Below are 115,343 nucleotides of genomic sequence, written 5' to 3' on the forward strand. Positions count from 1 at the left end.
AGGAACAGCTCTTTCAGACGAGGTAAGAGTTCGCTCATCACGCGTTCGTGTTGGGCGCGCGAGTAGCGCGGATGGATGGCGGAAAGTTTGACGGAAATGCCGTTGCCTTCGTACACACCTTGTCCGGCAGCATCTTTGCCGATGGCGTGAATGGCTTGAACGTAGTCGTTGTAATAACGGTCGGCATCTTCTTGGGTAAAAGCGGCTTCGCCCAACATATCAAAGGAGAAGCGGTAGCCCATTTTTTCGCGCTCTTTGCCGTTTTGCAGCGCTTCTTCAATGGTTTGTCCGGTAACAAACTGCTTGCCCAACAGGCGCATGGCGTAGTTCACGCCTTGGCGGATCAGGGGGGCGCCGCCTTTGCTGACGAGGCGGTTCAAAGCCGAACCCATCTGCTTGTCGCTCGGCGCGGTCAGTTTTCCGGTAATCAGCAAGCCCCACGCGGCGGCGTTGACGAACAGGGACGGGCTGTTGTTCAAATGGCTTTTCCAGTTGCCTTCGGAAATTTTGTCGGCAATCAGGCGGTCGCGCGTCGCATTATCAGGAATGCGCAGCAAAGCCTCCGCCAGACACATCAGCGCAATGCCTTCTTCGCTGGAGAGCGAGAACTCGTGCATCAGTGCATCCACGCCGCTGGCTTTGGTGCGGCTGGCGCGAACCTGCGTAACCAAGCGGCGTGCGAGTTCGGACGCTGCCCGACGCTCCTCATCGCTCATCTGTGCGCGTTGCAGCATATCCTGAACGGCTTCGATTTCGTCGCGGCGGTAAGCATCGGTAATCGCTTGGCGCAGTGGCGTTTGTGTCGGAAAAGCAAAGTCAAACATTTTAAGGTTCTCCAAAGTTTTTATGATGATTTTCAGACGACCTCATCCCTTTTCGAGGTCGTCTGAAAAGATTTAAAGCATATAGATAATATCTTAATAAATTTATAAGGGTCGGACAAGCAATTTATCTCAAAAACAGGATTTTTTGCTTTGATAAAAAGCAGATAAAGCCCAAAGAGTGCATTATCCGCATGAGCATCAATATAAAAATAAAACCTGCCTTCCCGTATAAAAATTCAGACGACCTACGGTCAACGGCAGGTCGTCTGAAAACACTTATTTCGCCTCGCGGTATTCCGCATCCGCTTTTTCAAAACGTTCTTGGATTTCACGAGACGGCTCTTTGTCGACAAGTGAAACGATAATAGCGACCACCAAGCAGGCAATGAAGCCGGGGACGATTTCGTACATGGTCAAAAGACCGGTTTCATGTGCCGCCAAAGCAGGTTTTTTGACCCACTCCGCCCACGCCACCACAGTCAGCGCGCCGGCAATCATGCCCGACAAAGCGCCGTATGCAGTGATGCGTTTCCACAATACCGACAGAATCACAATCGGGCCGAACGCCGCGCCGAAACCTGCCCACGCATAAGACACCAAGCCCAAAACTTTGCTTTCGGGGTCGGACGCAATCAGGATGGAGATCACAGCAATCGCCAACACCATCAGACGACCCACCCACACCAGCTCTTTTTGCGGCGCATTTTTACGCAAAAAGCCTTTGTAGAAGTCTTCGGTAATCGCGCTGGAGCAAACCAAAAGCTGGCAAGACAAAGTGGACATGACCGCCGCCAAAATCGCGCTCAAAATAATGCCTGCAATCCAAGGGTTGAACAATAAAGTAGAAAGCGCGATGAAGATACGTTCGTGGTTGCCGTGCATGGAAGCGGTTTGGTCGGGATTGGCACCAAAATACGCAATGCCGAAATAACCGACCGCCACTGCGCCTGCCAGACACAACACCATCCAAGTCATACCGATGCGGCGTGCGGACACCAGCGATTTCGCGCTTTCAGCCGCCATAAAGCGCGCCAAAATGTGCGGCTGACCGAAATAGCCCAAGCCCCATGCGGCGGTGGAAATAATGCCGATGACGGTCGTACCGGCAAACAGACTGCCGTATTCCTTGCCTGTACTTGCGGCAACATTTTGAATTGCGGCAGACATTTGATCTGCACCACCCAGACCCAGATACACCATTACCGGCGTCAAAATCAGCGCAAAAATCATCAAAGAAGCTTGCAGCGTATCCGTCCAGCTTACCGCCAAAAAGCCGCCCAAGAAGGTATAGGCAATGGTCGCACCCGCACCCAGCCACATCGCCTGATTGTAAGTCATGCCTTCAAACAGGCTTTGGAACAAAGTTGCACCCGCCACAATGCCCGAAGCACAATAAATCGTGAAGAAAAACAAGATAATCAGCGCGGAAACCACTTTCATCAAATGTCCGCCCGCGCCGAAGCGGTGGAAGAAATAATCAGGCAGCGTCAGCGCATTGTTGGCATATTCGGTATGTACGCGCAGACGGCCCGCCACCAAAAGCCAGTTGAAATACGCGCCGATCACCAAACCGATGGCAATCCAAGCCTCATTCAAACCGCTCAAATAAATCGCGCCGGGCAAACCCATCAAAAGCCAGCCCGACATATCGGACGCACCCGCCGACATCGCCGTAACAAACGGACCCAAGCTGCGCCCGCCCAAAATATAATCATCGAAATTGCGCGTGGAGAAATACGCGGCCAGACCAATCAAGAGAACGGCAATCAGATAGATTGCAAAAGTGATATACATGGGATTCATGTACTATTCCTCATCTAAAACTTCAAAATCACGGGCTGATGAAATTGCAGGCAATCCACGCCCAAACATTTTTCTAATTAAAATACAGCGGAAATTCTCGCGTTTTTACGGATACGCGGAACAAATCATTTTCAATTACAACAAGATAAGTAAAAAAATCCTATTGATTTGTAAATAATCCAATCCAGCATACCGTAAAAATTCCCACTTGCAAAGGCAGCGCAAACAGGTTCACCGCACAATGCGGACACGCCAATCAAAATACCATGTAAAACAAAATATTATGAAAATCTATTAAAAAATCTTGTTTTCAAACCTTGAAACTATCTTTCCTAATACCAAAACAATCCGCACAATTTTTCAGTAATTAAACAACACCCAAAACGGATCAACCCAAATTCCGCCTTAAAACTACCTTGCTTCATTTTCAGACGACATTTTCAAAAACCAGCCCGCCAACGGCCTGCCGTTTCCTATATAATTCCCGCATTACCGACTGTCGCGCAATATCAATATATCCTCATGAAACGGCTCAAACGCATCAAAACCATCCTCCGCACGCTTTACCTCTACCACCTCGCAGAGCTGTTTGCCGCGCTTGTCCGTCCGGGCTGGGCGCGGACGCTGTTGAAAATGCTGCCGCAGTCGTCTGAATTTGAAAACGAACCGCCTGCCGTGCGACTTCGTTTGGCATTGGAGAGCTTAGGACCGATTTTCATCAAGTTCGGACAGGTTCTGTCCACGCGCCCCGATTTGATTCCGCATGATTACGCGGTCGAACTGGCAAAGCTGCAAGACAAAGTCCCGCCGTTTGACGCACAACTTTCACGGGAGCAAATCGAAAAATCGCTGGGGCAATCCATCGAAACGCTGTATGCTGAATTTGAAACCGAACCCGTCGCCAGTGCGTCCATCGCGCAAGTACACAAAGCCCGCCTGCATTCGGGCGAACAAGTGGCGGTCAAAGTCTTGCGCCCCAACCTTTTGCCCGTCATCGAACAGGATTTGTCGCTGATGCGCTTCGGCGCGGCGTGGGTTGAGCGTCTGTTTGCCGACGGCAAGCGTTTGAAACCGCGAGAGGTGGTGGCGGAATTCGACAAATATCTGCATGACGAGTTGGACTTGATGCGCGAAGCCGCCAATGCCAGCCAACTTGGACGCAATTTCCAAAACAGCAATATGCTGATTGTGCCTAAAGTGTTTTACGACTACTGCACCAGCGACGTGCTGACCATCGAATGGATGGACGGCACGCCGGTATCCGAAATCGCCAAACTCAAAGCCGACAGCATCGATTTGCACAAACTCGCCGATTACGGCGTGGAAATCTTCTTCACGCAAGTCTTCCGCGACGGCTTTTTCCATGCCGATATGCACCCCGGCAACATTTTGGTCGCCGCCGACAATCGCTACATCGCCCTCGATTTCGGCATCGTCGGCACGCTGACCGACTACGACAAGCGCTATCTCGCCATCAACTTCCTCGCCTTTTTCAACCGCGACTACCACCGCGTCGCCACAGCCCACATCGAATCGGGCTGGGTGCCCGCCGACACGCGCGCGGAAGAATTGGAAGCTGCTGTCCGCGCCGTGTGCGAGCCGGTGTTCAACAAACCGATTTCGCAAATTTCCTTCGGTTTGGTACTGATGCGCCTGTTTGAAGTCAGCCGCCGCTTCAATGTCGAAATCCAACCGCAGCTTGTACTGCTGCAAAAAACGCTGCTCAACATCGAAGGCTTGGGACGGCAGCTTGATCCCGATTTGGACTTGTGGAAAACCGCCAAACCGTTTTTAGTGAAGTGGATGAACGAACAGGTCGGCCCGAAAGCCTTTTTGCGCAACCTCAAAAACGAAGCCCCCGACTGGGCACAAATCATCCCTTCCCTGCCGCGCAAAATCAGCGCGCTGGTTGACGAAAACCGCCAGCAGGAAATGCGCGATGCCTATATCCATTTGGTCAAAGTGCAGCAGCGGCAAAGCATGTGGCTGGGCGTGATTGCGGTTACTTTGCTTCTGATTTTGCTGTTTGATTAAAACGTACCTATTCAAAAGGTCGTCTGAAAACGAAATAGTAGTTTTAAAAAACTCGCTACCCGCATTTTCAGACGACCTTGGATTCGGATTTCAAGTGCAACACTAGTGTATCAGTGGTTTGAACAGATTCAAGAATAAAACACTTGGCGTTTCGTAGCCAAGTGTTTTTCTTGGCCGGTGGTTCAATTCATCTTGAACCCTGCGTATCTCCCGATTGCTGATGTTTCGGAAATCGGTTTGTTTGGGGAAATATTGGCGGATGAGTCCGTTGGTGTTCTCATTCAGCCCTTTCTCCCAAGAATGGTAGGGGCGGCAAAAATAGGTTTTCGCCTTCAATGCTTCGGCTATTTTGGTGTGTTGATAGAACTCTTTGCCGTTATCCATAGTGATGGTGTGCACTCTGGCTTTATGTGCCTTTAATGCCCTAACGGCTGCCAGAGCAGTGTCTTCGGCTTTGAGGCTATCCAATTTGCAGACGATGGTGTAGCGGGTAACGCGTTCGACCAAGGTCAGTAATGCGCTTTTCTGTCCTTTGCCGACGATGGTGTCGGCTTCCCAATCGCCGATGCGGGTTTTCTGGTCGACGATAGCGGGTCGGTTTTCTATGCCGACACGGTTGGGCACTTTGCCTCTGGTCCATGTGCTGCCGTAGCGTTTGCGGTAGGGTTTGCTGCATATTCTGAGGTGTTGCCACAACGTGCCGCCGTTGCTTTTGTCTTGGCGAAGGTAGCGGTAAATGGTGCTGTGGTGGAGCGTGATTTGGTGGTGTTTGCGCAGGTAGGCGCATACTTGTTCAGGACTGAGTTTGCGGCGGATAAGGGTGTCGATGTGTTGAATCCGCTGCGAATCGAGCTTATAGGGTTGTCGCTTACGCTGCTTGATAGACCGGCTCTGCTTCTGGGCCTTTTCGGCGCTGTATTGCTGCCCTTGGGTGCGGTGCCGTCTGATTTCGCGGCTGATGGTGCTTTTGTGTCGGTTAAGCTGTTTGGCGATTTCGGCGATGGTGCAGTGGCGGGACAGGTATTGGATGTGGTATCGTTCGTCTTGGGTCAGTTGCGTGTAGCTCATGGCAATCTTTCTTGCAGGAAAGGCCGTATGCTACCGCATACTGGCCTTTTCCTGTTAGGGAAAGTTGCACTTCAAATGCGAATCCGCCGACCTTTTATTATGGATTTGAATAAAACGCGCACCTCAACCTCAGCATGGGCTTCGCCCAAGAAACAGAATAGACCGATATATTTTTCGCAGGGAAAGCCCACGCTACTTTTATACTCATTACCGAGGTCGTCTGAAACACGGATTACAGCTAGGCAAGCCTGCTATACCCGTTTTCAGACGACCTTTTTCCTTATACAATAGCCGCTTGAATTTTATATATTCTGATATAAAGGATACGGATTATGTTCGGCAAACAACTCTTTGAAGAAGTCAGCGCAAAAATCAGCGAAACCATCGCCAACAGCCCCGCCAAAGACATGGAGAAAAACGTCAAAGCCATGCTCGGAAGCGCGTTCAACCGCATGGATTTGGTTACGCGCGAAGAATTCGACATCCAGCAGCAGGTTTTGATCAAAACCCGCACCAAATTGGTCGAGCTGGAAGAGCGTCTGGCAAAACTTGAAGCCGCGCAAGAGCCTGAGCAGACCGCATTGGAAGCCGCGCAAGCCGCAGCCCAAGAAGCCGTCGAAGAAATCAAACAGCAAACCGAAGCCGGCGAATAAGGTCGTCTGAAACATGTCGCTTGCCTTGGTTTACAGCCGCGCCTTGAGCGGCATGAATGCGCCGTTGGTCGAAGTGGAAGCCCACCTTGCCAACGGCCTGCCTCATTTCAACATCGTCGGACTGCCCGACACCGAAGTCAAAGAAAGCCGCGACCGCGTGCGCGCCGCCATCATCCAAAGCGGTTTCGACTTCCCAGCCAAAAAAATCACCGTCAACCTAGCCCCTGCCGACCTGCCTAAAGAATCGGGACGTTTCGACCTGCCGATTGCGTTGGGTATCCTCGCCGCATCCGGACAAATCGCACCCGAAAAGCTCGCGCAATACGAGTTTGCCGGCGAATTGGCGCTTTCCGGCATGTTGCGCCCCGTGCGCGGCGCGTTGGCGATGGCGTGGCAGGGTATGCAGGCAGGACGCTCTTTCGTCCTGCCGCAGGAAAACGCGGAACAAGCCGCCGTGATGCGCGGCATTACCGTTTACGGTGCGCGTTCGTTGGGTGAAGTCGCTGCCCATTTGAACGGCATCGAACCCTTGGCGCAAACCGCCTGCCAAGTTCCGCAGAGGTCGTCTGAAAACGACAAACTGCCCGACCTCATCGATGTCAAAGGTCAACACACCGCCCGCCTTGCTTTGGAAATCGCTGCCGCGGGCGGACACAGCCTCTTAATGATGGGGCCGCCGGGAACGGGCAAATCCATGCTTTCCCAACGGCTGCCCGGCATCCTGCCGCCTTTGACCGAAGACGAATTGGTCGAAGTATGGGCTTTGCGTTCGCTCCTGCCCAATCATCAGCAACAACTCGACAGCCACCGTCCTTTCCGCAGCCCGCACCATAGCGCCAGCTCGGCAGCCATGGTCGGCGGCGGTTCCGACCCGCGTCCGGGCGAGATTTCATTGGCGCATCACGGCGTTTTATTTTTGGACGAGCTGCCCGAGTTTGATCGCAAAGTTTTGGAAGTTTTGCGCGAACCGTTGGAAAACGGCGAAATCCACATTTCCCGCGCGGCGCGTCAAGCCGTCTATCCCGCCAAATTTCAGCTTGTCGCCGCCATGAACCCTTGTCCTTGCGGTTATCTCGGGCATCCCGTCAAACCCTGCCGCTGCACGCCCGAAAGTGTCGCACGTTACCGCAGCAAAATTTCCGGCCCGCTGCTCGACCGCATCGATTTGACCATCGAAGTTCCGAGCCTGTCCGCCGCCGAACTGATGCAGCAGGAAGCAGGAGAAAGCAGCGCCGTCGTGTTGGCGCGCGTGATCGCCGCCCGCGACAAACAATACGCGCGGCAAGGCAAAGTGAATGCCGCCTTGAGCGTCAGTGAACTCGACACGTCCGCACGCATCCAAAAAGAAGCGCAGGAAGCCTTGGGCAACCTGTTGGAAAAACTTTCACTCTCCGCCCGCAGTTTCCACCGCATCATGCGCGTGGCGCGTACGCTGGCAGATTTGGCGGGAGATGAAGAAGTCGGCAGAAGCCACGTTTTGAAAGCCGTCAGCTTCCGCCGCGCGTTGTAAGATTTTTCAGACGACCTTGAATACTGAAAACGGAAAATTTAAGGTAAAAAACTCAGACGTATTAGGTCCTGCTGGTGTTTGAAATGCGGAATATTCTGTTTTATCAGAAAAAATCTGTTTTTGATAAATTGTCAGCACGTCCTAACATCACGGCGGTTTTCGTAAAAAGCATGTAAACAAATGGCGCATTTTTGCCCAATATAAAGGATATTGATAAAATGACCCGTCCCTGCCGATGGCAGCAGCAGATTCATCTGCCGCCAAAAGGTCGTCTGAACGGCATCATCAATATAGGTATCTCATGAATAAGAACACTCAATACGGCAAAGGCCTTTTCGGCTTTTTCTTCGGCCTCCTCCTCGCTACCGGCGTGATCGGGGGTATCCTGTATTTTCTGAATCAAGACACGCCGAACGCCTTTAAAGGCGCGACCGAGCCGCAAAAACAGCAAACCGAGCCTGAAATCCTCAAGCCGCAGGAAAAATCCAAACCTGAGGCTAAGCCTGAAGCCAAGCCTGAAACGGAAGAACCGCCTGTCGTTGTTCCCGTAGAGAAAGAGCGTCCGACCGAAGAGACCAAGCCTGAGGTGAAACGCAGCGAGGCTGACGACGATGCCGCAGCCAAAGAAAAAGAACGCGCTGAGAAAGAAGCGCAAGAAAAGGCAGATAAAGCCAAAGCCGACAAAGAGCGCGCAGACAAAGAAAAAGCGGAAAAAGAACGTGCCGTCCGCGAAGCAGAAGATGAAGCCCGCGAGGCTGAAAAAGCCCTGCGCGAAGCTGAAAAAGAAGACCAAGATGCTGCCGAACGCGAGTTGAAACAAAAACTTGCCGAGAAAAAGGCAGAGCTTGCGAAAAAACGCGCCGAAAAAGCCAAAGCCGACAAAGAGGCCGCCGATAAAGCCCAAAAGGCAGCTGAGTTGACCGACAAACAAAAAGCGCGCGCCGAGCGCAAACTTGCCGAGAAAAAAGCGGCAGAGAAAAAAGCCGCCGAAGCCAAAAAAACCGAAACTGCTAAAAAAACCAACAAACCGACTCCCGAACAAATCTTGAATAGCGGCAGCATCGAAAAAGCCCGTCAGGAAGCGAATAAAGGTGCGGCGAAAGAAGCGAAGAAAGCCGACGCGGAAAAATCATCCGCCAAAGCCGACAATGCTAAAGCTGAGACCAAAGCAGCAGAAGGCGGTAAAAAAGTCATCCTGCAAATGGGTTCGTACGCCGACCGCAACAGCGCCGACGCGCAACGTGCCAAACTCGCCATGCTGGGCATTTCGTCCAAAGTGGTCGAGCGCACCAACGGCGACAAAACCGTTTACCGCGTACAAAGCAACAGCATGTCGTCTGAAGCCGCGAAAAACATTCAGAAAGACTTGCAAAAACACAATATCAACAGCCTGATGCGTTCGGCTCAATAAGGAGGCGGCAATGAAACGGACAATCAAACCGGCAGCCGTACTCCTCAGTCTCGTGCTTGCCTTTTCCGCAAGTGCGCAGGCTGCGGTCGAAGGCGTGGATTACACGGTTTTGAAAAAACCGATTCCGCAACAAGACGCATCCAAAATCGAAGTTTTGGAATTTTTCGGCTATTTCTGCGTACATTGCCAAAACTTTGATCCCGTCTTGCTGTCATACAGCAAAACTTTCCCGAAAGATGTTTACCTGCGTACCGAACACGTCGTCTGGATGCCTGAAATGTTGGGCTTGGCGCGGGTTGCTGCAGCGGTTAACGCTTCGGGTTTGAAGTATCAGGCAAACCCCGCTATTTTCAAAGCCGTACACGAACAGAAAATCAATTTGGCGGATACCGCCACTTTCAAAAGCTGGGCGGCGGCACAAAAAAGCTTTGACAGCAAAAAACTGATTGCCGCATACGACGCACCCGCGAGCCTCGCAGCCGCTAAAAAAATGCAAAGCCTGACCGAGACTTACCGTATCGAAGGTACGCCGGACGTCATCGTCGGCGGCAAATATCGGGTCATATTCAGCAGCGATTGGGAGAATGGGCAGAAAACCATAGGCGAGCTGATTAACAAAGTCCGCCAAGAGCGTTCCGGCGGCAAAGCAGCTTCTAAAGCCGCGCGCTGACGGAATTTATCCAGACAGTTTCGGAATGATCGCTAAAGATAAGACGGTTTCCGAACTGTCTGTTTGTTTTGGGCGGCGTATAGTGGATTAACTTTAAACCAGTACGGCGTTGCCTCGCCTTGCCGTACTGGTTTAAAGTTAATCCACTATAAAATCCATAAAAACGATACTGCTGAGGGATGGTGCAAACACCGCCATCCCGCAGCAGTTTTCTGATTCTGATACCGCTTTATCCTGAAATCCAGACAGGCAAACGTCGTCTGAAAACCAAAAAAGAAAGCAATATGGACATTTTAACTTTATTAAAAGCCCTGATTATGGGCATTGTGGAAGGTTTGACGGAATTTCTGCCGATTTCAAGTACCGGCCACTTGATTGTATTGGGCGACTTGCTCAATTTCCACAGCAACGGCAAAGTATTTGAAATCGCCATCCAACTGGGCGCGGTACTTGCCGTGATTTTTGAATACCGTCAGCGTTTCACTTCCGTTTTGTCCGGACTGGGTAAAGACCGTGCCGCCAACCGCTTCGTGTTGAACCTTGCCGTCGCGTTTGTACCTGCCGCAGTCGTAGGTTTGCTGTTCAGCAAACAAATTAAAGAATATTTATTTAACCCAATTACCGTCGCCACCATGTTGGTATTGGGCGGATTTTTTATTTTATGGGTCGAAAAACGCCAAAGCACAATCAAGCCGAAAGTCAAAAGCGTGGATGAAATGCGTCCGATTGATGCGCTTGTGGTCGGTTGCGCCCAAGTGTGCGCGCTGGTGCCGGGGACTTCGCGTTCGGGCAGTACGATTATTGGCGGTATGCTGTGGGGCATCGAGCGCAAAGCTGCGACCGAATTTTCTTTCTTCCTCGCCGTGCCGATGATGATTGCCGCTACCGGCTATGACGTATTGAAAAACTACAAACTTTTTACTTTGCAAGATGTCGGCCTGATTGCCGTCGGTTTCATCGCCGCCTTCTTGGCAGGCCTCTTGGCGATTAAATCGCTGCTGAAATTCGTGTCCAGCAAAAACTACGTTCCGTTTGCCTACTACCGTATCGTCTTCGGCGGATTGATTCTGCTGACTTGGGCGATGGGCTGGGTCAAATGGGCAGCATGATGTTGAAGCAGGGATAAGCTTTAGATAAAGCAAAGGTCGTCTGAAAACCTTGTATACAAGATTTTCAGACGACCTTTCCCAGTATGGCGGGCTAATCCGACAAACCGCCCGCCCCTAGCCCGCGTGCAACACAAATATCGTCGGGCGTTTTTTCAAATTCGGTAGCGTTTTCATTTTCCGCCAAGCAGCAACGGTTTGGCTGATGATTTCCTGTGTCGGCAAAGTCAGGTCGGTTGCGGTGCAGAGGCGGGTTTCAGGGTACAAGGTTTCCAGTGCGTCGGCGAGCAGCGCATCGTTGCGGTAAGGCGTTTCGATAAAAATCTGGGTTTCGTTTTGCTGACGGGAACGCTGCTCCAAGCTCTTCAAAGCGGCGATACGCTCACTTTTCTCCGACGGCAGATAGCCTTTAAACGCGAAATTCTGCCCGTTCGCCCCTGACGCCATCAACGCCAGCAACAGGCTGGACGGGCCGACCAGCGGACGGACTTCATAGTCGTGTCGGTGCGCCAACGCCACCAGATTCGCGCCGGGATCGGCAACCGCGGGACAGCCTGCTTCGCTGAGAATGCCCATGCTGCGCCCTTCCTGCAAAGGTTTCAAAAGCTCGGGCAGGGTTTTCAGGTCGGTGTGTTCGTTGAGGGTTTGCAGGTTTAGCTCGCGGATGGGAGTCGTGATGCCCAAATGTTTCAGATGTGCGCGGGCGGTTTTTTCGGCCTCAACTACGAAATCGGTCAAGCCGGTAATCTGCGTCTGTTCGTGCGGCAGCAGGCAGGGGGTATCGGGCGCACCCAAAGGGGTGGGAATCAGGTAAAGAATCGGGGACATGATGGGTTTCCTATACGGAAGGTCGTCTGAAACCGTCATACGGCTGTTTTCAGACGACCTAAATGATTTCTACGCCTTCGTTTTTTAAAAACTCGACCAGTTTGAAGATGGGCAAACCGATAAGCGCGTTCGGGTCGCTGCTGTCTATGCGCTCCAGCAACGCCGCGCCCAAGCCCTCGCTCTTCGCCGCACCCGCGCAGTAAACCGCGTCCGGCTCGCGCGCCAGATAACGCTCAATCTGCCCGTCTGTCAGCGCGCGCATCAAGACCGACGTGTTATCGACATGACGCTGAATACGGCCCGAAGCAGTATTCAAAAGCACGATTGCGCTGTAAAATTCAATCTTTCTGCCGCTCAAATCCCTGAGCATTTGTTGTGCATTTGCGACGTTCATCGGCTTGCCCAACTGGCGGTCATTGCACCACGCCACTTGGTCCGCACCGATCACCAACGCGGCAGGAAATCGAGCCGCCAGCGAACGCGCCTTCCCTTCCGCCAAACGCAAGGCAGTATCCGCCGCGTTTTCACCCGCAGCAGGCGTTTCGTCGAAATCAGGCGCGACAGTTTGGAAATCAATACCCAAACGCTCAAGCTGCGCGCGGCGGAACACCGAACCCGAACCCAATATCAAAGGCAGTTTTGCATTCATATTTTGCTTAAAAATATTGACGTTAGACTGTCGAAATTATATCATACCCCGTTTATGTCAGACCCTAATTTGATTGACCCAGAAGTTTTCGCCTCCGAAAAGCAGACCCTGCAAGGCAGCTTCCTGCTTGAGGAATTGGACGAACGAGTCCGTTCGCACGATTATCCGGCCGACAAACAGACCAAAGTGTCGTTTACGCTGAGCGGCGGACGCGACCGACTGCAGCGTTTGTTTCTCGATTTAAACGTCAAAGCCGATATGCCGCTGATTTGCCAACGATGTATCCGCCCCATACCGTTTACGCTCGACGAAACCAGCCGCATTGTTTTGTTCGCCAATGAAGAGGACTTGGATGAAGCAATGCTTGCCGACGAAGAGTTGGAAGGCATGCCGATTGAGAAAGAACTCGACGTACGCAGGTTGGTGGAAGACCAAATCCTAATGTCGCTCCCCTTCTCCCCGCGCCACGAAAACTGCGACAACGCCGCGCTGGAACAAGTCAATCAGGACAAACCCAACCCTTTTGCTGTTTTAGCAGGTTTGAAAAGCAGTTAACCAGGACACAGTTTTATTTATCTAGGAGCTTGAAATGGCCGTTCAACAAAACAAAAAATCCCCTTCTAAACGCGGTATGCACCGCTCTCACGACGCTTTGACCGCGCCTTCTCTGTCTGTTGACAGCGTAACCGGCGAAGTACACCGCCCGCACCACATTTCCCCCAACGGCATGTACCGCGGTCGTAAAGTAGTGAAAGCCAAAGGCGAATAATCTTATTCGACTGACTGAAAAAGCCAGAATATTGCCATGCAATGCTGGCTTTTTTACATTACATCCGAACTGCCCGACTGCATGCCTGAATCCATCTCAACACTCGGCACGAAATCCTCACAGTTCAAACTGATACACCCAATCCAATCGGGAATCGCCATGAAACAGAAAATCTGGTACACCTACGACGATATCCACCGCGTGATCAAAGCGTTGGCGGAAAAAATCCAAAACTCCGGCGTCAAATACGATGCCATGATCGCCATCGGCGGTGGCGGCTTCATCCCCGCCCGTATGCTGCGCTGCTTTCTGGAAATCCCGATTTACGCCGTAACAACCGCCTATTACGACAGCGACAATGAAGGACAGGTAACGGAAGAAGTCAAAAAAGTCCAATGGCTCGACCCCGTCCCTGACGTACTGAAAGGCAAGAACGTACTCGTCGTCGATGAAGTCGACGACAGCCGCATGACCATGGAATTCTGTCTGACCGAGTTGCAAAAAGAAGATTTCGGCACCATCGGCGTTGCCGTCCTGCACGAAAAAATCAAAGCCAAAGTCGGCAAAATCCCCGAAGGCATCCCCTACTTCAGCGGTCTGACCGTAGAAGACTGGTGGATCAACTACCCTTGGGACGCACTCGATATCGACGAACACAACCGCCTCGCTGCCGAAGGCAAAAAATAAACCCGTGATGGAGAAGCCCGCCTTCTCCCGGAACGGCAACGGCGAAATCCGTACCATACCGATAAAACGAGATTTCGCCTCTTTTCAGCGCATCTTCATAAAACGTATTAGAATGTGGAACGCAACACTTCAATCCGAAGCACCCGACCACACATACACCCTATTTTCAGACGACCTCCATACCGCATATCGTCCAAAGGTCGTCTGAAACCGATTGTGAAGCCGAATAAACTCACAGAGGCAGCCGATACTGCCCCTCTTCCGCTTCACGGCAAAAACCGGAGAACAACATGATTACATTGGCCGTAGATGCCATGGGCGGCGACTCAGGTCTCGCAGTTACCGTCCCCGGTGCCCTTGCCTTTTTGAAACAGCAGCAAGACGTACACCTCATTATGGTCGGCGACGAATCCGCCGTCCGCCAAGCCCTCTCCGCAGCCAACGCACCAATGGAGCGCATTACCGTGCTCCACGCCTCCGAAGTCGTCGGCATGGACGAAGCCCCTCAGCTTGCCCTGAAAAATAAAAAAGACTCCTCCATGCGCATTGCCATCAACCAAGTCAAAGAAGGCACCGCGCAAGCCGCCGTCTCTGCCGGCAACACCGGCGCGCTCATGGCGACCGCCCGCTTCGTCCTCAAAACCATTCCCGGCATCGACCGCCCCGCCATCGCCAAATTCCTGCCTTCCGACAGCGAACACCTGACCCTCGCCCTCGATTTGGGCGCAAACGTCGACTGCACGCCCGAACAGCTCGTACAGTTCGCCATCATCGGCAACGAACTCTTCCAAGCCCTCTACCCGCAAAAAGGCAGCCCGCGCGTCGGCCTGCTGAACGTCGGCACCGAAGACATCAAAGGCACGGACACCGTCAAACAAACCTTCAAACTGCTCAAAAGCAGCAAACTGAATTTCATCGGCAACATCGAAAGCAATGGCGTCCTATATGGCGAAGCCGACGTGATTGTCGCAGACGGCTTTGTCGGCAACATCATGCTCAAAACCATCGAAGGCGCGGTCAAATTCATGAGCGGAGCCATCCGTCAGGAATTCCAACGCAACCTGTTCAACAAAATGGCCGCCGTCGCCGCCCTCCCCGCCCTGAAAGGCTTGAAAAGCAAACTGGATCCCCGCAAATTCAACGGCGCCATCCTGCTCGGCCTGCGCGGCATCGTCATCAAAAGCCACGGCGGCACAGACGATGTCGGCTTCAGCTATGCCTTAGAAGAAGCCTACCACGAAGCAAAATCCGCCAGCCTGTCGAAAATCGAACAAGGTGTCGCCGAACAACTTACCGCATTGGAGACAATCAAGGAACAAAAAGAGGCTGCTTCTGATACGGCAGAATAACGCCATTGAACGACGAAATATAAAAACGTCGTCTGAAAAATTTTCAGACGACGTTTTTTTGAAAAATCATATGCCGGCATTGGGTTGATGATTTTTAGAACAAACTTGCCAAACTATATGCTGTCCGGCAAACCAAAACTTGTGGCACAAGCTTTATCGGCAAATTATGCCGAAAACTTTAAAAGCTTTTTCCATAACATTTGAAAGCAAAGTCCATGCTGCATCACCTTCGTCATTTCCACACAGACAAAAGTCTATATTTCAGTCTTTCAAGAATATTTAAATATTTCCAAGATTTCTAATCTTTAGGTTTCCACTTGCACGAAAATAGTAGAGCCAATCTCGAAAACGAAATAAGTTCGCTATATAAATCGGTTACCTAGCTCCCCCACCCCGCAACCGCGAACCTGAAACAATCAAAAAGGTCGTCTGAAAACGTTGGACAAAGCTGCTTTCCCGTTTTCAGACGACCTTTTTTTACGGCTATATATTATTCACCCAAGAGCGCAATATCCGCTACCGCGTTCATCTGCTCTGCCAAACGGTTCAGCAAATTCAGGCGGTTTTGTTTTACGGCGGGGTCTTCAGCCATCACCATCACGCTGTCGAAGAAGGCATCGACTTGCGGTTTAACGGAGGCCAGTTCGGACAAGGCGGTTTGGAAATTGCCTTCGGCAACAGCAGCGGCAATTTTTGGCTGCAAGCCTTGTGCGGCGGCATACAGGGCTTTTTCTTCATCTTGTTGCAGTAGGCTTTCATTGACTTCGCCCAGCGCGGCATCGGCTTTTTTCAGCAGGTTTTGCACGCGTTTGTTGGCGGCAGCGAGCGCGGCGGCTTCGGGCAGTTGTTTGAACGCGGCAACGGCTTGCAGTTTGGCGGTCAAATCGTCCAAACGGCGCGGCTGTTTGGAGAGTACAGCGGCGACGATGTCTTGCGGATAGTCGTTTTGCAGCAATACGGCAAGGCGCGCCTGCATGAAGTCGGCGGTTTCAGACGACGTTTTCTCGTTGAGCAAACCTTGGGGGAAGCTGTCGAAGGTCGTCTGAATTAGCTCGTTTACGTCCAAACCATACTGCATCAGCATCCGCAAAATACCCAAGGCGGCGCGGCGCAGGGCGTAGGGGTCTTTGTCGCCGGTCGGAATCAGACCGATGCCCCAAATGCCGACCAAGGTTTCCAGTTTGTCGGCAAGTGCAACGGCAGTAGCGACTTTGCCGTTCGGCAGATTGTCGCCGGCGAAACGCGGTTGGTAGTGTTGCTCGACGGCTTCGGCGATTTCTTCGGTTTCGCCGTCCAAACGGGCATAGTATTTGCCCATCGTGCCTTGCAGTTCGGGGAATTCGCCGACCATTTCGGTAACCAAGTCGGCTTTTGCCAAACGCGCGGCGCGTTCGGCTGCGGCAGCGTCCGCGCCTAAAGCTTTAGCGATGTGGGCGGCGATGCTTTGCAGGCGTTCGATACGCTCGGCTTGCGAGCCGATTTTGTTGTGGTACACCACATTTGCCAGCTTGGGCAGGCGGCTTTCCAAAGTCGCTTTTTGGTCTTGTTTGTAGAAGAACTCGGCATCGGACAGACGCGCACGCAAGACACGTTCGTTGCCTTGGATAATGTGCGACGGGTCTTCGGTTTGCAGGTTGGAGACCAACAGGAAGCGGTTCATCAGCTTGCTGTTTGGGTCGAGCAGCGGGAAGTATTTTTGGTTTTGCTGCATGGTCAGAATCAGGCATTCCTGCGGCACGGCGAGGAAATGTTCTTCAAAACCAGCTTCCAAAACAACGGGGTATTCGACCAGCGCGGTAACTTCGTCCAACAGGGCTTCATCGGCGGCAACGGTCGCTTTCAGACGACCTGCCTGCTCGTTCAAGGCTGTCTGAATCGCGGCTTTGCGCTCGGCAAACGAAGCGACGACTTTGCCTTGCTCGCGCATTTGTGCGGCGTAGCTGTCGGCGTTTTCAATGGTGATTTCACCGCTGGACAGAAAGCGGTGTCCCAAGGTTTGATTACCGCTTTGCAGGCCCAAGACGCTGACGTTTACGATGTCGCTGCCGTGCAGCACAATCAGCCCGTGAACGGGGCGCACGAAGGTAAACGTGCTGCTGCCCCAACGCATCACTTTCGGAATCGGCAGTTTCTTAACAGCTTGATTGATAATGTCTTCCAAGAGTTCGCCCAACGGTTTGCCGGTTTGGACGTATTCGTAGGCGTACACATCCTGTTTGCCGTCGTGGACGATGGTCAGGTCTTCGATTTTTGCCCCTGCACCGCGCGCAAAACCTTCCAAAGCCTTGGTCGGCGCACCGTCTTTCATGGCATTCGTTACGGCAGGGCCTTTTTTCACGATTTTCTGATCGGCTTGAACGGCTTTGACGTTTTTGATTTGAACGGCCAAACGGCGCGGCGAGGCGTAGGCGGTAAATTCGGCTTCGCCGTCAATCAGTTGCGCTTTTTCCAAGCCTTCGGCAACAGAAGTGGCGAAGTGGTTGCCTAAATTATTCAGGGCTTTTGGGGGGAGTTCTTCGGTAAGGAGTTCGATTAAAAGGGTTTGGGTTGTCATGGGAGACTTTCTGTTTGTCCGTAGGTTCTGCTTATAAATCCTGCATATGCCGTACGGCCTGTATTAATGGATACGCAATAAAGGTCGTCTGAAAACCTGTTTCAGACGACGTATCGTTATTTTTTAATCAACGGGAAGCCCAGTTTCTCGCGGCTTTCGACGTATTTCTGCGCCACGGTGCGGCTGAGGGCGCGGATGCGGCCGATGTAGGTGGCGCGTTCGGTCACTGAAATGGCGCCGCGTGCGTCTAATAGGTTGAAGGTGTGTCCGGCTTTGAGGACCAGCTCGTAGGCGGGCAGGGCGAGGCTGGCGTTTTCTTCGGCGAGCAGGCGTTTGGCTTGCGCTTCGTAGTCGTTGAACTGGCGCAGCAGCCAGTCGGCATCGCTGTATTCGAAGTTGTAGGTGGATTGTTCGACTTCGTTTTGGTGGTAAACGTCGCCGTAAGTTACTGTATTACCGTCGAGCGTTTTTGCCCAAACGAGGTCATAGACGTTTTCCACGCCTTGCAGGTACATCGCCAAGCGTTCGATGCCGTAGGTGATTTCGCCGAGTACAGGGGTGCAGTCGATGCCGCCGACTTGTTGGAAGTAGGTAAACTGGGTTACTTCCATGCCGTTTAACCAGACTTCCCAGCCCAAGCCCCATGCGCCGAGGGTGGGGTTTTCCCAGTCGTCTTCGACGAAGCGGATGTCGTGGACTTTGGGGTCTATGCCCAATTCGCGCAGGGAGTCGAGATAGAGGTCTTGGATATTGGCGGGGGCGGGTTTGAGGGCGACTTGGAATTGGTAATAGTGTTGCAGGCGGTTGGGGTTGTCGCCGTAGCGGCCGTCTTTGGGGCGGCGGCTGGGTTGGACGTAGGCGGCAAACCAAGGCTCGGGGCCGAGCGCGCGCAGGCAGGTGGCGGGGTGAGATGTGCCGGCGCCGACTTCCATGTCGAAAGGTTGGATGACGGTGCAGCCTTTGTCTGCCCAGAATGTTTGCAGTTTGAAGATGATTTGTTGGAAGGTGAGCATGGCTTATGTTTCGGATTGGGATAAAAGAGGGATTTTACTGTTTTGACGGTGTTTTGGGTAGGTGTACAGGCAGATGGAATGGCGGGGCGGCGGTGTGATTTGACTGTCAATAAATGCGGAAACATGCCACAATGCCGTTATCCTGTTGTCTGTTTTAATCTGTTTTGATTGAATTTGAGGAGTCGCCCATGACCCCGATTTTGGCTTTCGATATCGAAACCGTACCTGATGTGAACGGCATCCGCCTGTTGTACGACCTGCCTGCCTCTTTGCCGGACGACGAGGTGGTCTTGTTCGCCCAGCAGAAACGCCGCGCCCAAAACGGCTCTGATTTTATGCAACACCACTTACACCAAGTGGTCGCCATTTCCTGCTGTATGCGTTGGGGGCAGGACAAAATCCATGTCGGCACCATAGGCGAAATAAACGACAGCGAAGAGGAAATGATCGCCAAGTTTTTCGACCTTATCGAAAGCCATACGCCGCAATTGGTCAGTTGGAACGGCGGCGGCTTCGACCTGCCCGTCCTGCATTACCGCGCGCTGATACACGGCATTGCGGCGGCGCGTTATTGGGATATGGGCGAAGGCGATTTCGGCGACAGCCGCGATTTCAAGTGGAACAACTACATCAGCCGCTACCACAACCGCCATTGCGACCTGATGGACCTGCTCGCCCTGTACCAACCGCGTGCCAATGTGCCGCTGGACGATATGGCGAAACTTTGCGGTTTCCCCGGCAAACTGGGCATGGACGGCAGTAAAGTTTGGGAGGCGTTCCACGCAGGTCGTCTGAAAGACATCCGCGATTATTGCGAAACCGATGCGGCAAACACTTATTTAATGTTCCTACGCTTCCGCCTGATGAGCGGCGCTTTGGACGCGGATGAGTATGAAGTGGAAGTCAAACGGCTGAAGCATTACCTGACCGGACAGGCTCAGGACAAGCAGCATTGGAACGAGTTTGTCGCCGCGTGGCGTTAAACGTCAGGCTTGGAAAGGCTATCTTCCTGCCAACCATAAAGGTCGTCTGAAAAGCAGAATCCGGTATGAACTGGCCCCCAAATCTTGGACACTCATAAAAGCCTTTTCAGGCGCTCTGTGCAAGCTGGGTTCTGTATGCGACAGGACTCAGCTTTTTCAATTTCAGACTGCAACGCTCCCGGTTTTAGTAATCCATATAGTCATCTATCTGCTTCATCAATTCGTCCACCGTCAATTCTCCTGCGTTATAGAAACACTCCGTCTTCAACACCGCAAAGAAGCTTTCCATCGGCGCATTGTCCCAGCAGTTCGCCTTTCGCGACATGCTTTGAACCATGGAATGCTCCGCAAGCAATTCCCTATACCCCGCCGTACGGTACAGCACGCCCTGGTCGGAATGCAGCATCGTTCCTTCGCCGGTCAGCCGGGGTGCGGCTTTTTCGAGCATTTCCTTCACCATTTCGCTGTCGGCTCTGCGGCTCATGGCGTAGGCGACGATCTCGCGGTTGAACAAGTCCAAGATTGGCGAGAGGTACAGTTTGCCGTCGCTCCCTTTGAGTTCGGTCACGTCGGTCAGCCATTTTTCGTTGGGCTTTTGGGCTTTGAACCGGCGTTTGAGGAGGTGTTCCGATATTTCGCCCATGGCGGGATGGCGGTAGGCTTTTTTCGCCCGTATTTTGGCTTTCAGCCCCAACTGCCTCATCAACCGAGCTGCTTTTTTGCGGTTCCAATCCAATGCTGCGGCAATGCGCCTTTGCCCGTAGCGTCCTTTATGTCGTCGGTAGGTTTCGACAAGGAGGGCTTTGTCGGCTGCGTCGGGGTCGGGCCGGTCTTGGTGATGGTAGTAAAAGCTGCTTTTGGGCAGGTTTGCGATGTGCAGCAGGTATTTGAGCGGGTGTTGCGCCCTCAGTGTTTGGACGGTTTGGCTTTGTCCTTTTCGGTCCGCTTTTGGCTGAGGGCTTTCAACTCCTTTAGGTAGGCGACCTTTGCGCGCATATGGCACAACTCTTCGATAAGCTCTGCCTGAGACCTTTGCAAAATTCCCCAAAATCCCCTAAATTCCTACCAAGACATTTAGGGGATTTTCCATGAGCACCTTCTTTCAGCAAACCGCACAAGCCATGATTGCCAAACACATTGACCGCTTCCCACTATTGAAGTTGGATCAGGTGATTGATTGGCAACCGATCGAACAGTACCTGAACCGTCAAAGAACCCGTTATCTCCGAGACCACCGCGACCGTCCCGCCTATCCCCTGTTGTCCATGTTCAAAGCCGTCCTGCTCGGACAATGGCACAGCCTCTCCGATCCCGAACTCGAACACAGCCTCATCACCCGCATCGATTTCAACCTGTTTTGCCGTTTTGACGAACTGAGCATCCCCGATTACAGCACCTTATGCCGCTACCGAAACTGGCTGGCGCAAGACGACACCCTGTCCGAATTGCTGGAACTGATTAACCGCCAACTGACCGAAAAAGGCCTAAAAATAGAGAAAGCATCCGCCGCCGTCATTGACGCCACCATTATTCAGACCGCCGGCAGCAAACAGCGTCAGGCCATAGAAGTCGATGAGGAAGGACAAGTCAGTGGACAAACCACACCGAGTAAGGACAAAGATGCCCGCTGGACAAAGAAAAACGGCCTCTACAGACTCGGTTACAAACAACATACCCGTACCGATGAGGAAGGCTATATCGAGAAACTGTACATCACTCCCGCCAATACCCATGAGTGCAACCACCTGTTGCCTTTGCTGGAGGGCATTGCCGAAGGCACGACCGTCTATGCCGACAAAGGCTACGACAGTAAGGAAAACCGGCAACATCTGAAAGACCATCAGTTGCTGGACGGCATTATGCGCAAAGCCCACCGCAACCGTCCGCTGACGGAAGCGCAAACCAAACGCAACCGATATTTGTCGAAAACCCGTTATGTGGTCGAACAAAGCTTCGGTACGCTGCACCGTAAATTCCGCTACGCCCGGGCAGCCTATTTCGGACTGATTAAAGTGAGTGCGCAAAGCCATCTGAAGGCGATGTGTTTGAACCTGTTGAAAGCGGCCAACAGGCTAAGTGTGTCTGTTGCCGCCTAAAAGGCGGCCCGGATGCCTGATTATCAGGTATCCGGGGAGGATTAAGGGGGCATTTGGGTAAAATCAGGAGTAATTAGGAGCGGAAATAGACGAAAACCTGTGTTTGGGTTTCGGCTGTCGGGGGAAGGGCTTTTTTGCAAAGGTCTCTGCCTGTGTTTTTTCTTGGTCGGGTTTGTCGGCGATGAAGGGGTTTTTGCGGTGTGGGGGCATGGTTTTGGATTGGGGGTGTTCGAGTGCGCCGATGCCGCCTTCCTGATAGGCGCGTATCCATCGCCGCAGGTGGGTTCGGGAAATGCCGTAGTGGTCTGCGGTACGCTGTTGGCTGCGTATGTGCAGGTAGTGGAGTACGGCTTGGTATTTGAAGTGTAATGTATATTTGCTCATAAAAAAACTGCACCTTGTGAGTTGGAGGGGATGTATCCAACTTTTGGGGTGCAGTTCAGTATGGATTTCTGTTTTCAGACGACCCTAAACAAAATTAGAACCTACAATGGATTAACTTCAAACCAAAACAACGTTACCTCACCTTAACTCAAAGAAAACACGATTTACTAAGATTCAAAAGTTCAAGGTAAATCAACTGCAGACTCTATATAGCCGACCATTCCTCTAACCTATCCTGCTTTAAAGTGAAATCTCTATAAGACGTCGTCTGAAAACCAAATAGCTGCCCTCTCCACGTTCGTTTCTTACGCACAAAAAAATACCGGCAAAGCCGGTATTTTAAAATTTGGCGCGGCGGACGGGGCTCGAACCCGCGACCCCCGGCGTGACAGGCCGGTACTCTAACCAACTGAGCTACCACCGCGCATCATTGTTTTGCAACAATGAAAGGAAACTTGGTGGGTGATGACGGAGTCGAACCGCCGACATTCTGCTTGTAAGGCAGACGCTCTACCAACTGAGCTAATCACCCGAAAATAAAAAATACCGACAATGTCAGTATTTTGAAATTTGGCGCGGCGGACGGGGCTCGAACCCGCGACCCCCGGCGTGACAGGCCGGTACTCTAACCAACTGAGCTACCACCGCGCATCATTGTTTTGCAACAATAAAGGGAACTTGGTGGGTGATGACGGAGTCGAACCGCCGACATTCTGCTTGTAAGGCAGACGCTCTACCAACTGAGCTAATCACCCTTGTCGCTGCGTTTGCGAAGACACTATTAAATCAAAAAAGCATCCGCTGTGCAAGCTTTATTTTTTATCGCATTAAGTATTTCCTTGCAAACTCCAGTTTTCAAAAGAAATAATTTCCTCCTGTCTGCCTGCGACAACCAAAATATCATTCGGTTGCAGCTGGAAATCCAAGTCGGGGTTTTCTATCCTGCTTGTGTTTCGGCGGATAAATAGAAGTTTGATGCCTGCGTTATCCAAAGGTAAATCACGGATGGTCTTGCCTATGGCGTGGGCTTCTCCAGTCAGAGGAAAGGCGTGGCGGCATACCGATTTGCCTCCGTCGTCAAATCCATTTTCATCATCACTGCCGACAAACAAGCCTTCCAAAGAGGCGTAGCGGCTGTGTCGGATGTTGGCAATGGTCTGATAAACATGGTTGAAGGTCGCACCATTACCCAGCATGGCGTAGCTTGCCAGTACCAAGCTGGTTTCTTTGGTGTCGGATACAGCTTCTTCCGCGCCCATATCCGTGAAGGTTTTGACGTAATCGTCATTGGTAGCCCGAACATACACAGGCATGCTCGGATGCAAGGACATGATATTGTCGAGAACATGCTGGGTTTCGTGCATATTGTTCAGGGTAATGACCACCATTTTGGCGCGCTCCAAACCTGCCGCCTCCAAGACTTCGCGCCGTTTGGCATCGCCGAACGAGACCGGTTCGCCGGCATTGCGTGCCACCTGAACCCTGCCGATATCGAGGTCGAGGGCGAAGAAGGGGATGTTTTCCTGAGCCAAGACACGTCCGACGGTCTGACCGCCGCGTCCGAAACCGATAATCAGGACGTGGTCGGATTTGCTCATGGTTTCCACCAACATACTGTGCAAATCCAATGCCTTCATGTCCCAGCTTGATTTGACGAAACGGCTGACGATGGCATCGCTGCTGCCCAAGATAAATGGGGCAATAATCATAGACAACAGAATCGCTGCCGTAGCTGCCTGCTCCAGCTCGGGCGACACCATATTGATTTTGCTGGAGATGTTTAACATCACAAAACCAAATTCGCCGCCTTGTGCCAAATAGAGGGCTGTTTTTAAGCTATCCGCAATCGGATGCTTCATATGCAAAGCGATGAAAAAGACGACCAATGCTTTCAATACCAGCAAAATTGCCAGCAAAATCAGAATCTGCTGCCAGCCGCCGATTAAAGCTTGGATATCCAGTTTCATGCCGACCGTGATAAAGAAGAAACCGAGCAGAATATCGCGGAACGGACGGATGTCGTCTTCCACCTGAAAACGGTATTCCGTTTCCGAAAGCAGCATACCGGCGACGAATGCGCCCAATGCCATCGACAAGCCTTCCAGTTCGGTCAGATAAGCTACGCCCAAGGTTACCAGCAGGACGTTGATCATAAACAATTCAGACGACTTGCGTTTGGCGACCATTCTGAACCAGCGCGACATTACCTTGCTGCCGATAACGAACAACACGCCCAGCGTGACCAGCATTTTCAATCCGGCAAGACCCAGCGCGACCCACAGACTGCCTTCTTCGCCATTGCCCGACAACGCAGGAATCAGGATCATCAACGGTACAACGGCAATATCTTGCATCAACAAGACACCCATCGCCATTTGACCGTGCAGCTGTCCCAATTCGGTTTTTTCGGACAGGATGCGGCTGACAATTGCCGTGGACGACATGGTCATCGCCCCGGCTGCGGCAAACGCCCAATTAAAGTTGACACCCATCAGCATCAAAATGCCGATAATCGACAGCATGGTCACAACGACCTGCAAACCGCCCAGTCCGAACACCAAACGGCGCATGGCTTTGAGCTTGGGCAGGGAGAATTCGAGACCGATACTGAACATCAGGAATACGATACCGATTTCACCTAAATAATCAGTAGCATGACCTTGCGGAATCAGCTTCAACATACCCGGACCGGCAATAAAGCCGACCAAAAGATAACCGAGCATGGAAGGAATGTTGAATTTACGGCAATAAATTACCGTAATGACGGAAACGAGGAGGACGATAACGATGGGTGCGAGGGAAAAAGTTTCGTGCATAGAGCGGGCGGCCTTGATGTTTGTTGGAAAATGACTGTTTTATTTATGACAGGCCGTCCGAGCGGACGCGGAATAACATTCCGGCATTGTCGGGACGGAGTAGAGATATTGTATCAAAAAACCCTGTAAAATAATGTTCCTACGCAATAAATAATACCGAATAAATGAACATTTCGAATATTTCTGTTTCAGACGACTTGCCAAATAGACTTTTATTCTCTCAATAAAATAAAAACATTAATAGGACATCCTCCATGCCCCCTACCCCTTGTCCATGTTCTTCTTCCCTACCCTACGCTGAATGCTGCCACCCCTTCCATACTCATCAATCTCATCCGCAAACTGCCGAAAAATTGATGCGCTCAAGATACAGTGCCTGAGACCTTTGCAAAAAAGCACTTCCCCCAACAGCCAAAACCCAAACACAGGTTTTCGGCTGTTTTCTCCCCAAATCACTCCTGATTTTACCCAAATACCCCCTTAATCCTCCCCGGATACCTGATAATCAGGCATCCGGGCCGCCTTTTAGGCGGCAACAGACACACTTAGCCTGTTGGCCGCTTTCAACAGGTTCAAACACATCGCCTTCAGATGGCTTTGCGCATTCACTTTAATCAGTCCGAAATAGGCTGCCCGCGCATAGCGGAATTTACGGTGCAGCGTACCGAAGCTTTGTTCGACCACATAACGTGTAGAAACTAGTAGCGTTGTTTACAGTATTTCTAGGAGAATACTGAAACATGAACATACACAAAAATACACGTCTCACCCCGCACCACCGCCAAGCCATTTGGCTGGCCTACACGCAGGGGAAGGAAAGCATCACCTCCTTGGCACGCCGCTACCAAGTCAGCCGCGTCACCATTTACCGCGCCCTTAAAGCCGCAAGGGCCAAGCTGCTCAAACCGCAAACCAGTACCAACAACCGTTTCAAACAGGCAAAGTACGGAATGAAACGCCTGGCCAAGGTAGAACGCGGTATTCAGGAAAAACTCAAAAAGCAGGCCAAACGCTACAATAAATCCTACCCCGGAGAGCTGGTGCATCTCGACACCAAACGGCTGCCGCTGCTCAAAGGACGAAAAGCCGCCGATAAGCGGGATTACCTGTTTGTCGCCATCGACGATTTCTCAAGGGAGCCATACGCCGCCATTTTGCCGGACAAAACCGCAGACAGCACCGCCAAGTTTCTGACCGAACACCTGATTGATCCCTGCCCATACCTGATTGAGTGCGTTTACTCCGACAACGGTACGGAATACAAAGGCTCGGCCAACCATGCTTTCGGTGTGGCCTGTTACGAGAACGGGATTGGTCAAAAGTTTACCCGGGTTGCCCGTCCGCAGACCAACGGTAAGGCGGAGCGGGTTATCCGTACCCTGATGGAGATGTGGCATAAGAAACAGTCGTTTGACAGTCCGGAACATCGGCAAAAGGAGTTGTGCCGCTTTGTTAATTTTTATAACACTGTGAAGCCACACCGCAGTTTGAACGGCGATACGCCGTTTGAGGTCTTGCAGGCTTATTTTTCTCAACCTGTGGTGTAAACAACGCGACGTGTTCCTACACATAACGGGTCTTCGACAAATACCGGTTACGTTTGGTTTGCGCTTCCGTCAGCGGACGGTTGCGGTGGGCTTTGCGCATAATGCCGTCCAGCAACTGACGCTCTTTCAGATGTTGACGGTTTTCCGCACTGTCGTAGCCTTTGTCGGCATAGACGGTCGTATCTTCGGCAATGCCTTCCAACAAAGGGGACAGATGGTTGCACTCATGGGTATTGGCGGGGGTGATGTGCAGTTTCTCGATATAGCCTTCCTCATCGGTACGGGTATGTTGTTTGTAACCGAGTTTGTAGAGGCCGTTTTTCTTTGTCCAGCGGGCATCTTTATCCTTACTCGGTGTGGTTTGACCGCTGACTTGTCCTTCTTCATCGACTTCTATGGCCTGACGCTGTTTGCTGCCGGCGGTTTGAATAATGGTGGCGTCAACGACGGCGGCGGATGCCTTCTCTAATTTTAGGTTTTTTCGGTCAGTTGTCGGTTAATCAGTTCCGGCAATTCGGACAGGGTGTCGTCTTGCGCCGCCAGTTGCGGTAGCGGCATAAGGTGCTGTAATCGGGGATGCTCAGTTCGTCAAAACGGCAAAACAGGTTGAAATCGATGCGGGTGATGAGGCTGTGTTCGAGTTCGGGATCGGAGAGGCTGTGCCATTGTCCGAGCAGGACGGCTTTGAACATGGACAACAGGGGATAGGCGGGACGGCCGCGGTGGTCTCGGACGTAACGGGTTCTTTGACGATTCAGGTATTGCTCGATCGGCTGCCAACCAATCACCTGATCCAACTTCAATAATGGGAAGCGGTCGATGTGTTTGGCAATCATGGCTTGTGCGGTTTGCCGGAAGAAGGTGCTCATGAGAAATCCCCTAAATGTCTTGGTGGGAATTTAGGGGATTTTGGGGAATTTTGCAAAGGTCTCTGCCTATGTGTTACATAATACTGGTTATATCGTTGCCACCACAGTTCCCTCCCAGCAAAATCTGCTGAATCAAGAAGAAATGCAGAAATGGAGCCAAGGAACCTTTTGGCTGGGATTAGAAGTAATCCACCATACCCTCATTGGCAAACGCCACGCCCAAGTTGAATTTAATGCCCATTTTCAAGATGGAGCTGAAACGGCATGCCATCATGAACTATCTACATTCGTCAATATTGACGGATACTGGTACTTTATTGATCCAACCGTTGCACTCCCGACAATGAAGCAAGCCTGCATCTGCGGTTCAGGAAAAAAATTCAAGGCATGCTGCGGACAATTTTTCAAATAAGGCAGAATGAGACCTTTGCAAAAATAGTCTGCTAACGAAATTTGACGCATAAAAATGCGCCAAAAAATTTTCAATTGACTAAAACCTTCCTAATATTGAGCAAAAAGTAGGAAAAATCAGAAAGGTTTTGCATTTTGAAAATGAGATTGAGCATAAAATTTTAGTAACCTATGTTATTGCAAAGGTCTCAGAATACAAAATCACAAAGGTCGTCTGAAAATATATTTCAGACGACCTCTTCATCTTCATAAGGCAACATAAAAAACTTAGATAAAAAAAACCATTCATACCAAGGGAGAAGTATGAATGGCCAATACATTGCGGGAAAACGTCTTACTTGCTGCACCGCCCAAAAGGGATAAAAGAGCGGTGTGTGTCAGCACTTTGCATTATACAAACCTTAGTATTAAATGCTGTTAAGAAGTGAAATTTTTTGAATAAATTGCTCAGAATATAAGATAAGCGTTAGTTTATTTGGATAAACGGTACATTTTCTATTATTCATATTAGTTAATTTACAACACTTCATTAAATGTAGCTTCATGAAATTAAAATTCACAGCAGCATCCCAAACATTCCTATTACATACCTGTATCTTAAAAACAGGCATCTCCTACTTATTGAAATCCATTTTTTGGAGAGGGTTTCATTATTCTTTTAATAGTTTCAATACTTAGATGTCACGAGCTTCACACAAAAAAGCCCTGCATTGCAGGGCTTTTTGAGATTCCAAAAACGAATTAACGTTTGGAGAATTGTTTTGCGCGGCGTGCTTTGCGCAGACCTGGTTTTTTACGTTCAACTTCACGAGCATCGCGAGTAACGAAACCGGCTTGAGACAAGGCAGGTTTCAGCGCAGCGTCGAAGTCGATCAGGGCGCGGGTAATGCCGTGACGGATCGCGCCGGATTGACCGGTTTCACCTCCGCCGATAACGTTCACTTTGATGTCGAACGCTTCAGCGTTTTCAGTCAGAACCAAAGGTTGGCGAACAACCATGCGGCTGGTTTCGCGGGCGAAGAATTCGTCAACGGGACGACCGTTTACGATGATTTGGCCGGTACCTTTAGTCAGGAATACACGAGCCACTGAACTTTTGCGGCGGCCTGTGCCGTAGTAGTATTTACCGTTCATGTCGTGTCCTTATTTCAATTCCAAAACTTTGGGTTGTTGTGCGGCATGGGCGTGTTCTGCACCAGCGTACACTTTCAGTTTTTTGATCATGGCGTAACCCAATGGGCCTTTAGGCAACATGCCTTTTACGGCTTGTTCCAAAGCGCGGCCCGGGAATTGCTCTTGCATTTCGCGGAAAGTACGCTCGTAGATACCGCCGGGGAAACCGGAGTGACGGAAGTATTTTTTGTCTTCGAATTTGGCACCGGTTACACGCAGTTTGTCCGCGTTGATGACGATGATGTAGTCGCCGGTGTCAACGTGGGGAGTGTATTCAGGTTTGTGCTTGCCACGCAGACGGTGTGCGACTTCGGCTGCAACGCGACCCAGAACTTTGTCTTGGGCGTCGATAACGAACCATTCGCGCTTCACCTCGTGGGGTTTCGCTGAAAAGGTTTTCATAGTGGAAATCCAGATAGATATAGAAAGTTGTGAATTTTAAAGATGGGATTGGCTTTTGTCAATCGGATTGGGGTCGTCTGAAAGTGTTTTTTCTATGATGGCGGTTTTATGCGTAGGGAGATGTTGTTTTTAAGCTGGAAAACATTACTGATGATTCAAAATATCGGGATGTGTTTTTTTAACTTTACGCTTGGTTTTCAGACGACCTCGAAGCCGATGATAAATGAAAGCCATGCCGCAATCGGGCATGGCTTGATATGGGGAATCCCCGCGAGAGCCGTTTTGGCTGAATCCGCTTGAACCTTGTTGACAAGGCGGTCACCTCGGGCAGTTTCGGGTGCATCTAAGGATAGACGCTCGCGCCCACTGCAACTCCCGGCAACCTTAAGCGAACTTATTGGTTCAAAGGAATATATGCCTTCGCGGACACCGCAGGGAAAAAGAAAAATCAGTTTTGTTCCAACCGCGCCAAAGCTTTTTGGCAAGCGTTGTTCATGTCGGTCATTTTACGCTCAAATTCACCTATTGCCAAATCGTCTTTGAGTGTGATTTTAAGGAGGTCGTGGACGACGTTGAGCGCGGTCATAATGGCGATTTTATCGCTGCCGACAATGCGTCCGCTCTCTTTGATGGCGGCACTTTTTTTGTTGAGCATATCAACGGCTTGGAGCAGGGTATCTTTTTCTTCGCTCGGGGTGTTGATGGTGAAATTGACATTCATGATGTCGAGGCTGACTTGTTCGATACTCATGGCGTGTCCTTATGATTGCGTTTCTTGCGGCAGGCGGGAAATGAGCTGGCGGATTTTTTCTGCAGTCTGTTCCAATGCGCTGCGGTATTGTTCTTTTTCGGCATTAAGATTGTCGATTTTGCCTTGAAGGTCTTCTTTGAGTTTGCCGACTTGCACGAGCAACGCTTCGCTCAATTCGTCAACGGCGGCTTCGTGTTCGCGCTTTTGTTGTTCATGCTCGAGCTTGAGGCGGTCGATTTCTTCATTAAGGCGGCGGTTTTCACCAACAAGGGTTTCAAATTTTTGGGCCAGCTGGTAAACGCTGACTTCCAAGGTGTCGAGTGATTGATTCATGTATAGGCTTCCGTATTGCCGCATGGTGGCAGGCGGTCAGGATATTAGGATGATGATGCAGGGATGTCAATCGCTGCCGAATCTTGAGGTCGTCTGAAACTTTTTGGTTTGATGTTTTCAGACGACCTTTACCGTTCGGTCTTACTCAAAGCGCGCGCTGCGCTCCATGAGTCTTTCTGCAACTTGTTGCGGGGTCATTTCCTTGCGGATGAGTTGCAACAGGGTTTGGGTAATGGGCATGTCGATTTGGTATTTCACAGCGGTGTTAAACACTTCTTCGATGGTGCTGACACCTTCGGAAACATGGCCGATTTCCACCAACACTTGATGCAGTTCTTTTCCTTCTGCCAAACCCAAACCGACACGGCGGTTTCGCGAAAGCGCGCCGGTACAGGTCAGGATAAGGTCGCCGATGCCGGCAAGCCCCATCATGGTCTTAGGCTGCGCGCCCATAGCCATGGCAAGACGGGTAATCTCGGCGAGACCGCGCGTCACCAGCGCCGCACGCGCATTGAGTCCGTATTCGAGACCGTCGGAAAGGCCGGTAGCAATTGCCATCACATTTTTGACAGCCCCGCCGACAGCCACGCCGATCACGTCCGTACTACCGTAGAGACGCATTACGTTGGTGTTGAGTTGCGGCACCAATTCCTCAATCCATTCCTGATTTTCTGAGGCGACAACCACAGCGCAAGGCAGTTGTTTGGCGAGTTCTTGGGCAAAGCTCGGACCAGACAGCACGCCGATTTTTTTGTTCTCAGGCAATACTTCTTTCAATACTTGGAAGGTCAACAGCCCTGTATCTTGTTCAAAGCCTTTGCAGGCAGCAAGGACGGGAACGTGGTCGGCATTGTGTTGTTTGAGGAGTTCTGCGCTGCTTCTCAAACCCGCGACAGAAGTTACGACAAGGACGAGTTCGCTGTCTTTGAGTGCATCACCCAAATCAGCGTAAACGGTTAAGGATTCAGGGAAAGGGAAACCGGGCAGGCCGTGTTTGTTTTCACGTTCTGCCTGCAATGTACGGACTTGTTCGGGATTGCGTGTCCAAAGGGCGACTTCGTTGCCGTGGCTGGCAAAGTGCAGGGCAAGGGCTGTACCCCAAGAACCTGCGCCGATGACGGTAATTTTCATTGTGTGTCTTCCAACGGTAGATTGTCGTTTAATTTAAACCAATCGGCTTGGCAGTGCAAGCGATAGAGGCCCATTCAACATGAAAAACGCATGAAAATGCAGAAGCTATCGCATATATTGTTTTTCTCTATTGAAAATCCAATATTGATTTACCGCAAAGGGCAAACCCCGCCCGCTGTTTATACTTCGCGGACAAAAAAAGCCGGACATATCAAACGGACGCAAACAAAGCGGAATGCCATTCCCCATTTTCGCCCGCCATTCATCACGGCAATTAACGGAAACGGTGCTTACTCATAATAATATCCACTACAAAAAGGAACACGCCATGAACTACCGCAACACCCGACTGCTCCTGTCGCTTGCTGTTTTATCCGCATTGGCCGCCTGTGGCGGACAGGAAAGCAAGGAACAAAAACCTGCTTCCGCACCGACCGAGGCCTCTGCCGTTCAGACGACCCCTGACGCAGCTTCAGCTGCCTCAGCAGCGTCCCAAGCCGCTGTTGACAGCAATGCTTCACCTGAAGACCAAGAGCTGCTCAAACGCGCACAAGGCATCTTCAAACCGCTGCCAAGCGCCGAAGAAATGCAGACACTACGCCCGTTTACCGAAGAACAGGTCAAACTCGGCCATCAATTATGGTATGAACCACGCCTCTCCAAAGGCAACACCGTGAGCTGCAACTCCTGACACAACCTTGCCACCGCAGGCGTGGACAACCTGCCGACCAGCCAAGGCCATAAAGGACAGTTCGGCGGACGCAACTCCCCGACCGCTTTAAACGCCGCCCTGCTCGGTATGCAGTTCTGGGACGGCCGCGCGGCTGACGTTGAAGAACAAGCCGGCGGACCGTTGGTGAACCCTGTGGAAATGGCAAACGACTCGCAAGAAGCAGCCGCTGCCAAAATCGCCAAAATCCCCGAATATCAAGAACTGTTTAAAACCGCCTTCCCCGAAGACGGCGCAGTTTCCTTCAAAAACATCACCACCGCACTGGGCGCATTCGAACGCACCCTGTTGACGCCGACCAAATGGGATGACTACCTCAAAGGCAACGTCAACGCCCTGAACGAACAAGAGCGCAAAGGCGTGCGCGCCTTTATGGACAACGGCTGTATCGCCTGCCACAGCGGCGTCAACCTCGGTGGTACAACCTTCCAAAAATTTGGTTTGGTTGAAGGACCGTACTGGAAATTCATCGAAGATCCGAAACACGACAAAGGCCGTGCCGACGTAACCAAAAAAGCCGAAGACGAATTCTTCTTCCGCGTACCAGGCTTGCGCAACGTCGCCAAAACTTATCCATATTTCCACAACGGCAGCGTTTGGGAATTGGACAAAGCCGTTACCATCATGGGTAAAGCACAACTGGGCAAAGATTTATCTAAAGAAGACACCGATAACATCGTTGCCTTCCTGAAAACACTCTCCGGCAATGTTTCCGACTCCGCCCGCACCATGCCCGAACTGCCTTTGTCTGCACCGATGGAATCCCATCCGAACAATAAATAAGCCGTAGATTTAGGGTAACGGAACCCGTTATCCTAAATTTGTGCCATACCAAACGTCGTCTGAAAAAGTTGTCCTGCTTTTCAGACGACGTTTCGATTTATGGAAACGCAATATAACTAGCCCCTCAATATTCAAGCCATTCATTCCTTAAAATACCGATGTCAGCCCTGTTAAGATTTCCAATAAACCCCAATCGTGGTTTATAATCTTTTCTAACGAAACAGGGGTGCTGCCTGATGTTCAGGCGGCTGAGAAATACCCTTTACACCCGATCGGGATAATACCTGCGTGGGGAGTTTTCACGGATTCTGTCTTTCAGACGACCCTTTTTGATATTGGGGCCGTCTGAAAAAGCAAAACGCTCCTGTTTCTTCTTTTCAAACGAGAAAACAGGAGCATTTTTTATGACTACGCCAAAGAAAACCGCCAAAACCTCCGGCAACGAAGCGCGCGAGCTTGCCGACTTGAGCGAAGACATCGGCATCCGCTTCAAATATCCGAACTCGGAGCGCGTGTATCTGCAAGGCAGCCGCGACGACATCCGCGTGCCTTTGCGTGAAATCCGTCAGGACGACACATACACGGCGCAAGGCACGGAAGCCAACCCGCCGATTCCCGTCTATGACACCAGCGGCGTGTACGGCGATCCGGCGGCGCACATCGACCTGAAACAAGGCCTGCCGCACGTCCGCACCGCATGGCTGGACGAACGCGGCGATACCGAAATCCTGCCCACACTCTCCAGCGAATACGGCATCGAACGCGCGCACGACCCGCAAACCGCCCATCTGCGCTTCAACCAAATCACCCGCCCGCGCCGCGCGAAAAGCGGCAGCAACGTAACCCAGCTTCACTATGCGCGCCGCGGCATCATCACGCCCGAAATGGAGTTTGCCGCCATACGCGAACGCATGAAGCTGGACGAACTTTTCAGACGACCCGAATACGCCAAGCTCTTGAAACAGCACGCAGGGCAAAGTTTCGGCGCGAACATCCCGACCCACCCCGACCAAATCACGCCCGAATTCGTGCGCCAAGAAATCGCCGCCGGACGTGCGATTATCCCCGCCAACATCAACCACCCCGAACTCGAACCGATGATTATCGGCCGCAACTTCCGCGTCAAAATCAACGGCAACTTGGGCAATTCCGCCGTAACCTCCAGCCTGACCGAAGAAGTCGAAAAAATGGTGTGGTCGCTGCGTTGGGGCGCGGACACGATTATGGATTTGTCCACCGGCGCGCATATCCACGAGACGCGCGAATGGATTATCCGCAACGCGCCCGTCCCCATCGGTACCGTGCCCATCTATCAGGCTTTGGAAAAAACCGGCGGCATTGCCGAAGATTTGACTTGGGATTTGTTCCGCGACACCTTAATCGAACAGGCGGAACAAGGCGTGGACTATTTCACCATACACGCAGGCGTGTTGCTGCGCTATGTGCCGATGACCGCCAACCGCCTCACCGGCATCGTATCGCGCGGCGGCTCCATCATGGCGAAATGGTGTCTCGCCCACCATCGGGAAAACTTCCTCTACACGCATTTCGACGAAATCTGCGAAATCATGAAAGCCTACGACGTGTCGTTCAGCCTCGGCGACGGCCTTCGCCCCGGCTGCATTGCCGATGCCAACGACGAATCCCAATTTGCCGAGCTGCACACCTTGGGCGAATTGACCGCCAAAGCATGGGAACACGACGTACAAGTCATGATTGAAGGCCCCGGCCATGTGCCGCTGCAACGCGTTAAAGAAAACATGACCGAAGAGCTGCAACACTGCTTTGAAGCGCCTTTCTACACACTCGGCCCGCTCGTTACCGACATCGCCCCCGGCTACGACCACATCACCTCGGGCATAGGCGCAACCAACATCGGCTGGTACGGCACAGCCATGCTCTGCTACGTTACCCCGAAAGAGCATCTCGGCCTGCCCGACAAAGAAGACGTGCGCACCGGCATCATCACCTACAAACTCGCCGCCCATGCCGCTGACCTCGCCAAAGGCTGGCCGGGCGCACAATTACGCGACAACGCTCTGAGCAAGGCGCGTTTCGAGTTCCGCTGGCGCGACCAATTCCGCTTAAGCCTCGACCCCGAACGCGCCGAGAGCTTCCACGACGAAACCCTGCCTGCCGAAGGCGCAAAAATCGCCCACTTCTGCTCAATGTGCGGCCCCAAATTCTGCTCGATGAAAATCACGCAGGAAGTACGCGACTACGCCGACAAGCAAAAAGCCCAGCGGCAGGGCATGGAGGAAAAAGCGGTCGAGTTTGTGAAGAAAGGGGCTGAGATTTACAGTTGATAAAAAGGTCCTTGGATTCGGATTTCAAGTGCAACACTAGTGTATCAGTGGTTTGAACAGATTCAAGAATAAAACACTTGGCGTTTCGTAGCCAAGTGTTTTTCTTGGCCGGTGGTTCAACTCATCTTGAACCCTGCGTATCTCCCGATCGCTGATGTTTCGGAAATCGGTTTGCTTGGGGAAATATTGTCGGATGAGTCCGTTGGTGTTCTCATTCAGCCCTTTCTCCCAAGAATGGTAGGGGCGGCAAAAATAAGTCTCCGCTTTCAATGCTTTGGCTATTTTGGTGTGTTGATAGAACTCTTTGCCGTTATCCATAGTGATGGTGTGCACTCTGGCTTTATGTGCCTTTAATGCCCTAACGGCTGCCAGAGCAGTGTCTTCGGCTTTGAGGCTGTCCAATTTGCAGACGATGGTGTAGCGGGTAACGCGTTCGACCAAGGTCAGTAATGCGCTTTTCTGTCCTTTGCCGATGATGGTGTCGGCTTCCCAATCGCCGATGCGGGTTTTCTGGTCGACGATAGCGGGTCGGTTTTCTATGCCGACGCGGTTGGGCACTTTGCCTCTGGTCCATGTGCTGCCGTAGCGTTTGCGGTAGGGTTTGCTGCATATTCTGAGGTGTTGCCACAACATGCCGCCGTTGCTTTTGTCTTGGCGAAGGTAGCGGTAAATGGTGCTGTGGTGGAGCGTGATTTGGTGGTGTTTGCTCAGGTAGGCGCATACTTGTTCAGGACTGAGTTTGCGGCGGATAAGGGTGTCGATGTGCTGAATCAGTTACGAATCGAGCTTATAGGGCTTTCGCTGGCGCTGTTTGGTAGTCCGGCTTTGCCGTTGTGCTTTTTCAGCACTATATTGCTGCCCTTGGGTGCGGTGCCGTTTGATTTCGCGACTGATGGTGCTTTTGTGGCGGTTAAGCTGTTTGGCGATTTCGGCGATGGTGCAGTGGCGGGACAGGTATTGGATGTGGTATCGTTCGTCTTGGGTCAGTTGCGTGTAGCTCATGGCAATCTTTCTTGCAGGAAAGGCCGTATGCTACCGCATACTGGCCTTTTTCTGTTAGGGAAAGTTGCACTTCAAATGCGAATCCGCCGTCGTCTGAAAAGTTTTCAGACGACCTTTTGGTTTTATTGGAAACCTGAAATTTTGGGCATATAAACCAATCTGCTCCATTTCTGACGGAGCCCCTATCCTCCGCAGCTATTCTAAGACAGGTGGAAATTCATCAAAAATTCCAAGAAACAGGTATTTGAAAAAGGCTTCCGGAATTCAAAAATATAGTGGATTAACTTTAAACCAGTACGGCGTTGCCTCGCCTTGCCGTACTATCTGTACTGTCTGCGGCTTCGTCGCCTTGTCCTGATTTAAATTTAATCCACTATAAATTCCCGCCACAATTTGTCCTTACGCAGAAAGAGACTGAATGACGACTGATGACAGGTGTCGTATCAAAAACCAAATGACCCGGCTAATGTCGACCTGTAAAACTACTCAACCTGACACAAACAAAAAAGCTGTATTCCCTAAGAAATACAGCTTTTTCAATATCACGATAAACTCGGATTATTCTTCAGAACCGGTATAAGGACGGATGCTGACAGTTTTACGGTTCAGCGCGCCTTTGGTTTTGAATTCAACGTAACCGTCAACTTTGGCGAACAAAGTGTGGTCTTTGCCCATGCCTACGTTGTCGCCGGCGTGGAATTTGGTACCGCGTTGGCGGACGATGATGGAACCTGCCGGAATCAGCTCGCTGCCGTAGGCTTTTACGCCCAAGCGTTTGGCTTCTGAATCGCGACCGTTGCGGGTGCTACCGCCTGCTTTTTTACTTGCCATTTGTAATACTCCTAAGTTTCAAAAATTAGGCGATTGCCACGATTTCGATTTGGGTGAAATTTTGGCGATGGCCTTGGCGTTTTTGGTAGTGTTTACGGCGGCGCATTTTGAAAATGCGTACTTTCTCGCCGCGACCATGGGCTACTACTTTAGCTGTTACTTTTGCGCCTTCGATAAAAGGAGCGCCAACTTTTACAGATTCGCCGTCAGCAATCATCAAAACTTCGGTCAGTTCGATTTGGCTGTCGAGTTCGGCTGGTATCTGTTCTACTTTCAATTTTTCGCCAACGGCAACTTTATATTGTTTGCCGCCGGTTTTTACGACCGCGTACATACTCAACTCCATGAGAATTATGGTTAATATCCCGCACACCATTGTGCGAAACATGGCATTCTATTGCTATTTGCCTGTTTTGTCAAAGTTTATTTCGTTTGTGGGGTCAGGGTCGTCTGAAAGATGTGTCAAACGGGCTTTGCTGCTATAATCGCGCGTTGGATTGCCGATATTTTTTATGCGGCAATATTATTTCCGCCTTATACCCAACCCATTTATTTATACGGCAAGCCTGCTTCATTTTGCTGACTGAGAATGTGTTATGCTCGAAAACCTGCCTTATTTCCAACGCCATCTGCCTGAAGACCTTTCGCGGGTCAATGAAGTAATCAACCAAGCGGTTCAGTCTGATGTCGCGCTGATTTCGCAAATCGGTACTTATATTATCAGTGCCGGCGGTAAGCGTCTGCGCCCGATTATGACAATTTTGGCAGGCAAGGCGGTCGGCTATGACGGAGATAAGCTTTATGCTTTGGCGGCGATGGTGGAGTTTATCCACACTTCGACTCTGCTGCACGACGATGTGGTCGATGAAAGCGATTTGCGCCGCGGACGTGAAACGGCGAATAATCTGTTCGGCAACGCGGCGGCGGTGTTGGTCGGCGACTTTTTATATACGCGCGCTTTCCAGTTGATGGTTGATTCCGGCAGTATGCGCATTTTGGAAGTCATGGCGGATGCAACCAATATTATTGCCGAAGGCGAGGTCATGCAGCTGATGAACATCGGCAATACCGACATCACCGAAGCGCAATATGTTCAAGTGATTCAATATAAAACAGCCAAATTGTTTGAAGCGGCAGCACAGGTCGGCGCGATTTTGGGTAATGCCTCTCCTGAGCATGAGCAGGCGCTGAAAGATTACGGCATGTATGTCGGTACGGCGTTCCAAATTATTGATGATGTTTTGGATTATTCGGGTGAAACTGAAGAAATCGGTAAAAACGTCGGCGATGATTTGGCAGAAGGCAAACCGACTTTGCCGCTGATTTATCTGATGCGCAACGGGGCGAAACAAGTGGCGGACGATGTGCGCCACGCTTTGGAAAATGCGGACCGCAGCAGTTTCCAAAAAATCCATGATTATGTCGTCCATTCCGATGCGCTGACTTATTCGATTTCCGAAGCACGTAAAGCAGTTGAGCAAGCAGTGGCTTCTTTGGCTGTGCTACCTGACAGCGAAGTCAAGCAGGCGATGGTTCAGTTGGCTGAGGAATCATTGGCACGGGTTTCTTAAATCCGATGAATTTCAACTTCGTCCCGATGTTTCTGGTGACGCTGATTTTTCTCGGTGTCGTCAGTAACAACAACTCGATTACGATTTCAGCAGCAATTTTGCTGTTAATGCAGCAGACTGCTTTGTCGCAATATATTCCTTTCATGGAAAAACACGGCTTGCATTTTGGGATTATTTTGCTGACAATCGGGGTCTTAAGCCCGCTGGTTTCAGGCAAGGTTCAAATTCCGCCGCTGTCAGAGTTTGTCAATTTTAAAATGATTGCCGCTGTATTAATCGGTATCCTTGTTGCCTGGCTGGCAGGACGCGGTGTACCGCTGATGAGCGAACAGCCCGTGTTGGTAACAGGTCTTTTGATCGGTACGGTTATCGGTGTGGCGTTTATGGGCGGCATTCCGGTCGGTCCGCTGATTGCCGCAGGATTATTATCATTTATAGCAGGAAAAGTTTAACACGCTCGCCATAGTTCAACGGATAGAACGTATGCCTCCTAAGCGTAAAATACAGGTTCGATTCCTGTTGGCGAGGCCACCACTGCAAAATATGTCGTATTGAATACCCACCATCTGCAATCCGACATTACCGAATTCTTGATTTACATTAAGACCAAAGTAAAATTTCCCCTGGTCATTTACATCTCTCTTTTTTCTCCATCTATTTTGCTATAATCACACCCAGTTCTCTTTTTCAGACGACCTTACTCCAAGATCCCCTGAAACCTCCATTCCATTAAATAAAAAGGATGCCTTATGAGCTTACACAGCGATATTCTCGTCGTAGGTGCGGGACCGGCAGGACTCAGCTTTGCAGCCGAACTGGCCGGAAGCGGTTTAAAAGTTACCCTGATTGAAAAAAGTCCCCTGGAGGTTTTGCAAAATCCGCCTTACGACGGCAGGGAAATCGCCCTAACCCACCTGTCCCGCGAAATTATGCAACGCTTGGGCATGTGGGATTTGATTCCCAAAGACGAAATTTACCCCTTGCGCGATGCAAAAGTCTTGAACGGGCAGTCCGATTACCAACTCCACTTCCCGCAACCGACCCAAGCACGCGGCGAACCTGCCGACTGCTTAGGTTATCTGATTTCAAACCACAATATCCGCAAAGCTGCTTATGAAGTCGTATCCAAACTGGAAAACGTTACCATCCTGACCGGTACCGGCGTCAAAGAAGTCAAAACTTCCGAAGACGAAGCCCAAGTCATCTTGGAAAACGGCGAAGTTTTGAGCGGCCGCCTACTCTTGGCAGCAGACAGCCGCTTCTCCCAAACCCGCCGACAACTGGGCATTTCCTCCGATATGCACGATTACAGCCGCACCATGTTTGTCTGCCGCATGAAGCATACCCTGTCTAACCAGCATACCGCTTACGAATGCTTCCACTACGGCCGCACCATCGCCCTGCTGCCTTTGGAAGAACACCTGACCAACACAGTCATTACCGTCGATAGCGACAAGGCAGACACCATCAAAAAAATGTCTCCCGAAGAATTGGCAGCCAGCGTCAAAGAGCAGCTCAAAGGCCGTTTGGGCGATATGGAATTGGTCAGCACCATTCACAACTACCCCTTGGTCGGCATGATTGCCCAACGCTTTTATGGCAAACGCAGCGCCTTAATCGGCGACGCCGCCGTAGGTATGCACCCTGTTACCGCACACGGTTTCAACTTGGGCTTATCCAGCGCAGACCTCTTGGCAAAACTGATTCTCGAAGCGGAACAACGCGGTCAAGACATCGGCGCCGCCAGCCTGCTGGAAAAATACAGCACCAAGCATATGCTCCATGCCCAACCGATTTACCACGGCACCAATATGCTGCTCAAACTCTTTACCAATGAAACTGCGCCCGCCAAAATCCTGCGCGGCTTGGTATTGCGTGCCAGCAACAACTTCCCGCCGCTGAAAAAACTGATTACCAAACAACTGACCGGCTAATGCGTTTAAACACATCAAAAGGTCGTCTGAAACGCTTTCCAGACGACCTTTTATATATTTTCCACAGCAACTTTGACATATAAGGTTCGAAATAAAAAAGCCCCTGTCCGACAGAGGCTTTTCCATTTTCCAGAAACCGGATTATTTCAATTTGGTTTCTTTGTAAATAACATGTTTACGGGCAACCGGATCAAATTTTTTGATTTCCAATTTGCCGGGCATAGTGCGTTTGTTTTTGGTAGTGGTGTAGAAATGACCAGTACCAGCACTGGATTCTAGTTTGATTTTATCGCGCATTGCAGTAATCCTTAATTAACGGTTTAAATTAAGCTTCGCCGCGAGCACGCAAATCAGCCAATACGACATCAATGCCTACTTTGTCGATGGTACGCAATGCAGCGTTAGAAACGCGCAGGCGAACCCAGCGGTTTTCACTTTCAACCCAAAAACGACGTGATTGCAAGTTAGGCAAAAAACGACGTTTGGTTTTGTTGTTGGCGTGTGATACGTTGTTGCCAGACATCGGGCGCTTACCGGTCACTTTGCAAACTCGTGCCATGGTTAGTCTCCAAACTTCTAAAATAGTAAAACGCGATTTATACCATAAAAAACAGCGTTAGTTCAAGCATTTTGACAAAAAACCGACTGCTTGTCGGGATAAATCTTCCAAATGTTGTTTTCGCGAAACGCTTTGACCGCGAAATGAATGAGGCGAAATTATAGCGGATTTCCAAAGCTTCTGCATATGAAAAGGTCGTCTGAAACTATCTTTACCGTTTTAAGACGACCTTTTCTGTCGAATTAGCGATTCCATCTCCTTCCGTAGCAACACTCATCAATGCCCTCCTCCGCCTCCGTCATGATGGAAAGGCGGCTTCGCCAGCCAAATAATGGGAATCATGATAATGAACAAAATACTGCCTGCCAAAAATATCTCATTCGAGCCAACGATAAAACCCTGTTGGGTAATGGTACTGTTTATCAGACCGACTGCCTGCTCTCCGTTCAAACCCGCTTCTGCCATCTGACGGACTGCTTCGGCGGTATCCGGAGAATACGGCGTGATATGTTCAGTCAGTTGCGTATGATGTAAAGCCTCCCTCCGCTCCCACATGGTACTGACGACAGACACACCGACACCACCCATAAAGACACGCAGAAAATTCGACAAACTGCTTGCCGATGCGATTTGCGGACCTTTCATGTGCGATAGAGTAATGGTCGTCAGCGGCAGGAAGAACATGGCCACCCCCAAACCCTGCCAAAACTGCGGCCAGACAACGCTGCTCATGTCCATTCCCGCATAAAAATCTGTCCGCCAATGAAAAGTAAAGGCAAACATCAAAAAACTACCGGTAACCAACAGGCGCATATCGATTTTATTGCCGAACCGCCCTATCAAAGGAGATAGGAAAATCGGCAGAAATCCGATAGGGGCAGCCGCCAATCCCGCCCATGTGGCGGTATAACCGAGGTTGGACTGCAACACCAGCGGCAAAAGCGTCAACGTTCCCATATACACCATAAACCCGAGCGAAGTCGTCAATACGCCGATGGTAAAGTTGCGGTTTTTAAACAAAGACAAATCGACAATCGGATATTTTTCACCTAATTCCCAAACGATGAAATAAGTCAGACATACCGTTGCAACGACTGCCAATACGATAATTTCACCCGATGCGAACCAATCGAGCTCTTTCCCCCTGTCCAACATCATTTGCAACGAGCCGATACCGACGATCATCAAAATCAGCCCAGTGTAATCAATAGGCGTTTTAACCGTATCGGTTTCACGGTCGCGCAGTTGCTGCCAGGCGATTACCGCAGACAAAATGCCGATGGGTATATTGATGAAAAATATCCACCCCCAATGCCAGTTGTCCGAAATCCAGCCACCGAAAATCGGTCCTAAAACAGGGGCGACCACGACTGTCATCGCCCAAAGTGCCAATGCCAAAGTCCGCTTCTCGGGCGGGTAAGATGCCATCAAAAGGCTTTGGGACAAAGGGATCAGCGGCCCCGCGACAAAACCCTGCAAAATACGGAAGAGCACCAAGGTTTGCAAATTCGGTGAAATACCGCACAACCAAGATGTAATCACGAAACCGATGACCGATCCGACAAACAGCCGCACTTCACCCATCCGCTTCGCAAGAAATCCTGTCAGCGGTACGGAAATGGCATTTGCCACGGCAAATGATGTAATCACCCAGGTACCCTGTGTCGTTGCCGCACCCAAATCACCGGCAATAACGGGGACGGCAACATTGGCAATCGTCGTATCCAATACTTCCATAAAGACGGCCAGGCTCAGCGACAATGTAACCAAGACCAACCTGATGCCTGTCAACGGCGGATAATTCATCAAAATCTTCCTTCACTGCCGACATTGCCACTCCCGCTTTTAACCTAGGCGGGGTTTGCCGTATCGACTTTCTCTTGAAACAGAATGAGCAAGTCCCTCATCCTGATCGCACTACTTATTTCACTAATTTGCCGGATATGAACGTTTCAGACGACCTGTCGGGATACCGAAGGTCGTCTGAAACAGTTTATTTGGCGTATTTTTCAAAAATCTTATCGATTAATGCATTAGCCGCCGCCCAATCTACGCTGTCCGTTTCCGGAGCTGCCGAATTTTTCACGGCAGCCGCCGTCATCGGCTTACCCGAACCCGCTTCTGCAATATCGACTTTGACTGTCATGGACAGACCGACGCGCAAGGGGTTTGCTTTCAATTCATTAGAATCCAGGCTGATTCTGACCGGTACGCGCTGAACAACTTTAATCCAGTTGCCCGTTGCGTTTTGCGGAGGTAAAAGAGAAAACGCGCTGCCCGTCCCTGCGGACAAGCCCATGACTTTACCGTGGTAAACCACTTTTTTGCCGTACAAATCGGCAGTCATTTCCACAGGCTGTCCGATTTTCATTTTTCGTAATTGCGATTCTTTAAAATTGGCATCCACCCACAAATCCGTCAGGGGAACAACTGCCATCAACGCCGCGCCTTGCGAAATTCTCTGTCCGACTTGGACATTGCGTTTTGCAATCTGCCCGCCCATAGGCGCGCGGATTTGTGTACGCTGCAAATTCAGCCAGGCATCTTTAATCTTGCTCACTGCGGTCTGAACGGCAGGTTGTTCGCGCACTGGAATATTGTTACCCAACGCAGCCTGAGCCGAAGCCTCTTCCGCCTCCACCGCTTTCAATGCAGCTTGCGCCTGAACGACCGCCGCCCGGGCATGACTTAACTCCTCACCGGAAATGGCATCCGTACCGGATAGGGCTTCCCGGCGTCGCAAATCTGCCTGAGCGCGTGCCAAATCGGCTTTACGCAGCAACACTTGCGCTTTCGCCTGGGAATTGACTGCCGTCTGCTGCTTGTTTTGACGGATTGCCTGAATCAGCTCGTTTTGCGCCCTGTCATACGCCAGTTGGAAATCACTGTCGTCCAGAGTAACCAAAACATCGCCTTTTTTCACAACATCCGTGTCGTCAAACATGACTTTGCGCACTGTCCCGCCAACTTGCGGCGTAATCTGAACCAAATATCCCGCAACATATGCGTCTTCAGTTGTTTCTTCGTGCTGCCAAAACAAAACATAAGCAAAAGCCACGCCAATAGCCGCCAAAACAAATAGCAGCGTAACCACTGCCATATTCCGCTTGCGCCTGTTCGGCATTTTGACCGGTTTGCCCGATGTGCTGGGAGTTTGCCCGCCGTTTGCTGACTTTGTTTCCATGATTTAATTTACCCGAGTATTAAACTAATAGGCTTTCTACAAAACTAACATCCGAATCTTGGATAAATCCGTAGCCGCTCCGATTTACCTTGATTTCAAAAACAAGATCAATCTAAGGATTCGCAAAAAACCTAATATCGAATATTATTTTATGTTTATTAAATAATAATATCTTATTGATTTAATTTAAACGTCAAATAAGATATAGGGAAACGGGCATTCTATATCCGCACCATTACTCAATCAAGTAACTATTTTAAATGAAATATGACAAACCATCCCTTTAATAATTTATTGTCATTTTTATTTACTCAATAGAATGATTATTAAAGAATAATTTACAGGTATTTTAATCCCATTCTGAATTACGTTTCATTGTTGCTTACTTACCTCTTTTAATTTCTCATGAAACTATTTCAATATTTCAAATTAACATAATAAACATTTATTCCTAAAATTTAACTTTTTCCTGAGTCGGGAAAGTATCTGTTTCATAACCTTGCTTTTAAGCTGAAAAACATCCCCTACCCTCTTAGTTCTCTTCCAAATAACAAAGAAAAGCATAAGATCGTCTTTCCAAACAAAGAGGTCGTCTGAAACCTATCTTTCAGACGACCTCTTTTCTATTTCATTGTTATTTCAACAACGTATTGCCTCAACCTCAGCCTGCTTCTTGCAAAAAGCCTGCCAGTTCGGCGGTGTCGAGTGCGATCATCAGTTCTTCGTTAGTCGGTACGACCAAAACGGCGGGATTGGAACCTGTCGGGCTGATGATGCCTGAGTTGCCGTAGCGTTTTTCCATATTGGCTTTGGTGTCGATGTGCAGACCCAAATAGTCGAGGTAGGCGACGGTTTTGGCGCGAATGTTGCGGGAGTTTTCGCCGATGCCGCCGGTGAAGACGAGGGCATCTATGCCGCCGCAGGCGACCGACATGGAGGCGATGTATTTGGCGAGGCGGTAGGTCATGACTTCGAGGGCGAGACGTGCGCCTTCGTGGCCTTCGTCGGCGGCGATTTCGAGGGTGCGGCAGTCGTTGGAGAGTTCGGAGATGCCGAGCAATCCTGATTTTTTGTTCAGCATTTCATCGACTTGCTCGATGTTCATGCCGGCGTGGGCGGTCAGGTAGCTGTACACGCCGGGGTCGATGTCGCCGCAGCGGGTGCCCATGACGAGACCTTCGATAGGTGTGAAGCCCATGCTGGTATCGACGGATTTGCCGTTTCGGATGGCGGTGATGGACGCGCCGTTGCCGAGGTGGGCGACGATCATGCGCAGGTCTTCCAGCGGTTTGCCTAGAATCCGCGCGGCTTCGGGGGCGACGTAGCGCATGCTGGTGCCGTGGAAGCCGTAGCGGCGGAAGGCGTGTTTTTTGCGCAATTCGCGCGGCACGGCGTAGGTGTAGGCGCGTTCGGGCATGGTTTGGTGGAACGAGGTGTCCATCACGCCGACGTTGGGCAGGCCGGGGAAGTGTTCCTGCGCGGCGAGGATGCCGCTGATGTTGGCGGGGTTGTGCAGCGGGGCGAGCGGGATGCAGGCTTTCAGTTCGTCGAGGACGTCTTGGTCGATGAGGACGGACTCGTGATATTTTTCGCCGCCGTGGGCGATGCGGTGGCCGATGGCTTTGATGCGGTCGTGCAGACCGTGTTTTTCCAGTTCGTTCAACAGCATACCCACCGCACCGGCGTGGCAGTTACGGCCGGTCAGGGGAGCTTGGCGTTTGTTGCCGTCTTTGTTGAAGGTGATGACGGCTTCGGGCGTACCCAAACGTTCGCCGAGACAGCTTAGGACGACGCTGCCGCTTTTGCGGTCGATAACGGCGCCTTTGAGCGAGGAGCTGCCGCAGTTCAGGACGAGGATGAGTTGGTCGGACATGATGTTTCTCCTTGTAGTTTGTGGTTGTTTTTTTGGTGTGGGGTCGTCTGAAAAAGGCTGAGCGTTTGGCGGGGTGTGTTTCAGACGACCTCTTTGGGCAAAGTGTATGCCGCATTTTCTATCGTCATTCCCGCGCAGGCGGGAATCCATATTTGCTCACAAGCAAGCTCTGATAAAAATCAGGAAACAGAATATCGACTATGGATTCCCGCCTGCGCGGGAATGACGGCGGTTAGACTATTCGGCTTTATTGCAATCCTTTATCAAATGTCGTCTGAAACAGTGGACAGTGATGTCCGTCCTACATGATTTCAAAAACAATCATCGGGAACGCGCACCTGTCCTTCCATAATCACGCGCGCGCTGCGGCTCATGACGGCTTTTTTCACCGCCCAAACGCCGTTGGAACATTCTGCCGCCGCACCGACGCGCAATGTGCCGGAAGGATGGCCGAAGCGCACTTCGTTGCGCGTTCCGCCGCCTGCGGCAAGGTTGACCAGCGTGCCGGGGACGGCGGCGGCGGCGGCGATGGCGACCGAGGCGGTGCCCATCATGGCGTGGTGCAGTTTGCCCATACTCAGGGCGCGTACCAGCAAACCGATGTCGGCGGCGTTCACGGTTTTGCCGCTGGAGGCGGTATAATCGGCGGCGGGGGCGACGAAGGCGACTTTCGGCGTGTGCGCGCGGGCGGCGGCTTCGGACACGTCGTTAATCAAGCCCATTTTCAGCGCACCGTAAGCGCGGATTTTTTCAAATTTTTCCAGCGCGGCGGCATCGTTGTTGATGTCGTCCTGCAACTCTTTGCCCGTGTAGCCCAAGTCGGCGGCGTTCAGGAAAACGGTCGGAATGCCCGCGTTGATGAGCGTGGCTTTCAGACGACCTATGTCCGGAACGTCCAGCTCGTCCACCAAATTGCCGGTCGGAAACATACTGCCTTCGCCGTCGGCGGGGTCGAGGAATTCGATTTGCACTTCGGCGGCGGGAAAGGTAACGCCGTCCAGCTCGAAATCGCCCGTTTCCAAGACTTCGCCGTTTTGCATCGGAACGTGGGCGATGATGGTTTTGCCAATGTTTTTCTGCCAGATTTTGACCGTGCAGATGCCGTCTGAAGGGATTTTGCCTTTATCGACCAAGCCCTGCTCGATGGCGAACGCGCCCACGGCGGCGGTCAGGTTGCCGCAGTTGCCGCTCCAATCGACGAAAGGCTTGTCGATGGAAACTTGCCCGAAGAGGTAATCGACGTCGTGGTCGGCACGTTCGGACTTGTCCAAAATCACCGCCTTGCTGGTGGACGAACTGGCGTTGCCCAAACCGTCTATCTGCTTGCCGTAGGGGTCGGGGCTGCCGAGTACGCGCAACAGGATTTTGTCGCGCGCGCTTCCCGCTTCCCGCGCCGCCTCGGGCAGGTCGGAACGTTTGAAAAACACGCCTTTTGATGTACCGCCGCGGTAGTAAACGGCGGGGATTTTGATTTGCGGCATTTTTTGGGTTCTCCTTATGTAGCGTGGGCTCTGCCCACGATTTTTTTACCGTATCAATTTAGCCTTTATTTCGTGGGCAAAGCCCACGCTACACCCACTTTCCAGAAGTACATTAGGCTACCACTCCGACAAAGCCGTTTGATTCCGCAAAATGTCGAAGTTCGCCCCAATCTACGGCTGCTGTATTGTGATACGGCAGATTATTAAACCCCGTCATTCCCGCGTAGGCGGGAATCCAGACTTATCCGCACAGAAACTCATCGGATAAAAAGGTTTCCTCAATTCCACTTTCTGGATTCCCGCCTGCGCGGGAATGACGATTTACAGTAGATGCCTGCCATATCGGGAATTACGTGAATGAGCAAAATGTTGGACCCGACCCACGCTACGTCTTGCTTTTCAGACGACCTCTACGCCGCGTTCCCTTCCAAAAAATCCTGTGCAAACCGTTGCAGCACGCCGCCGGCTTCGTACACCAGCACTTCCTCTGCGGTATCGAGGCGGCAGGTAACGGGGACTTCGACGGTTTCGCCGTTTTTGCGGTGGATGACGAGGGTCAGGTCGCCGCGCGGTTTGCGTTCGCCGACCACGTCGTAGGTTTCCGTGCCGTCCAGTTGCAGGGTGTGGCGGTTGGTGCCGGCTTTGAATTGCAGCGGCAAGACGCCCATACCGATGAGGTTGGTGCGGTGGATGCGCTCGAAACCTTCGGCGGCGATGGCTTCCACGCCCGCCAGCCGCACGCCCTTCGCCGCCCAGTCGCGGCTGGAGCCTTGTCCGTAGTCCGCGCCGGCGATGATGATGAGCGGCTGTTTTCGGTTCATATAGGTTTCGATGGCTTCCCACATGCGCATGGTTTCGCCTTCGGGTTCGACGCGGGCGAGCGAGCCTTGGCGCACGCTGCCGTCTTCGTTTTTCACCATTTCGTTAAACAATTTGGGATTGGCGAAGGTGGCGCGTTGGGCGGTGAGGTGGTCGCCGCGGTGGGTGGCGTAGGAATTGAAGTCTTCTTCGGGCAAACCCATTTTCGCCAGATATTCGCCTGCCGCACTCGCCGCCAGAATCGCGTTGGAAGGCGAAATGTGGTCGGTGGTGATGTTGTCGGGCAGAATCGCCAAGGGGCGCATTCCCGTCAGGCTGCGTTCGCCTGCCAGCGCGCCTTCCCAATAGGGCGGACGGCGGATGTATGTGGACATCGGACGCCAGTCGTACAGCGGACTGGGGGCTTTTTGCGCTTTGCCGGTGTCGAACATCGGTACATACACGTCGCGGAACTGCTGCGGTTTCACATATTCGGCGACGACGGCATCGATTTCTTCGTCGGTCGGCCAGATGTCTTTCAGGCGGATTTCCTTGCCGTCGTCTGAAACGCCGAGTACGTCGTTTTCAATATCGAAACGGATGCTGCCCGCGACGGCGTAGGCCACCACCAGCGGGGGCGAAGCGAGGAAAGCCTGTTTCGCATACGGGTGGATGCGGCCGTCGAAGTTGCGGTTGCCCGACAGTACGGCGGTGGCGTACAAATCGCGGTCTATGATTTCCTGCTGGATTTTCGGGTCGAGCGCGCCGCTCATGCCGTTGCAGGTAGTGCAGGCGAAGGCGACGATGCCGAAGCCGAGTTTTTCCATTTCGGGCAACAGACCTGCTTCTTTCAAATAGATTTCCGCCACTTTCGAGCCGGGGGCGAACGAGGTTTTAACCCACGGTTTGCGTTTCAGCCCGAAGCGGTTGGCGTTGCGCGCCAAAAGTGCGGCGGCAACGACGTTGCGCGGGTTGGAAGTGTTGGTGCAACTGGTAATCGCGGCGATGATGACCGCGCCGTCGGGCATGAGGCCGTCTGAAGGCTCTTCGTAAGGCTTCGCCAGCCCTTTCGCCGCCAAATCGACGGTGGCAAAACGCGCGTGCGGGTTGCTCGGGCCTGCCATGTTGCGCGTTACGCTGCTCAAATCAAACTTCAACACGCGCGGATAAACGGCGGTTTTCAGATCGTCCGCCCACAGTCCGGCAGTTTTGGCATAGGTTTCCACCAATTTCACCTGCGCGTCGTCGCGTCCGGTCAGTTTCAAATAATCAATGGTTTGCGCGTCGATGGCGAACATGGCGGCAGTCGCGCCGAACTCAGGGGTCATGTTGGAAATGGTCGCGCGGTCGCCGATGGACAGGCTTCTCGCGCCCTCGCCAAAAAATTCAACAAACGCCCCGACCACGCGCTCTTTGCGCAGAAACTCGGTCAGCGCCAACACAATATCCGTCGCCGTAATGCCCGCCTGCCGTTTGCCCGTCAGTTCCACGCCGACAATATCGGGCAGGCGCATCATGGACGCGCGTCCCAGCATCACGGTTTCCGCTTCCAAACCGCCCACGCCCACGGAAATCACGCCCAGCGCATCGACGTGCGGCGTGTGCGAGTCGGTGCCGACACAGGTATCGGGAAACGCCACGCCGTTTTTGACTTGGACGACGGGCGACATTTTTTCCAGATTGATTTGGTGCATGATGCCGTTGCCCGCCGGAATCACGTCCACATTTTCAAAAGCGGTTTTCGTCCAGTTGATAAAGTGGAAACGGTCTTCGTTGCGCCGGTCTTCGATTTCGCGGTTTTTGCGGAACGCATCGGGGTCGTAGCCGCCGCATTCCACCGCCAGCGAGTGGTCGACGATAAGCTGAGTCTGCACCACCGGATTCACTTTGGCAGGATCGCCGCCCTTCTCTGCAATCGCATCGCGCAAGCCCGCCAAATCCACCAGCGCGGTCTGCCCCAGAATATCGTGGCACACCACCCGCGCGGGATACCACGGGAAGTCGATTTCCTGCTTGCCGTCTATCAGCTGACCCAGCCAGCTTTGCAGCGTCGGCAAATCGACCTTGTCCGCGCGGTTGACCAAGTTCTCCGCCAAAATGCGGCTCGTGTAAGGCAGCTTGTCGTAAGAGCCGGTCTTGATGTCCTCACACGCCGCACGCGCGTCGTAGTATTCCAAATCCGTACCGGGCAGCGGTTTGCGGTAACGTTGGTTGGCAGCCATGTTCAGTTCTCCTGTGGATCTATTTTTCTTGTGGTTTGGGGTTTCAGACGACGTTTGTTGAAGGGGGCGTCTGAAACTTAAATATTCGGTTTTAATGGGTAACAACGATATTGCACGTCGTCTGAAATCTACTCGGCTTGCAGGCTTTCCCTGCATTTTGGCGAAACCGTGAAAAAAAGTTGCCGCGCTGCCTCCGCCATTCCCGCCGCGGCCTGTCCTCGCTAAGGCGGGGGCGGGAATGACGGCAGACGTTGCGGCTGGTTTTTCAGACGACCTTCTCTCTCTCGCATATTCCAACAGGTCGTCTGAAAAGCGGAACCGTAGGCGGGACTCAGTTTTCCGCGGGCAAAGTCCACGCTACACGTCGTCTGAAATCCGATTGGCGCCTCCTACGGCTGTTGTCCGTCTCAGCGTTCTTCAATCTCCACAAACGCCAAGTCTTCGGGGCCGGTGTAGTTCGCGCTCGGACGGATGATTTTGCCGTCTTTGCGCTGTTCGAGGACGTGTGCCGCCCAGCCGGTGGAGCGCGAAATCACAAACAGCGGCGTGAACATGGCGGTCGGGACGCCGAGTTTCTGATAGGACACGGCGGAGAACCAGTCCAAGTTCGGGAACATTTTTTTCTCTTCCCACATCACGCTCTCCAAGCGTTCGGCGATGTCGAAGAGGCGCATGTCGCCCGCTTCCCGGCTCAAACCGCGCGCCACTTCTTTAATCACGACGTTGCGCGGGTCGGAAATGGTGTAAACCGGATGGCCGAACCCGATAACGATTTCTTTGCGGGCGATGCGTTCGCGGATGTCGGCTTCGGCTTCGTCGGCGTTGCGGTAGCGTTTTTGGATGTCGTAGGCAACTTCGTTCGCGCCGCCGTGTTTCGGACCTTTGAGCGCGCCGATAGCGCCGGTGATGCAGGAATACATGTCCGAGCCTGTACCGGCAATCACGCGGGCGGTGAAGGTGGAGGCGTTGAACTCGTGTTCCGCATACAGAATCAGAGAAACGTGCATGGCTTTCACCTGCGATTCGGTCGGGCGTTTGCCGTGCAACAGGTGCAGGAAGTGGCCGCCGATGGTGTCTTCTTTGCTTTCAACGTCGATGCGTTTGCCGTTGTGCGAATATTGATACCAGTAGAGCAGGATGCTGCCGAGGCTGGCGATGAGTTTGTCCGCAATGTCGCGCGCTTCGCTTTCAGGGTGGCTTTCACGTTCGGGATGAACACAGCCGAGCATGGACACGCCGGTACGCATGACGTCCATCGGATGCGTGTGCGCAGGCAGGCTTTCCAACACTTTAATCACGCGGATAGGCAGGCCGCGCATGGATTTGAGTTTGGCTTTGTAGGCGGCGAGTTCGAATTTGTTGGGCAGATGACCGTGAATCAGCAGGTAGGCGACTTCTTCGAACTCGCATTTCTGCGCCAGATCGAGAATGTCGTAACCGCGGTAGCTCAAATCGTTGCCCGTGCGGCCGACCGTACACAGCGCGGTATTGCCCGCCGCCACGCCGGAGAGGGCGACGGATTTTTTCGGTTTGAAGGTCGGGGTTTCGGTGGTTGCAGTCATGGTATTTCTCCTTTGTGTTTTATGGGTTTTGGGTTTTCAGACGACCTATTCAAGGTTGAGGGTCGTCTGAAAACGGTTTTTTACTTCTGAAACAATTTATCCAGCTTCTGCTCGAAGTCGTGATAATTCAAATGCTCGTAAAGCTCCGCGCGGGTCTGCATGGTATCGACCACCGCCGCCTGCGTGCCGTCGCGCATAATCGCCTCATAAACATTCAGCGCGGCCTTGCTCGCGGCGCGGAACGACGACAGCGGATACAGCACCAGCGACACGCCGTTGTCCGCCAGCTCGCGCTGCGTATAAAGCGGCGTCGCGCCGAATTCGGTAATGTTCGCCAACACGGGCACTTTCACCGCATCCGCAAATTGCCGGTACATCGCCAAATCCGTCATCGCTTCAGGGAAAATCATGTCCGCGCCCGCTTCCACGCAAGCCTGCGCCCGCTCGATGGCGGCATCCAAACCTTCCACCGCCAGCGCGTCCGTCCGCGCCATAATCACAAAATTCTCATCCACGCGCGCATCCACGGCGGCTTTAATGCGGTCAACCATTTCATCTTTAGAAACAATGGCCTTGTTCGGACGATGCCCGCAACGCTTCTGCGCCACCTGGTCTTCGATATGGACAGCTGCCACGCCCGCACGCTCGAAGTTGCGAATCGTGCGCGCAATATTGAACGCCCCGCCCCAGCCGACATCGATGTCCACCAGCAAAGGCGTATCCACATTGTCCGTAATCCGCCGCGCATCAATCAGCACATCTTCCATCGTGGTAATGCCCAAATCCGGAATCCCGCACGAACAGGCCGCCACGCCGCCGCCCGACAGATACACCGCCTTAAACCCGCTCTGCGTCGCCAGCCGCGCAAAATAAGCGTTTACACAGCCGACCACGGCAAGGGGATTCGACTCCTTCACAGCTTGGCGGAAACGGGCACCGGCAGAAAGTTGGCTCATGTTAATTCTCCTTTGTAGATTAGATTTTTTTCAGTATCGACTCAGCGGCCCAGTTTCCGCAAAACCCGAAACGAACCGTTCAAAAAGAAACAATGCTTGCAAAACCCTTTTCAGACGACCTTTCAAAAACCAAACCCATCGGGTCGTATGAAAAATCAAAATCAATAAAAACAATCAATTAACAAATTCAATACAAACAATTCGGCTGAAGCGGAGGTATACGGAATTTTTTAATATTTTTAATATTCAGAAAAGAAATAAAGCTGGAAAGACAGGATTTTCAAAACCCAAACCGTCCGCAGAAATGCGGAAACCCCGATTCGGGCAAAGAGCCGTCAGACCGCCGCGACTGCCCAAAAGCAGACGACGACGGATGCGGCAGAGATAGAAGACGATCTATAACAAGACGGAGAAGTTTGGTACAGATTCATGACAGGGTTCCTTTGTAGTGCAATGTAGTTTTTATAAGTATGGACAAATTTAAAAAATAATTTTCAGGCTGTCAAACACTTTTTCTAAAATATTTTTAAAAAATTCAATCATTAATGAACAATACTTCAGAAACAAAACCCAAACCACCACCTTAAAACAACCCAAATCCTTGCCTGACAAAGCCTGTATCACCTCTAACCAATCAGAACTATTTTAAATAATACTTCTTAAAATCAAATATAATTAATTCATTTTTTAGGAATTTTTGTTTAACCGCAAAAAACAGCATCCAAACCGCCCAAACCACCCGATTTTGCACCCACGCCCTTTTTCAGACGACCAAAATTTAAATAACATTATGATTTAACAATAAAAATAATCTGATTTTAAAATGTAGTCGCGTGTAGTTTTAGATATAAAAAGGTCGTCTGAAAATCGTAACCCTATGATTTCAGATGACCTTCACACCCAGCCGTAGCGTGGGCTTCGCCCACGAAAAACAATGCCATTTATCGCCCCCGACTCGAAAACCAAGCAATCAACTCCGTGGGCAAAGCCCACGCTACGATCCGCAGTAGGCATCGAACTGCCCTACCCGCCGCCGCGTTGGATTTGCCCATCAAGGAAAGTTTTGTATTTAATGGGAAAGGTTTTTGCTTATCTCAGAATCACGTTCATCCACCATAAAAATTAAAAAAGGTCGTCTGAAACCCATAATCACATGATTTCAGACGACCTTTTCACACATTCCCGGTACGCGTTACGACGCTGTCTGATGCCGTTTCAGGCGCATGGCGAAAAACACCATCACCGCGCCCAACACCAGCGCGCTGCCCATCGCCAGATGGATGCCGTCGAGCATGGCTTGTTGCGGCGAAGCGGCGGAGGAAAGTTTCTCGCCGATATTGGTCGCACCGACGAAAAATGCCGCGCCGATTGCACCGGCAATCGGGTTGATGGTGGTCAGAATCGCTGCGCCGTGGGGATTGAGTTTTTTCGGCAGCGCGTTCAAGCCGTGGGTTTCGCCCGTTACGCAGGCGGAGACGGACACCGCCATCAGCGTGAACATGGCGGTCAGCATCATGACTTGCGTGTCAATCCGCAAAAACAGCCACAACACCGCCAGCGACACCGTCAGCATCACCGTGGCGGGCAACACGACAAACCGTCCGCCTTTCTTGTCCAGCAGTTTGCCGAACAAAGGCGCGGCAACCGCTTGGGCGATGCTCGCAGGCATCAGAATCAGCCCCGTCGCCGTACCCGTCAGCATCAGCACCTGCTGCGTGTACATCGGCATCAGCAGTTCCAAACCTAAAAACAGGAATACCGCGCCCGCCAGAATCACGACGCAGTAGCGGAACTGCTTATACTCAAACGCTTGAAGGTTCAGCAGCGGCGTCGCCAAGCGGGACTGGCGGTATGCGAACCAGCCCACCAGCGCGACGGAGGCGGCAAACAGCAGGATAAATTCCGCCAGCGGCAGACTGGCGAAATTACTGCTCGCATACACCAGCCCGCCGAAGCCCGCAATCGACAGCACGGCAGACAAAATATCAATCTTCGGACGGCTGATGGTGCTCAAATTAACCGTCAGATACTTGCCCACCAACGCCATCGCCGCCAGCATAAACGGCGCGGTAAAGCCGAACAGCACACGCCAATGCGTGTGGTCGATGATGATGCCTGACAGCGTCGGCCCCATCGCAGGCGCGGCGGTGAACATCATGGTAATCACACCCATCGCCGTTCCGCGTTTGTTCGGCGGGTAAATCGACAAAATGCCGTTAAACAGGAGCGGCACAAAAAACGCGGCAGACACCGCCTGCACCATCCGCCCTACGACCAGAATCCCGAAAGTCGGTGCAAACGCGCAAATCAGCGAACCCGCCAGAAACGTCGCCTGCGTGAACAATACCATCTTGCGCGTTTCAAACCATTGAATCACGCCCGCCGTAATCGGTGTGAACGCACCCATCACCAGCAAAAAGCCCGTCGTCAGCCATTGGACGGTGGTCTTGTCGACACCGAAATCCTTCATAATCGGCGTGAGCGCGACATTTAAAAGCGTGTCGTTGAGATAGCCGAAAAACGCGCCGATAAACAGCGTCGCCACAATGGTTTTAGAGGGGAAGTCGGGATTGTCGGCGTGGTATTCGTGAGTCGTATCATCTGTATCAATATCGGAAGCGTGCATAACATCATATTGAAATATTTGAGGAATACGGATTTTAGCATGGATATGCAAAAGGTCGTCTGAAACCCTATACCGGATTTTCAGACGACCTTTGAAGCTTGATACTTATTGAGATCTCTACAAAATTCACCTAAATTCCCACCCCGAACATTTAATGCACCGAGGTCATTTGAAACTACAACGCGACAATAAAATTATTGGGCATACCTGCGATGCGTAGGAGTAGTTATTCAGGGCAGTAGGCCTCCTGCTGAAAAATAGCAACCTCAAGATAAGTAATAAGTTTATTCGCTATAAAACCTGTCCGAACCTGTTTTCGACAGGCATTTTTTATTTTAAAACAGCAGGTTGTTTTTCAGTAAGGTATTTCCAATAGCGTTGCGGCATTTGTTGGCGGTGCAACCTAGGATTGCATCGTGACGGAATATTGGTGCTGTTGAAATAGTCCTGCCACAAGGCTTGGTAACTGCGTTCGTCAGGGGCGTACGATGTTTGGATGAGGTGGGCTTCAAGCCTGTTGATTGCGTGCAGGCCGTTCGTGTCGCTTAAGATGCCGTAATGCCGCTGCATATCGAATATCGCCCATTGCTGTTGCGGATAACGGTTGCGGAAATGGCGTGTAATCAAGGGCAACACATCGTATTGAGGTTCGATACGCGCGAGATACAGACCATCTGCCAGCTCTTCAAAGCGCACAAACGCTTCCATCTGGTGTTTTTCATGTCCGACGGTTTTAACCCATTGCGCCCATTGCATCACATCGTAAAGACCGTAATCGCAGAGCACGTCTTTGCGCATCGGGCGGGCAAGCATCAGGCTGACGATGCGCAGAAAAGTATCGGGCATCTCAGGTAGGGCGATTAAAAAGCCATACAGCAGTTTGACCATGCCGCCGCGTCCGATTTGCTGTTCGAGCCGTTTGAAAACGCGCTGGGCGCGTTCGGGGGAGGTGGTAACGGTTTCGCTGCGGCTGAATAAATCCGTATCCTGCGCATCATGGGTAATATGCACGTTTTCAGGAGCGTATTTGCAGGCGTAAACATGAAACACGGTGCTCAGCAGTCCGTCGAAGCTGCCGTCATAGTGCAAAGTGATTTGCATAATGTGGACCTTTTCGTTATCAGCCGAACAAATCGCTTTGCACGGCATCGCTTTGGCTGAATTTGGAGCGTGTGTTTTGTAAAAGCAGGCCGCGCAGTTGCGGGCTGTCGATTAGGTCGGCGTAGCGGTTGGGTTCGGGCAGGGTGATGAAATAGCGCGCGCGGTTTAATGCCACGCCCATTTTGCGCAGGTGTGCCATGGTAATCATGCGGAAGCGGCGGACCTGCACGATTTTGCGGGCGGACTTCACGCCGATACCGGGCACGCGCAAAATCATTTCAAGCGGCGCGTGTTGCAGCGGCACGGGAAACCATTCGCGGTGGCGCAGCGCCCAAGCGAGCTTGGGGTCGAAATCCAAGTCGAGGAAAGGTTGCTGTTCGTCTAAGATTTCATGATCGGAAAAGCCGTAAAAACGCATCAGCCAATCTGCCTGATAGAGCCGGTTTTCGCGCCGCAACGGCACTTGCGTCGATAAAGGCGGCAGGCGTTTGTCTTCCAATACCGGTACATAGCCCGAGTAATACACGCGTTTGAGACCGTAATGGCGGTAAAACCCGCCAGCGGCGCGGATGATTTGGCGGTCGGTTTCGCCTGCCGCGCCGATAATGAACTGCGTGCTTTGTCCGGCAGGGGCGAACTTGGGCGTGGATTTGATGGTTTTGCGGCCGTCGGCAAAGGCGACGATTTCGTTGCGGACAAACGCCATCGGTTGCGTCATGTCGCTGTGGTTTTTTTCGGGTGCAAGCAGCTTGAGGCCGGAAATGGTGGGGATTTCCATGTTGACGCTGAGGCGGTCGGCATACAGCCCGGCTTCGTGCAGGATTTCGGTAGACGCTTTGGGAATGGTTTTGAGGTGGATGTAGCCGTTAAATCGATGTTCTTCGCGCAGTTTTTTGGCAATCCGCACCAAGCGCTCCATGGTGTAATCGGCGTTTTTGAAGATGCCGGAACTCAAAAACAGCCCTTCGATATAGTTGCGGCGGTAAAAGCTCATGGTCAAATCCACCACTTCATCGACCGTAAACGCCGCGCGCGGAATATCGTTGCTGCGGCGGGAAGCGCAATAAGCGCAGTCGTAGATGCAATGGTTGGTCAGCAGGATTTTCAGCAGCGATACGCAGCGGCCGTCTTCGGTGAAACTGTGGCAGATGCCCGCACGCGAAGAGTTGCCCAAGCCTTGCCCGTCGTTGCCGCGCGAACCGCCGCTCGACGAGCAGGAAACATCATATTTGGCGGCATCGGCTAAAATTTCGAGCTTACGGCTGATTTTTTGATAGTCCATAGCTTATCTGTTATTAGAGAAAGTTAAGTTTTTTTATTATAGTTGTAAGATTTTATTTAGTCAGCTAAATTTTTTCTTAGTATGTGATGAATGATTCAGGAAGGCATGATGCCTGTCTAAGCATTTATGAAGGTTTGTAACGCGACAGAATGCTGCGTTTTGGATTGAAAGCAAAATGCAAGATATTCGGGTTAAGCAGGAGTATGATGAAAAACGCGCCGATAAACAGTGTCGCCACAATGGTTTTAGAAAGGAAGTTGGGATTGTCGGCGTGGTATCCGTGAGCCGTATTGTCTGAGTCAATATCGGAAGCGTTAATATCAACATATTGAAATATTTGAGGAATATGAATTTTAGTATGAATATGCAAAAGATCGTCTGAAACCCGATACCGGATTTTCAGACGACCTTTGGAGCTTGATAATTATTGTCCCGAATGCCGTTTTACCAGCTTCGTCCAGTTGATATAGCCGTAAACCGAATTGTACAAATACATGACGTACATCAGCAAAAGCGGCAGGCTCGTTTCTCCGTTTTTCAACCATGCCGCTGTCCACAGCGAAATCGTCAGGATATTGACCACAATCCACAATGCCCATTGCTCGCGGTAGCGCAGAATCATCAAAACCTGAGCCACAATCGACACGACGACCGTTACGCCGTCGAGGGTCGGCAACGCGCTGCCTAAGTGGTGCAGCCATTCGATGTAGACCGACGTTCCGACGACAGATGCGGCAACCACCAGCAGCCACTGTCTGACCGTCAACGCCTTCGCCTTCACTTCCTCCGTTTCCGCCGTTTCGCCCAGCGCCATATGTTTGCGCCACATAGCGAAACCGACAAACTGGACAGGCACATACACCAATAAATTCAGCATCATCTCGCCGTAGAGCTTAAACGTATAAGAAACATAAGCATACAGCGATACGGAAATCAGCCCGAACAAATAATTGCTGATTTTGCCCTTACCGACGAAGACGACGCACAAAATGCCCGTTACCGCCGCAATGCTCGCCAGCCATGAGTCGGGATTGAAGACGAACACGACCGCCTGTATTCCCAAAAACATCAGCAGCCAAACCGCTTCGAAATGCGTCCAACCGCCGAACAATTCGCGTTTCCACCAGGCTAATGACATGATTTTTTTCCCTTTTTTCTTTATTAATGCTCGATGCGGGATGCCTCTCAAAACAAAAGAATCCATCCCATATTGCATATGTTTTACATTATGCGTAAGTTTCAATTTACACGCAATAAAACAATTACTAAAGTTACATATCTAATTAAAACTGTTGCCCAAGCAATACAGTGAATCCGAAAAAACAAGGCTTTCCATCTAACGATTTGTCTTCAAGTACCTGAATTTTCATCATAATTCCCATAACAACCATAAAGAAACTAAATTTCAGCGTGTACGACCTGCCCGTAGATAAAGCCGCCTTAACGCGATGCCCTAATCTTGACCGTTATCCGCACCCATTTTAAAATGAATTTACGAATCGTTTTTATTTTTACACAATCAGGAGAAAATTCATGGCAAAAAAAGTCAGCATTTTAGTAGGCAGCCTGCGTAAAGGCTCGTTCGCACGCAAAGTGGCGCAAAACGTCATCCCCATGTTCCCCGAAGGCTACGAAGCCCAAATCGTCGAAATCGGCGGCTTGCCGCTCTACAATTTCGACTATGACGACCCCGCCGAAACCAACTTCCCCACGCCCGAAAGCTACACCGCCTTCCGCGAAACCATCAAAGCCTCCGACGGCGTATTGTTCGTTACCTCCGAAAACAACCGCACCGTCCCCGCCTGCCTGAAAAACGCGGTAGACATCGGCTCCAAACCCAACGCTGACGTCGCATGGAAAAACACGCCCGCAGGCATCATCAGCCATTCCGTCGGCAAAATGGGCGGTTACAGTTCGCAAAAAAACCTGCGCCTTGCCTTGTCCTACTTCAATATGCCGCTGACCGGGCAGCCCGAAGTCTTCCTCGGCAACTCCCCTACTCTGTTTGACGATAACGGCAAACTCATCGAATCGGCACGCAGCTTCGTCCAAGGCTATATCGACCAACTCGTCGCCCTGATCGAGAAAAATCCTAAATAAGCCGTCATCTATTCCGTCAAAGCATTTCCATAAAAAAGGTCGTCTGAAAACCTATGCCGAAGGTTTTCAGACGACCTTTGTATCCCCTGCTTTACGCAGTTTCTTTCTTGCTCAATGTCAGACCTGTCCAACCGAACAGTAGCGTCAAAATCAGACTCAAATAGCAGAAGAAGGCATAAGGCAGGTATTCCCAAACGGGTACGCCAAGTGCGTGGCTGATAAATACGCCGCAGACGCTCCACGGAACGAGAGGGTTGATGACGGTACCCGCATCCTCAAGCGTGCGCGAAAGGTTGCGCGAATGCAGACCTAGCTTGTCGTACACAGGTTTGAAGGTTTCGCCGGAAAGCAAAATACTCAAATATTGTTCGCCGATAAGGAAATTGACGCCAACCGACGTAGCGGCAACGCTGAAGGTGGCGCGTCCGGCGGTGGTCAGGAACGCGCGGATGGCGTCCAGCAGCGACGGAATCACGCCGAGCGTGAACAGCAAACCGCCCAAACTCATGCCGAGAATCACGATGGTTTGCGTGAAGAACATGCTTTCCAAACCGCCGCGCGAAATGAGTTTGGCGATGTCTTGGAACGCTTCACCTTCCAGCTTGTAGCCGCCGTAAAACCATGCACCGAGCTGGTTCAAGTCGGGCGTACTGTGGAAATAGGTAACGCCAAGCGCGGCGATGATAGTGAAGAGCATGGCGACGACGGCGTTGACGCGCAACAGCGCCAACACGACCAACAGCGCAAACGGAATCAGCGAATAGCCGTGTACCAAGCCCGTCGCTTCAAGCTGGCTGCGGAAGGATTCGACGCTGTTCATATCGTGTGCGGCAACATTGGGCAAGAGCCACAGCATCAATGCTGCGCTGATAAGCCACGCAGGAATGGTGGTGTACATCATGTTTTTGATGTGTTCGAACAAATCAATGCCGACGATGGAGGCAGAAATGCCCGTAGTATCGGAAAGGGGGGACATTTTGTCGCCAAAGAACGCGCCGGAAACAATCGCGCCCGCCGTCATTGCCAAATCGGCATGAAACGCCGCCGCCATGCCCATAAAGGCAACGCCGACGGTGGCGCAAGTGGTCAAACTACTGCCGATGGATACGCCGATAATGGAACACAGCGCGAAAGCAGAAAAATAGAAATAAGTAGGAGAAATCAGCCCGAAACCGTAATACATCAGCGTCGGAATTGCGCCGCTCATCATCAGCGCGCTGACCATCAGTCCGATGAAGAAAAACAGGTAAATCGCACCCATGCCCTGCCCCACCGCGCCGACCATGCCTTTTTGCATGTCGTTGTATTTCAACCCGCGTGCAAGACCGTAGAGGATGAGGACGGTAATGGCGGCAATGATGGACATATGGGGCAGCCAGCCCAACGAAATGATGGTGTAACCCATCGCCCCGATTAACGCCACGACGACGGCAAGAGCTTCTCCGCGCGGCATGTCGAGCAGTGATTTGAATGTAAACATATTGCTTTGCCTGTTTTGTGTGTATTTAACGAAGTTTAGCACACAGGGTCGTCTGAAAAACCGCTTTTCAGACGACCCCGTGATTTTTTATGAATGTAGAAACGGATTTTTATTAAAACAATATAATATTAAAATATATTTTTTAGAAAAAAATATCCATTTTTTAATATTTAAGAAATATTATGGCTTTTTATGCCATAAATAACCATATCGTTCATCATGTAAAAATACGGACTGAATTTCGTTTTATTCCGCTTCGCACTGTTTCAAGTTAAACCTTGCCGCAGACGCTTCGCGTTTGTAATCTGTTTCGTTGATGTAGTTTGGCCGATAATCCCGCAGCCATTCGGACAATGGGGCAAGCGTTTTGCGGCAGGCCGCTTTATCTCCGGCATTTTTAAAGCTGACTGCCAAATCATTCAAACCCCGCATCCAGTCGGTCAGATAGAGGAATCTGCCACATTGGTTTAGATATTGCCGCTTGAGGTTTGCCGCCTCTCGGAAACGTTTGTCCCGATAGGCAGTCTGGAAACGCCGCTCCGCCGCCTCTGCATATTTTGAGGCGCAGGCCGTCGGCATTTTATAATAAACCCTGTCGAAAAAAGCGTTATGCCCGCAATAGCTTTGACAGGCTTCTCGGGCGGATTCGGGGATGTCCAAACGCACACTGTCGCGCTTGAAACTGAAATGCACGACACAGCCCTCCCCATCGCTGACAATACGATTGCGAACGACGCCTTCGTAATCGCACACATTGCCGTTTGGATTGATGGTACTGACGGAAAAACTGCTGCCCTCAAGTGTCAACACCCCGCTACTGAGACGGTCGTCGGCAATGACGTAGTTTTGTGCGGCAGCATGCAGGGATAACACGGCGGGAAGTAAAAAGATTAAGGGTTTCATCAATACGGACACTCCTCAGAATTGACGGTTTCAGGCATTCGGCAAAGTTTTCACGCCCGAAATGGATTCATTTAGAAAATACCCTCACTTCTCTTTTCACCCAAGCGGAAAAGACGGCAGGGGCTTCTATGGTTTGAATTGGCTATATTTCCGCAAAAAGGTCGTCTGAAAACTTTCAGACGACCTTTGGGGTTTTATTTGCAGGTTTTCATGTTCAGGCTGCCGTAGCGTCCGACGATGTTGCGGATTTCCTGTGTGTCTTTGTCATCGACCGACATGAAGATGACGGTCATGCGGGAGACGCTGAGGGTGCTGTCGGCGGCGTTACCTTTGTCGTCTTGTTCGACGATGCGCGCGCCGCCGAAGCCTGCTGCGGACAGGCGCGAGATGAGGACTTGGGCTGAGGAGCGGCTTTTCATCACGCCGAGGCTGATTTCGCCGTTGTAGAGCGTGCCGTTGAAGCCTTTGTTGCCGAGCGCTTCGAGACGGTTCATGGCTTCGCTGTCGGCGGGCAGCAGGACGCGGAAGGTTTTGGCGGCCTGGTCTTTCGATGCGCCGCGTTTTTCTACGGTGCGGCTGGCGGCATGCGGCCAGCGGGTCAGCAGGCCTTTGATGCGGTGGTAGTCGTCTTCATCCAGGGTAACGCTGGCGTTGGACGTACATTGGCGGGCGGCGGATGCGTTTTTGGCGGCGGGATTTTCGTTGGCGGCAGCAGCCGGATTGGTGTTTTCTGCGGCGGCTTTTTCTTTTTCGCGGCGGGCTTTTTCTTCACGTTCTTTTTTTTCTTTTTCGCGGCGTGCCAATTCCTCTTCTTCTTTTTTCTTACGCTCGGCTATGGCTTCTTCGGATTCGGGTTCGGGCAGGTCGGCTTGTGTTTCGTCGGTTTGCAGCCAGTCGGGTTGGGCGTTGTCGGCAGACGCGGGGGCTTGCTGCGGGCGCAGGGATTCGGGTTGGGCGAGTTCGTGGGCTCCGCCTTCTACGGGCGTGGCGGCGGGGGATTTGGCGTTGTTGAGGCGGTGCGTAATCATGCCGCCGAAGACGATGATGTTGAGTGCCACGAGGGCGGCGAAAAGCCATTTCATGAGTTGTTTTCCTTTTTTGTGTTCGGGTGCCGTTGTGGTGTGCGGACGATTTTGTGTTGTTATTTTGTGGCGACTCGGCTGTAAAGCCAACCGGCTGAAGTGTTTTGTTTGGAGGTCGTCTGAAAAGCGGCATGGGCGTTTCAGACGACCTTTTGAATCGGCGCGACAGCGTTGCTGCTTATTCGGGCAGTGTGTCGGTCTGTTCCTGCTCTTGCGCGACCCAGTTCAATAAGCCGTAAATGACGAGATTATCTACAATTTTTACTGTATTGTCCAAAACAAACTGCTTGGGCAGGGCGTTAACGACTTTGCTTGCGCCGCCGCCGGTGATGATGACGTCGACGGGTTTGCCTTCGCCCGTTTTTTGTTGCAGCCGCCCGTGCATCATGATGACGGCTCCGCAAACGGCATCCATCATGCCGCTGGTGATGGCGTTGGGCGTGGTGGTGGGGAAGGGGTACACTTTGCCGGCGGGGCGGTCGAGGTTGGCGGTTTTGGCGGCGAGGGCTTCTTTCATGAGGTGGAAGCCGGGCATGATGGTGCCGCCGAGGTAATGGTTGTCTTCGGTGAGGGCGTCGGTGGTTACGGCGGTGCCGCAGCTAACGACGACGCAGGCGTTTTGGCTAAAACGGCGGCTGCCCAAGGCGTTGAACCAGCGGTCGGAGCCGTGTTCGGCGGGGTTGCGGTAGTGGTTGCGGATGCCGAGTGCCTGCGGCATGGAGGGCAGCCAGCGGACGGGCGCGGTCAGGTGGGCTTCGACCAGGGCTTTTTTGAGGTCGCCGCACACGGCGCAGCCGACGATACGGGTACGGTCGTCTGAACGCGCTGCCCATTCTTCGCCGAGCTTGCTCAAATCGCGGTACGGCGCGCGGGTGACTTCGTTGAACACGCCGTTTTCCACCCATGCCCATTTGAGCTGGCTGTTGCCGCCGTCGAGCAGGAGGAGGCGTTCGGGCGGGCGCGGCGCGGCGGCGCGGGGCGTGTCGTCGGGGCGCAGGCTGATTTCGCCGCTGACGACGGTTTGTTCGCCTGCGGCTGTCATCAAGTGCAACGCGCCTTGTGCATCGACGCTGAGGACGGTGCCTTCGTTTACGGTCTGCCCGTCGCGCAGGAGCAAGACGGGTCTGCCGTGGTCGCGGTGGGCGGTTTGGTATTCTTCGAGGAAGGGGGCGAACCCGTTTTGCGCGTATTGCGTCAGGACGGCATTGAGTTCGCCCAACAATTTGTCCAACAGCGTTGAAGCGGGAATGCAGTGTACGGAGGCGGTGCCGCGGGCAAGCTGCGCGTTGTGGAAAAGGGCCTGGACGGAAGCGGCGTTTTCGACTTCTTTGGGCAGGACGAAATTGATGCCTATGCCGATGACGGCGGCGGTTTTGCCCTCGTTGCGGACGGTTTCGATCAGGATACCGCCGAGTTTGTCCCTGCCGGCGACCAAATCGTTCGGCCACTTGATTTGTATGTCCAAACCCGATGTGGCTAAAGCGCGACGGCAGGCGAGCGCGACGGCGGGGGCGAGCGAGCCGAGTTCGTGCTGCGGTTTGTCGAATACCCAGCCGAAGCTGAACATCAGGCATTCGCCCAGCCGGTGTGTCCACTTGCGTCCCTGCCGCCCGCGGCCTTTGGTTTGCAGATGCGCGACGCAGAGCGATTTATGGGCTTGTTCGGGCGAAGTGCGCGCCAGATTCAGGATTTCGTCGTTGCTGGACGTGCATTCGTGTTTTAAGGTCGTCTGAAAACTGCGTTCCGCGCCCAAGCGCTGCAAGGCTTCTTCGTCAAACAAAGCAAGCGGGCGCACGAGCCGCCATTGCCCGTCGTGCTGGCGCAGCAGTCCGCGGATGTGTGCGGGCATCTGTTGCCAAAAGCCGTTGAGCTGGTGCGGCTTCACGCCCGCGATACGCGCGAGATGGGAAACGTGTTGCGGCAGACCGTCGGCGAGTTCCGCCAAAACCCGACTGTGCGGCAGTTTCAGCGCGGTCATTTGCCGCCCTCGGCTGCGCGGATTTTTTCCAGCGTTTTCGTGGTGGAAGTCTGGTGCAGGAACGGAATGGAAAACACTTTGCCGCCGCGCGCCAGCGTTTCTTGCGCGCCGACGATTTTTTTGACCGGCCAGTCGCCGCCTTTAATCAGAATATCGGGTTTGATTTGCTCGATCAGCTCGGCGGGCGTGTCTTCGTCAAACCAAGTAACCAAATCCACGCTCGCCAATGCCGCCGCCACCGCCGCGCGGTTTTCCAGAGGATTGACGGGACGGTCGTCCCCCTTGCCCAAACGGCGCACGGACGCATCCGTGTTCAAAGCCAATACCAACGCCGCCCCCGCCGAGCGAGCCTGCGCCAGATAGGTAACATGTCCCCTGTGCAGAATATCGAAACAGCCGTTGGTAAACACCAGCGGGCGGGGAAGCGTGTGCAGACGTTGCGCCAATTCTTCGGGCGGGCAGATTTTGCGTTCGAAATCGGGGAGGGACCAGTCAGACATAATCGGGATTCCGTCAGGGATAAACAGACAGGCGGTATGATACCGAAGCGGGCGGAAAAGGAAAACCGCGGGATAAAAATAAGGAAAGGTCGTCTGAAAACCAAAATCGGATTTTCAGACGACCTTCAAACCCATCCTATTCGCGGGCGATGCCCACGCTGCGCATCGGTTTGCGGGAAACGGTTCAAACCGTTATTTGAACCACCGCGACAGCGCCGGAATCCGCGACAGCAAAGCCGTATCCAAAATCCAAATCACGGCGATGGCGGCGATGGCGGTCGGGAACAATACCGCCACGATCAAAAGCGGTACAGCCATTGCCCACCATACCGGCAGCTCGATTTTCTGCGCCGGAGGAACCAGTCCGCCCGCTTTGGACGGGCGGCGTTTCCACCACATCACGCAGCCGCTGACGCAGATGAAAATAACCGCCAGGCAGAACAAGACGTTCGCCAACACGCTCCACCAGCCCAGCGTCCCCATGTGCAGCGCGATGCTGGCCGCCATGAATTTGCCGAAGAAGTTGTAATCGTCGAAACGGATGTCGGCCAGGATTTTGCCGCTGTATTGGTCGATGTGCACCGTGCGGTCGGCGGTCGGGCTGACCATGTCGTAGCTCATCGAATCCTGCGACAGCGTCCACACGCCCGTTTCACCTTTGGGCAGGTTGAGTTGGTAGCGGCCTTTGAAACCGATTTCGCGGGCGAAGCGGTCAACCGTTTCCAAAGTCATCGGTTCGCTCGGATTGATGCCGTTTTCGCCCTTCGTCGTACCGGAAACAGGCATGGGCGTGAGTTCCAGAACCCACGGTGCTTCTTTGGTTTTGCCGTCGTTCAACACATCGCCGTGGGTCGGCACGACGGATACGGGGTTTGGTTCGACCCCCCATTTACCGGCGGGGAACTGGCTCCAAGACTGAACGAACTTACCGCCCCAAATGCCCGCCCAAGCAACGCCCGATAAGCAGAACAGCAATAAAATCAAAGAAACCCAAGTACCGAATGCGCCGTGCATGCTGCGCCACCACGAGCGTCCTTTGCCCGCTTTCGGCACAAGCATGGATTTCAGGCTGCGCTGTTTCGCCCACCACAGATAAATCCCTGTAATCATCATCAGGATAGTCAGCGACGCGGCGGTTTCTATCAGATAATCGCCCGCCGTGCCGAGCATCATATCGCCGTGGATTTCATCCATCGTGTGATACCAGCCCTTACTGCGCGGCATGGAACTGACGACTTTCGCCGTATAAGGATCGACGGCGACCATGGTCGCTTTGTCGTCGTTGTTCACGCGGAACACGGCAACCATATCGTCGGCGCGCGGCGCGATATATTGCACCACCGACGCGGTTTCAGGGTTCACAGACTGGCGCGCCGCTTCCGCCTGCGCCGACAAAGGCTGCACCTGCGCCTGCGGGGTAACGTGTATACGCTCACCCTCTTTGCCGGTAATGTTGGCAAATAGAAGCATTCCCAACCCTGTTATGGCAAGCAAGGTCAGAAAGGGAGCGACCAGAAGTCCGAAATAAAAATGCCACCGCCACACGGTCAGATAGCGGCGGTTGGCTTGTTGTTCGGAACGAGGAGCGGGTTGGGATGTGTTCATAAATTCTCTCTGTTGTTTTATCGTGAATTGAAATTAGAAAACGCCTGCCCGCATGGGAATGACGACATAGGTATCCCCTATTTGATTTGAATTTACTATAAATTAATACAAAATAACTAATACTTTATAAGTATAACGAAGTTTTGGAATGCTAACAATTCCTGATGAAACCATTGCCGCATAAGGAAATGCCAAAAGAAGACCGTATCCGGCAGAAATAGTTCACCGACCGAAAGCATTTCATAGCAAAGCTTTAGCGTAAATAAAAAGGTCGTCTGAAACCTCAAAGCAGGTTTCAGACGACCTTTTTATTTGTTCAATCAGAAATCAATGTTTTCGTAGGCATCGTCAAATACGAACGGGCCGCGTTCGCCGCCGCTTTCGGATTCGAGGTGGATGCGGGTCATCATCATGGATTGGTCGACTTCTTTCATCATGTCGTAGATGGATATGAGGGCGATGTTAACGCCGGTAATGGCTTCGGTCGTGATGCTTTTGCCGACTTCCGAGGAAACGGTTACGGTGGCTTTGACGTAGGCGAGTTCGATATCGACATCGAAATCGACGCGGACGTGTTGCAGGGGAAGGGGCTGGTAAAGCGGGACAAGCAGTCCGACCTGCTTGATGCCTTGTACGGCGGCGATACGGGCGACGTTGAGGATGCCTGCGTTTTGGGTGGCGTTTTCTGCCAAAACTTTGATGGCGGAGGTACTCATATTGATGGAGCCGCTTGCTACGGCGGTGCGGACGGTGAGTTGGCGTTTGTCGTTTTCGCGTACGGAATTGAAGTTAAACATACTGTGCCTGCGTGAAAATAGGATTTTATGTCATAGTATAGTGGATTAAATTTAAATCAGGACAAGGCGACGAAGCCGCAGACAGTACAGATAGTACGGAACCGATTCACTTGGTGCTTCAGCACCTTAGAGAATCGTTCTCTTTGAGCTAAGGCGAGGCAACGCTGTACTGGTTTAAAGTTAATCCACTATATTTTACGGGATTTCTGCGCTTCGGACTATGCTGCGGATACAAACGGCAGAATAATCGGACTGAAATGCACGGGCGGTTTTGTTAAGCAATTAACGGCTTGGCTTGTGCAGACGCGGGTTGTATCCAGTTTCGGCATTTTGCAACACCTTTTCCGATGGCGGTTTCAGACGACCTGCTATACAATGTTTTACGTTTGTTTTTGAGATAAATAAAGAGAGAAAATCATGCAACTGCATATCCTGAACAATCCCAAGGACGCCGCTCTGGCAGCAGACGCGGAATTTTTAAAACAGTCTTTATACAAACTTCTGCACGAAGAAGCTTCGCCGTTGGTAGTGGAAACGGTCAAGCTGTTGTCTACTTCGGACGACAGCGCGGCTTTGATTGAAAAGGTTTTGCCGCAACTGGACGAACAGCAGACCCACGACCTGACGCTTGCCTGCGGTCTATTTGCGCAGATTCTGAACATCGCCGAAGACGTACACCACGAACGCCGCCGCCAAATCCACGAAGAGGCGGGACACGGCGGCGCGGAAGGCAGCTTGGCGGAAACGGTACGCAAACTCAAAGCGGCGAAAATCGGCGGCAAGGCGGTTCAAAAACAATTAAATACAACCAATGTTACCGCCGTTTTGACCGCACACCCGACCGAAGTGCAACGCCAAACCGTGTTGAACTTCAACCGCCGCATCCGCGCCCTCCTGCCCCGTCGCGAACGCTGCACCCATGCCGACGCGCTGGCGGAGTTGCGCCGCGAAATCGACACTATTTTGCTGGGCTTGTGGCAAACCAGCGAAACGCGCCACCACAAACTCAGCGTCAACGACGAAATCAACAACGGCGTGTCCATCTTCCCGATGAGTTTTTTCGAGGCACTGCCCAAACTCTACCGCAGCATGGAACGCGAGTTTCAGACGACCTATCCTGATGTTGACGTGCCCGACATCTTAAAAATCGGCGGCTGGATAGGCGGCGACCGCGACGGCAATCCGTTTGTCTCCGCCGAAACCCTGCGTTTCGCCTTCCGCCGCCATGCCGACGCGGTGTTCCGTTTTTACCGCGGCGAACTCGACAAACTCTACCGCGAGCTGCCGCTTTCCGTCCGCCGCGTCAAAGTCAACGACGATGTAATGGCGTTGTCCGACGAATCGCCCGACGAAGAAATCGCCCGCACCGAAGAGCCGTACCGCCGCGCCATCGCCTACATCATGGCGCGCGTGATGGGCAAAGCCCGCTCGCTCGGCTTGGGTATGGGCTGCAAATTCGGCTTCATGATGCCTTACGCCTCCGCGCAAGAGTTTTCAGACGACCTCCACAAGCTGCAACGCTCCCTGCGCGACAACGGCAGCGCGCTTTTGGGCGAAGGCAGGCTCGCCGACCTGATCCGTTCCGTGTCCGTGTTCGGCTTCCACATGATGCCGCTCGACTTGCGCCAACACGCGGAAAAACACGCCGATGTCGTTGCCGAACTCTTCAAACACGCCGGTTTGGAAGACTACGGCAGCCTTTCCGAAACGGAAAAACAGAAAGTCCTGCTGCGCGAGCTGAAACACCAGCGGCCGCTGTCCAGCCCGTTCATCACTTACAGCGAACACACCCGCCGCGAAATGGCGATTTTCAACGAAGCGCGCAACATCAAAGACGAATTCGGTGAAAACGCCGTTACCCAAAGCATCATCTCCAACTGCGAACAGCCCAGCGACCTGCTCGCCCTCGCGCTGCTGCTCAAAGAAAGCGGTCTGTTGACAGTTGAAAACGGCAAACCGCAAAGCCGCATCAACATCGTCCCCCTCTTCGAAACCATCGAAGCCCTCGAAAACGCCTGCCCCGTCATGGAAACCATGTTCAGCAACGAATGGTACCGCGACCTGCTGCAAAGCCGCGACAACATTCAGGAAATCATGCTCGGCTACTCCGACTCCAACAAAGACGGCGGCTACGTTACCAGCTCTTGGTGTCTCTATCAGGCGGAATTGGGTTTGGTCGAACTCTTCAAAAAATACGATGTTCATATGCGCCTGTTCCACGGTCGCGGCGGCAGCGTCGGACGCGGCGGCGGCCCGTCTTACCAAGCCATTCTCGCCCAACCGGCGGGCAGCGTGGCGGGACAAATCCGCATCACCGAACAAGGCGAAGTCATCACCGCCAAATACGCCGACCCCGGCAACGCCGTACGCAACCTCGAAACCCTCGTCGCTGCAACGCTCGAAGCCAGCCTGCTGCCCGATCAAAAAGACCCCGAACCCGTGCTCATGCAGGCATTGTCGGACGTATCGTTCAAATACTACCGCGAGCTGATTACCCACCCCGACTTCATCGACTATTTCCTGCAAACCAGCCCCATACAGGAAATCGCCACCCTCAACCTCGGCAGCCGCCCCGCCAGCCGTAAGACCTTGGCGCGGATACAGGATTTGCGCGCGATACCGTGGGTGTTCTCATGGATGCAAAACCGCCTCATGCTGCCCGCGTGGTACGGCTTCGGCAGCGCGGTGGAAAGCCTGTGCGAAGGCAAACCCGAAACCCTCGCCGCCCTGCAGGAACACGCGCAGCACAACCCATTCTTCCAAGCCATGCTCTCCAATATGGAACAAGTGATGGCGAAAACCGACATCACCCTCGCCGAAAACTACGCCGGCTTGAGCGAATCTCCCGAAAAAGCCGCCATCATCTTCGGCATGATTAAGGAAGAATACCAACGTAGCCGCAAAGCCCTGCTCGACCTTTTGCAAACCGACGAACTCTTGCGCGACAACCGCAGCCTCGCCCGTTCGCTCGCCCTGCGGATTCCGTACCTGAATGCGCTCAACGGCCTGCAAATCGCCATGCTCAAACGCCTGCGCAAAGACCCGCACGACCCGCACACCCTCCTGATGGTGCACCTGACCATCAACGGCGTGGCACAAGGTTTGCGCAATACAGGTTAAGGCAGCACGAAAAAAGGTCGTCTGAAAACCGTTTCAGACGACCTTTAGACCAAGCGCAAAACCGTAGTGCGGGCTTTATTTGCGAAAGCCCATACTGTTTTTTTCAACCCGCTTGCCGCCCTTCTTTACGGGCTATTTTTATAGTGTATTAAATTTAAATCAGGACAAGGCGACGAAGCTGCAGACAGTACAAATAGTACGGCAAGGCGAGGCAACGCCGTACTGGTTTAAATTTAATCCACTATACCTTATTCGCGAACCGCCTTTCCCAATAACCCTTTTCAGACGACCTTTTCCACACTTCCGCATACCATGCCGACCAAACCGCCCGCCTACCACATCACGCACAAAATCCGCCAAACCCGCCGCATTTCGCGCAAAAGCATTGCTTTTCTGTTCCTGCTGGCAGGTTCGGCGCTGGTCGCACTGACCGCCCTCCTGTTTGCCTGGATGGCGGATTTCGCGTTGGAAATGAATGCGGAGCTGGTCCGCGAATATCCTTGGTTTGCCTGGGTTGTCCTGCCCTTCGGGCTGCCGCTCATCGTCTGGATCACCCGCCGTTTCGCCCCCTACACCTCCGGCAGCGGCATCCCGCAAGTGCTCGCCAGCCTCGCCCTACCCTACGGCGCCAACAAAACCCGCCTGATCCGCTTGCGTGAAACCCTCCTCAAAATCCCGCTGACCTTCCTCGCCATGTGCGCAGGCGCGTCCGTCGGGCGTGAAGGACCGTCCGTCCAAGTCGGCGCGGCAGTCATGAGCGCGTGGGGCGCATGGTGCAAAAAACACGGCTTTGCCTTTCGCGGTATGCAGGAAAACGACCTCATCGCCGCAGGCGCGGCAGGCGGGCTTGCCGCCGCGTTCAACGCCCCGCTCGCAGGCGTGATTTTCGCCATCGAAGAACTCGGGCGCGAAGTCATGCTGCGTTGGGAGCGGCAAATCCTGCTCGGCGTCCTCGCTGCGGGTTTTATCCAAGTCGCCATCCAAGGCAACAACCCCTATTTCTCAGGCTTCAGCGGCGGCGCACTCGACAATATGCTCGGCTGGGTATTGGGCTGCGGACTCGCGTGCGGCATCGCCGGCGGACTGTTCGGGCGTACCCTGTATCTCGGCGCCACTGCCTTCGCTCCCGCCAAATGGCGCGAACACATCCGCCGCCACCCCCTGATTACCGCCGCCCTCATCGGCATCCTGCTCACCGCCATCGGCACGCTTTACCAAGGCAAAACCTACGGCACAGGCTACCACGAAGCCGCCCAAGCACTGCGCGGCATCCACGAAGCCCCCGCCGGACTCGCCGTCGCCAAATGGTTCTCCACCGTCCTTACCTACTGGACAGGTACGCCCGGCGGCATCTTCACCCCTTCCCTCACCATAGGCGCAGTCTTGGGCGAACGCATCGCCGTCCTCACCGGACTTACCCAAGGCACCCACGTCCTCGTCCTCCTCTGCATGGCGGCCTTCCTCGCTGGCGCCACCCAATCCCCGCTCACCTCCGCCGTCGTGGTGATGGAAATGACCGGCGGACAAAACCTCCTCTTCTGGCTGCTCATCGCCTGCATCTTCGCCTCACAAGTCTCCCGCCAATTCTCCCCCCGCCCCTTCTACCACGCCGCAGGCACACGCTTCAAACGGCAGGTGGAACAAAGCGGACAGAAGTGAAGCACGACATCAGTGATGAGTGAATATGTAGGAAAGGTCGTCTGAAAGCTTAACGATTCGTAGGCATAGCCCACGCTACAAAGTTTGTTGATAACACAAGTGCCGCAGCATGGACTCGGTCAACGAAAACGATTGGCAAAAAGGTCGTCTGAAAATTCAAAAATCGGGTTTTCAGACGACCTTTGTGTTTGGGTGGCTATCGGTTTTCGCTGGTGCGGGGTATTGGTAGCGTGGGTTTTACCCACGAAGATAATTGACGGACAGGTCGTCTGAAATCTTGATTGGTTCGTGGGCGAAGCCCACGCTACAAAGTTTGTTGACAACACAAGTGCGTAGTGCAGACTCTGTCCACGAAAACGATTAACACAAAAAGGTCGTCTGAAAACTGAAAAATCAGGTTTTCAGACGACCTTTTTGTTTGAACTGCCTATCGGTTCTGGCTGGCTCGGTAGAAGGCGATGAGGCCGTTGGTGGAGCTGTCGTGCTGCGGGTTGCTGCGTTCGAGTTCGGGTTCGATGGTTTTGGCGAGTTCTTTGCCGTATTCGACGCCCCATTGGTCGAAGGGGTTGATGCCCCAAATCGCGCCTTGGACGAAGGTGCGGTGTTCGTATGCCGCCATGAGCATGCCGAGACGGCGGGGGTCGGTGGCGCTGAGGAGGAGGCTGTTGCTCGGGCGGTTGCCGGGGAATTCTTTTTGCGGGGCGAGGCGTTCGCGTTCGGCTTCGGGCAGGTCGGCAAGTTCGGCGCGGGCTTCTTCGAGGGTTTTGCCTTTCATCAGGGCTTCTGCTTGGGCGAAGGCGTTGGCGACGGTGAAGCGGTGTTGGCGGTTGATGCCGTAGGCGGTGGTCATGGGGACGATGAAGTCGCAGGGGATGAGCCGTGTGCCTTGGTGGAGGAGTTGGAAATAGGCGTGCTGGCAGTTGACGCCTTCTTCGCCGAAGACGATGCCACCTGTGGTGTGGGGGACGGGCCGGCCGTCGGCGGTGCGGTTTTTGCCGAGGCTTTCCATGTCGAGCTGGTTGAGCCACGAGGGGAGGTGGCGCAGGTTGTGGCTGTATGGGACGGCGGTTTGTCCGTCGGCGTGCTGGAAATTGTTGTACCAGATGCTGATGAGCGCCATGAGGACGGGGATGTTGCGGCGGTAGGGGGTTTGGAAGAAGTGGGTGTCCATGGCGTGCGCGCCGGCGAGGAGTTCGCGGAAGCGGTCTGTGCCGACGGCGACCATGACGGGCAGGCCGATGGTTGACCAGACGGAATAGCGTCCGCCGACCCAGTCGAACATGGCGAAGACGTTGTCGGGCGCGATGCCGAAATTTCGGGCGGCGGCAACGTCGGAGGAGATGGCGCAGAAGTGGCGGTAGATGCCGGATTCGGGCAAACCTGCATCCCGATACCAGGCGCGGGCGGCGTAGGCGTTGAGCAGGGTTTCGGGCGTGCGGAAGGATTTGCTGGCGATGCTGAATACGGTGGTTTCGGGCTTGAGGTGGGCGAGTGTGCGGCTGATGTCGGCGTCGTCTGAATTGCTGACGAAGTGGACGCGGATGTTTTGTCGGTAGGCTTTGAGGGCTTCTACGCACATTCTGGGACCGAGGTCGGAGCCGCCTATGCCGATGTGGACGAAGTCGGTGATGGGTTTATCGGTGATGCCCCTGTGGCTGCCGTTGTTGAGTGATTCGGCGAAGGCGAGGGCGTGGTCGAGTTCGCGGTGGATTTTGGGGAGGATGTTTTCGCCGTCAACGTAAACGGGCGCGGCATCGGCAGGCAGGCGCAGAGCGGTATGGAGGACGGCGCGGTGTTCGCTGAGGTTGATTTTTTCGCCGTTTTGCATGGCGTGCATCTGTCCGGCTAGGGGCGAGGCTTCGGCAAGGCGGCACAAAAGTTGCAAAGTGTCTTCGCCGAGGCGGTTTTTGCTGTAATCGAAGAGGAGGCCGTCGAGGGTTTCGTGCATATTGCCGAAGCGGTCGGGTTCGGCGGCGAAGCGGTCGCGCAGGTGGATGTGTTGTGTGTCGAGCCGGTGTTGTTCAAGGGCTTGCCATGCTTCGGTAAATGCGGTCATCGGGTTTCCTTCGGAATTGGGTTCGCTCATTCGGCGGGATGTGATTTAGTTATAGATTGTCGTTGTAGTGATTGGTTCGATACGGTGAATATTTATGTAGTCATATGTAGTTTAACAAAGGGGCGCGGGTTTGGCGAATATGGGTAGTCAAACGGCGTAGGAATTGTATGCAATTTGCAATTTATATGCTTGATTTTTATCAAGGTTTTTTAAAATTTTCGGTATGACACCGATGTCAGGTGTGCTATGCTTCGTAATCAAATGAAACAGGGCTGAGGCGGGAGTCGTAAGATGGCTACAATTTATGATGTTGCTGCTTATGCGGGCGTCTCACCCAAAACGGTCAGCCGCGTCATCAACGGTGATGCGCCGGTCAGCGATAAAACCCGTGCAAAAGTCGAAACAGCGATTGCGGCTTTGGGTTATATCCCGTCTTCGGCGGCGCGGGTGATGCGGTCGAACCGCTCGGACTTGGTCGGACTGATTACCGGCGCCATCTCGCGCACGGGCGAATACGGCGGGGTACACGGGCTGCCGGATATGTTTTTAATCAAAGGCATCCAGAAGAAAATCCGCGAAGCGGGCAAAACGCTGATGATTGCGGATACGGACAACCGCTACGAGCAAATCGATCCTCTGGTCAGAACCTTTATGGAACACCGCGCGGAAGGCATTTTGTATGTAACCGAATCGCACCGCGAAATCGTCCTGCCCGAAATGCCCAACCGCTGCCCGATGGTTTTGGTCAACTGCTTCGACGCGGTAGGTACGCCGTCGGTGTTGCCGGACGACGAGCGCGGGCAATACGATTTGGTGCGCAACATCATCCGGCGCGGACACCGCCGTATCGCCTATATCACCTTGCAGGCGGGCGCAGAAGCGACACGGCTGCGTTTGGCGGGCTACCGCCGCGCTTTGGACGAATCGAACATGGTGTTCGATCCTGACTTGGTGCAAACCGGCATCACCGATTTCGCCAACGACAGCGAGCCTTTGATTGCGGCAGTGTTGAAATTATTATCGTTAGCCGACCCGCCGACGGTCATTTGCTGCGGCAACGATGAAATGGCAGTCCGCGTTTACGGCATTTTGAGGACGCGCGGCGTACGCGTTCCGGAGCAGGTATCGGTGGCAGGGTACGACAACCACAGCGCGATTGCCGAAACCCTGTTCCCGCCGCTGACCAGTACCGAGCTGCCCTATATGCGCATGGGCGCGCTGGCTGCGGAAATCCTGTTCGACATTATCGAGACCAAAGAAGCCGTCCGCCTGCCCGTTCGGGTTGTCGGAGAAACAATTTGGCGGCAGTCGGTTACGGCATTGAAGTAAAACATTCTTTCAGACGACGTCTGCTTCATGAGGCAGACACAATACGACAATAAAAGGTCGTCTGAAAACACAAACAACGCATCACTCTACCTATTTGCAACGTATCAATACGATACGCCAAAGAATAAAGAAAGCGGCCCAACCGCTTCAACTATGCAGTGTTTCCCGCAGTTTGTTGTTCCATGTTTTCTTCTTACAAAGTCCAGGAGTCGCTTCAAAATGAAGATTTCCCCACAAGTATCGATGACGCTTCGCCAGATTATGCTGATGAACTTCGGCTTCTTCGGCATCCAATACAGCTTCGGTTTGCAGCAAACCGCCATCAACCCGATTTTCAGTTTCTTACATGCCGACCCCGGCCAACTGCCTATTCTGAATATGGCAGGTCCGATTACAGGCTTGCTCGTTCAGCCCCTTATCGGCGCCATGAGCGACCGCACCTGGATTCCCGGCTTGGGACGCCGTCGCCCGTATTTCTTAATCGGCGCCATTGGTTGCAGCCTCTGCCTCTTCATCTATCCGCACGTTACCGCATTATGGGTTGCCGTATTGCTGCTGTGGCTCTTGGACATCAGTAACAACACCGCCATGGAACCCTTCCGCGCCTTCATCGCCGATACCGTCCCCGAACACCAACAATCGACCGGCTTTTTGATGCAGTCCGTGTTTACCGGCTTGGGCATTACCCTTGCCAACGTATCGCTCTACATCTTCCAACAAATCGGCTGGCTGCAACAAACCTCTGAAGCAGGTATCCCCTACTGGGTATTCGGCTCGTTCTATATCGGCGCCGTCTGCTCCATCGGCTCCGTTTTAGTAACCGTATTGTCCACGCCCGAACGCGAACCTTCTCCCGAAGAAATGGCGGCAATTAAAGCCCAACCCAGCGGCCCCGTCCACGCTATAAAAGACATCGGCACAGCCATTAAGGAAATGCCCACCCCACTGTGGCAGCTCGCCTCGGTTTACCTCTTCCAATGGTACGCCCTCTTCATCTACTGGCAATATATTTCCCACAGTATCGTCAAATCCGTCTGGGGCTCGACATCTGCCGACTCGGCCGCGTATGAACAGGCAGTGGCATGGACCGGTTTGGTCAACGGTTTTTACAACGTCGTAACCTTCGTTTCCGCCTTCGGACTGATGTGGATGGCGCGTAAATATGCTGCGAAATATGTCCACGCCTTCGCCGTTATCCTGGCTTCGCTCGCCCTCCTGACCATCCCGCACATCACCAACAAATACCTGATGTTCGCCCCGATGATCGGCTTCGGTATCGGCTGGGCAAGTATGATGGGCGTACCGTTTATGATTGTCGTACACTCCATCCCGAAAGAACGCTACGGCGTATATATGGGCATCGTCAACATGATGATTGTGATTCCGATGCTGATTGAAACCGTTACCTTCGGTTGGATCTATGACAACTTCCTCGGTGCAAACCCGTCCAACGCCATGACCTTCGCCGGCGTCTTCCTCGCCATCGCTGCCGTATTGACCCTGACCATCAAAACGTCAAACAAACCTTATGGCGTAGAATCGGCAAGCTGATTCAAGCAGTTGCGACAAGGTCGTCTGAAACCCAAATTGAGGTTTTCAGACGACCTTGTCGCATATTCACAAAAGATTGTCGGGAAAACGATAGTTTTTTTCCACAACGTCAGCCATCAAAAATATAAAATACAACAATTCTCATTTGTAAAAGACCGGAGAAATTGATGTTCCGACCCAATCTGACCGCTGCCGCCGTTGTGGCCGCTTTATCTTCCACTGTATTTGCCGCCGAAACGGCCGAGCTGGATACTGTCCATGTGAAGGGGCAGCGTTCGTATAACGCGATTGCCACCGAGAAAAACGGCGATTACAGCTCGTTTGCCGCCACTGTCGGCACAAAAATCCCCGCATCTTTACGCGAGATTCCGCAATCCGTCAGCATCATCACCAACCAGCAGGTAAAAGACCGCAACGTCGATACCTTTGACCAGTTGGCGCGCAAAACGCCGGGTCTGCGCGTGTTGAGCAATGACGACGGACGCTCGTCGGTTTATGCGCGCGGTTACGAATACAGTGAATACAACATCGACGGCCTGCCCGCGCAGATGCAGAGTATCAACGGCACGCTGCCCAACCTGTTCGCCTTCGACCGCGTCGAAGTGATGCGCGGCCCGAGCGGCTTGTTCGACAGCAGTGGCGAGATGGGCGGTATTGTGAATTTGGTGCGCAAACGCCCGACCAAAGAGTTTCAAGGTCATGCAGCGGCGGGGTTCGGTACGCACAAACAATATAAAGCCGAAGCCGATGTTTCAGGACCTCTGAACGCCGACGGCAGCGTGCGCGCCCGTGTGATGGCGCAAACTTCGGGCGCGTCCCCCCGTCCGGCGGAGAAAAACAACCACCACGAAACCTTCTACGCGGCGGCGGATTGGGACATCAATCCCGACACGACTTTGGGCGTAGGCTATCTCTACCAACAACGCCACCTCGCGCCGTATAACGGTTTGCCCGTCGGCAGCAGCGGCAATCTGTTGTCCCTGCCCAACCACACCTTTGTCGGCGCGGATTGGAACAAATTTAAAATGAACAGCCATGACGTGTTCGCCGATTTGAAACATTATTTCGACGACGGCGGCTACGGCAAAATCGGTATGCGCTATTCCGACCGCGATGCCGACTCCAACTACACCTTCGCCGCCAAAAAACTTTCTGCCGACAATAAGGCGGACGTCGTCGGCTTAGGCACGGAAATCAAACAAAAAGCCTTCGCGGTTGACGCAAGTTACAGCCGTCCGTTTGCCTTGGGCAACACCGCAAACGAACTCGTCGTCGGCGCGGACTACAACCGCTTGCGCAGCACCAACGAGCAAGGCCGTGCAGCCGTTGCGCGTAATGTTGCCTTGGGCGATTTCCACTCCGTTCCCTATGTCAACCTGATGCAGAACGCCCGTGCCGGCGCGCGCGGTTACAGCCATACCGTCGCTACCGAAAACCTTGACGAATTCGGCGTTTACGGCAAATCCGTCTTCCATCCGGTCGACAGGCTGTCGCTCATTGGCGGCTGGCGTTTGGGACACTACAAAATCGAAGCGGGCGACGGCGACGAGTTGCACAAAGCCAGCAAAACCAAGTTCACCGGCTACGCAGGCGCAGTTTACGACTTGAACGACAACAACAGCCTCTACGCCAGCTTCTCCCAACTCTACACGCCGCAAACCAGCCTCGGCACCGACGGCAACCTGCTTAAAGCGCGGGAAGGCAACCAGTTTGAAGTCGGCTACAAAGGCAGCTACATGGACGACCGCCTCAACACCCGCGTCTCCCTCTACCGACTGAAAGACAAAAACGCCGCCGCACCGCTGAACCCGAACAACCGCAACACCCGTTACGCAGCCTTGGGCAAACGCGTGATGGAAGGCGTTGAGACCGAAATCAGCGGCGCGATTACACCGAAATGGCAAATCCACGCAGGTTACAGCTATCTGCACAGCCAAATCAAAACCGCCTCCAACTCGCGCGACGACGGCATCTTCCTTCTGATGCCCAAACACAGCGCAAACCTGTGGATAACTTATGAAGTTACGCCCAAGCTGACCCTCGGCGGCGGCGTGAACGCGATGAGCAGCATCTCCTCGGCGGCAGGGCTGCGCGCAGGCGGCTACGCCACATTCGACGCCATGGCGGCATACCGCTTCACGTCCAAACTGAAGCTGCAAATCAACGCCGACAACATCTTCAACCGCCACTACTACGCCCGCGTCGGCAGCGCAAACACCTTCAACATTCCCGGCTCGGAGCGCAGCCTGATGGCAAACCTCCGCTACGACTTCTAAAAACGGGAAAAGCAAAAGGAAAACAAATCACCGCCAAAAACCAGAAGACCAACACATTACGGAAACAGACCGGACAGGCAGGGAACACTACCTGTCCGGTTTTATCATTTATGTCCCATGTTTGACATAGAGAAAACGGCAGATATAGCCCAAAGGTCGTCTGAAACATCCGACAACCCGATAACACACACAACACACCCCACCAACACAACCGACAACCCCGCCATGACCTCACGCACCGCACACTGGCAAGCCGCCCGCCTGCTGCAAGCAGAAGAAACCCACATCCGCTCCAAGCACACCGGCCGCAGCTACCGCATCCAAACCGCCGCTATCGGCAGCCCGCCCCCGCAAGGCTATCCCGTCCTCCATATCCTCGACGGCGACGCCTTCTTTCCCGCCGCCCTCAGCATGGCGCAATCCCTGCTCATCAACCCCATGACCCGAAGCCGCGCCGCCTGCCTCATCGTCAGCATCGGCTACCCCAATGGCGAAGTCCGCGACCTGACCCAACGCGCCCTCGACTACACCCCACCCCTGCCCGAAACCGCCACCGAAGCAGACCGCCGCCAGTACGGACAAGCCGACCGCTTCGCCGCCTTCCTCGACCACGAACTCGCCCCGGCCCTCGCCGCCAAATACCCCGTCAACCCCAAAGAACAAGCCCTGTTCGGACACTCCTTCGGCGCATTGTTCGGACTCTATTCCCTCTTCACTGCCCCCGACCGCTTCAAACACAACCTGCTCGCCTCCCCCTCCGTCTGGTGGCACAACCGCCGCGTCCTCGACTTCCTCCCGTCCGCCCTTCCCGCCGACACCGCCGTCCGCATCAGCGTCGGCGAACACGAAGGCCGCAGCAACCGCCCCGAACAAATCGGCAGAGAAATGGTCGCCCAAGCCAAACTACTTGCAGGCACCCTCCAACACCTCGGCGCAGACGCACAATTCACCCTCTACCCCAACGCTAACCACGGCAACACCCCCTTCTACGCCCTCCCCGACCACATCGAATACCTCCGCCAAGCGTGGCAGAAGAAATAAACAGGCAGAAACGAAAAGCCGTATTCCAAACAAAGAGAAATACGGCTTGAGTGATGGCAGTTGGGGATTTTCAGACGACCTTTTTCACGAATCTATAAAGGTTTTATTCAATTAACTTGGGATAAGCGAAGTTTGTAGCGTGGGCTATGCCCACGAACCTATCGTCCAACAACCCGAAATCCAGCAACAGTCAAATTTGTATTTATTTCGTGGGTAGAACCCACGCTACGGATTGTTAGTTGTATTTGCCGTCTTACATCGTTGGCAAAGCCCACGCCACTCGTTGCTGCAACGGAACTTGTCCCTTCCCCCGTTTGGCGGGGGAAGGTTAGGATGGGGGTGGTTTTGTGGGTTTAGATAAAATCAAATTCGTTCAGCCCGTAGAGCCACCCTCTCCCCAGCCCTCTCCCGCCAGACGGGAGAGGGAGTAGGTCGCAGGTAAAAACGAGGTCGTCTGAAAACTTTGGGATTTGGGTGTTAGGGAAACCCGTTCACGTTCGTTTTCAGACGACCTTTTATTCAATCAATGCAGGCTTGGAATAACTCAAGTAGCGTGGGCTGCGCCCGCGAAATCTACCACCTGATAATCCAAATCAGACTACAGTCAAATGAGTATTTATTTTTCGCATTCATCTCGTAGGCAAACCCCGCGCTACGGGTTGCTGTAACAGCAACTTGTCCCTTCCCCCGTCTGGCGGGGGAAGGTTAGGATGGGGGTGGCTTTACGGTTTTAGGTAAAAGCAAATTCGTATTCGTACACCCCATAGAGCCACCCTCTCCCGCCGGACGGGAGAGGGGGCAGGTTGCCGATAAAAACAAGGTCGTCTGAAACCTCAAAGCTTTCAGACGACCTTTTATCCGCTTCTCCTATTTCCACCACCCGCTACTCAGCGGGAACGTTATCGGGTCGTAATATTTCGGCAGTTGTTGCGGGATGCCGAGGTTATTGCGGTAAACGACGCGGTAGCGGTCGGCGTACCAGGCGGGGACGATGATGTATTGGTGGCGGATGGTACGGTCTAGTGCTTGAACGGTGGTTTTCAGTTCTTCGCGGTTGGTGAAGCTGCTGAAATGTTTGAGCAGCTTTTCGACATCGGGGCGGCACACGCCGGCGAGGTTTTGGCTGCCGGGGATTTTGGCGGCTTCACAGCCGAAATAATCGTATTGTTCGTTGCCCGGGCTTTCGCTGTTGGCATAGACGGTAATGGTCATGTCGAAGTCGAAATCGTTGAGACGCCTTTGATATAAGGCGGGGTCGGTAACGCGGATGTTCATGGTGACGCCGATTTTGGCGAGGTCGCGCTGCCATTTGGCGGTGATGCGTTCGTAGTTTTTGGATGCGGTCAGGAACTCGAAGGTCAGGGGTTTGCCTTGGCTGTCGGTCAGTTTGCCGTTTTTATAGCGGTAGCCTGCTTTTTCTAAAAGGGCGCGGGCTTTGAGCAGGTTGGGGCGTATGCCTGTCTTCGGGTCGGTTTGAGGCGGTTCGGGGACGGGTTGGTTCAGGACAGCGGGATCGAGGGTGTTGCCGAGGGACTGGAGCAGTTTCAGTTCCGCGCCTTGCGGTTTGCCTGTCGCCGCCATCTCGCTGTTGGTGAAGAAGCTGTTGCTGCGGCGGTATGCGCCGTAGAAAATGCGGGCGTTGACGCTTTCAAAGTCGAAGCTCTCGACCATTGCCTGCCGCACGAGGATGTTGTTGAACGGGACGCGGCGCATATTCATAACGAAGCCCTGCATGCCGGCATTACTTTGTTGCACCCATTCGTATTTGCCCAAGCCGCGTTTGGCGAGCATTTCGCCGGTATAAGCCCGCGCCCAGTTTCGGGCGATGTTTTCATAAACGAAGTCGTATTGTCCGGCTTTGAGTCCTTCGAGGCGGACGCTGTTGTCTTTGAAATATTTGAAACGGACGGTGTCGAAGTTATATCTGCCTTTGCGGGTCGGGAGGTTTTGCGCCCAGTAGTTTTTATCGCGCGCGTATTCGCTCATGCGTCCGATGTCTGCTTTGACGAAGCGGTAGGGGCCGGAGCCGATGGGCATTTTGTTCGCGCCTTTTTCCAGCCCTTCGGGATAGCTTTTATGAGAAAAGACAGGCAGTTGCCCCAAGACCATGTGTAATTCGGCGTTGCGCTGTTTGAAGCGGAAAACGACTGTCCTGTCATCGGGCGTTTCGACTTTGGCAACATCGCTCCAGTAGATGCGGTAGGAGGGATTGGCGGCTTTGTCTTGGGTAAGCAGGCGGAAGGAGGCGGCGACGTCTTTGGCAAGCACGGGATCGCCGTTGTGGAATTTAGCCTTCGGGTTGAGTTTGAATGTTGCCGACAGCCCGTCTTCGGCAAGTGAAAAGTCTTCCGCCAGCAGCCCGTACATGGAGAAAGGTTCGTCCCAACTGTTGTCCGTAAGCTTATCCACGGTCAGCATGAGGATGCCGACTTCTTTGTCGCCTTTGAGGGTGAACGGGTTGAACGTATCGAAGCCGCCCTGTATCGGCAGGGAAAACACGCCGCCTTTTGGCGCGTCGGGATTGACGTATTCGTAGGCGCGAAAGTTGGCGGGATATTTCGGCTCCTGCCCCAAACCCAAACCGTATGCGGCAAAAGCGGTGGCAGAGGAGAAGGAAAGTAGCAGCAGGACGAGCGTTTTCATGAGTTTCCAAACCGAACGGGACGATGAAGCCCGATTATAGCAAAAGGTCGTCTGAAAAATTTTTCAGACGACCTTTTGTGTGTTTCAAAATCCTCAAGAAGACTGCTGCCGTTTTTTCGCCTGCGCGTCAAACTCCGCCAGCGTCATGTTCAAAGTCTGCAAACACGGCCTCATCACCGCATCGACAGCTTGGTTCACATGATCCCTTCCTAAAGGCGACGGGCGGTAAACAAAGAGCTTGAAAAGTTCGCTCAACTCAATCGAATCCGCCCCCGTTTTCAACACCCAGCCCTGACGGCCGTTGTAGATATAGCCGTGTCGCGCCAGCTTTTCCAGAAGCTCGCCCAATTCGTCGTAGCCCATATTGATATGTCGTCTGAACTCCTGAACAGGCAAGGCTTTGCCCTCTTTTTGCGCCGCATCCAAAAGCAGCAGGATTTTCAACACATCGTCAAACCGCCCGCGCGCATCGAAGCCCCTGCGGAACGCATCGCCCTGCCAATAAGACAGCGACGAAGTCAGCACCGCGCCGCCCAACACCAGCGTCCACAGCAAATTCAGCCACACCAAGAAAAACGGCACGGCGGCAAACGCCCCGTAAATCGAGCGGTAGCCGTCGAAATTGCCTATATACCAGGCAAACAGGAAACGCGCCGTCTCCAAGCAAAACGCCGTGACCAAAGCCCCGATAAACGCATGACGCGCAGGCACGAAGCGGTTGGGCACAAAACGGTACAGCCCCCACAGCAAAAGCGTGGCAAAAAACAGCGTACCTAAGGTTTGCAGTACCCCCACCACCCATTGCGGCGCAAACGAAGCCAGCGCAGAATCCTGCACCGACCCGACCATAAAAGAAATCCCCACGCCCAAAGACAGCGGCCCAAACGTCAGCAACGCCCAATACACCAAAAACTGCATCATCCAAGGCCGCTGCGTATTGACCCGCCAAATCCGGTTAAACGTATTGTCAATCGTCCGAATCAGCATCAGCGACGTCACCACCAGCATCACACTACCGATCGCCGTCAACTTTCCCGCCTGATCGCGAAACGCATTGATATAATCAAACACCATGTCCGCACCCTGCGGCACAATAGTCTGATTGACGAACGCAACAAAAGAGTCCGACCAACGGTCGAACACAGGAAAAATCGAAGCGACCGCCACCATCACTGTCAACACCGGCACCAAAGCCAGAAGCGTCGTAAACGTCATACTCGACGCCGCCTGCGGCACACGCTCCTCATCAAAACGCCGGACCACAAACCACGCAAACGCAAACACCTTACTACCCAACAAACCTTGCCACCACTTCAAAAACGGCATAATCTTTCCCGAAAAAATAACCAATTAAAAATAAAAAAACAGAAAACGCCGCAGCACACACCACGTCGTCTGAAAACACAGCTTCAACAGCCAAACACCGATTTTCAACCAACCCAATTGTAACGGAATACCCAAATGAACCCAAATCCCCTCAAAATACTCGTCCTCTACTACTCCCAAAACGGCAGCACCCTCAACCTTGCCCGCCAAATCGCACGCGGCATCGAAAGCGTCGCAGGCTGCGAAGCCGTATTGCGCACCGTCCCCAAAGTCTCCACCGTCTGCGAAGCCGTCGAAAAAGACATCCCCGACAGCGGCGCACCCTACGCCACCGCCGAAGACCTCAAAACCTGCGCCGCCCTTGCCCTCGGCAGCCCAACCCGCTTTGGCAACATGGCAGCCGCCATGAAATACTTCATCGACGGCACCATCCCCCAATGGCTCGGCGCAGAACTTGCAGGCAAACCCGCCACCGTCTTCACCAGCACCTCCTCCCAACACGGCGGACAAGAAACCACCCTCCTCACCATGATGCTCCCCCTCCTGCACCACGGCATGATCATCAGCGGCATCCCCTACACCGAATCCGCCCTCAGCAGCACCCAAAGCGGCGGCACCCCCTACGGCGCGTCCCACGTCGCCGGACACGACAGCAAACCCGTCCTGACCGCCGAAGAAAACGACATCGCCTTCGCACAAGGCAAACGGCTGGCAGAACTCGCCGTCAAGTTGGCTTAAGGCGGATAACTTAGAAAACCAATCTGCCAAAAGCCAAAAGGTCGTCTGAAAACCTGATTTCCAAGTTTTCAGACGACCTTTCCATTATTTTTGAGCCCAAATCATTTCTGTCTTTTTATCCATGATTAAACTGCCCTTCGCTCAAAAATTTTGCGGTTTGTTCTGCGGTAATGTGTTTGAACAGCATACCGCTGTGGCTGACGGGCAAGATAACGTGGTCGCGCATATTCGGGCAGCGGGTTTCGCTGACCAAAACCGTGCCGTCGTGTTCGCCGTGCAAGCCCAATACGCGCCCCAGTCCGAGCGGTTTGTTGCCGGCGATACTACCCAGCTCGATATGTTCGGGCAAATCGGGCGTGCCGCCGTCGAGCGCATCGCGATATGCGCCGCCGAGTACGGGGGTTTTCAATCCGAGCCGGAACACCCTTTGCGCAGCCCTGCTGCCTTGATGCGGCGTGCCGAAGGTAACGATGCGGCCGGTGATTTTTTCGGGGTGGGCGGCGGCAAAATGGCGCAATACCAGCCCGCCCAGACTATGTCCGGCAAAATGCAGAGGTTCGCCTGTATCGTGTTTTTCAACAAACTCCGCCAATGCCTGCGTATGCTGCTGCATGGTGTGCCAGACGCTGTAATAACCAAACAGGGCAACGTCAAAGCCTTGTTTCTCCAACATATCCGCTAAAGGCTTCATCACCCAAGAATGCATGTGCAGTCCGTGCAATAAGATGATTTTCGACATGAGGACCTCCTGTATTTTTGCCGTAAGCATTATGCCATAAGTCAGTCAGACCGTATTGCGGACGCGTTTTGTCTTTTGAAAACGGGCTTAAGCTCCGGTTATAGTGGATTAACTTTAAATCAGGACAAGGCGACGAAGCCGCAGACAGTACAGATAGTACGGCAAGGCGAGGCAACGCCGTACTGGTTTAAAGTTAATCCACTATAAAATCTGTTGCCGTAGTTTCAGACGACCTTGGTTTGAGCGGATCAGGTTTAAAAGTTCGTCCCAAAGAAAAAAGGTCGTCTGAAAACCTGATTTCCAAGTTTTCAGACGACCTTCTGTTCAGACAATGCTTACTCGTCGGCTTTATAACCTTTTAGAGCAAAGAAGACAATGTAGAGGTAGCACACGGCTGATACGATAAAAGACGACATCAGGCTGTAAGTATCGACCGCCCAACCTTGTACGACCGGAACAATCGCACCGCCGACGATGGCAGTACAAAGTACGCCAGAAGCGGCATTGGTGAATTTACCGAGGTTTTTGGTCGCCAGCGAGAAGATGGTCGGGAACATGATGGAGTTGAAGAAGCCGATGGCAAGCAGCGCCCACATAGCGACGTCGGCATTGCCTTTACCGGTCATCATGGCGATGATGAGCAGGACAACGGCGATAGTGGCGTTGAAGGCAAGATAGCGGTTGGGCGCGATTTTCGCCATAACTGCCGAGCCGAGGAAGCGTCCGACCATGGCACCGCCCCAGTAGAACGACAGGTATTGCGCGGCAGAAGCGTGATCCAATCCTTTCAGGAAGCCCAAGACGTTAACCATCAGCGAGCCGATGGATACTTCCGCGCCGACATAGCAGAAAATACCTGCCGCACCGAGAACAAGGTGTTTGTATTGCCACACGCTGCTTTTGCCGTCATGGTTGTGTTCGCTTTCTGCTTCGGCGATTTTACGCGCGTCAGGTAGGCGGATCATTTTCACGAAGACTGCAAGGATAATCAACAGACCTGCCAAACCCAAGTAAGGGATTTGAACGGAGGAAATCTTTTCGGCTTTGCTGACGGTCTGCGTCGCATCTGCCAGAATCAGGAACGCGCCAATTTGCGGGGCGATGGTCGTACCCAATGAGTTGAATGCCTGCACCAAAGTCAGCGTAGCGGATTCTTTGCCCGGTTTCGCCAACAGAGTTACATACGGGTTACCCGCAACCTGCAACAGGGTTACACCCGAAGCAAGAATGAAGAGCGCGCCCAAGAAAGTCGGGTAAGAGTGGCTGCCCGCAGCAGGATAAAACAGCAAGCATCCGACGGCGGTCAGCAAGAAGCCGCCGATTACGCCATTTTTATAGCCGATTTTACCGACGAGATGCCCCATCGGAATCGACATGATGGCATAGGCGGTAAAGAAGCAGAACTGAATCAGCATCGCCTGAACATAAGTCAGATCGAAAATTTCTTTCAGATGCGGAATCAAGATGTCGTTCATGCAGGTAATGAAACCCATCATGAAGAAGAGCGTGGTCAGGACGACCAGCGCGGAATTATGGTTTTGTTGTGATGGCGTAGACATGATTTGCCTTTCGATTTAGATTTATTGGAATTGACCGTACAAACAGTTAATATCCGTTAATAACGGGCTGAATCATACTGGCTTTTGCCATTCTTGCAAACACTGAAAACACGCCGACTACATCGAGTTTCAGCAAGATTCTGTCCGATAAAGCATTTTATAGACAGAATCCGTCCAAATTTTACAAAAAACCCGCCCACAAACGACTTAGAATCTTATTTCAGACGACCTTTGACCTGACGCAAACTTCTCCGCCATGCCCCTCATTTACGCCTATCTCGGACTCGCCGCCTCCGCCTTTACCTCCGCCACCATCCTACCGGGCACATCCGAAGCCGCCTTCGCCGCGTTTATCTACAACTATCCCGAACAGGCATACGGCGCGTGGTTGTGCGCCGGACTGGCAAACGGCTTGGGCAGCATGGTTTCCTATTGGATGGGGCGGCTGATTCCGTCTAAGAAAAGGTCGTCTGAAAAGACCCTGCGCCTGCTCCAACGCTGGGGCACCCTGCCCCTTTTGTTTGCCTGGCTGCCCGTTATCGGCGACGCGCTGCCCATTGCCGCAGGCTGGCTCAGGCTCAACCCCTACACTTCCGCCCTCATGCTCCTGACCGGAAAAATCCTGCGCTACGGCATCATCCTTGCCGGTATCAAAGGCATGATGTAGCCCGTCGCCACAAAACCTGCCGCATTCATTTTCAGACGACCTGAAACAGCGTAAAATCCAAAAGGAAATATCCCGTCCCTTCATTTTTGCAAAGCGAGAAATCATGTTCTTCAATCACATCGAAGCCGCCCCCGCAGACCCCATCTTAGGCTTGGGCGAAGCATTCAAAGCCGAAACCCGTCCCGAAAAAGTCAACCTCGGCATCGGCGTTTATAAAGACGCATCCGGTGCGACCCCCATCGTCAAAGCCGTCAAAGAAGCCGAAAAACGCCTGCTTGAGAGCGAAACCACCAAAAACTACCTCACCATCGACGGCGTTGCCGACTACAACGAGCAAACCCAAATCCTCCTCTTTGGCGCAGACCACGAAATCGTCGCCAGCCGCCGCGCCAAAACCGCCCAAAGCCTCGGCGGCACAGGCGCATTGCGTATTGCCGCCGAGTTCGCCAAACGCCAGTTGAACGCACAAACCGTCTGGATTTCCAACCCCACATGGCCCAACCACAACGCCATCTTCAAAGCCGTCGGCATTCAAGACAAGCCCTACCGTTACTACGACGCCGCCAAACACGGCTTAGACTGGGACGGCATGATTGAAGACCTCGGCCAAGCGCAAAAAGGCGACGTCGTCCTCTTGCACGGCTGCTGCCACAACCCCACCGGCATCGACCCCACGCCCGAACAATGGGAAACCCTCGCCAAACTTTCTGCCGAAAAAGGCTGGCTGCCCCTGTTTGACTTCGCCTACCAAGGCTTCGGCAACGGCCTCGAAGAAGACGCATACGGCTTGCGCACCTTCTTGAAATACAACAAAGAATTGCTCATCGCCAGCTCCTATTCCAAAAACTTCGGCATGTACAACGAACGCGTCGGCGCATTCACCTTAGTCGCAGAAGACGAAGCCACCGCCGCCCGCGCCCACAGCCAAGTCAAAACCATCATCCGCACCCTCTACTCCAACCCCGCCTCCCACGGCGCGAACACCATCGCCCTCGTGTTGAAAGACGCGGATTTGAAAGCACAATGGATTGCCGAACTCGACGAAATGCGCGGCCGCATCAAAGCCATGCGCCAAAAATTCGTCGAACTGCTCAAAGCCAAAGGTGCAAATCAAGACTTCGACTTCATCATCGAACAAAACGGCATGTTCTCCTTCAGCGGCCTCACGCCCGAACAAGTCGACCGCCTGAAAAACGAGTTCGCCATCTACGCCGTGCGCTCCGGCCGCATCAACGTCGCCGGCATTACCGATGACAACATCGACTACCTGTGCGAAAGCATCGTAAAAGTGTTGTAATCCGCATCAGGCAATACAAAAAGGTCGTCTGAAAACCTAGGCTTCAGGTTTTCAGACGACCTTTTTTGACAACGCGGATTCGGGCTAAGCCAAACCGTAACGCAGGCTATGGCCGCGAATTTATAGTGGATTAAATTTAAATCAGGACAAGGCGACGAAGACGCAGACAGTACAGATAGTACGGCAAGGCAAGGCAACGCCGTACTGGTTTAAAGTTAATCCACTATAACAAACAAACCCGTATCAAAACTCTAACGGGTAGGCTGTAACAACCTCAAAACATACCGGCAAATAAAAAGCCCGGACATTTGTCCAGGCTTTTTAAATTTGGTGGGTCGTGAGCGATTCGAACGCTCGACCAACGGATTAAAAGTCCGCTGCTCTACCGACTGAGCTAACGACCCGATAAGCTGCAAATTATAGAAGGCGAGACTTTTCGTGTCAAGCAATTTTCTCAAAACAACAAGATTAAATCTTTAAATATTTGATTTTCCGATTATTCGCTTTTGCATAATCTTCAGCACCACAAGGTCGTCTGAAACCGTTCGAAAGGCTTTCAGACGACCTCTGCCCGTTATTCCACTACAATTTTTGGGAAGCGGCTGCTGAAATCTTTGCCTTTGTCTGCAATGGTCAGGGCGATTTGGAAGGCTGCGTCGGTGTAGATTTTGGCAATGGCGGGATGGTCGTCAAACAACTGTTTCGCCGCGCCGCCATCCATTGCTTCACGCACGGGCAGGCTTAACGGAAGCTGTCCGAGCAGCGGGACATTCAGACGACCTGCCAAGTTTTTGCCGCCTTCAGAACCGAAAATAGCTTCGGTATGGCCGCAATTGGAGCAGATATGTACCGACATGTTTTCGAGTACGCCGAAAATCGGGATGTTGACTTTGTTGAACATATCGACCGCCTTGCGTGCGTCAATCAGGGCGATGTCTTGCGGCGTGGTAACGACGACCGAGCCGGTTACGGGGATTTTCTGCGACAGGGTGAGCTGGATGTCACCTGTACCCGGCGGCAGGTCGATGAAGAGATAGTCCACTTCGTCCCACTCGCTTTGGAACATCAACTGCTGCAAGGCTTGGCTTACCATCGGGCCTCGCCAAACGACGGCTTGGTCGGTATCGACCAAAAAGCCGATGGACATCACTTGGATGCCGCTGTCGGCTTCGACGGGAATTAGTTTTTGTTTTTTTTGGTCGGGTTTGCGGTCTTGCACGCCCAACATAGTCGGCTGGCTGGGGCCGTAGAGATCGGCATCCAACACGCCCACGCGCGCGCCCATGCGTGCCATGGCGGTAGCGAGATTGGCAGTGGTAGTGGATTTGCCGACACCGCCTTTGCCGGATGCAACGGCGATAATGTTTTTGACGCCTTTGATAGTGGCGACACCGGGCTGTACTTTGTGCGTTGTGATTTCAGTGTCAATGCTGAGATGGATATGCGCGTCGCCTGTGATGCCGATGACGGCTTCTTGCAGGCTGTTGGCGATGTCGGCAGCGATATGACCGACGGGGAATCCGAATTTCAGTCCGATATAAAGGCCGTCGGAACGTTCTTCCAACAGCTTGACGGCTTTTTCGCTGCCGAGCGTGCGCTCGGTGCCGGGGATTTTTACTGCTTCGATTGCGGCGGAAATGGCGGGAATATTCATGTTGTTCTCTCTGATGCGGTGGCGTTTGAAACAAAACGAATGATACCGTATTGCCTTGTTCGGACGCAAAATATTGCGGGCTTGGCGTTTCAGACGACTTCTCGCATGAAACGCCAAGCCCGCGGGGAAATGCGTATAATGACCGCCTGACAAAATTTGTAAGCATCAAAATAAGATTATGGATATTTCCGATTTCGATTTCACCCTGCCCGACCGATTAATTGCCCAGCATCCGCCCGAAGTGCGCGGCAGCAGCCACCTTTTGGTCGCACTACCCGATATGCCGCTGCAAGACCGGGCGTTTGGCGATTTGCCTAATTATATTGAGGCGGGCGACGTTTTGGTGTTCAACAACACCAAAGTCATGAAAGCGCGGCTGTTCGGGCAAAAAGAGAGTGGCGGCAAAATCGAAGCTTTGATAGAGCGCGTTTTGGACAACCACACCGCGCTGGCGCATATCCGTTCGTCCAAATCGCCCAAGCCCGGCACGAAGCTGATTTTCGAAGGCGATATTTGTGCCGTCATGGTTGAGCGTGCGGACGAACTGTTCTGCCTGCGTTTTGAAGGCGAACAAACCGTTTACGAACTTTTGGAGCAAAACGGCCATTTGCCGCTGCCGCCCTATATCGAACGCGCTGCCGACGCGAATGACGACAAGCGTTATCAAACCATCTATGCCAAACATCAGGGCGCGGTCGCGGCGCCGACGGCAGGTTTGCATTTTACAGACGAGCTTTTAGGTCGTCTGAAAGCCAAAGGCGTGGAAACGGCGGAAGTCACCCTGCACGTCGGCGCAGGAACGTTCCAGCCCGTGCGTGTGGACAAAATCGAAGAACACAAGATGCACAGCGAATGGTTTGACGTACTGCCCGAAACCGTCGCCGCCATCGAAGCCGCCCATGCGCGTGGAAACAAAGTTTGGGCAGTCGGCACCACTTCCATGCGCGCCCTCGAATCCGCCGCGCGCGAGACAGGTCGTCTGAAAGCAGGACAGGGCGATACCGATATTTTCATCACGCCGGGCTACCGCTTCCGCGTCATCGACCGCCTGATTACCAATTTCCACCTGCCCAAATCCACGCTCCTGATGCTCGTCAGCGCGTTTTCGGGTATGGAACACATCCGCGCAGTGTACCGCCATGCGGTCGAACATGAATACCGTTTTTTCAGCTACGGGGATGCGATGGTTTTGGGGCGGAGCGAAACGGACATCGCAGATTAAAAGATACTGCCCATCCTGCCGCCTTTCCCGCTCTGAAAATCGGCTTTTGAATTCAGCAATGGTTTTTAAACGCCTATTTCGTAAAATTTCCTATGAATTTCCCGCCCGCGCGGGAATGACGGCAGGAATCTTACTATTTTCGGTTCGCCATCAGTCTCCCGGTTCAATATGAAACCGGCTTTAATTCATGAAGTTGAACTTCAATTATTTGCATCTTCCTTTTCTTGATTGGTTTTCCTGAAAATTCGTCTAACAAAAACATAGGGAAGAAATATTGAAAGAAAATTCAAAGTCCCCTGAATAAAATTCAAATTCCAACTGTATTTATTGATATAGCCGAGAAGGAACATATCGGATAAAAAATATAGAAATTGATAACAAGCTATGACCAATATTACGAAAAATATAAACTGCTTCCAGTTGTTCATAGAATACCTCACACCTTTTCCAAAAGGTCCAATGCTGCCAACAATAAATCCATTCCCTTGCTGCTTCATGTTTTTCCTGATTGAAGCCTGCCGGTAGGTTTTTCAATAACAAAGATTCATTCTTGCCGATGCGTTCTAAAGCTTTTTCAGACTCATCCGTACTTATTCCCCATCAAAGACGCTTTACATTCAGCCGCAGCTTGATGTCGTCTGAAAACGCGGTTACGTTGGAGTTGATGATGAAAGGTCGTCTGAAATTTTTCAGACGACCTTTTCGCATCCGCACCTCAAACGTGATGGATAACCAGTTTCTTGCCCTGATAATCCAATACGTCCACATCCATATCAAACAAATCTTTAATATTTTCAGCGGTAAAAATGTCGTTCGGCGCGCCAGTCATGGCGACTTGTCCGTTTTTCATGGCGACGACGTGGTCGGCGTAGGCGGCGGCTTGGTTGATGTCGTGCAGGACGACGACGGTGGTGCGCTTGTGTTCGCGGGTCAGTCGTTGGAGCAGCTGCATGAGGGCGCGGGCGTGGTACATATCGAGGTTGTTGAGCGGTTCGTCCAAGAGGACGTAATCGGTGCTTTGGCAGAAGACCATGGCAATCATGGCGCGTTGGCGTTGTCCGCCGGAGAGTTCGGTCAGGTAGCGGTTGGCGAAGCTGTCCAGTTTGAACTCGGAAAGTGCGTTTTCGACGATGGCGAGGTCTTCGGGGGTCGGTCTGCCTTGATGGTAGGGATAACGCCCGAACATGAGCAGGTCGCGCACGGTAATGCGGCTCATGACGCTGTTTTCTTGGGTCAGGATGGAGAGCGTTTTTGCCAGCTCGGCGGTGGGCGTGGTCGAAACATCTTTGCCGGCGTAGCTGATGCTGCCCTGTTCCAGCGGGCGGAGGCGCGCCATGAAGGAGAGGAGCGTGGATTTGCCTGCGCCGTTTGGACCGATGAGCGCGGTGATGCCGCCTTCGGGGATGTCGAGGCTGACGTTGTTGAGGATGGGGTTGCCGCCGATGTGGAAGCTGACGTTGCGGATGGTAATCATGATGAGTGTGATGTGTGGATTTGTTTTCAGACGACCTCCGAACATGAGAGGTCGTCTGAAAAGGATGGGCTTCAGATTTCGCGAACGATGACGAATTGGGGATTGTCTGCCAAATCAATCAAGAAGGCTTTGACACGCGCCTGCCAGAGTTCGCCGAAACGTTTGAGTTCTTCTGCGGTGGCGGTGCCGCTGACGGCTTTGGGCATGATGTCGCGCATTTCGGGGGCGAAGGGCTGCATGGCGGCGTTGAGGCTGACGGTGACGGTTTTGCCGTTGTCTTTACGGCGCAGGGTCAGCGTGCCTTCGATGTCGGCATCGAAACTCAACAGGTTGCGGCGGGCGAAGCGTCCTTGCGGGCCGACGCCGCCGAAGCCGGTTTCGGGAGCGGCGCCGGTTAAGAGTTGGACGACGGATGCGGTAACGCCGACCGTGCCTTCGTCGCGCGCGCCTTGCATGGCGGCTTCGATTCCGCCGCGCTGCGGCAGATCGCTGCCGTAAAGTGCTTTCAGGCCTTTAAGCGTCATGAGGTACGCGCCTGCAACGGTGGGGCAGGAGTGTCCGCACAGGCGGACGGCATCGGCGTAGCGATACTGCATGATGCCCTCCTCTGCCGCGCCGAGAAATTCGGCGAGCGCGTCTTGGACGGTCAGCGTCGGGGCTTGCTCGAAAAATTCGGGAAAGTGTTCTTGAGTCATACGGTATCCTTTTGCTTTAAAGAGGTCGTCTGAATCTGTTTTCAGACGACCTTTGTGCTTATTTCAACAGGGTGCGTTTATCGTTGATAAACATTTCGGCAATTTTACTTGAACCGAACGGGTTGAGGTGGTTGGTATCGAAATACACCGGCAGCCCGTCTATAAGTTTGTCCGCGGGGATGTACTGCATAAAGTCCACCCACTGCACGCCGCGGTGCTGCTTCACGATTTTTTCGACTTCGTCTTCCGACTTGGCGGAATCGCGGACTTCTTCTTTTTTATCCTCTGAAACATAATTGATGTCGATGCCAAGCTTTTGTCTCAGGTAATAACGCCGCAACGGCAGCTGCCCGTCCATGGGCGTATCGGCCAAAACGTACACTTTTTTGCCCGCCTTCACCAAATCCTCCAGCATTGTGTTGAACCGTTCCAAAAATTCCGGTTTGGCGGTATGGAGGAACCAGCGTTGCGAAATGATGATGACAGGATAGTCTTTGGTTTTTTGTTCGATAAACCTGTTATACGGATTGCAGCGGTCAGCGCGGCGGTCGCTGTCGGGCAGGGTAAATCCAAACGCGGTGGCGCAGCTGTTGGACGTAATGACGTCTGCCGACCAGCCTTCTTTTTTGCCGACAATGTCGAGGAACGGGCTTAAATGGGCGGCATGTGAGTCGCCGATGACCAAAACTTCAGGTTTTTGGTTTGCCGCGCCGACGGCGCAATCGGTTTTAGTCAGCGTGTCCGCGCAAATTTTGCTTTCATCGGCTTTGTACAAACTGCTTTCAAACGCGGCGGGTTTGGCGGTCATCAGGTAGGTTGCCGCAGGAATCAGCAGCGCGAAATAAGCCACCATGCTCCATTTGAATTTCGCCGTCGTAAAATTCTTCGCCTTCCGCGCCGGTGTTTCCACAAAATAATAAGACAATACCGACAACAGCAGCATGATGATGACAGCCAATGCCGATGCGGCAAGCGGAAGCTGCGCGTCCATATAGATGTAACGCATCATCGCCAACACCACCCAGTGCCACAAATACAGCGAATACGAAATCAGACCGACAAACACAACCGGCTTGAGGCTCAACAGTTTGGACGTATTGAAACCTTCCTGCATCTGCAATGATTTGCCCGAGTAAATCAAACCGCCAACCGCCGTACAGCAAAGCAGCCGTTCGATGTTTCCCGCACCGGGCAGGACGCCGTAGGGCAGCACCAGCGTGACGGCGATGACCGCCATCATCAGCCATCCGAACAGCGGCGTACTGGCTTTGTCGTTTTGTTCGGCGGGCGGAATAAAGGCAAAAAGCGAACCGACCAGCAGCTCATAAGCGCGCACATGCGGCAGGAAATACGCCTCCATACCCAAAGTCGGCAACAGCGCGGAAAACAGGCTGATGACAATCAGCAAAAGGATAAACGTCCGCACATTGCGCCGTTTGCTGATACGGAAAAACAGAATCAGCAACGCGGGGAAAATAAAGTAAAACTGTTCTTCCAACGACAGCGACCAAATATGTTGCAACGGCTTTTCCGTCGCATCCGCATCAAAATAACCGCCACGGCGCGCAAAAAACAGATTGGCGGCAAACAGCAAGGCATAGACGGCAGATTTGACGTATTGGCGCAAATCGAAAGACAAAAAGAAAATGGCGGCAACGACCGTCGTGCAAAGCAATACGCAGGCAAAGACCGGCAAAATGCGTTTGGCGCGTCGTTTATAAAACTCGAGAAACGAAAAGCTGCCGTCGTGAATCTCGCGGCTGATAATGGTCGTAATCAGGTATCCCGACAACACGAAAAACATATCCACGCCCAAAAAACCGCCCGGCAGCCATTGGGGATCGATATGAAATACGATGACGGATAAAACCGCCAATGCCCGTATCCCATCCAAATCAGGACGGTATTTCAACACTTTACTCATAGTACGCACCTTGATAGTGATGCTTATTATGAGTAAGAACTCGATATTTAGTTTCATTCACGCTATCAAATCCAAGGGCGTGGAAAACGAAATATACCGTTTGGAAATAGTGGTTTACGCCATTCGAATTCAGGCTCAAAAAGTTTTCAGACGACCTAGCGCTTGCGTTTCAACACCAAATACAAAAACACCAGCCCGCCGGCAAATTCAACCACCACGCTCAACACCGCCTTCATACCGAGCAGGTGTTCGAACACGGTTTGTCCGCCGACCAGCAGGATGCCGCCGACACACACCGTCATCGGCAGCCGCACGCTATGGCGCACGCTCGGGGCGAAATGGTTGGCAAGCGCGGCAGCCAGCAGGCCGAAGAAGCTGACCGGCCCGACCACCGCCGTCGCCGTCGCCACGAGCGCGGCAATCCAAAGCAGCAGCCACAAGGTATTGCGCGTATAGTTTATGCCCAAGTTAATCGTTTGGTCGCGCCCCAAAAGATGAACGTCCAGACGGTGCCGCTCGCGCCAAACCGCCACCACACTCGCCAGCAGAATCAGCGCGCCTACGCCCAAAAGCTCGCTGTGAACCGTATTGAAGTTTGCAAACATGTTCGCCTGCGCCGCCGTAAATTCCTCCGGATCAATCATGCGCGTCAGCAGCGAAGAGAGGCTGCGGAACAAAATCCCGAAAATCACGCCGATTAAAATCATGCGCGACAAATCGCGTCCGCCCTGCCGGATGAGTGTGTAAAACAAAAGCAGCGAGCCGCCCATCATCATCACCAGCTCAAAGCCGAACTTACCCGTCAGCGGCAGCGACGTATAGCCCACCCCGCCCAAGGCAAACAGCAAAAGCGTTTGCAAAAACACATAAAGCGAATCGAAGCCCAAAATCGAAGGCGTAAGAATCGGATTGTTCGTCAGCGTTTGGAAAAGCTGGGTCGAAACCCCGACCGCGTACGCCACCAACAGCAAAGCCGCCAGCTTGGTCAGCCGCAGCTGCAACACAAAATCCCAATCGCCTTGGATGTTCAAAGTCAGGAACAAGGTGCAACACGCCAGCAGCAAGACAAACGCCGCCCACAGCGGACGGGAAGAACCCTGCATAAACGCAACCTTGTTTGAGCGAAGCGCGCTACGCTTGTTTTCAGACGACATGGGCAGGTTTCCTCAACAAAATCCACAAGAACAACACCGTACCCAACACACCGAACACGGTTGAGACCGGAATCTCAAACGGGAACACAATCACGCGCCCCAAAATATCGCACAAAAGCACCAACGACGCGCCGAGCAAAGCCACCGCAGGCAGACTTTGGCGCAGCTTGTCGCCCATCAGGCGGCTGATGATGTTCGGCACGACCAGCCCGATAAACGGAATATTGCCGACCGTTACCAACACCAGCGACGTAATCAGCGCGACAATCACCAAACCTACCCACAACACCGCCGTCCGGTTCAGACCCAAATTCACGCTCACCGTTTCGCCCAAGCCCAAAATCGTCAGCTGATCGGCAATCAAATACGCCGCCAACGCCAAGCCGCCCGTCAGCCACAGCAATTCGTAACGCCCCAACAGCACGCCCGAAAAATCGCCCTGCTGCCACACGCTCAACATCTGCATCATCTCAAACTCATACGCGATAAACGTCGTCACCGCCTCGATAACGCCGCCGAAAATAATCCCCACCAGCGGCACCATCAACTGCGCCGTCGGCGGCAAACGGCGTATCAGCATCATAAACACCAACATCCCCGCCAACGCCGCCGCAGCCGCCACCGACATCTTCGCCGTCAGCCCCGCAGCCGGAAGCACCAGCGTCATCACCAACACGCCCAACGCCGCGCTCTGGCTCGCCCCCACCATAGACGGCTCGACAAAACGGTTGCGCATCAAAATCTGCATAATCATCCCCGCCACCGCCATCGACGCTCCCGTCAGCACAATCGCAAACGTGCGCGGCAGGCGGCTGACCAACATCAGTTCCGTGCTGTCAGACAAAGTCCAGCGAAACACATCCGCCCAGCGGAAATCGCCGACGCCCACCGACAGGCTGACGACAAACAGCACCACCAGCACAAAGCAGTTGATTAAATTTAAAGATAAAGGTTTGACGTACATAAGGGGAAAATGTGAAATATTTAAAACATGGTAATAGCCATATTCGGCAATGTAATGCATCTTCCCCTCTTTCAACATGAGGGGACACTTTGAATTTCGGCGTCTTTTAAAACAATCTCATCCTAAATACCCCATCCTTTCAGGATATGGCAAGGGACAAAATTGCGGTTATGGCAATCAAGGTCGTCTGAAAATAAATCAGGCAACACTTTAATAAAATTCTGACACAAACCGAAAATCGTGCTAACGATAACATTTACCACAAAAAGAGACAATATTTATTCGAATAATAACCATTCTTGATAAAACCAAAGTTTACCGGCATAGAATCCCATTAATAGGAATCTCCGTTTCCGCACAAATCTACTGTATCTTTCCAAATCCCATTTGCTATAAAATTCCCCGATACAACCCCTTTCAGACGACCTCATCATGAACGACCACCAACTGCTCCGTTACAGCCGCCACATCCTTCTCGACGAAATCAGTATCGAAGGACAGGAAAAAATTCTTGCCGCCCGCGTCCTCGTCGTCGGCTGTGGTGGGCTGGGCGCGGCAGCACTCCCGTATCTTGCCGCATCAGGCGTTGGCAAACTCATCATCGCCGACCACGACACTATAGACGATACCAACCTCCAACGCCAAACCACCTTCACCGAAGCCGATATCGGACAAGCCAAAGCGCAAGTGATGGCAGGTCGTCTGAAAGCCGTCAACAGCGCGTGCGACATTACCGCACTGACCGAAAAACTGGACGAAACCCGCCTGACCGAGCTCATGTATACCGCCGACATCGTTCTCGACTGCACTGACAACTACCCCACCCGCCAAGCCATCAACCGCGCCGCCGTCGCCACCCGTACCCCGCTGGTTTCCGGCGCTGCCGTGCGTTTTGAAGGACAAATCGCCGTGTACCGTCCCGATTTGCCTGACAGCCCTTGCTACGCCTGCCTGTTTGACGGAGATACCGCCGATGACGGCGCCTGCGCCCTGTTCGGCGTATTTTCTCCGTTGGTCGGCATCATCGGCGCGACCCAAGCCGCAGAAGCCCTTAAAATCCTCACCGGCGCGGGCGAACCGGCACACGGCAAACTGAAAACTTACAACGCACTGACCGGCAAATGGCAAGAATTCCTCTTCACGCACAATCGTGACTGTAATGTGTGTGCCAAACCCGAATCAGACGAGCCGTACAGATGATTGCTTGAATACTTAACTTAGGTTCCATGGTCAGTTTAAACAAACATTAAAACATTATCAGCCACCATTTCCCGCCGACTCATCATCACTGCCACACTGTAAAGGTCGAAAGGTCGGCGGATTCGCATTTGAAGTGCAACTTTCCATAACAGAAAAAGGCCAGTATGCGGTAGCATACGGCCTTTCCTACAAGAAAGATTGCCATGAGCTACACGCAACTGACCCAAGACGAACGATACCACATCCAATACCTGTCCCGCCACTGCACCGTTACCGAAATCGCCAAACAGCTTAACCGCCACAAAAGCACCATCAGTCGCGAAATCAGACGGCACCGCACCCAAGGACAGCAATACAGCGCCGAAAAAGCACAACGGCAAAGCCGGCTTATCAAACAGCGTAAGCGAAAGCCCTATAAGCTCGATTCGCAGCTGATTCAGCACATCGACACCCTTATCCGCCGCAAACTCAGTCCCGAACAAGTATGCGCCTACCTGCATAAACACCACCAAATCACGCTCCACCACAGCACTATTTACCGCTACCTTCGCCAAGACAAAAGCAACGGCGGCACTTTGTGGCAACATCTCAGAATATGCAGCAAACCTTACCGCAAACGCTACGGCAGCACATGGACCAGAGGTAAAGTACCCAACCGCGTCGGTATAGAAAACCGACCCGCCATCGTCGACCAAAAATCCCGCATCGGCGATTGGGAGGCCGACACCATCATCGGCAAAGGACAGAAAAGCGCATTACTGACCTTGGTCGAACGCGTTACCCGCTACACCATCATCTGCAAATTGGACAGCCTCAAAGCCGAAGACACTGCCCTAGCGGCCATTAGGGTATTAAAGGCACATAAAGCCAGAGTGCACACCATCACCATGGACAATGGCAAAGAGTTCTACCAACACACCAAAATAGCCAAAGCATTGAAAGCGGAGACTTATTTTTGCCGCCCCTACCATTCTTGGGAGAAAGGGCTGAATGAAAACACCAACGGACTCATCCGGCAATATTTCCCCAAACAAACCGATTTCCGGAACATCAGTGATCGGGAGATACGCAGGGTTCAAGATGAGTTGAACCACCGGCCAAGAAAAACACTTGGCTACGAAACGCCAAGTGTTTTATTCTTGAATCTGTTCAAACCACTGATACACTAGTGTTGCACTTGAAATCCGAATCCAAGGTCGTCTGAAATTATCCGAAATGTGCAAAGTCCAAACTATTAATTCTTCAATCATAAAAAGGGCAAACCCGATTGGGTTTGCCCCTTTTTCATTACAAGACTTAGTGAACGTCTTTCCAATATTCTTTTTTCAGGAAGTATGCCAGAGGCAGCATCACTGCAAGCAAGAACATCAACACGATATAGCCTGTACGTTTGCGCTGGAGTTGCGCCGGTTCACCCATGTAAACCAAATAGTTCACCAAATCGCGTACATAAGCATCGTACTCTGTTTGGACGACTTTGCCGTTTGGCAAGCGACGGCTGTGTGCGCCGGTAGATTCCCAATAAAGTTTGGGTTTCGATACGCCATGCTCATCTTTAACCATAACCGGTTGACCTTTGGCATCCAACTCAACCGCTTGAACGCCTTGTTGCTCCCACAATGGGTGTGGCATACCGACTTTATCGAATACGACGTTGTTCCACCCGTTCGGACGGGTCGGGTCTTTATAGAAGCCGCGCATATAGGCATACAGATAATCCGCGCCTCTAGAGCGGGCAATCAGCGTCAGATCCGGAGGAGCCGCACCAAACCATTTGGCAGCATCTTTAGGATTCATCGCCGCCAACATGACATCACCGACGTTGTCTGTCGTAAACATCAGGTTTTTCTTGATTTCTTCATCAGTCAAACCGATGTCTTTCAGACGGTTGAAGCGCATACCGCTTGCCGAGTGGCAGGATAAGCAGTAGTTGGTGAAAATTTGAGCACCGCGCTGCAAGCTGACTTGGTCGCGCAGGTCAATCTCAACTTTTTCGTAGTGTCCGCCACCGCTGGCGACGGCGGCACTCATAGGCACTGCCAGTAATAAGGCAGCAAACCAGTTTTTCAGGGTATGTTTCATTTTCGCTGCCCTCATCAGATATTGGTTGCAAACAGGTAAGCACCTACTGCGGTAATACCGACATAAACAAAGAACATGATTTTTTGTTTAGTGGTGCTCATGGTTACACGCTCAGGCGTAGCTTTTTCGCTATTAAACGCATTCAGGAATGGAATAGCTGCAAAGAAAACTGTGTAAGCCAGAACGAATGCCTTAACGATGTTATTTGGCAAGACTGCAACTAAATATAGGTTATAAATAATTAAAGCTGCATAAACAAACAGACTGATTAAATATTTAATACCACCAGCTTTTTCAGCCAACCATTTAGGATTTGTATGCAACGGCATACCGATGAAGAACAAGAAATAGAATGCACTGAATGCACGAGCAAAAGCTGTACGAGTATCATCTGCTACCAATGCACCCAGAATTCCCAAGCCGATAAAAGATACAACAAACAACGCCAACATTACTTTGAAAGAGTTGTTGCGGTAACGAACAGATTTTACAGGTGACTTATCCAACCAAGGCAACAAGGCAATCAATACAACTGCTGCACCCATGCCGATTACACCCCATACCTGAGTACCTGCCATCGAAGGAATCGCACGCAAAATAGCGTAGAACGGGGTGAAATACCATACCGGCGCAATGTGCGGCGGTGTTTTCAGCGCATTTGCCGCGTCAAAGTTCGGGGCTTCAAGGAAGTAGCCACCGCCTTCGGGAGCGAAGAACAATACGGAGCAGAAAACAATCAGGAATACGACAACGCCCAAGATGTCTTTGACGGTGTAGTACGGATGGAAAGGAATGCCGTCGAGTGGAACGCCGTTTTCATCTTTGAGTTTCTTGATTTCCACGCCGTCGGGGTTATTTGAGCCGACTTCGTGCAGGGCGATGATGTGCGCCACGACCAAACCGAGCAACACTATCGGCACAGCGATAACGTGCAGCGCGAAGAAGCGGTTCAGGGTAACGTCGGAAACGTTGAAGTCACCGCGGATCCAAGTGGATAAATCAGGACCGATGACAGGGATGGCGGAGAACAGGTTAATAATCACCTGCGCGCCCCAGAAGGACATTTGACCCCAAGGCAGCAGGTAGCCCATAAAGGCTTCGGCCATCAATGCCAAGAAAATCAAGGAACCGAAAATCCACACCAATTCACGCGGTTTTTTGTACGAACCGTAAATCAAGCCGCGGAACATATGCAGGTATACGACGATGAAGAAGAAAGATGCGCCGGTAGAGTGCATGTAGCGGATAATCCAGCCGCCAGACACGTCGCGCATGATGTACTCTACTGCAGTAAAGGCAGCAGGCAGGTGATAGGCATTCAGGTTGCCGTCCGGTTTGTAGTTCATGGTCAGGAAGATACCGCTGACGATTTGAATTACGAGGACGAGCAGAGCCAAAGAGCCGAAGTAGTACCAGAAGTTGAAGTTCTTCGGCGCGTAGTATTGAGCCAAATGCTCATTCCACATTTTAGACAGAGGGAAACGAGCGTCCGTCCAGTCTAACAATGCTTTTGCTTTGTTATTGGTTTGGTTTGCCATAATTATCGTTCCTTATTTTTAGTCTTCGCCTACCAAGACTGTCGTATCGCTCAGATATTTGTAGGGCGGAACAACCAGGTTGGTCGGTGCAGGAACACCTTTATACACGCGGCCTGCCATGTCGAATTTCGAACCGTGGCACGGGCAGAAGAAGCCGCCTTTCCAGTCTGCACCCAAATCCGCAGGGGCAACGTCGGGACGGTAGGTCGGCGAGCAGCCCAAGTGGGTACAAATACCGATGGCTACGAGAATTTTCGGCTTAATCGAACGGGTCTCGTTTTTACAGTTTTCGGGCTGATGATCCACATCGGAATTAGGATCAACAACCGCGCCGTTCAAACTTTTCAGGTCTTTGAGCTGCTGATCGGTACGATTGACCACCCAAATCGGTTTACCCTGCCATTCGGCAGTCAGCATTTGTCCGGATTCGATTTTGCTGACATCGATTTCGACGGGAGCACCTGCGGCCTTGGCTTTTTCCGAAGGGAAAAAGCTTGCCACGAAAGGCGTAGCTACGCCCAAAGCCGCCACACCGCCCGCGCCGCATGTAGCCAGCGTCAGAAAGCGGCGGCGACCGCTATTGATTTCTTGATTATCCATTATTCAGTCGTCCTAAAATTTTGGGAATACCGAGCCATTAAACGATGTAATTCTACCTAGTTTGCAGTGATACTCAAAGCATTATTTAAATTAAGGTAAATTTTCATGACGATTATCAAGGCTTAGGCGGGGTTATCTTCGTCGAAATGACAGATTTCCAACTCGAAATGCCGGGCTACGGCCTCGCCCAAAGCGCGGATGCCGTAACGCTCCGTCGCATGGTGTCCCGCGCTGACAAAGGCAACGCCTGTTTCATTGGCAAGGTGAAACTGCGCTTCCGAGATTTCTCCGGTCAGATAGGCATCGACGCCTTCGTCTATGGTCGTCTGAAAAAATCCCTGCGCTCCGCCGGTACACCATGCGATGCGTTTGATTTCGCGCGACATATCGCCGACGGCTACGGGCTGCCGCCCCAGCGTTGTAGCAATGTGTTGCAACCATTCAGCCAAAGTCTGCGGCTTTTTCAGACGACCTATATTCAACAGGTTCTGTTCGCCGAACTGCCTTTCGACTTCCCAGCCCAACTTATCGGCAAGCTGCGCGTTGTTGCCCAGCACAGGGTGTGCATCCAGCGGCAGGTGGTAGCCCGCCATATTGATTTGGTGTTGCAATAATGTTTCGATGCGCGCTTTTTTCCAGCCTGTAATCGTTATCGGCTCGCTTTTCCAAAACATTCCGTGATGCACCAAAAGCATATCCGCGCCCTGCTCCGCAGCGAAATCGACCGCCGCTTTGCTTGCCGTTACCGATGTCGCTATTTTGCCGACTTCCGCCCCGCCCTCGACCTGTAAACCGTTGGGCGCATAGTCTTTAAACATTCCGACCTGCAACACCTCGTCGCACCACGCCAAAATATCGTTGCGTTTCGCCATATCATTCCTTTCAACACATAGCGGATTAAATTTCATAAAACAAGACGAAACAATGCCATCCCTGTTTCAAATCAATTCACCACATTCATACAAAATCGGACGCACATTCTAACCGCAAACCATGATGCCCCCAATCCCCATACCGTCCAACACGCGCCCGCATTTACACCCCGGCATGAAATATTTTAATATTGCCTGTTTCAAGAGGTCGTCTGAAAGCGTAAAAACCAATGGATTCCATCATCGAACTGCGCCATCTCAAAACCCTGCTGGCACTCGAAGAAACCGGCAGCGTATCCCTTGCCGCCAAGCGCGTCTTCCTGACCCAATCCGCCCTTTCGCACCAAATCCGCGCGCTTGAAAACTATTACGACACCCCCCTGTTTGAGCGCAAATCCACGCCCTTGCGTTTTACACCCGCCGGCGAACGCCTGTTGAGGCTCGCACGCGAACTCCTCCCGCAAGTTTCCGCCGCCGAGCGCGACCTCGCCCGCATCATCGAAGGCGAAGCAGGCGAATTGCGGCTAGCTGTCGAATGCCACACCTGTTTCGACTGGCTCATGCCCGCGATGGGCGAATTCCGCCCCATGTGGCCGCAAGTCGAATTGGACATCGTTTCCGGCTTTCAGGCAGACCCCGTCGGACTCCTGCTGCAACATCGCGCCGATCTCGCCATCGTATCCGAAGCCGAAAAACAAAACGGCATCAGCTTCCGCCCCCTGTTTGCCTACGAAATGGTCGGCATCTGCGCCCAAGACCACCCGCTTGCCGCCAAAACCGTTTGGGAAGCAGAAGACTTCATCGGTGAAACCCTCATCACTTATCCCGTTCCCGACGAAATGCTCGACCTGCCCAAAAAAATATTGTTACCCAAAGGCATCAATCCACCGCGCCGCCGCAGCGAACTGACCATCGCCATCATCCAGCTCGTCGCCAGCAAACGCGGCATCGCCGCCCTGCCCTACTGGACCGTGATGCCCTATCTCGAAAAAGGCTACGTCGTCCACCGCCAAATCACTGCCAACGGTCTGCAAAGCGAACTCTACGCCGCCACGCGCACCGAAGACGCAGACAAAAGCTATCTCGACAACTTCTGCCAAATTGTCCGCGAACGCAGCTTCGCCGACCTCCCCGGCTTAAGCGAACTGACAATGCCCGGACAGGATTGATGTTTTCTTGAAACAGGGTGTCAAGGCATTCACGCACTTCGATTTCAATATCAAAAGGTCGTCTGAAAACCCAAATCTCAGGTTTTCAGACGACCTTTGCCCGACAGACACATATTATAGAGTTATAAAGCAGCCCCATGACCGTTAAACCGCATTAATCCCCACAAACACAGGCTAACCGTTTTCAGACGACCTTTATGTTAGAATAGGTCGTCTGAAACCTAGCAATCCGCAAGGAAACACTATGCAAACCTTAGACCCCGAGCTGCAACAGCGCGCGGCGCATATCAAGCTGCTGATATTGGATGTGGACGGCGTTTTGACCGACGGCCGCATCTTTATCCGCGACAACGGCGAAGAAATCAAATCGTTCCACACGCTGGACGGACACGGCTTGAAGATGCTTCAGGCAAGCGGCGTGCAGACTGCGGTTATCACAGGTCGGGACGCGCCCTCCGTCGGCATCCGCGTCAAACAGTTGGGCATAAATTACTACTTCAAAGGCATTTCGGACAAACGCGCCGCCTATGAAGAATTGCGCGCGCAGGCGGGCGTAGAAGAAGCCGAGTGCGCCTTTGTCGGCGACGACGTGGTCGATTTGCCGGTGATGGTGCGCTGCGGATTGCCGGTTGCCGTGCCTGACGCGCATTGGTTTGCGCTGCAACACGCCGCCTATATTACGAAACATGCGGGCGGCGCAGGCGCGGTGCGCGAAGTGTGCGACCTGATTATGCGCGCGAAAGGTACGCTGGGCGCGGCTTTGAACGAGTACATCAAATGAAAGTAAGATGGCGGTACGGAATCGCATTCCCTTTGGTACTGGCGGTCGCGCTTGGCGGATTGTCGGCATGGTTGGGGCGCATCAGCGAAATCGACATTGAAGAAGTCAAACTCAACCCCAACCAGCCGCAATATACGATGGGCGGCATAGACGGGCGGCGGTTTGACGAACAAGGTCGTCTGAAAGAACATCTGAGCGCAAGAGGGGCGAAACAATTTCCCGAAAGCACCGACGTACATTTCGAGCTGCCGCACCTCGTCTTCTTCCAAGAAGGCAGCCGGCTTTACGACGTCGGCAGCGACGAAGCCGTGTACAACACCCAAACCAAACAACTCCTGTTCAAACACAACGTCGTCCTGACCAAAGCCGCCGATGCCAAGCGGCAGGCGGGCGTCGTCAAAACCGATCTCCTACACGTCGATACCGAATCGCAATACGCCCAAACCGACACGCCCGTTACCTTCCAATACGGCGAATCGAGCGGCAACGCCGAAGGTCTGACGTATGACCACAAAAAAGGTTTGTTGAACTTCCCATCCAGAGTGAAAGCCACGATTTATGATACAAAAAATATGTAAGGTATGTGTTTTAACCGCATTTTTCGCCACCGCCCCCGCCTACGCCCTGCAAAGCGACAGCAAGCAGCCGATACAGATTGAAGCCGACCAAGGCTCGCTCGACCAAAACAACCAAAGTACCACCTTTACCGGCAACGTCATCATCAAACAAGGCACGCTCAACATCCGCGCAGGCAGCGTCAACGTCTCCCGCAACGACAAAGGCGAACAGTTCATGAAAGCCAGCGGCTCGCCCGTCCGCTTCAGCCAGACGCTCGACGACAACAAAGGCACGGTTAACGGACAAGCCAACAACGTAACCTACTCCTCCGCCATCAACCTCGTTACCCTGACCGGCAACGCCAAAGTCCAACGCGGCGGCGATGTAGCCGAAGGCGCAGTCATTACCTACAACACTAAAACCGAAGTCTATACCATCAACGGCAGCTCCAAATCAGGTGCCAAATCCGCCGCCAAATCCGGCAGGGTCAGCGTCGTCATCCAGCCGTCCAGCACCCAAAAAACCAAATAACCCGCATCTGACAACACCAAAGGTCGTCTGAAAACCAACATAGCAAGCCCCAAAAACACATTTTCAGACAACCTCCGAACCAAGAGTCATTTATGAGCGAAAACACCAGCCGCCTCGTCGTTCAAAACCTGCAAAAAAGTTTCAAAAAACGCCAAGTCGTCAAAAGCTTCTCCCTCGAAATCGAAAGCGGCGAAGTCATCGGCCTGCTCGGCCCCAACGGTGCAGGCAAAACCACCAGCTTCTACATGATCGTCGGACTCATCGCCGCCGACGCAGGCAGCGTTACCCTCGACGGACAAGAACTGCGCCACCTGCCCATACACGAGCGCGCCCGCTTAGGCGTCGGCTACCTGCCCCAAGAAGCCTCAATTTTCCGCAAAATGACCGTCGAACAAAACATCCGCGCCATTTTAGAAATCAGCACCAAAGACAAAAGCCGCATCGACGGCGAAGTCGAAAAACTGCTTGCTGACCTCAACATCGGCCACCTGCGCCACAACCCCGCCCCCTCCCTGTCCGGCGGCGAACGCCGACGCGTCGAAATCGCCCGCGTACTCGCCATGCAGCCGCGCTTCATCCTCTTGGACGAACCCTTCGCCGGCGTCGACCCCATCGCCGTCATCGACATCCAAAAAATCATCGACTTCCTCAAATCGCGTGGCATCGGCGTACTCATTACCGACCACAACGTACGCGAAACCCTCAGTATCTGCGACAGAGCCTACATCATCAGCGACGGCACCGTCCTCGCCTCCGGCAAGCCGGACGACTTGGTCAACAACGAACAAGTCCGCTCCGTCTATCTCGGCGAAAACTTCAAATACTGATTTCAAATACTGACCATGACAAACCGCACAATCAATTGTGCGGTTTTTTTAAATGACGAAACCACCCAAAGTAAGTTGACGCATGAAGTGTAAAGTGTTGAAATACACATATCGAATAAAAAACAGCGTTCCCCAAAACGCCAAACACACCATAAAACCTTTTCAGACGACCTCTTTGCCATCGAACCAAACCCGAGGACAAATGCCGTCCGAAATATAAAAAACAATCAACATACATTGCACCATGACCTTACTCGGCCTCAAACTCAGGCAGACCCAACAACTCAATCAACGTCTGCAACAATCCCTGCGCATCCTGCAAATGTCCGGCATCGAACTCGAACGCGAGGTCGAAGACTGGTTGCAGGACAATCCCCTGCTCGAACGTCCCGAAACCGACGAATTTGCCGACGCAGAGTTCAATCACGGCACCACCATACCGCGCAGCAACCACCTCGGCGGCGACGATGCCGAAGACGCGTGGCTCAACATCGCCAAAGAAGAAGATTTCAACCAATACCTGCACTCCCAAGTGTGCGAACACCCCCTTTCCGACAAAGAAGCCGCCTACGTCCACATCCTTATCGACTTCCTGGACGACCAAGGCTATTTCACCGACAGCATTCAAGACCTTATCGACAACACACCCTTGGAATGGATGCTGGACGAAGACGAACTGCAAAACGCCCTCGACCTTTTGCAGACCTTCGACCCGCCCGGCGTTGCCGCCGCCGACCTGACCGAATCCCTGATGCTCCAACTCATGCGCCTGCCCGCCAGCCCCGCGCGTCAGGCGGCCGCCCACCTCATCCAAAGTTCGCTGCACGATTTGGGCAAAAACCGCAAACAAAACATCATCCGCTTCCGCAAACTCTTTCCCGAAATCGACAGCGAAACCATAGAAGCCGCACTCGACATCATCGCCACGCTCAACCCCTACCCCGCCTACGGTTTCGCCTCCTCCGAACCGACCGCTTACATCCAGCCCGACGTTTGGGTCAAAGAAGGCAAAGACGGCTGGAAAGTCATCGGCAACGAAGCTGCCTGGCCCAAACTGCAACTCAACCGCGAATACTGTGAACTCATGAAATCCGCAGAAGACGGCGCACCCGAGTGGAAAGAAAAAATCAACGAAGCCAAGCAGCGCATCGACTCCCTCGAACTGCGCAAAAGCACCGTCATCCGCCTTGCCGAATACATCGTCAAAAATCAGGAAGACTTCTTCATCTTCGGCGAAATCGGACTCGCGCCCATGCTCATGAAAGACGCAGCCGCCGAATTGGGGCTTGCCGAAAGCACCATTTCGCGCGCCGCCAACCAAAAATATTTGTCTTGCCCGCGCGGACTATTTGCGTTACGCTATTTCTTCACACAGGCAGTCAATTCCGAAGGCGACAAAGAAGGCCTGAGCCAAGGCGCGATTAAAGCCGTTTTGGGGCAGATTATCGAAAACGAAGACAGCAGCAAACCCCATTCCGACGAAACCCTTGTCCGCCTCCTCAAACAACAGGGCATAGACATCGCCCGCCGCACCGTCGCCAAATACAGGGAATCGCTCGACATCCCGCCGGCACACAAACGCAAACTTACCGAATGACAGTTTTAAACCGCAGTTTTCCCGTTCCGTTTCTGACGGACTGAACCCCACCGAAGGAGCTGTATTATGAATCTGAAAATCACCGGTCTGAATTTCGACGTTACCGAGGCCATCAAAAACTACGTTTCCGAAAAATTGGAACGCATCAACCGCCACGCAGCCAACGCCATTTCCGTTACCATCACCCTTTCTGTGGAAAAACTCAATCAACAGGCTGAAGCAGACATCCATCTGGCGGGCAAAGACCTCCACGTCGAGGCCGTTGAACAAGACATGTACGCCGCCATTGATGTTCTGATGGACAAGCTCGACCGTGCGGTGCTGAAACATAAAGAAAAAAGCGGCGATGTCCGCAACACGGTAAAACCTGCCGCAGAATAAGCCTTGATTCAATAATAAAAACGTCGTCTGAAAATTTTCAGACGACGTTTTTTGTTAGCCAGTAATCTAGGGGCTGAACATAATGATTTGAATCCCACATAGGCGTTTTTCTGCTGGCAAAACCCACGTCATATTGGTCAACAAGCATTGCAGTATGTTAGCCCCATCAGGACAAAATTTTGAAAAATCATTGTATTTAAAAAAGAAACTGTTTTCTTATTCTGAATCCATGTCGGATTAGAAAAATAGAAAATATCCACGCCTGCCTTCTTTGTTCATGAAAGCAAACTACGTTTTCAGATGACCCTCCCTCTCTTACCAAGAGTAAATGACACCGCCCGACTTACTCTCATTATTCAAATCCATTTGAAAAAATAAATACTTAAACCCATCCGAAAACCCGCCATACCGCCCCGTTGCAAATCATGCTATGGTCTATTTGATACGTTTGAAAAACCTTAACTACCTTGTATTCTGATTACAAAGAAAGGCTTCAAAATGGACGGTTGGACTCAGACCTTGAGCGCGGGCTGGCTGCTGGGTATTGCGGCGATGGCGATTGTGCTGATTTTGCTGTTGATTGTGAAACTGCGTGTCCACGCACTGTTGACCTTGGTGTCGGTGAGCCTGCTGACGGCGGTAGCGACGGGGCTGCCGATGGATAAGATTGTGAACGACGTTCTGCTGAAAAACTTCGGCGGCACGCTCGGCAGCGTGGCTTTGCTGGTCGGTTTGGGCGCGATGCTCGGGCGGCTGGTGGAAACTTCGGGCGGGGCGCAGTCGCTGGCGGATGCGCTGATTCGGATGTTCGGCGAAAAACGCGCGCCGTTTGCTTTGGGCGTGGCTTCACTGATTTTCGGCTTCCCGATTTTCTTTGATGCGGGATTGGTGGTGATGCTGCCGATTGTCTTTGCGACGGCGCGGCGCATGAAACAGGACGTATTGCCTTACGCTCTGGCGTCTATCGGCGCGTTTTCGGTGATGCACGTTTTCCTGCCGCCCCACCCCGGCCCGATTGCGGCTTCGGAATTTTATTCGGCGAACATCGGTCAGGTGCTGATTTTGGGGCTGCCCGTCGCCATGTTCACTTGGTATGTCAGCGGTTATCTACTGGGTCAGGTTTTGGGACGCACCATCCGCGTGCACGTTCCCGATTTGCTCAGCGGCGGCGCGGTGGACAACGACCAGCCGCAAACGCCTGCCAAGGCTTCGACCGTGGTCGGCATTATGTTGATTCCTATGCTGTTGATTTTTATGAACACAGGTCTGTCCACCTTAATTAGTGAAAAAGTCGTCAGCGCGGACGAACATTGGGTACAGGTGGCGCGCATGATCGGCTCGACTCCGGTCGCACTGTTGATTTCGGTTTTGGTGGCGCTTTATGTTTTGGGCAGCAAACGCGGCGTGAAGGCGAGCGCACTGGAAAAAACGGTGGACGGCGCACTCGCCCCCGTCTGCTCGGTCATTCTGATTACCGGCGCAGGCGGCATGTTCGGCGGCGTGTTGCGCGCATCGGGCATCGGTCAGGCGTTGGCGGACAGCATGGCAAATTTGGGCATCCCCGTATTGCTGGGCTGCTTCTTGGTGGCTTTGGCGTTGCGCATCGCGCAAGGTTCGGCAACCGTTGCGCTGACGACTGCCGCCGCATTGATGGCACCCGCCGTTGCCGCCGCAGGCTTCAACGACTGGCAACTCGCCTGCGTCGTTTTGGCAACCGCGGCAGGCTCGGTCGGTTGCAGCCACTTCAACGACTCGGGCTTCTGGCTGGTCGGCCGCCTTTTGGATATGGACGTACCGACCACGCTGAAAACATGGACAGTCAACCAAACGCTGATTGCCGCCATCGGCTTTTCAGTGTCGGCGCTGCTGTTTGCCGTGGTTTGAGGTCGTCTGAAAACGGTTTTGAGACACTCTAAACCGTCTGCCCGACCTTATATAGTGGGTTAACAAAAATCAGGATCAGGCAACGAAGCCGCAGACAGTACAGATAGTACGGAACCGATTCGCTTAGTGCTTCAGCACCTTAGAGAATCGTTCTCTTTGAGCTAAGGCGAGGCAACGCCGTACCGGTTTAAAGTTAATCCACTGTATCTTTCCACTCAAACAAAGGAAGAAAACATGACGACGCATTTTGTGATGATGGGTGTTTGCGGCTGCGGCAAAACCACCGCCGCCCTGTCCCTGCAAAAACACCTCAACCGATGCCCCTACGCCGAAGGCGACGATTTCCACACCCAAGCCAACCGCGACAAAATGGGCGCGGGCATCCCGCTGACCGACGAAGACCGCTATCCGTGGCTGCGCAACCTGCGCGACTGGATGACGGAACAGGCGCAAAGCGGCGCGGCGTACACCATCGTTACCTGCTCCGCCTTGAAGCGCCAATACCGCGACATCCTGCGCGGCGCGCAAGGCACAACCGCCTTCATCCACCTGACACCGCCGCAAGCCATCAACCTCGAGCGCATGATGGCGCGCCAAGGGCATTACATGAAGGCGGGAATGCTGGATTCGCAACTGAAAATTCTGGAAGAACTCGGCGCGGACGAATACGGCGTCAAAATCGACAACCCCGGTTCGCCCGAAGCCGTAGAAGCCGATATTTTGGCTTGGGTTAAAGCGGAAGGTTTGTTGTGAAGAAAGCGTGTAAATAGGTATAAGGAAGGTCGTCTGAAAATTTCAGACGACCTTTTTGCGGAGATTCATTTTACAAACCACCCGCGATACAACCGCTTTTCAGACGACCCCTCACAAAGTCTCCGCCTGAAACCACGTTTTGCCGTTGGCGGTGCATTCGAGGATGCGCCAGTCGTAGGTTTGGCTGAGGCGTTCGGCGTCCATGATGTCGGCGGTTGCGCCTGCGGCGGTGATGCTGCCGTTTTTCATCAGCGTGATGTGGCTGGCGTAGTGGCCGGCGAGGTTGAGGTCGTGCAACACCATGACGACGGTCATGCCTTGTTCGGGCAAGGTGGTGAGGTGCTGCATCAGGCTGTGTTGATAGCGGACGTCGAGATGGTTGGTCGGCTCATCAAGAAAGAGGACTTCGGCA

The 115,343-nt window shown here is 52.8% G+C and carries 95 protein-coding genes, 6 tRNA genes, 1 other RNA gene, 8 pseudogenes and 1 riboswitch (2 of these 111 only partly in view); of the genes and pseudogenes, 44 read left to right on the top strand and 66 right to left on the bottom strand.

What is annotated here, in order from left to right; translation table 11 throughout:
* Both putA and putP read right to left on the bottom strand, forming a co-directional pair.
* On the bottom strand, window positions 1-824 hold the beginning of the coding sequence (gene putA, locus J7445_RS08355; protein ID WP_209282975.1) for a bifunctional proline dehydrogenase/L-glutamate gamma-semialdehyde dehydrogenase PutA. The gene continues 2,782 nt to the left of window position 1, outside the view; the window shows 824 of its 3,606 coding nt (coding positions 1-824); its start codon is at window positions 822-824; the stop codon falls past the left edge of the window.
* A gap of 276 nt (window positions 825-1,100) precedes the next feature.
* Window positions 1,101-2,627 (bottom strand): sodium/proline symporter PutP, encoded by a 1,527-nt coding sequence (gene putP / locus J7445_RS08360; RefSeq protein ID WP_209282976.1) that lies wholly within the window; start codon window positions 2,625-2,627, stop codon window positions 1,101-1,103.
* Window positions 2,628-3,149: 522 nt separating this feature from the next.
* Between putP and ubiB the strand changes: the two genes are divergently transcribed.
* Window positions 3,150-4,661 carry a ubiquinone biosynthesis regulatory protein kinase UbiB gene (gene ubiB, locus J7445_RS08365; RefSeq protein ID WP_209282977.1) on the top strand — a complete coding sequence of 504 codons (1,512 nt, stop codon included), beginning with the start codon at window positions 3,150-3,152 and terminating at the stop codon, window positions 4,659-4,661.
* Window positions 4,662-4,763: 102 nt separating this feature from the next.
* Here ubiB and J7445_RS08370 read toward each other — a convergent pair whose 3' ends face one another.
* A complete protein-coding gene (locus J7445_RS08370) occupies window positions 4,764-5,729 on the bottom strand; it encodes an IS30 family transposase (RefSeq protein ID WP_209282978.1) in 966 nt (321 codons plus the stop codon).
* A 332-nt stretch (window positions 5,730-6,061) separates the two neighbouring features.
* On the opposite strand from J7445_RS08370, the gene J7445_RS08375 reads away from it, so the two are divergent.
* The 5 genes from J7445_RS08375 (at window position 6,062) to J7445_RS08395 (ending at window position 11,082) form a co-directional block, all read left to right on the top strand.
* Complete coding sequence (locus J7445_RS08375) at window positions 6,062-6,382, top strand: accessory factor UbiK family protein (RefSeq protein WP_016686683.1); 321 nt, start codon at window positions 6,062-6,064, stop codon at window positions 6,380-6,382.
* A gap of 13 nt (window positions 6,383-6,395) precedes the next feature.
* Window positions 6,396-7,892 carry a YifB family Mg chelatase-like AAA ATPase gene (locus J7445_RS08380; protein ID WP_209282979.1) on the top strand — a complete coding sequence of 499 codons (1,497 nt, stop codon included), beginning with the start codon at window positions 6,396-6,398 and terminating at the stop codon, window positions 7,890-7,892.
* Between the two features lie 301 nt (window positions 7,893-8,193).
* The gene (locus J7445_RS08385) at window positions 8,194-9,303 is read left to right on the top strand and encodes an SPOR domain-containing protein (RefSeq protein ID WP_209282980.1); all 1,110 of its coding nucleotides are present in this window, start codon (window positions 8,194-8,196) and stop codon (window positions 9,301-9,303) included.
* Window positions 9,304-9,313: 10 nt separating this feature from the next.
* Window positions 9,314-9,973 (top strand): thiol:disulfide interchange protein DsbA/DsbL, encoded by a 660-nt coding sequence (locus J7445_RS08390; RefSeq protein ID WP_209282981.1) that lies wholly within the window; start codon window positions 9,314-9,316, stop codon window positions 9,971-9,973.
* Between the two features lie 284 nt (window positions 9,974-10,257).
* Window positions 10,258-11,082: an undecaprenyl-diphosphate phosphatase gene (locus J7445_RS08395; RefSeq protein WP_209283370.1), complete on the top strand. Its 825-nt coding sequence runs from the start codon at window positions 10,258-10,260 to the stop codon at window positions 11,080-11,082.
* A 114-nt stretch (window positions 11,083-11,196) separates the two neighbouring features.
* Here J7445_RS08395 and J7445_RS08400 read toward each other — a convergent pair whose 3' ends face one another.
* A complete protein-coding gene (locus J7445_RS08400; protein ID WP_209282982.1) occupies window positions 11,197-11,907 on the bottom strand; it encodes an SAM-dependent methyltransferase in 711 nt (236 codons plus the stop codon).
* A gap of 58 nt (window positions 11,908-11,965) precedes the next feature.
* A complete protein-coding gene (locus tag J7445_RS08405) occupies window positions 11,966-12,556 on the bottom strand; it encodes a Maf family protein (protein WP_209282983.1) in 591 nt (196 codons plus the stop codon).
* 54 nt (window positions 12,557-12,610) lie between these two features.
* On the opposite strand from J7445_RS08405, the gene J7445_RS08410 reads away from it, so the two are divergent.
* From J7445_RS08410 to plsX, 4 genes are all read left to right on the top strand, one after another.
* Entirely contained in the window at window positions 12,611-13,111 is a 501-nt protein-coding gene (locus J7445_RS08410; RefSeq protein ID WP_209282984.1) for a YceD family protein, read from the top strand.
* Window positions 13,112-13,145: 34 nt separating this feature from the next.
* Window positions 13,146-13,325 carry a 50S ribosomal protein L32 gene (gene rpmF / locus J7445_RS08415; protein ID WP_003744026.1) on the top strand — a complete coding sequence of 60 codons (180 nt, stop codon included), beginning with the start codon at window positions 13,146-13,148 and terminating at the stop codon, window positions 13,323-13,325.
* A gap of 159 nt (window positions 13,326-13,484) precedes the next feature.
* Window positions 13,485-14,012: a phosphoribosyltransferase gene (locus J7445_RS08420; RefSeq protein ID WP_209282985.1), complete on the top strand. Its 528-nt coding sequence runs from the start codon at window positions 13,485-13,487 to the stop codon at window positions 14,010-14,012.
* Window positions 14,013-14,302: 290 nt separating this feature from the next.
* Window positions 14,303-15,361, top strand: a complete 1,059-nt coding sequence (gene plsX, locus J7445_RS08425) for a phosphate acyltransferase PlsX (RefSeq protein ID WP_209282986.1) — start codon at window positions 14,303-14,305, stop codon at window positions 15,359-15,361.
* Between the two features lie 490 nt (window positions 15,362-15,851).
* Here plsX and glyS read toward each other — a convergent pair whose 3' ends face one another.
* Together glyS and glyQ are read right to left on the bottom strand one after the other, a co-directional pair.
* Window positions 15,852-17,915 carry a glycine--tRNA ligase subunit beta gene (glyS, locus tag J7445_RS08430; protein ID WP_209282987.1) on the bottom strand — a complete coding sequence of 688 codons (2,064 nt, stop codon included), beginning with the start codon at window positions 17,913-17,915 and terminating at the stop codon, window positions 15,852-15,854.
* Between the two features lie 116 nt (window positions 17,916-18,031).
* Window positions 18,032-18,928 (bottom strand): glycine--tRNA ligase subunit alpha, encoded by an 897-nt coding sequence (gene glyQ / locus J7445_RS08435; RefSeq protein ID WP_003744037.1) that lies wholly within the window; start codon window positions 18,926-18,928, stop codon window positions 18,032-18,034.
* Window positions 18,929-19,116: 188 nt separating this feature from the next.
* On the opposite strand from glyQ, the gene J7445_RS08440 reads away from it, so the two are divergent.
* Entirely contained in the window at window positions 19,117-19,911 is a 795-nt protein-coding gene (locus J7445_RS08440) for a 3'-5' exonuclease (RefSeq protein WP_101810874.1), read from the top strand.
* A gap of 184 nt (window positions 19,912-20,095) precedes the next feature.
* On the opposite strand, the gene J7445_RS08445 is transcribed toward J7445_RS08440, so the two are convergent.
* Window positions 20,096-20,914 carry an IS3 family transposase gene (locus tag J7445_RS08445; protein ID WP_209282988.1) on the bottom strand — a complete coding sequence of 273 codons (819 nt, stop codon included), beginning with the start codon at window positions 20,912-20,914 and terminating at the stop codon, window positions 20,096-20,098.
* An 85-nt stretch (window positions 20,915-20,999) separates the two neighbouring features.
* On the opposite strand from J7445_RS08445, the gene J7445_RS08450 reads away from it, so the two are divergent.
* Entirely contained in the window at window positions 21,000-22,007 is a 1,008-nt protein-coding gene (locus tag J7445_RS08450) for an IS5 family transposase (RefSeq protein ID WP_209282989.1), read from the top strand.
* A gap of 63 nt (window positions 22,008-22,070) precedes the next feature.
* Here the strand turns inward: J7445_RS08450 and J7445_RS08455 are convergent, their stop codons facing one another.
* From J7445_RS08455 to J7445_RS08490, 7 genes and pseudogenes are all read right to left on the bottom strand, one after another.
* Window positions 22,071-22,391 (bottom strand): helix-turn-helix domain-containing protein, encoded by a 321-nt coding sequence (locus tag J7445_RS08455; RefSeq protein WP_244969472.1) that lies wholly within the window; start codon window positions 22,389-22,391, stop codon window positions 22,071-22,073.
* A gap of 347 nt (window positions 22,392-22,738) precedes the next feature.
* Window positions 22,739-22,815, bottom strand: a tRNA-Asp gene (locus tag J7445_RS08460).
* A gap of 32 nt (window positions 22,816-22,847) precedes the next feature.
* A tRNA-Val gene (locus J7445_RS08465) sits at window positions 22,848-22,923 on the bottom strand.
* A gap of 39 nt (window positions 22,924-22,962) precedes the next feature.
* Window positions 22,963-23,039, bottom strand: a tRNA-Asp gene (locus tag J7445_RS08470).
* Between the two features lie 31 nt (window positions 23,040-23,070).
* Window positions 23,071-23,146, bottom strand: a tRNA-Val gene (locus tag J7445_RS08475).
* Between the two features lie 72 nt (window positions 23,147-23,218).
* Window positions 23,219-25,207, bottom strand: a complete 1,989-nt coding sequence (locus J7445_RS08480; protein WP_209282990.1) for a monovalent cation:proton antiporter family protein — start codon at window positions 25,205-25,207, stop codon at window positions 23,219-23,221.
* 525 nt (window positions 25,208-25,732) lie between these two features.
* Window positions 25,733-25,909 (bottom strand): annotated as a pseudogene (locus tag J7445_RS08490) (transposase); the annotation flags it as partial.
* 38 nt (window positions 25,910-25,947) lie between these two features.
* On the opposite strand from J7445_RS08490, the gene J7445_RS08495 reads away from it, so the two are divergent.
* A complete protein-coding gene (locus J7445_RS08495; RefSeq protein ID WP_209282991.1) occupies window positions 25,948-26,754 on the top strand; it encodes an integrase core domain-containing protein in 807 nt (268 codons plus the stop codon).
* Between the two features lie 19 nt (window positions 26,755-26,773).
* Here the strand turns inward: J7445_RS08495 and J7445_RS08500 are convergent.
* Window positions 26,774-27,623: pseudogene (locus J7445_RS08500) on the bottom strand (IS5 family transposase); the annotation flags it as partial.
* A 52-nt stretch (window positions 27,624-27,675) separates the two neighbouring features.
* Between J7445_RS08500 and J7445_RS08505 the strand changes: the two are divergent.
* Window positions 27,676-28,035, top strand: a pseudogene (locus tag J7445_RS08505) (YchJ family protein); the annotation flags it as partial.
* 740 nt (window positions 28,036-28,775) lie between these two features.
* Here the strand turns inward: J7445_RS08505 and rpsI are convergent.
* From rpsI to J7445_RS08535, 6 genes are all read right to left on the bottom strand, one after another.
* Window positions 28,776-29,168 carry a 30S ribosomal protein S9 gene (gene rpsI / locus J7445_RS08510; RefSeq protein WP_003744048.1) on the bottom strand — a complete coding sequence of 131 codons (393 nt, stop codon included), beginning with the start codon at window positions 29,166-29,168 and terminating at the stop codon, window positions 28,776-28,778.
* A 9-nt stretch (window positions 29,169-29,177) separates the two neighbouring features.
* On the bottom strand, window positions 29,178-29,609 hold the full coding sequence (rplM, locus tag J7445_RS08515) for a 50S ribosomal protein L13 (protein ID WP_003744049.1): 432 nt from the start codon (window positions 29,607-29,609) through the stop codon (window positions 29,178-29,180).
* A 261-nt stretch (window positions 29,610-29,870) separates the two neighbouring features.
* A non-coding RNA gene (gene ssrS, locus J7445_RS08520) (6S RNA) lies at window positions 29,871-30,050 on the bottom strand.
* A 7-nt stretch (window positions 30,051-30,057) separates the two neighbouring features.
* The gene (locus tag J7445_RS08525; RefSeq protein WP_209282992.1) at window positions 30,058-30,360 is read right to left on the bottom strand and encodes a cell division protein ZapA; all 303 of its coding nucleotides are present in this window, start codon (window positions 30,358-30,360) and stop codon (window positions 30,058-30,060) included.
* A gap of 9 nt (window positions 30,361-30,369) precedes the next feature.
* Entirely contained in the window at window positions 30,370-30,693 is a 324-nt protein-coding gene (locus tag J7445_RS08530; protein ID WP_019271148.1) for a hypothetical protein, read from the bottom strand.
* A 141-nt stretch (window positions 30,694-30,834) separates the two neighbouring features.
* Complete coding sequence (locus J7445_RS08535; RefSeq protein WP_209282993.1) at window positions 30,835-31,824, bottom strand: NAD(P)H-dependent glycerol-3-phosphate dehydrogenase; 990 nt, start codon at window positions 31,822-31,824, stop codon at window positions 30,835-30,837.
* Between the two features lie 328 nt (window positions 31,825-32,152).
* Between J7445_RS08535 and J7445_RS08540 the strand changes: the two are divergent.
* Window positions 32,153-33,337, top strand: a pseudogene (locus J7445_RS08540) (cytochrome-c peroxidase).
* A 212-nt stretch (window positions 33,338-33,549) separates the two neighbouring features.
* Window positions 33,550-33,649: riboswitch (TPP riboswitch) on the top strand.
* Between the two features lie 92 nt (window positions 33,650-33,741).
* Window positions 33,742-35,643, top strand: coding sequence for a phosphomethylpyrimidine synthase ThiC (thiC, locus tag J7445_RS08545; protein ID WP_101810869.1), 1,902 nt, complete (start codon window positions 33,742-33,744; stop codon window positions 35,641-35,643).
* Window positions 35,644-35,679: 36 nt separating this feature from the next.
* On the opposite strand, the pseudogene J7445_RS08550 reads toward thiC, so the two are convergent.
* From J7445_RS08550 to rplU, 4 genes and pseudogenes are all read right to left on the bottom strand, one after another.
* Window positions 35,680-36,645: pseudogene (locus tag J7445_RS08550) on the bottom strand (IS30 family transposase).
* 270 nt (window positions 36,646-36,915) lie between these two features.
* Window positions 36,916-37,023, bottom strand: a pseudogene (locus J7445_RS12580) (IS5/IS1182 family transposase); the annotation flags it as partial.
* A 180-nt stretch (window positions 37,024-37,203) separates the two neighbouring features.
* The gene (gene rpmA / locus J7445_RS08555) at window positions 37,204-37,476 is read right to left on the bottom strand and encodes a 50S ribosomal protein L27 (RefSeq protein WP_016686478.1); all 273 of its coding nucleotides are present in this window, start codon (window positions 37,474-37,476) and stop codon (window positions 37,204-37,206) included.
* 25 nt (window positions 37,477-37,501) lie between these two features.
* Window positions 37,502-37,810 (bottom strand): 50S ribosomal protein L21, encoded by a 309-nt coding sequence (gene rplU, locus J7445_RS08560; RefSeq protein WP_003763980.1) that lies wholly within the window; start codon window positions 37,808-37,810, stop codon window positions 37,502-37,504.
* A 262-nt stretch (window positions 37,811-38,072) separates the two neighbouring features.
* Between rplU and J7445_RS08565 the strand changes: the two genes are divergently transcribed.
* The 4 genes from J7445_RS08565 (at window position 38,073) to ubiM (ending at window position 40,981) form a co-directional block, all read left to right on the top strand.
* Window positions 38,073-39,047: a polyprenyl synthetase family protein gene (locus J7445_RS08565; protein ID WP_209282994.1), complete on the top strand. Its 975-nt coding sequence runs from the start codon at window positions 38,073-38,075 to the stop codon at window positions 39,045-39,047.
* Between the two features lie 5 nt (window positions 39,048-39,052).
* Entirely contained in the window at window positions 39,053-39,499 is a 447-nt protein-coding gene (locus J7445_RS08570; protein ID WP_019271144.1) for a DUF441 domain-containing protein, read from the top strand.
* A 4-nt stretch (window positions 39,500-39,503) separates the two neighbouring features.
* Window positions 39,504-39,578, top strand: a tRNA-Arg gene (locus J7445_RS08575).
* A gap of 218 nt (window positions 39,579-39,796) precedes the next feature.
* Entirely contained in the window at window positions 39,797-40,981 is a 1,185-nt protein-coding gene (gene ubiM / locus J7445_RS08580) for a 5-demethoxyubiquinol-8 5-hydroxylase UbiM (protein ID WP_209282995.1), read from the top strand.
* A 141-nt stretch (window positions 40,982-41,122) separates the two neighbouring features.
* On the opposite strand, the gene rpmG is transcribed toward ubiM, so the two are convergent.
* From rpmG to pnuC, 13 genes are all read right to left on the bottom strand, one after another.
* Window positions 41,123-41,278, bottom strand: coding sequence for a 50S ribosomal protein L33 (gene rpmG, locus J7445_RS08585; protein ID WP_003684373.1), 156 nt, complete (start codon window positions 41,276-41,278; stop codon window positions 41,123-41,125).
* Window positions 41,279-41,306: 28 nt separating this feature from the next.
* A complete protein-coding gene (gene rpmB, locus J7445_RS08590; protein ID WP_002216391.1) occupies window positions 41,307-41,540 on the bottom strand; it encodes a 50S ribosomal protein L28 in 234 nt (77 codons plus the stop codon).
* A 276-nt stretch (window positions 41,541-41,816) separates the two neighbouring features.
* Window positions 41,817-43,346 (bottom strand): DHA2 family efflux MFS transporter permease subunit, encoded by a 1,530-nt coding sequence (locus J7445_RS08595; RefSeq protein WP_209282996.1) that lies wholly within the window; start codon window positions 43,344-43,346, stop codon window positions 41,817-41,819.
* Between the two features lie 187 nt (window positions 43,347-43,533).
* Window positions 43,534-44,664 carry an HlyD/EmrA/EmrK family protein gene (locus J7445_RS08600; protein ID WP_209283371.1) on the bottom strand — a complete coding sequence of 377 codons (1,131 nt, stop codon included), beginning with the start codon at window positions 44,662-44,664 and terminating at the stop codon, window positions 43,534-43,536.
* A 721-nt stretch (window positions 44,665-45,385) separates the two neighbouring features.
* Window positions 45,386-46,597, bottom strand: a complete 1,212-nt coding sequence (locus J7445_RS08605) for an acetate kinase (RefSeq protein WP_209283372.1) — start codon at window positions 46,595-46,597, stop codon at window positions 45,386-45,388.
* 311 nt (window positions 46,598-46,908) lie between these two features.
* Window positions 46,909-48,078, bottom strand: coding sequence for a 2-methylaconitate cis-trans isomerase PrpF (prpF, locus tag J7445_RS08610; RefSeq protein WP_070539565.1), 1,170 nt, complete (start codon window positions 48,076-48,078; stop codon window positions 46,909-46,911).
* A gap of 410 nt (window positions 48,079-48,488) precedes the next feature.
* Window positions 48,489-51,098, bottom strand: coding sequence for a Fe/S-dependent 2-methylisocitrate dehydratase AcnD (gene acnD / locus J7445_RS08615; protein ID WP_070539567.1), 2,610 nt, complete (start codon window positions 51,096-51,098; stop codon window positions 48,489-48,491).
* Window positions 51,099-51,505: 407 nt separating this feature from the next.
* Window positions 51,506-52,660, bottom strand: a complete 1,155-nt coding sequence (gene prpC, locus J7445_RS08620) for a bifunctional 2-methylcitrate synthase/citrate synthase (RefSeq protein ID WP_039409160.1) — start codon at window positions 52,658-52,660, stop codon at window positions 51,506-51,508.
* 80 nt (window positions 52,661-52,740) lie between these two features.
* Window positions 52,741-53,616, bottom strand: a complete 876-nt coding sequence (gene prpB, locus J7445_RS08625) for a methylisocitrate lyase (RefSeq protein ID WP_070539569.1) — start codon at window positions 53,614-53,616, stop codon at window positions 52,741-52,743.
* Between the two features lie 1,192 nt (window positions 53,617-54,808).
* Window positions 54,809-56,242, bottom strand: coding sequence for an MFS transporter (locus J7445_RS08630; protein ID WP_209282997.1), 1,434 nt, complete (start codon window positions 56,240-56,242; stop codon window positions 54,809-54,811).
* Between the two features lie 330 nt (window positions 56,243-56,572).
* A complete protein-coding gene (locus tag J7445_RS08635) occupies window positions 56,573-57,343 on the bottom strand; it encodes a TIGR03915 family putative DNA repair protein (RefSeq protein ID WP_019271134.1) in 771 nt (256 codons plus the stop codon).
* Between the two features lie 19 nt (window positions 57,344-57,362).
* Window positions 57,363-58,625, bottom strand: coding sequence for a putative DNA modification/repair radical SAM protein (locus J7445_RS08640; RefSeq protein ID WP_209282998.1), 1,263 nt, complete (start codon window positions 58,623-58,625; stop codon window positions 57,363-57,365).
* A gap of 424 nt (window positions 58,626-59,049) precedes the next feature.
* Complete coding sequence (gene pnuC / locus J7445_RS08645; protein ID WP_209282999.1) at window positions 59,050-59,763, bottom strand: nicotinamide riboside transporter PnuC; 714 nt, start codon at window positions 59,761-59,763, stop codon at window positions 59,050-59,052.
* 395 nt (window positions 59,764-60,158) lie between these two features.
* Here pnuC and J7445_RS08650 point away from each other — a divergent pair, with 395 nt between their 5' ends.
* Window positions 60,159-60,725, top strand: coding sequence for an NADPH-dependent FMN reductase (locus tag J7445_RS08650; protein ID WP_209283000.1), 567 nt, complete (start codon window positions 60,159-60,161; stop codon window positions 60,723-60,725).
* A 91-nt stretch (window positions 60,726-60,816) separates the two neighbouring features.
* Here J7445_RS08650 and nhaC read toward each other — a convergent pair whose 3' ends face one another.
* The 7 genes from nhaC to J7445_RS08685 form a co-directional block, all read right to left on the bottom strand.
* The gene (gene nhaC / locus J7445_RS08655; RefSeq protein WP_146736772.1) at window positions 60,817-62,205 is read right to left on the bottom strand and encodes a Na+/H+ antiporter NhaC; all 1,389 of its coding nucleotides are present in this window, start codon (window positions 62,203-62,205) and stop codon (window positions 60,817-60,819) included.
* Between the two features lie 246 nt (window positions 62,206-62,451).
* A complete protein-coding gene (locus J7445_RS08660) occupies window positions 62,452-63,108 on the bottom strand; it encodes a hypothetical protein (RefSeq protein WP_146736776.1) in 657 nt (218 codons plus the stop codon).
* 194 nt (window positions 63,109-63,302) lie between these two features.
* Complete coding sequence (locus J7445_RS08665) at window positions 63,303-64,190, bottom strand: cell division protein (protein ID WP_146736771.1); 888 nt, start codon at window positions 64,188-64,190, stop codon at window positions 63,303-63,305.
* 178 nt (window positions 64,191-64,368) lie between these two features.
* Entirely contained in the window at window positions 64,369-66,168 is a 1,800-nt protein-coding gene (locus tag J7445_RS08670) for a bifunctional biotin--[acetyl-CoA-carboxylase] ligase/type III pantothenate kinase (RefSeq protein WP_209283001.1), read from the bottom strand.
* Window positions 66,165-66,668, bottom strand: a complete 504-nt coding sequence (gene rfaE2, locus J7445_RS08675) for a D-glycero-beta-D-manno-heptose 1-phosphate adenylyltransferase (protein WP_425326067.1) — start codon at window positions 66,666-66,668, stop codon at window positions 66,165-66,167. Before rfaE2 ends, J7445_RS08670 begins: the two co-directional genes overlap by 4 nt.
* Window positions 66,669-66,860: 192 nt before the next feature.
* Window positions 66,861-68,273 (bottom strand): PepSY-associated TM helix domain-containing protein, encoded by a 1,413-nt coding sequence (locus J7445_RS08680; protein ID WP_209283002.1) that lies wholly within the window; start codon window positions 68,271-68,273, stop codon window positions 66,861-66,863.
* A gap of 320 nt (window positions 68,274-68,593) precedes the next feature.
* The gene (locus J7445_RS08685; RefSeq protein ID WP_146736767.1) at window positions 68,594-69,070 is read right to left on the bottom strand and encodes a cyclic pyranopterin monophosphate synthase MoaC; all 477 of its coding nucleotides are present in this window, start codon (window positions 69,068-69,070) and stop codon (window positions 68,594-68,596) included.
* 36 nt (window positions 69,071-69,106) lie between these two features.
* On the opposite strand from J7445_RS08685, the pseudogene J7445_RS12585 reads away from it, so the two are divergent.
* From J7445_RS12585 to J7445_RS08700, 4 genes and pseudogenes are all read left to right on the top strand, one after another.
* Window positions 69,107-69,169 (top strand): annotated as a pseudogene (locus tag J7445_RS12585) (transposase); the annotation flags it as partial.
* 318 nt (window positions 69,170-69,487) lie between these two features.
* Complete coding sequence (gene ppc / locus J7445_RS08690) at window positions 69,488-72,190, top strand: phosphoenolpyruvate carboxylase (RefSeq protein ID WP_209283003.1); 2,703 nt, start codon at window positions 69,488-69,490, stop codon at window positions 72,188-72,190.
* Window positions 72,191-72,329: 139 nt separating this feature from the next.
* A pseudogene (locus J7445_RS08695) lies at window positions 72,330-72,449 on the top strand (IS5/IS1182 family transposase); the annotation flags it as partial.
* 53 nt (window positions 72,450-72,502) lie between these two features.
* Window positions 72,503-73,849 carry a chloride channel protein gene (locus J7445_RS08700; protein WP_209283004.1) on the top strand — a complete coding sequence of 449 codons (1,347 nt, stop codon included), beginning with the start codon at window positions 72,503-72,505 and terminating at the stop codon, window positions 73,847-73,849.
* Between the two features lie 427 nt (window positions 73,850-74,276).
* Here J7445_RS08700 and pgi read toward each other — a convergent pair whose 3' ends face one another.
* Entirely contained in the window at window positions 74,277-75,905 is a 1,629-nt protein-coding gene (pgi, locus tag J7445_RS08705; protein ID WP_209283005.1) for a glucose-6-phosphate isomerase, read from the bottom strand.
* 291 nt (window positions 75,906-76,196) lie between these two features.
* Here pgi and J7445_RS08710 point away from each other — a divergent pair, with 291 nt between their 5' ends.
* The 4 genes from J7445_RS08710 to J7445_RS08725 all read left to right on the top strand — a co-directional run bounded on the left by J7445_RS08710 (window position 76,197) and on the right by J7445_RS08725 (window position 82,102).
* Window positions 76,197-77,234 (top strand): LacI family DNA-binding transcriptional regulator, encoded by a 1,038-nt coding sequence (locus J7445_RS08710; protein ID WP_070540313.1) that lies wholly within the window; start codon window positions 76,197-76,199, stop codon window positions 77,232-77,234.
* Window positions 77,235-77,453: 219 nt separating this feature from the next.
* Entirely contained in the window at window positions 77,454-78,785 is a 1,332-nt protein-coding gene (locus J7445_RS08715) for an MFS transporter (RefSeq protein WP_070540316.1), read from the top strand.
* 167 nt (window positions 78,786-78,952) lie between these two features.
* A complete protein-coding gene (locus J7445_RS08720) occupies window positions 78,953-81,061 on the top strand; it encodes a TonB-dependent siderophore receptor (RefSeq protein ID WP_070540319.1) in 2,109 nt (702 codons plus the stop codon).
* Between the two features lie 225 nt (window positions 81,062-81,286).
* Window positions 81,287-82,102, top strand: a complete 816-nt coding sequence (locus J7445_RS08725) for an alpha/beta hydrolase (protein ID WP_070540321.1) — start codon at window positions 81,287-81,289, stop codon at window positions 82,100-82,102.
* Window positions 82,103-82,475: 373 nt separating this feature from the next.
* Here the strand turns inward: J7445_RS08725 and J7445_RS08730 are convergent, their stop codons facing one another.
* From J7445_RS08730 to J7445_RS08745, 4 genes are all read right to left on the bottom strand, one after another.
* Window positions 82,476-82,625 (bottom strand): hypothetical protein, encoded by a 150-nt coding sequence (locus J7445_RS08730; protein WP_186805657.1) that lies wholly within the window; start codon window positions 82,623-82,625, stop codon window positions 82,476-82,478.
* 207 nt (window positions 82,626-82,832) lie between these two features.
* The gene (locus J7445_RS08735) at window positions 82,833-82,982 is read right to left on the bottom strand and encodes a hypothetical protein (RefSeq protein WP_209283380.1); all 150 of its coding nucleotides are present in this window, start codon (window positions 82,980-82,982) and stop codon (window positions 82,833-82,835) included.
* Entirely contained in the window at window positions 82,970-84,745 is a 1,776-nt protein-coding gene (locus tag J7445_RS08740) for an extracellular solute-binding protein (RefSeq protein WP_209283006.1), read from the bottom strand. Before J7445_RS08740 ends, J7445_RS08735 begins: the two co-directional genes overlap by 13 nt.
* 93 nt (window positions 84,746-84,838) lie before the next feature.
* The gene (locus J7445_RS08745; protein ID WP_070540327.1) at window positions 84,839-86,071 is read right to left on the bottom strand and encodes a YihY family inner membrane protein; all 1,233 of its coding nucleotides are present in this window, start codon (window positions 86,069-86,071) and stop codon (window positions 84,839-84,841) included.
* A 135-nt stretch (window positions 86,072-86,206) separates the two neighbouring features.
* On the opposite strand from J7445_RS08745, the gene wrbA reads away from it, so the two are divergent.
* On the top strand, window positions 86,207-86,809 hold the full coding sequence (wrbA, locus tag J7445_RS08750) for an NAD(P)H:quinone oxidoreductase (RefSeq protein WP_003743854.1): 603 nt from the start codon (window positions 86,207-86,209) through the stop codon (window positions 86,807-86,809).
* Window positions 86,810-86,924: 115 nt separating this feature from the next.
* Here wrbA and J7445_RS08755 read toward each other — a convergent pair whose 3' ends face one another.
* Complete coding sequence (locus J7445_RS08755; protein WP_039856191.1) at window positions 86,925-87,548, bottom strand: esterase/lipase family protein; 624 nt, start codon at window positions 87,546-87,548, stop codon at window positions 86,925-86,927.
* 335 nt (window positions 87,549-87,883) lie between these two features.
* Entirely contained in the window at window positions 87,884-89,107 is a 1,224-nt protein-coding gene (locus J7445_RS08760; RefSeq protein WP_003743849.1) for a sugar MFS transporter, read from the bottom strand.
* A gap of 256 nt (window positions 89,108-89,363) precedes the next feature.
* Here J7445_RS08760 and J7445_RS08765 point away from each other — a divergent pair, with 256 nt between their 5' ends.
* Window positions 89,364-89,774 (top strand): YqaA family protein, encoded by a 411-nt coding sequence (locus tag J7445_RS08765; RefSeq protein WP_016687456.1) that lies wholly within the window; start codon window positions 89,364-89,366, stop codon window positions 89,772-89,774.
* Between the two features lie 103 nt (window positions 89,775-89,877).
* Window positions 89,878-91,071 (top strand): amino acid aminotransferase, encoded by a 1,194-nt coding sequence (locus J7445_RS08770; RefSeq protein ID WP_049228719.1) that lies wholly within the window; start codon window positions 89,878-89,880, stop codon window positions 91,069-91,071.
* A gap of 328 nt (window positions 91,072-91,399) precedes the next feature.
* Here J7445_RS08770 and J7445_RS08775 read toward each other — a convergent pair.
* A tRNA-Lys gene (locus J7445_RS08775) sits at window positions 91,400-91,475 on the bottom strand.
* Window positions 91,476-91,645: 170 nt separating this feature from the next.
* Window positions 91,646-92,725 carry an iron-sulfur cluster carrier protein ApbC gene (gene apbC / locus J7445_RS08780; protein WP_070656596.1) on the bottom strand — a complete coding sequence of 360 codons (1,080 nt, stop codon included), beginning with the start codon at window positions 92,723-92,725 and terminating at the stop codon, window positions 91,646-91,648.
* Window positions 92,726-92,903: 178 nt separating this feature from the next.
* On the opposite strand from apbC, the gene queA reads away from it, so the two are divergent.
* On the top strand, window positions 92,904-93,947 hold the full coding sequence (gene queA, locus J7445_RS08785; RefSeq protein WP_070656594.1) for a tRNA preQ1(34) S-adenosylmethionine ribosyltransferase-isomerase QueA: 1,044 nt from the start codon (window positions 92,904-92,906) through the stop codon (window positions 93,945-93,947).
* A 200-nt stretch (window positions 93,948-94,147) separates the two neighbouring features.
* Here the strand turns inward: queA and J7445_RS08790 are convergent, their stop codons facing one another.
* The 6 genes from J7445_RS08790 to J7445_RS08815 all read right to left on the bottom strand — a co-directional run bounded on the left by J7445_RS08790 (window position 94,148) and on the right by J7445_RS08815 (window position 100,158).
* On the bottom strand, window positions 94,148-94,375 hold the full coding sequence (locus J7445_RS08790) for a hypothetical protein (protein WP_029609675.1): 228 nt from the start codon (window positions 94,373-94,375) through the stop codon (window positions 94,148-94,150).
* A 287-nt stretch (window positions 94,376-94,662) separates the two neighbouring features.
* The gene (locus tag J7445_RS08795; RefSeq protein ID WP_039862830.1) at window positions 94,663-95,421 is read right to left on the bottom strand and encodes an iron ABC transporter ATP-binding protein; all 759 of its coding nucleotides are present in this window, start codon (window positions 95,419-95,421) and stop codon (window positions 94,663-94,665) included.
* A 71-nt stretch (window positions 95,422-95,492) separates the two neighbouring features.
* Complete coding sequence (locus J7445_RS08800; RefSeq protein WP_070869830.1) at window positions 95,493-96,116, bottom strand: FmdE family protein; 624 nt, start codon at window positions 96,114-96,116, stop codon at window positions 95,493-95,495.
* Window positions 96,117-96,174: 58 nt separating this feature from the next.
* Window positions 96,175-98,040 carry an acyltransferase family protein gene (locus J7445_RS08805; RefSeq protein ID WP_070869831.1) on the bottom strand — a complete coding sequence of 622 codons (1,866 nt, stop codon included), beginning with the start codon at window positions 98,038-98,040 and terminating at the stop codon, window positions 96,175-96,177.
* 155 nt (window positions 98,041-98,195) lie between these two features.
* On the bottom strand, window positions 98,196-99,194 hold the full coding sequence (locus J7445_RS08810) for an iron chelate uptake ABC transporter family permease subunit (protein WP_094113433.1): 999 nt from the start codon (window positions 99,192-99,194) through the stop codon (window positions 98,196-98,198).
* Window positions 99,184-100,158, bottom strand: a complete 975-nt coding sequence (locus tag J7445_RS08815) for an ABC transporter permease (protein WP_070656600.1) — start codon at window positions 100,156-100,158, stop codon at window positions 99,184-99,186. Before J7445_RS08815 ends, J7445_RS08810 begins: the two co-directional genes overlap by 11 nt.
* 432 nt (window positions 100,159-100,590) lie before the next feature.
* Between J7445_RS08815 and J7445_RS08820 the strand changes: the two genes are divergently transcribed.
* Both J7445_RS08820 and J7445_RS08825 read left to right on the top strand, forming a co-directional pair.
* A complete protein-coding gene (locus J7445_RS08820) occupies window positions 100,591-101,358 on the top strand; it encodes a HesA/MoeB/ThiF family protein (RefSeq protein WP_070656586.1) in 768 nt (255 codons plus the stop codon).
* A 203-nt stretch (window positions 101,359-101,561) separates the two neighbouring features.
* Window positions 101,562-102,527 carry an IS30 family transposase gene (locus J7445_RS08825; protein ID WP_209283007.1) on the top strand — a complete coding sequence of 322 codons (966 nt, stop codon included), beginning with the start codon at window positions 101,562-101,564 and terminating at the stop codon, window positions 102,525-102,527.
* 127 nt (window positions 102,528-102,654) lie between these two features.
* On the opposite strand, the gene J7445_RS08830 is transcribed toward J7445_RS08825, so the two are convergent.
* The 4 genes from J7445_RS08830 to J7445_RS08845 form a co-directional block, all read right to left on the bottom strand.
* The gene (locus J7445_RS08830; protein WP_209283008.1) at window positions 102,655-103,440 is read right to left on the bottom strand and encodes a cytochrome c1; all 786 of its coding nucleotides are present in this window, start codon (window positions 103,438-103,440) and stop codon (window positions 102,655-102,657) included.
* Between the two features lie 14 nt (window positions 103,441-103,454).
* Window positions 103,455-104,978 (bottom strand): cytochrome b, encoded by a 1,524-nt coding sequence (locus J7445_RS08835; RefSeq protein ID WP_070655903.1) that lies wholly within the window; start codon window positions 104,976-104,978, stop codon window positions 103,455-103,457.
* Between the two features lie 18 nt (window positions 104,979-104,996).
* Window positions 104,997-105,578 (bottom strand): ubiquinol-cytochrome c reductase iron-sulfur subunit, encoded by a 582-nt coding sequence (gene petA / locus J7445_RS08840; protein ID WP_070655901.1) that lies wholly within the window; start codon window positions 105,576-105,578, stop codon window positions 104,997-104,999.
* Window positions 105,579-105,700: 122 nt separating this feature from the next.
* Entirely contained in the window at window positions 105,701-106,450 is a 750-nt protein-coding gene (locus tag J7445_RS08845) for a Nif3-like dinuclear metal center hexameric protein (protein ID WP_070655899.1), read from the bottom strand.
* 230 nt (window positions 106,451-106,680) lie between these two features.
* Between J7445_RS08845 and J7445_RS08850 the strand changes: the two genes are divergently transcribed.
* From J7445_RS08850 to J7445_RS08890, 9 genes are all read left to right on the top strand, one after another.
* Window positions 106,681-107,619 carry a LysR family transcriptional regulator gene (locus J7445_RS08850; RefSeq protein WP_016686599.1) on the top strand — a complete coding sequence of 313 codons (939 nt, stop codon included), beginning with the start codon at window positions 106,681-106,683 and terminating at the stop codon, window positions 107,617-107,619.
* A 244-nt stretch (window positions 107,620-107,863) separates the two neighbouring features.
* Window positions 107,864-108,400 (top strand): KdsC family phosphatase, encoded by a 537-nt coding sequence (locus J7445_RS08855; protein WP_070655897.1) that lies wholly within the window; start codon window positions 107,864-107,866, stop codon window positions 108,398-108,400.
* Window positions 108,397-108,978, top strand: a complete 582-nt coding sequence (gene lptC, locus J7445_RS08860) for an LPS export ABC transporter periplasmic protein LptC (protein WP_070495990.1) — start codon at window positions 108,397-108,399, stop codon at window positions 108,976-108,978. Before J7445_RS08855 ends, lptC begins: the two co-directional genes overlap by 4 nt.
* Window positions 108,959-109,489 carry a lipopolysaccharide transport periplasmic protein LptA gene (gene lptA / locus J7445_RS08865; protein WP_070636438.1) on the top strand — a complete coding sequence of 177 codons (531 nt, stop codon included), beginning with the start codon at window positions 108,959-108,961 and terminating at the stop codon, window positions 109,487-109,489. The genes lptC and lptA overlap by 20 nt, the downstream gene beginning before the upstream one ends.
* 92 nt (window positions 109,490-109,581) lie before the next feature.
* Window positions 109,582-110,316, top strand: a complete 735-nt coding sequence (gene lptB, locus J7445_RS08870; RefSeq protein WP_003766063.1) for an LPS export ABC transporter ATP-binding protein — start codon at window positions 109,582-109,584, stop codon at window positions 110,314-110,316.
* Window positions 110,317-110,560: 244 nt separating this feature from the next.
* Entirely contained in the window at window positions 110,561-111,913 is a 1,353-nt protein-coding gene (gene rpoN, locus J7445_RS08875; RefSeq protein ID WP_070440261.1) for an RNA polymerase factor sigma-54, read from the top strand.
* Window positions 111,914-111,979: 66 nt separating this feature from the next.
* Window positions 111,980-112,294, top strand: coding sequence for a ribosome hibernation-promoting factor, HPF/YfiA family (hpf, locus tag J7445_RS08880; protein ID WP_003757098.1), 315 nt, complete (start codon window positions 111,980-111,982; stop codon window positions 112,292-112,294).
* Between the two features lie 498 nt (window positions 112,295-112,792).
* A complete protein-coding gene (locus tag J7445_RS08885) occupies window positions 112,793-114,178 on the top strand; it encodes a GntP family permease (RefSeq protein WP_070655895.1) in 1,386 nt (461 codons plus the stop codon).
* Between the two features lie 234 nt (window positions 114,179-114,412).
* The gene (locus J7445_RS08890) at window positions 114,413-114,931 is read left to right on the top strand and encodes a gluconokinase, GntK/IdnK-type (protein WP_070655893.1); all 519 of its coding nucleotides are present in this window, start codon (window positions 114,413-114,415) and stop codon (window positions 114,929-114,931) included.
* Window positions 114,932-115,042: 111 nt separating this feature from the next.
* Here J7445_RS08890 and J7445_RS08895 read toward each other — a convergent pair whose 3' ends face one another.
* Window positions 115,043-115,343: the 3' end of an ABC transporter ATP-binding protein gene (locus J7445_RS08895; protein ID WP_070655892.1), read on the bottom strand. Its footprint extends 443 nt past the window's final position; the window shows 301 of its 744 coding nt (coding positions 444-744); the start codon falls outside the window, past its right edge; its stop codon occupies window positions 115,043-115,045.

Origin of the sequence: Neisseria sicca (assembly GCF_017753665.1) — a bacterium.
Classification (GTDB): Bacteria; Pseudomonadota; Gammaproteobacteria; order Burkholderiales; family Neisseriaceae; genus Neisseria; species Neisseria flava.

Excerpts from the sequence above, each read along its gene's own strand:
- J7445_RS08530 (WP_019271148.1), bottom strand. The coding sequence starts at position 30,693 with ATGAATCAATCACTCGACACCTTGGAAGTCAGCGTTTACCAGCTGGCC.
- nhaC (WP_146736772.1), bottom strand. The coding sequence starts at position 62,205 with ATGTTTACATTCAAATCACTGCTCGACATGCCGCGCGGAGAAGCTCTT.
- J7445_RS08605 (WP_209283372.1), bottom strand. The coding sequence starts at position 46,597 with ATGTCCGACCAACTCATCCTCGTCCTGAACTGCGGCAGCTCCTCGCTC.
- J7445_RS08630 (WP_209282997.1), bottom strand. The coding sequence starts at position 56,242 with ATGCACGCTTCCGATATTGATACAGATGATACGACTCACGAATACCAC.
- rpmF (WP_003744026.1), top strand. The coding sequence starts at position 13,146 with ATGGCCGTTCAACAAAACAAAAAATCCCCTTCTAAACGCGGTATGCAC.
- rplU (WP_003763980.1), bottom strand. The coding sequence starts at position 37,810 with ATGTACGCGGTCGTAAAAACCGGCGGCAAACAATATAAAGTTGCCGTT.
- glyQ (WP_003744037.1), bottom strand. The coding sequence starts at position 18,928 with ATGCTCACCTTCCAACAAATCATCTTCAAACTGCAAACATTCTGGGCA.
- J7445_RS08820 (WP_070656586.1), top strand. The coding sequence starts at position 100,591 with ATGAACGACCACCAACTGCTCCGTTACAGCCGCCACATCCTTCTCGAC.
- J7445_RS08600 (WP_209283371.1), bottom strand. The coding sequence starts at position 44,664 with ATGCCGAACAGGCGCAAGCGGAATATGGCAGTGGTTACGCTGCTATTT.
- J7445_RS08495 (WP_209282991.1), top strand. The coding sequence starts at position 25,948 with ATGAACATACACAAAAATACACGTCTCACCCCGCACCACCGCCAAGCC.
- apbC (WP_070656596.1), bottom strand. The coding sequence starts at position 92,725 with ATGAATATTCCCGCCATTTCCGCCGCAATCGAAGCAGTAAAAATCCCC.
- J7445_RS08595 (WP_209282996.1), bottom strand. The coding sequence starts at position 43,346 with ATGAATTATCCGCCGTTGACAGGCATCAGGTTGGTCTTGGTTACATTG.
- J7445_RS08850 (WP_016686599.1), top strand. The coding sequence starts at position 106,681 with ATGGATTCCATCATCGAACTGCGCCATCTCAAAACCCTGCTGGCACTC.
- J7445_RS08525 (WP_209282992.1), bottom strand. The coding sequence starts at position 30,360 with ATGAGTATCGAACAAGTCAGCCTCGACATCATGAATGTCAATTTCACC.
- J7445_RS08440 (WP_101810874.1), top strand. The coding sequence starts at position 19,117 with ATGACCCCGATTTTGGCTTTCGATATCGAAACCGTACCTGATGTGAAC.
- J7445_RS08685 (WP_146736767.1), bottom strand. The coding sequence starts at position 69,070 with ATGTTTAACTTCAATTCCGTACGCGAAAACGACAAACGCCAACTCACC.
- J7445_RS08370 (WP_209282978.1), bottom strand. The coding sequence starts at position 5,729 with ATGAGCTACACGCAACTGACCCAAGACGAACGATACCACATCCAATAC.
- J7445_RS08760 (WP_003743849.1), bottom strand. The coding sequence starts at position 89,107 with ATGTCTACGCCATCACAACAAAACCATAATTCCGCGCTGGTCGTCCTG.
- J7445_RS08375 (WP_016686683.1), top strand. The coding sequence starts at position 6,062 with ATGTTCGGCAAACAACTCTTTGAAGAAGTCAGCGCAAAAATCAGCGAA.
- J7445_RS08740 (WP_209283006.1), bottom strand. The coding sequence starts at position 84,745 with ATGAAAACGCTCGTCCTGCTGCTACTTTCCTTCTCCTCTGCCACCGCT.
- petA (WP_070655901.1), bottom strand. The coding sequence starts at position 105,578 with ATGGATAATCAAGAAATCAATAGCGGTCGCCGCCGCTTTCTGACGCTG.
- thiC (WP_101810869.1), top strand. The coding sequence starts at position 33,742 with ATGACTACGCCAAAGAAAACCGCCAAAACCTCCGGCAACGAAGCGCGC.
- J7445_RS08410 (WP_209282984.1), top strand. The coding sequence starts at position 12,611 with ATGTCAGACCCTAATTTGATTGACCCAGAAGTTTTCGCCTCCGAAAAG.
- J7445_RS08845 (WP_070655899.1), bottom strand. The coding sequence starts at position 106,450 with ATGGCGAAACGCAACGATATTTTGGCGTGGTGCGACGAGGTGTTGCAG.
- J7445_RS08825 (WP_209283007.1), top strand. The coding sequence starts at position 101,562 with ATGAGCTACACGCAACTGACCCAAGACGAACGATACCACATCCAATAC.
- hpf (WP_003757098.1), top strand. The coding sequence starts at position 111,980 with ATGAATCTGAAAATCACCGGTCTGAATTTCGACGTTACCGAGGCCATC.
- J7445_RS08385 (WP_209282980.1), top strand. The coding sequence starts at position 8,194 with ATGAATAAGAACACTCAATACGGCAAAGGCCTTTTCGGCTTTTTCTTC.
- glyS (WP_209282987.1), bottom strand. The coding sequence starts at position 17,915 with ATGACAACCCAAACCCTTTTAATCGAACTCCTTACCGAAGAACTCCCC.
- J7445_RS08570 (WP_019271144.1), top strand. The coding sequence starts at position 39,053 with ATGAATTTCAACTTCGTCCCGATGTTTCTGGTGACGCTGATTTTTCTC.
- lptB (WP_003766063.1), top strand. The coding sequence starts at position 109,582 with ATGAGCGAAAACACCAGCCGCCTCGTCGTTCAAAACCTGCAAAAAAGT.
- rpmA (WP_016686478.1), bottom strand. The coding sequence starts at position 37,476 with ATGGCAAGTAAAAAAGCAGGCGGTAGCACCCGCAACGGTCGCGATTCA.
- queA (WP_070656594.1), top strand. The coding sequence starts at position 92,904 with ATGGATATTTCCGATTTCGATTTCACCCTGCCCGACCGATTAATTGCC.
- J7445_RS08700 (WP_209283004.1), top strand. The coding sequence starts at position 72,503 with ATGCCGACCAAACCGCCCGCCTACCACATCACGCACAAAATCCGCCAA.
- J7445_RS08480 (WP_209282990.1), bottom strand. The coding sequence starts at position 25,207 with ATGCACGAAACTTTTTCCCTCGCACCCATCGTTATCGTCCTCCTCGTT.
- J7445_RS08745 (WP_070540327.1), bottom strand. The coding sequence starts at position 86,071 with ATGCCGTTTTTGAAGTGGTGGCAAGGTTTGTTGGGTAGTAAGGTGTTT.
- J7445_RS08885 (WP_070655895.1), top strand. The coding sequence starts at position 112,793 with ATGGACGGTTGGACTCAGACCTTGAGCGCGGGCTGGCTGCTGGGTATT.
- putP (WP_209282976.1), bottom strand. The coding sequence starts at position 2,627 with ATGAATCCCATGTATATCACTTTTGCAATCTATCTGATTGCCGTTCTC.
- lptC (WP_070495990.1), top strand. The coding sequence starts at position 108,397 with ATGAAAGTAAGATGGCGGTACGGAATCGCATTCCCTTTGGTACTGGCG.
- prpF (WP_070539565.1), bottom strand. The coding sequence starts at position 48,078 with ATGCCGCAAATCAAAATCCCCGCCGTTTACTACCGCGGCGGTACATCA.
- pnuC (WP_209282999.1), bottom strand. The coding sequence starts at position 59,763 with ATGTCATTAGCCTGGTGGAAACGCGAATTGTTCGGCGGTTGGACGCAT.
- J7445_RS08830 (WP_209283008.1), bottom strand. The coding sequence starts at position 103,440 with ATGAAACATACCCTGAAAAACTGGTTTGCTGCCTTATTACTGGCAGTG.
- J7445_RS08725 (WP_070540321.1), top strand. The coding sequence starts at position 81,287 with ATGACCTCACGCACCGCACACTGGCAAGCCGCCCGCCTGCTGCAAGCA.
- J7445_RS08395 (WP_209283370.1), top strand. The coding sequence starts at position 10,258 with ATGGACATTTTAACTTTATTAAAAGCCCTGATTATGGGCATTGTGGAA.
- ppc (WP_209283003.1), top strand. The coding sequence starts at position 69,488 with ATGCAACTGCATATCCTGAACAATCCCAAGGACGCCGCTCTGGCAGCA.
- rpoN (WP_070440261.1), top strand. The coding sequence starts at position 110,561 with ATGACCTTACTCGGCCTCAAACTCAGGCAGACCCAACAACTCAATCAA.
- J7445_RS08805 (WP_070869831.1), bottom strand. The coding sequence starts at position 98,040 with ATGAGTAAAGTGTTGAAATACCGTCCTGATTTGGATGGGATACGGGCA.
- J7445_RS08650 (WP_209283000.1), top strand. The coding sequence starts at position 60,159 with ATGGCAAAAAAAGTCAGCATTTTAGTAGGCAGCCTGCGTAAAGGCTCG.
- J7445_RS08890 (WP_070655893.1), top strand. The coding sequence starts at position 114,413 with ATGACGACGCATTTTGTGATGATGGGTGTTTGCGGCTGCGGCAAAACC.
- rpmB (WP_002216391.1), bottom strand. The coding sequence starts at position 41,540 with ATGGCACGAGTTTGCAAAGTGACCGGTAAGCGCCCGATGTCTGGCAAC.
- rplM (WP_003744049.1), bottom strand. The coding sequence starts at position 29,609 with ATGAAAACCTTTTCAGCGAAACCCCACGAGGTGAAGCGCGAATGGTTC.
- J7445_RS08390 (WP_209282981.1), top strand. The coding sequence starts at position 9,314 with ATGAAACGGACAATCAAACCGGCAGCCGTACTCCTCAGTCTCGTGCTT.
- J7445_RS08380 (WP_209282979.1), top strand. The coding sequence starts at position 6,396 with ATGTCGCTTGCCTTGGTTTACAGCCGCGCCTTGAGCGGCATGAATGCG.
- J7445_RS08810 (WP_094113433.1), bottom strand. The coding sequence starts at position 99,194 with ATGTCGTCTGAAAACAAGCGTAGCGCGCTTCGCTCAAACAAGGTTGCG.
- acnD (WP_070539567.1), bottom strand. The coding sequence starts at position 51,098 with ATGGCTGCCAACCAACGTTACCGCAAACCGCTGCCCGGTACGGATTTG.
- J7445_RS08400 (WP_209282982.1), bottom strand. The coding sequence starts at position 11,907 with ATGTCCCCGATTCTTTACCTGATTCCCACCCCTTTGGGTGCGCCCGAT.
- J7445_RS08405 (WP_209282983.1), bottom strand. The coding sequence starts at position 12,556 with ATGAATGCAAAACTGCCTTTGATATTGGGTTCGGGTTCGGTGTTCCGC.
- J7445_RS08635 (WP_019271134.1), bottom strand. The coding sequence starts at position 57,343 with ATGCAAATCACTTTGCACTATGACGGCAGCTTCGACGGACTGCTGAGC.
- J7445_RS08565 (WP_209282994.1), top strand. The coding sequence starts at position 38,073 with ATGCTCGAAAACCTGCCTTATTTCCAACGCCATCTGCCTGAAGACCTT.
- rpsI (WP_003744048.1), bottom strand. The coding sequence starts at position 29,168 with ATGAACGGTAAATACTACTACGGCACAGGCCGCCGCAAAAGTTCAGTG.
- J7445_RS08800 (WP_070869830.1), bottom strand. The coding sequence starts at position 96,116 with ATGACTCAAGAACACTTTCCCGAATTTTTCGAGCAAGCCCCGACGCTG.
- J7445_RS08770 (WP_049228719.1), top strand. The coding sequence starts at position 89,878 with ATGTTCTTCAATCACATCGAAGCCGCCCCCGCAGACCCCATCTTAGGC.
- pgi (WP_209283005.1), bottom strand. The coding sequence starts at position 75,905 with ATGACCGCATTTACCGAAGCATGGCAAGCCCTTGAACAACACCGGCTC.
- plsX (WP_209282986.1), top strand. The coding sequence starts at position 14,303 with ATGATTACATTGGCCGTAGATGCCATGGGCGGCGACTCAGGTCTCGCA.
- J7445_RS08710 (WP_070540313.1), top strand. The coding sequence starts at position 76,197 with ATGGCTACAATTTATGATGTTGCTGCTTATGCGGGCGTCTCACCCAAA.
- J7445_RS08535 (WP_209282993.1), bottom strand. The coding sequence starts at position 31,824 with ATGAAAATTACCGTCATCGGCGCAGGTTCTTGGGGTACAGCCCTTGCC.
- J7445_RS08855 (WP_070655897.1), top strand. The coding sequence starts at position 107,864 with ATGCAAACCTTAGACCCCGAGCTGCAACAGCGCGCGGCGCATATCAAG.
- prpB (WP_070539569.1), bottom strand. The coding sequence starts at position 53,616 with ATGAGCCAACTTTCTGCCGGTGCCCGTTTCCGCCAAGCTGTGAAGGAG.
- J7445_RS08790 (WP_029609675.1), bottom strand. The coding sequence starts at position 94,375 with ATGAACAACTGGAAGCAGTTTATATTTTTCGTAATATTGGTCATAGCT.
- prpC (WP_039409160.1), bottom strand. The coding sequence starts at position 52,660 with ATGACTGCAACCACCGAAACCCCGACCTTCAAACCGAAAAAATCCGTC.
- J7445_RS08670 (WP_209283001.1), bottom strand. The coding sequence starts at position 66,168 with ATGACCGCGCTGAAACTGCCGCACAGTCGGGTTTTGGCGGAACTCGCC.
- J7445_RS08455 (WP_244969472.1), bottom strand. The coding sequence starts at position 22,391 with ATGAGCAAATATACATTACACTTCAAATACCAAGCCGTACTCCACTAC.
- J7445_RS08680 (WP_209283002.1), bottom strand. The coding sequence starts at position 68,273 with ATGAACACATCCCAACCCGCTCCTCGTTCCGAACAACAAGCCAACCGC.
- rfaE2 (WP_425326067.1), bottom strand. The coding sequence starts at position 66,668 with ATGTCTGACTGGTCCCTCCCCGATTTCGAACGCAAAATCTGCCCGCCC.
- J7445_RS08795 (WP_039862830.1), bottom strand. The coding sequence starts at position 95,421 with ATGATTACCATCCGCAACGTCAGCTTCCACATCGGCGGCAACCCCATC.
- lptA (WP_070636438.1), top strand. The coding sequence starts at position 108,959 with ATGATACAAAAAATATGTAAGGTATGTGTTTTAACCGCATTTTTCGCC.
- J7445_RS08715 (WP_070540316.1), top strand. The coding sequence starts at position 77,454 with ATGAAGATTTCCCCACAAGTATCGATGACGCTTCGCCAGATTATGCTG.
- J7445_RS08835 (WP_070655903.1), bottom strand. The coding sequence starts at position 104,978 with ATGGCAAACCAAACCAATAACAAAGCAAAAGCATTGTTAGACTGGACG.
- J7445_RS08755 (WP_039856191.1), bottom strand. The coding sequence starts at position 87,548 with ATGTCGAAAATCATCTTATTGCACGGACTGCACATGCATTCTTGGGTG.
- J7445_RS08765 (WP_016687456.1), top strand. The coding sequence starts at position 89,364 with ATGCCCCTCATTTACGCCTATCTCGGACTCGCCGCCTCCGCCTTTACC.
- J7445_RS08450 (WP_209282989.1), top strand. The coding sequence starts at position 21,000 with ATGAGCACCTTCTTTCAGCAAACCGCACAAGCCATGATTGCCAAACAC.
- J7445_RS08640 (WP_209282998.1), bottom strand. The coding sequence starts at position 58,625 with ATGGACTATCAAAAAATCAGCCGTAAGCTCGAAATTTTAGCCGATGCC.
- ubiM (WP_209282995.1), top strand. The coding sequence starts at position 39,797 with ATGAGCTTACACAGCGATATTCTCGTCGTAGGTGCGGGACCGGCAGGA.
- wrbA (WP_003743854.1), top strand. The coding sequence starts at position 86,207 with ATGAACCCAAATCCCCTCAAAATACTCGTCCTCTACTACTCCCAAAAC.
- J7445_RS08660 (WP_146736776.1), bottom strand. The coding sequence starts at position 63,108 with ATGAAACCCTTAATCTTTTTACTTCCCGCCGTGTTATCCCTGCATGCT.
- J7445_RS08815 (WP_070656600.1), bottom strand. The coding sequence starts at position 100,158 with ATGTACGTCAAACCTTTATCTTTAAATTTAATCAACTGCTTTGTGCTG.
- J7445_RS08665 (WP_146736771.1), bottom strand. The coding sequence starts at position 64,190 with ATGAAATGGCTTTTCGCCGCCCTCGTGGCACTCAACATCATCGTCTTC.
- J7445_RS08420 (WP_209282985.1), top strand. The coding sequence starts at position 13,485 with ATGAAACAGAAAATCTGGTACACCTACGACGATATCCACCGCGTGATC.
- ubiB (WP_209282977.1), top strand. The coding sequence starts at position 3,150 with ATGAAACGGCTCAAACGCATCAAAACCATCCTCCGCACGCTTTACCTC.
- J7445_RS08720 (WP_070540319.1), top strand. The coding sequence starts at position 78,953 with ATGTTCCGACCCAATCTGACCGCTGCCGCCGTTGTGGCCGCTTTATCT.
- rpmG (WP_003684373.1), bottom strand. The coding sequence starts at position 41,278 with ATGCGCGATAAAATCAAACTAGAATCCAGTGCTGGTACTGGTCATTTC.